Origin of the sequence: Hymenobacter polaris, from assembly GCF_012927305.1 — a bacterium.
Classification (GTDB): Bacteria; Bacteroidota; Bacteroidia; order Cytophagales; family Hymenobacteraceae; genus Hymenobacter; species Hymenobacter polaris.
The window spans coordinates 1370525-1483369 of record NZ_JABBGH010000001.1 but is presented as its reverse complement, the minus strand read 5'-3'; the positions used below and the strand labels follow the sequence as shown (position 1 = coordinate 1483369).

The window sequence follows — 112845 nt, the reverse complement described above, 5'->3', positions numbered from 1 at the left end:
CCATGCGGGCGCGGTGCTGCTGGGCGTAGGCTTTGCTAGCCTGGGTTTTGCGATTATAGCGCTCGGTGAGCTGACGCAGCAGCAGTTGCTGGCTGGCGCTCAGGCCGGTGGCCTGCCGCTCGATGCGGGCAGTAGCGCCAAAGGGCTTTTTCAACTCCGCTACTTCTTCGGGCGTGAGGCCGGCGCTGGCCGCGGGTGCCGCAGCCGCGGCTACGGGCGCTAGTGGCGCGGGCGCCGCCACCGGGGCGGGTAGCGCCGGGGCCGGTGCGGGTGCCCCTACTTGCAGCAGCGACACTTGCTGCGCCAGCAGCTGCAGTTGCTGCGCCACCAGCCCCAGCATAGCCCCTTGGCCGGCCGCCACCGGGCTAGGTGCGGCCATTGGCAACGGGGCGGGCGGGGCCAGGCTCGCGGCGGGGGCGGCCGGCGCAGCCACTAGTGGGCGGGGCGGTGGCGCAGCTACCACGTCGGCGGGCAGGTGCTGACCGAGGTAGCTGCCTAGGCTCGCCAGCGTGCCATACTCCTCGTTAAGCTGGCGGAAGGTGAGGGGCAGGCTAAATTCCTTTTTGAGCGTGGTGGCCACCTGGGTCAGGAGCAGCGAGTCGAGGCCGATTTCCAGAAAGCTCGCCTCCGGCGCCACGTTGTCCAGCTCAATGCCGGAAGCCTCTTCAATAATTTGCTTTAGTTTGGGAAGGATAGCGCTTGTTTGCATAGTAGGGGTAGCATAAGCAGTGGCGGAAGTAGTAGTAAGCTCGGCAGTATAGATAGGAGGACTAACTGGTAACTCCGGAATTAGTTTAGGCGGCGCTACCCAGCAGGGCACCGCATCGAAGGCGTAGGTGGGCAGCAGCACCCGGCGGCGCGCCTGCCCGGCGTAAAAGGCTTCCCAGTCGGGCGCCAGGCCGTGCAGCCACAGCTGGCCCAGGGCTTCGAGCAGGGCGCGCGGCTCGCCGCCCGCGGCGGTGGGCGCCGCCAGGCTGGCCACTACGGGCACCGGGCGCGGGCCCACCTGCTGCCGGGCCAGCGTGGCAGTGGCGGTGCCCGGCCCCACTTCCAGCAGCAGCGGCCGCTCGAAAGTCAGGAGCGTAGCCACGGCCTGGGCAAACAGCACGGGCTGGCGCAGGTGCCGGGCCCAGTAGTCGGGGTCGGTAGCCTGGGCGTCGGTCAGCAACTGGCCCGTCACGGTCGACACGATGGGCCGCTGCGGGGGGCCTAGGGGCAGCGCAGCCACCAGCTGGCGAAACGCATCCACCACGGGGTCCATCATGGGCGAGTGGAAGGCGTGGCTGGTAGCCAGCTGGCGGTGCGGCACCTGCCAGTCGCCGAGCGCCTGCGCGAAGGCGTCGATGGCGTCGGGCTCGCCGGCCACCACGCACACCTTGGGGCTGTTTACGGCCGCTATCGCCAGGGCCGCGGGCAGCAGGGGCAGCAGCTTTTCGCGCTCCAGGCGCACCGACAGCATGCGGCCGCCCGGCAGCGCGCTCACCAGCCGGCCGCGCGCCGCTACCAGCCCTAGGGCATCGGCCAGCGTGAAAACGCCCGCCAGGTGCGCCGCCACAAACTCGCCCACGCTGTGCCCGCACAGCACCGTGGGCACGATGCCCCAGCTCAGCCACAGCTGGGCTAGGGCGTACTCGGTCACGAACAGGGCCGGCTGCGTGTAGCGCGTGTCGTGCAGGTGCAGCGCGGCCGCCTCGTCGGCCACGGTGGGGTACAGCACCTCCCGAATGTCAAGCGCCAGCGCGGGCACTAGCAGCGCGGCACATTCATCCACGGCCCGCCGGTACACGGCCTCGCGCTGGTAGAGGGCGTGCCCCATGCCCAGGTACTGCGCCCCCTGGCCCGGAAACAGGAAAACTACCTCGCCGGGCGCCGGGCGCCGGCGGGCCGAGCGGCCAGCGTCGGGCGCCCGCAGGGCAGCGGCCAGCTCGGCGGCCGTGCCCGCCACCGCAAAGCGCTGCTCGGCAAAGGGCGGGCGGGTTTTTTGCAGCGTGTAGGCCACGTCGGCCAGGGCCGGCGCGGGGTGGTGCGCCAGGTGGTCGGCCAGGCGCGCGGCGTAGGCTTCGCGGCTAGTGGCCGACCGGGCCGACCACGTCACCAGCTGCCACTCGCGGCCGGGAGCCCCTAGGGCCACCGGCGCCGGCTCGCCCTCTTCCAGCACCACGTGCACGTTGGTGCCGCCCACCCCAAACGAGCTGACGCCCGCCCGGCGCACCGCCTCGCCGGCCGGCCAGGCCGCCAGCTGGTGGTTGATGCGGAAAGGGCTGGCGTCCAGGTCTAAGTGCGGGTTGGGCTGCGCAAAGCCCAGCGAAGCCGGCAGCTGCCCGTGGTGCAGGGCCAGGGTGGTTTTGATGAGGCCCGCCACGCCCGCCGCGTGCGTCAGATGGCCCAGGTTGCTCTTGATGGACCCTAGGGCAATGCTTTGCCGGGGTAGGTCGTCGCCATATGCCAGCCGCAAGCCCGCTACCTCAATGGGGTCGCCCAGGGGGGTGCCTGTGCCGTGCGCCTCCACGTAGCCGATGCTGGCCGGCGCCACGCGCGCGTCGCGCAGGGCCATGCCGATGGCGCCGGCCTGGCCCTCGGCGCTGGGGGCCGTGAAGCTGCCCTTGCCGCCGCCGTCATTGTTCACCCCCACGCCCTTGATAATGGCCAGCACCGGGTCGCCATCCTGCCGGGCGGCGGCCAGGCTCTTGAGCACCACCACGCCCGCGCCGTCGCTAAACACGGTGCCGCGGGCCTGCGCATCAAAGGGCCGGCAGTGGCCGTCGTGGCTCAGCATGGCCCCTTCCTGGTAGAGGTGGCCGCTGCGCACGGGCGAGGTGATGCTGGCCCCGCCCGCCAGCGCCACCGTGCACTGCCCCGCCCGAATGCTTTGCACGGCCTGCGCCACCGCCAGCAGCGAGGTCGAGCACGCCGAGTACACACTCACGGCCGGCCCGGTCAGGTTGAGCTGGTAGGCGGTGCGCGTGGCTACGTAGTCCTTCTCGTTGGCCGTATGCACCTGCAGCGCCCCTAGGTTGCTGATAAGCTGGGGGTTGGGCAGCACGTTGTGCTGGTAGTAGGTGTTGCTGCCCACGCCCGCAAACACGCCCACCGGCCCGGCGTAGCAGTGCGGCAGGTGGCCGGTTTGCTCCAGTGCCTCCCAGGCTATTTCCAGAAACACGCGCTGCTGCGGGTCCATCAGTTCGGCCAGGCGCGGGTTCAGCCCAAAAAAAGCGGCATCAAACCGGTCGGCGCCCGCCAGCACGCCCCGCGCCTTCACGTACAGCGGGTCGTGCCGCACCTCGGCCGCAATGGTAGCGTCCAGCTCGTCGTCGCTGAAAAAGTGGATGGTTTCGCGCCCCTCGCGCAGCACCTCCCACAGCTCGGCCACAGTGCCCGCCCCCGGAAAGCGCCCCGCCATGCCCACAATGGCGACATCGCCGCCATGGCCGGCCGCGGGCGGCGCCACTGCCGCCGGGGCCGGGGCCACGGCCGCCCCCCCTAGGAAGCGCGCCAGGCCGGCCGCCGTGGGGTACTGGTAGAGCTTGGTAATGGGCAGCGCGTGCCCGGCCTGCTTGAGGGCCGCCACCGTTTTCTGGGCCAGCAGCGAGTTGCCGCCCAACTCAAAAAAGTTATCGTCGGCCCCCACCTGCGTTAGCTGCAGCAGCGCCGCCCACTCGCTGGCCACCAGGCGCTCCAGGGCGGTGGCGGGCGGGCGGTAGGGAGCGGCCGTGGCGGGCCGCTGCCGGCCGGGGTCGGGCAGCAGCTTCTTGTCTACCTTGTCGCTGATGGTGCGGGGCAGCGCCGGCAGCCACACCAGCGCCGCGGGCATCATGTAGTCGGGCAGGGCCTGCGCAATGGCCTGGCGCACGGCCGCATCGTCGGGCTGGCCACTTTCGGCCACCAGGTAGGCCACCACCTGCTTCTGGCCGTCGAGGGGGCTAGGGCGGATAACCACCACCGACTCGCGCAGCAGCGCCAAGCGGTTGAGCACCACCTCAATCTCGCCCAGTTCCACGCGGTTGCCGCGAATTTTCACCTGGTCGTCGCGCCGGCCCGTAAACTCCAGGCTGCCGTCGGGGCGGTAGCGGGCCATGTCGCCGGTGCGGTAGATGCGGATGAGCCCCTTGCTGGGGTGCGGCCACTGCACAAAGCGGGCGGCCGTTTGGGCGGGGTCGTGCAGGTAGCCGGCGGCCAGCACGTCGCCCGTCAGGCAAATTTCGCCGCTCTCGCCCGCTGGTAGCTGCGCCAGGCTTTCATCCAGAATCAGTATCTCGGTAGCCAGAATGGGCCAGCCCATGTGCGGAATATCGGGCCAGGCGGCGGGCGGGCCGGCCAGCTTGTGCTCGGTTACCCAAATGCTGCCCTCGGCGGGGCCGTACACGTGCATGAGCGTGCAGCCCGGCATACCGGCAAACAGCCCCCGGATTTCGGCCGTGATTTTCAGTTGCTCGCCGCCGATGCTTATCTCGCGCAGCGATTCCGGAAAGCTGTTTTCGGTGGTGGCGGCCTCGGCCAGGTATTGCAGCGCCACGTAGGGCAGGTAGGCCCGGTGAATGGCGTGGCGCCGGATATAGGCCAGCAGCCGGCCCGCATCGAGCCGGTAAGTATTGCCGATGAGGTGCACCGTGCCGCCGCTCACCAGCGGCAGAAACACCTCCAAAAACGACACGTCGAAGGTGAGGTGGCAAAATTGCAGCGTGTTCAGTTCCGGCTGGGCGTGGTTGTGCACCATCTGCCAGCGCATGAGCTGGCGCAGGCCGGTTTGGGTCATGCGCACGCCCTTGGGCTGGCCCGTCGAGCCCGAGGTGTACAGCACGCACACCACCTCGCGGCCCGGCCCGGCCACCCGCGGGCTAGGGTAGTGGTAATCTGCTTCCGAGGCTAGTACGCTGAGCCCTAGGGCCTCAAAGCTGGCCTGGTTGGCCGAATGCGCCAGGCAGGTAGCTACGCCCGAGCTGGCTATCAGCTGCCGCAGGCGCTGCGCGGGATAGGTAGGGTCGAGCGGCAGGTAGGTTTTGCCGGCCTTCAGAATGGCCAGCAGCCCCACCACCATCTCGAGGCCCCGCACGGCGCTGATGCCGATTAGCTCGGCGGCCGGCGCCGCGTGCAAAATGGCCTGGCACAGCGCATCGGCCCGCTCGTTTAGCTGCTGGTAGCTCAGCTGCGCCTCCTCAAACACTACGGCCGGCCGGGGACCGTAAGTCGCGACTGCTCGCTCCACCAACTCGTGAACGAGCAAGTCAGGGAGCGGAGATTCCGGAGAACTCATAGAATAAGTAACTGCTAGCTACCGGATAAAATATACAAATAATATAATTATGCTAATGGCCTTTAGGAATACAATGACATATAAATACCTAATTGCACCATGATAACCTATATAACCTAGGCCATACGCGCTGGCAAAGTAAGTAGAAAAGGGCTAATTAATCCAAAATAAACCTGTTCTTTAGTGCATGACAAGTATTTACTATAAAGGAAATTAAGTATAAATATTCGATTCTATTTTGCCAGTGCTTAGCGTTGTGTAACAAACGGGTTTAAATCTAGCTATCAATTATTTAAGCGCCTTCTTATTGCTTGCAACTTGCAAAATATAAGTATTTATTAGCCCTATTAGGTAAGCACTTTAACCAGTTTTTGAAACTGGTTAAAGGCAGTCATTTAGAGTAAAAGTGCTATTTTATTACTTGCCGTTTCAACGCTTTTCTCGGCGCGTAAAAAAGCCCTAGGTCCTTTCTAAGCAGAAAGGGCCTAGGGCCTGGCTGGGCACCGGGGCTACTAGGTGGCGCGCTTAGCCGAAAATCTTTACCTGCTCGCCCTTGCGCTTGGTGCGCAGGTGCAGGCGGATAATCTGCTGCACGTCCTTGTTGTCGGCGTAGGGCTGCACGGCCTCCCGGAAGTCCTGCAGGCGCCGCGCCGTGAAGGTTTCATCCACGTAGCCGAAGCCCACGTAGCGTCCGTTCTCCACGACTACCAGCGACTTCTCGTCGGGCCGCCGCCCGGGCCCGATGACCACGAACGACTCGTGCTCGTAGCTGATGCTGTCAATGGCGGCGTCTACGCGCAGGTTGTAGCTCTCGGGGGCTTCTTCGCCCACGCAGGCCCCTAGGCAGCGGTGCACCTGGTAGTCGAAGCACGAGCCCTGGGTTTTGTAGAGGCCGCACAGCTTCTGGCACAGGTTGTACTTGGCCACTTTGTGGTACAGAAATCCCTGGGCCTTGTACTGGTTGCCGAGCGCGATAATCGGGATTTCGGAGTTGCGGGCGTCGGCGCGGCCGTAGTAGAGGCGCTTGTAGCCCAGCTCGTCGGTTTTGAGGTAGATGCCGGCCGGAAACACCGAGCGCCGCTGCGCCCGGTTGTAGGCCGGCTTCAGCTGCTTTATCAGGTGTGATTCGTAGAGCAGCGCCACCAGCTCCGAGCCAGTTAGCTCCCAGGTAATGTCGGCAATCGAATTCTTGAAATCCAGGCTCTTGCGCGATTTTACATCTACCGCGAAGTGCTGCTGAATGCGCTTGTAGATGTTGATGCTCTTGCCCACGTAGATAACCTCGCCGGCCTCGTTGTGGAAGTAATACACGCCCGTTTCCTGGGGCAGGGCCGCCACCTGCTCGGGGGTGATGAGCGGGGGTAGCAGCGCCGTTTTGATGGCCTGCGCCACGGCGGCCACGCGGCGGGCGCTCGGCTTTTTGTCGGCTTTGCCGTCGGGCCGGCGGCCGGCGGGGGCTAGGGCATCCACGCGGGCCAGCGTGTCGGCGGTCGTGGCCTCGGAGTGGCGGTGGGCGTCTTCCGGCGCTTCGGCGTCCTGGGTTATTTGCAGCAGGCGCCCAAACAGGATGGCCGTGGCCTCGGCGTCGCCAGCGGCGCGGTGGCGGCCGTTGAGCGGAATACCAATATTCTGGCACAGCTTGCCCAGGCTGTAGCTGGGCTGGCCCGGAATGAGCGAGCGCGAAAGGCGCACGGTGCACAGTGTTTTGCGCGAGTAGTTATACCCTAGGTCGGCAAACTCCTTTTTCAGAAACGAGTAGTCGAACCGCACGTTGTGGGCCACGAATACGCAGCCCTCGGTCATTTCCACCACCTTGCGGGCCACTTCGTGGAAGCGCGGCGCATCGGCCACCATGTCGTTGGTGATGCCCGTGAGCTGGGTGATGAAGGGCGGAATGCTGCGGCCAGGATTCAGCAGCGTGCTGTACGAGTCAACCACTTGCTGCCCGTCGTGCACAAAAATGGCCAGCTCGGTGATGCGGTCGTTGGCGGGCTGGCCCCCAGTGGTTTCAATATCAATTATCGCGTACAAGGCAACTAAATAGGCTGGCGTAGGGAAGGCTAACAAAGTTAGGGCTCCCGATGGTTGCCGGCTGGGCCCAAAAAAAGCCCGCCGGGTAGGGCGGGCTTTTTTAAAGGGACAAGCGGAGTAGCTTATTTGTGTGAACTAATCCAGCTCTTAGCGCTCTGAATCTCGCTACGCTGCTGCTCCAGCACCGACTTAAACGAGGGATTGATGTCGTTCGATTGCAAGGCCGTATCGTAAGCCTTAAGGGCGCTTTCTTCTCCAGTTTCGCAAGTGCCCAGGATAGATGAGTCGTCGTTGCCAGTGAAGGCCGCCTTCACGTTTATCCAGCCACGGTGCACGGCAGCGGCAGCCTCGTTGGCTACGCTCTCAACGGTGTTGGTATCCTCAGCCGAAATACCCAGCTGGCTGGCCTGCTGCTCGAGCTGCGACGCAAACTGCGAGCGCTGCTGGGCATACTGGGTGAGCTGTGATTTCAGCTCCGAGCTTTTTACTTCGTCGGCCGCTTCCTGGTAGCCCTTGGCCGAGGTGCGGTTGAGGTGGAGCAGGTCGGTGAAAGCGCGGGCAGTGGTTTCTGATGCGTTAGCCATGATAGGGGAGAGCTTAAACTCGTGGAAAAGGAACGTTCGGTTTGGATGCCGAGCATCCGGGACTTGTACGCCAAAAGAGCCCTGGGCGGTTGTATTTTGAACGTATAAAATTTAGCTTTTTACAGCTGCGTGCCGCGGATTGCGCATGGGCGGCAGCTTGGGCTCGGGGGCTAGTGGGGGGCGCTTGCCGCGCACCTGGTCCCAGAGCTTGGCTACGAAGCCGCGGTCGTCGCTGGGGTCCTTCTGGGTGGTTTCCCCATCGCCCACGTCGCCTAGCAGGAAGCCCCAGGGCTCGGTGACGCGGTTGGCATCGAGCACCACCTTGATAACGGCCGACAGCGGCACGCTCAGAATCATGCCCGGCGTGCCCCAGAGCTGCGCGCCCAAAATAAGGGCGATAATGGCCGTGAGCGGGTTCAGACTAACCTTAGAAGCCGTAATGAGTGGGGCCAGGATATTATCGGAAATAAACTGCACCACCATAAACACCCCGATTACCGCCAGCCCATGCGTGAGCGAGCCGGTTTCGACGTAGGTGATGAGCGCCGGGATGATGGAGCCCACAATGATGCCGATGTAAGGGATGACGGCCAGCACCGACGCGAAAACGGCGAAGAAAATAGCGTATTTCACCCCTAGGGCCAGTAGGCCAACGGCGTTCATAACGGATACTACCACGATAACCGTCAGCAGGCCAGTCATATAGCCCTGCACCACGTGCTGAATGTTATCTACCGTGTGCAGTACCGTGGTGCGTTTGTCAGCCTCCACGAAGCGGAACATAAACTGGCGCAGGTGGTCGCGGTAGTACAGAAAGCAAAAGATGTAGATGGGCACCAGCGTAACGGTGCTCAGTACCCCTAGGGTAGTATTGAGGGTGGAACCCAAGTATTTACTCGATTGCTTTTGCAGGGCCGCCAGCGACGAATCAATTACTTGCTCGTGGCTCATGGGCTGGAAGTGGAAGCGCTGCGCCAGCTGCTGCTGCGTTTGGTCGAAGAGCACTACTAGCTTGCTTTGGATGAGCGGCAGCTCGCTGCGCAGGCCAATTATTTGGGAGCCAAAGAAGCCGAAGAGTAGCGCAATGCCAATGACAACCAGCAGGATAGCCGTGGCAATGGATAGCATCCGGGGCCAGCGCCACTTTTCGAGCCGCGTGACGATGGGCATCAGCAGCAGCGACAGCAGAATGGCGTAGATGAGCGGTAAAAACAGGTCGTCGAGCTTGTGCAGCACGAACACCAGCAGCGACAAGCCCACTAGAAACAGAGTGAAGTACACCACCGGCGGCTGCTTGACCTGGGTGGGCGCGTGCATATTAGCCCCCGACGGCACGTTGCGCGGGGTATTGAACTGGTTGGCGGGGGGTAACATTAGAGAAGCTATAGTGAGGTAGTGAGTGAGAAGAAAGCAGCCTAGGGCCAGTTTGGTGAGGCAGCTGGCCGAAGCCGGCGCTAACCGAACTTTGCACCGTTGGCAAGGGTTGAAATACCAGCCTGGTTGGCAATTTTGGCTAACTAAACTGGCAGTAGGTGGTTGCAAAGCGCCGTCGGCGTCTTACATTTACCCTTCGCTGCCCCGCATACGGATTTTTTCTGATGAACGACGAACTACAGACCCTCGCTCCCCCCGCCCACGGCTACACCGAAGACAGCATCCGCTCGCTCGACTGGCGCGAGCACATTCGCCTACGCCCCGGCATGTACATCGGCAAGCTCGGCGACGGCTCGGCCTACGACGACGGCATCTACGTGCTGGTGAAGGAAGTAATCGACAACTGCATCGACGAGCACGTGATGGGCTACGGCCGCACCATCGAGGTGAAGGTGTCGGAAAGCAAGGTGCAGGTGCGCGACTACGGCCGCGGCATCCCCCTAGGGAAGGTGGTGGACGTGGTGAGCAAAATCAACACCGGCGGCAAGTACGACAGCAAGGTGTTTCAGAAGTCGGTGGGCCTCAATGGCGTGGGCACCAAGGCGGTGAACGCGCTCAGCAGCCACTTCCTGGTGCAAAGCGTGCGCGACGGGCAGCTGAAGGCGGCCGAGTTTTCGCAGGGCCAGCTGGCTGCCGACCCTAGGCCCCAGAAAACCAGCCAGCGCAACGGCACGCTCATCAGCTTCACGCCCGACGAGAGCATCTTCCGCAGTTACCGCTTCATCCCGGAGTTTCTGGAAAGCCAGATTCGAAACTACTGCTACCTGAACGCGGGCTTGGCCATCTACTTCAACGGCCAGAAGTACGTGTCGGAAAACGGCCTGCGCGACCTGCTAGAGCACAAAACCGACGCCGACGCCCTGCGCTACCCCATCATCCACCTGAAGGGGGAGGATATCGAGCTGGCCCTCACCCACGGCAACGACTACGGCGAAGAATATTACTCGTTTGTGAACGGGCAATACACCACCCAGGGCGGCACCCACCTGGCGGCCTTCCGCGAGGCAGTGGTGAAGGCGGTGCGCGAGTTTTTTCAGCGCCAGAACAAGAAGGAGTTTGACGCGGCCGACATCCGGGCCAGCATCATCGGCGCCATTTCGGTGCGGGTGCAGGAGCCGGTGTTCGAGAGCCAGACCAAAACCAAGCTGGGCTCCATCAACATGGGCCCCGACGGCCCTACGGTGCGCGGATTTATCATCGACTTCGTGAAAGAGAAGCTCGATAACTTCTTGTCGGTGAACGCCACGGTGGCGGAGGCGCTGCGCAAGCGCATCGAGCAGAGCGAGCGCGAGCGCAAGGACATGGCTGGCGTGAAGAAGCTGGCCAACCAGCGCGCTAAAAAGGCCAACCTGCACAACCGTAAGCTGCGCGACTGCCGCTTCCACCTAGGCGAGAATGTCAAGGACGGCGCCGAAAAAGAGGCGCTGACTACCCTCTTTATTACGGAAGGTGACTCGGCCAGCGGCAGCATCACCAAGAGCCGCAACGTGGAGCTGGAAGCCGTGTTCAGCTTGCGCGGTAAGCCGCTCAACTGCTTCGGGTTGAAGAAGAAAATCGTGTACGAAAATGAGGAGCTGAACCTGCTCCAGCACGCGCTCAACATAGAGGAAGGCATTGAGGGTCTGCGCTATAACCGCGTGGTTATTGCCACCGACGCCGACGTGGATGGCATGCACATCCGGTTGCTGCTGCTCACGTTTTTCCTGCAATTCTTCCCCGACTTGGTGCGCAACGGCCACGTTTACATCTTGGAAACGCCGCTCTTCCGGGTGCGCAACAAGAAGGAAACCATCTACTGCTACTCGGAGAGCGAGAAGCAGGCCGCCATGTTCAAGCTGGGCCGCAACCCCGAGGTGACGCGCTTCAAGGGCCTAGGGGAAATCTCGCCCGATGAGTTTGGCCGCTTCATCGGCGAAAACATTAAGCTAGAGCCCGTTATCCTGCAATCGGACCGCTCGATTCAGCAGGTGCTGGCTTACTATATGGGCAAGAATACGCCCGCCCGCCAGGAGTTCATCATCGACAACCTGCGCCTGGAAAAAGACCTGCTTATCAGCGATACGCTGCCCGAGCCAGAAATCGCGCTGGCGTAAAGCAATGAGGATAAAGCCCGTCATGCTGAGCCTGCCGAAGCATCTCTACCGCGCCGCCTAGGGTCGTTGCAACGATTTCCTAGCGGCGTGGTAGAGATGCTTCGGCAGGCTCAGCATGACGGGCTTTTTTAGTAAATTTATCCAGTGACATTAGCTTGTTTAGCTACTTGCTGGCTAATATTTTTGGGAACTTTCTGGCTGGGCCCGTTCTTGTAAAACAGCGGGCTTTGCCGCATTTTTACGGTACTTTTGCCGGCTGACTAACCGGCCTTATTTTTCTGCTTGTGGCTCTTTTTGACGCGCTTACTCCCGACCACGATTCCGCTTCCGACGACTACCTGCAGGCCGGCGACACCCTGAGCTTCGAGTTAGCCCCGGCCGACGCGGCCGAATTGGCGCCGCCGGCCGAAGCAGACGCGCCAGCCGCCGCTACGGTGGCCGCTGTGCTCTTTGGCGAGGCGGCCGACCTTAGGGCCCCCGACTTGGACGAAGGGCGGGAGGCCGAGGCTGATAGCCCCGCTGAACAGGTGGAGGAAACGGAGCCGGCCGAGCCCGAGGAAGACGCCAAATTTGCGCCCGGCGAGGTGATTCACGACGTGGCCACGGTGCGCGGCATGTACCAGAACTGGTTTCTGGACTACGCCAGCTACGTGATTTTGGAGCGGGCGGTGCCGGCCGTGGAAGACGGGTTTAAGCCCGTGCAGCGGCGCATCATGCACGCTATGAAGGAGATGGACGATGGCCGCTTCAACAAGGTGGCCAACGTGATTGGGCAAACCATGCAGTACCACCCCCACGGCGACGCCAGCATCGGCGACGCCATGGTGAACCTGGGCCAAAAGGACTTACTGATTGAAACCCAGGGCAACTGGGGCGACGTGCGCACCGGCGACTCGGCCGCCGCGCCGCGCTACATCGAGGCCCGCCTCAGCAAGTTTGCCCTGGAAGTGGTCTTCAACCCTGACATTACGGAGTGGCAGATGAGCTACGACGGCCGCAAGCGCGAGCCGATTACGCTGCCCGTCAAGTTTCCGCTGCTGCTGGCGCAGGGCGTGGAGGGCATCGCCGTGGGCCTGAGCACCAAGATTATGCCCCACAACTTTCGCGAGCTGTGCCAGGCGAGCGTGGCGGTGCTGCGGGGCCGCGAGTTTCAGCTGTACCCGGATTTTCCGACCGGGGGCCTGGCCGACGTCAGCAACTACCAGAGCGGGCTGCGGGGCGGCAAAATCCGGCTGCGCGCCACTATTGAGAAGGTGGACAAGACGCTGCTCGTCATCCGCGACATCCCGTACGGCACCACCACGACGGCGCTGATGGAGAGCATCGTGAAGGCGAGCGAGGCCAACAAAATCAAGATTAAGAAGGTGGTGGACAACACGGCGGCCGACGTGGAAATCCAGGTGCAGCTGCCGCCCGGCGTAAGCCCCGACCTCACCATCGACGCACTCTACGCCTTCACCGACTGCGAGATTTCGCTCTCGCCCAACACCTGCGTCATCATCGACGACAAGCCGCGCTTCGTGGGCGTGGACGATATGCTGCGCCTGAGCACCGGCAAAACGGTGCGCCTGCTGGAGCGCGAGCTGGAAATCAGGCAGCAGGAGCTGGAAGAGAAGTGGCACTCGGCGTCGCTGGAAAAGATTTTCATCGAGAACCGCATCTACCGCAAAATCGAGGAGTGCGAGACCTGGGAACAGATTCTCGAAACCATCGACCTAGGGCTTAAGAAGTTCGTGCGCATCGAGGGCGAGAAGCTGCGGGCCAACGACACGCGCCTGGTGCTGCGCCGCCCCATCAGCGAGGACGACTTGACGCGCCTCACCGAAATCCGCATCAAGCGCATCTCGAAATACGACGGCTTCAAGGCCGAGGAGTACATTCAGCGGCTCGACGCCGAGCTGGCCGAAGTGGCCGACCACCTGGCCCATATCACGCGCTACGCCATTGCCTACTTCGAGGGCCTGCTGAAGAAGTACGGCGCCAACCGCGAGCGCAAAACCCAGCTGCGCACCTTCGACGTGGTGACGGCCCAGAAAGTGGCCGTGGCCAACCAGAAGCTCTACGTCAACTACCAGGACGGCTTCGTGGGCTACGGCCTCAAGAAGGACGAGAAAGCGGTGGAAGTCACCAGCTGCTCGGACCTGGACGACATCATCGCCATTCGGCGCGACGGTACATTTATGGTGACGCGCATCGCCGAAAAGACCTTCGTGGGCAAGGACATTCTGCTGGCTGGCGTGTACAACAAGAACGACGACCGCCTGGTATACAACATGGTGTACGTGGACGGCGCCAGCGGCATCAGCTTTGCCAAACGCTTCCTGGTATCGGGCATCACGCGCGACAAAGGGTACGACCTGACCAAGGGCACCAAGGGTACGAAAGTGCTCTACCTCACGGCCAATCCCAACTCGGAGAGCGAGGTAGTAGCCGTGCAGCTCTCGGACAAGGCGCCGGCGCGGGTCAAGCAGTTCGACTTCGATTTTGCCGAGCTGGCCATCAAGGGCAAGGGCTCGATGGGCAACATCGTGACCAAGCAGCCGATTAAGAAGATTACCCAGAAGTCGGTGGGCGACAGTACCCTAGGGGGACGCGAGGTGTTTTTTGATAGCACCGTGGCCCGCCTCAACCACAACGGCCACGGCCGCTACCTGGGCGCCTTCGATACCGATGACACCATTCTGGTGGTGTATAGGGATGGCTCGTATGAGGTGCTGGCCCCCAACCTCAACACGCACTTCGACCTGCCTAACATCGTGCTACTGCGCAAGCTGGAGCCCGACACGGTACTCAGCGCCGTGTACGTAGACGGCGAAACCAAGACGCACTACGTCAAGCGGTTCCGCATCGAAACCAGCACGCTCGAAAAGCGCTTCCTGTTTATTTCGGAAAGCAAGGGCTCGAAGCTACTGGCCGCCACCGCCTTTGCCGAGCCCGAAGTGGAAGTGACGCTGCAGCGCGATAAGAAGGCGGACAAGGAGAAAGAAAAGCTGCGCCTCGACCAGTTCATCGACGTGAAAGGCTGGAAGGCGCTGGGCAACAAGCTCAACTACTTCAAGCTGCACGGCCTGACCTTGCTCACCGACGAAGGCCCCGAGCCTGTGCGCCGCGAAGCCAAGAAGCGCGGCGCCCCCAAAGCCGACGCGCCCGCCGACGCCGAGCCCACCGGCCCGGTAGATGTGACGGCCGAGGAAGTAGAGCGCTCGCGCGAGCTGCTGAAGCGGCCCAAGGCGCAGCTGGGCCTGTCATTCTAGGGGGCGTACTCGTCACTGCGCGGGGTAGTTTGACGTAAGCGCACTAGCTTGCTTGGACGCTTACTACTTCACACTTAGCCAATGCCCACTATTCCTTCCCAGATGGCCCTAGTGACGGGCGCTACCAGCGGTATTGGCTACGAGCTGGCCCGCCTTTTCGCCCAGGATGGCATCAACTTGGCGCTGGTGGCCCGGCGCCAGCCCGAGCTGGAGGCCGTCAAGGCCGACTTTGAGCGGCAATACGGCATTCGGGTAAGCTGCCTGGCTGCCGACCTAAGTGCGCCTGGTCAGGCGGCTGCCGTGTACCGGCAGTGCCAGGAGCAGGGCTGGCAGCTCGATTACCTGGTGAATAATGCCGGCTTCGGCTCGTATAAAGATGTGGTGCAGGAAGACGCCGCGCTTTACGAAGACATGCTGACGCTGAACGTACTAGCTGTGACGACGCTCACCACGCTGGTCGCCCGCGATATGGTGCGTCGTCGCACGGGTCGCATCCTGAATGTAGGCTCCACGTCGGCTTTCCAGCCGGTGCCCCACATGGCCGTGTACGGTGCTTCTAAGAGCTACATCATGAATTTTACGGAGGCGCTGCATGCCGAGCTGCGAGGCACCGGCGTTACGGCGACCGTACTAAGTCCAGGCGTGACGGCGACTAATTTCCTGGCCCGGGCCGACATGGGTGGCTGGTCGCAGGCGCAGGGCAAGCTGCCCACAGCCACCGCTGTGGCCAAAGCCGGCTACCGAGCCATGCAGCAAGGTGAACTAAACGTGGTGACGGGCCTCAAAAACAAACTCCTGGCTTTAGGCATCAGCCTAGTGCCTTTCCGCAAGCTAAAGCTGGCGATGGCAACGCGGTTCATGCGCGAAGGAACCTAGGGGGTTGCTGGTTGCTTTTCGAGTTATGCAGCACCTTTCTCCCGTAGGTTGTCGGCTTAGCTGTCGGGTTGCCAGCCACCGCATCGCGAGGCGCTGGCTGGGCCTTGTGCGCCACTTGGCCGCTTGCCTGCTACTGCTAGCGGCCCTAGGGCCAGCCCACGCCCAAACGACCACTTCGCAGCCCTCGCTGCCGGCTGTGCCCACGCCCACTGAGCTGGGCCCGCTGGCCCGCCCCGGCGGCAGCGCCAACCCCGACACGGCCGCCCTGCGCCGGCACCTGCGCCAGGCCGCCTCGCTGCAAACCGGCTACCACGACTCGGCGGCGCTGGCCGAGTACCAGGCGGCGCTCAAAATCAATCCGCAGGAGTACGAGAGCCTATGGCGCGCCGCCGTGCTGAGCGTGCGCATCGGCAACCGCTACACCGACGAAACGCGCAAGGCCGCCTACTTTGGCGAGGCCCGGCGCTACGCCGAGCAGGCCCTGGCCCTAGCCCCCACGGCCGGCGAAAGCAACTACGCGCTGGCCCTGGCCCTGTTTAGCCAGGCCGGGCTGCTGAACGCCCGCGACCGGCTGCGCCTGTTTAAGGAGCTGCAAAACCCGGTGATGCTGGCTGCTGCCCGCCGCCCTGACCTGCCCGAGGCCTGGCAGCTGCTGGGCCGCTGGCACTACCGCGTGGCCCACTACAATGCCCTAGAAAAGCTGTTTTCGCGGGTGTTTCTGGGGGGCGCGCCGCGCAGCGCCAGCACCGACCAGGCCATTGCGGCCCTCGAAAAAGCGCGCGCTCTCGCCCCCGAGCGCATCCAGTACACCTACGATTTGGCGCGCATCTACAAGTATCAGGGGCATCACCGCCGCTACGCCATTGCCCTACTGCAACGCGCCGTTCGCCAGCCTACCTATACCAGCGAAGACCTGATAATGAACCGCTTGTGCGAGCAGCTGCTGGCCCCCATGCAGCGCGCCGCCACCCGCCGCGACCGCCGCCACGCCCGCTGGTACCAGCACCTGCGGGCCCGGCCCCGGCTGGTGCCCTTGGCCGCCCCGGCAACCCTAGGCCCGCCCGCGCCGTGAAGCCCTGCGCTGACTGCTTACTTCGCTTTTTCGCCTGCATGAAACTTCCTTACTTTTTGCTGTTGGCACTAGCCGCCTCGGCCTGCTCGGGTCGGCCCGATGCGGAGGCCACCAAAACCGGTCACCTCACCGCCAGCTCGCCGGCCGATGCGCGCTTCGACCGCTATAAAAACCAGTTTATTCTGAGCTTTTGGCGGCTGAACCCCGACTACGCCTCCTCCCAGGGCTTCCACAAGTACGACTCGCTGCTCGTGATTCCCGACGGGGCGCAGCGGCAGCGCGAGGCGGCGTTCGTGGCCCAAAACCTGGGGACCCTAGGGGGCTTCGCGCTCGATAGCCTCTCGCCGGGCAACCAGATTGACTGGCGCATTTTGCGCAACGAGCTGGTGAGCGAGCGCTGGTACGCCGACACGCTGCAAAGCTGGCGCTGGAACCCGGCCAGCTACAACCTGGGCGCCAGCGTGGGCGACCTGCTCAACGGCCACCACTACCCGCTGGCCCGCCGCCTGCGCAACATCTCCGACAAAATTGCGGGCGCCGCCGCCTACTACGCTGCCGCCCGCGCCAACATCAGCCAGCCCACCCGCGAGCACACCGAGCTGGCGGTGCAGCAAAACGAGGGCGGCCTGGCCGTGTTCGGGCCCGCCCTGGCCGATTCCATCCGCCGGGCGGGCCTGCCCGCGGCCGAGGCGCAGTTGCTGACGCAGCGCGTGGCGGGGGCGCAGGCCGCCATTCGGGGCTACCTCGCTTTTTTACAGCAGGACGTGCTGGCGGGCCGTACTCAGTTCCGCTCCTTCCGCATTGGCAAGGCGCTGTTCGACCGCAAGTTTGCCCTCGATATTCAGTCGCGCTACTCGGCCGACCAGCTGTTTGCACTGGCCCAGCAGCACAAAACCGAGCTGCTGCATGACATGGGCCGCCGAGCGGCGCGCCTCTTCCCCAAATACTGCCCCGGCCAAAAAGCCCCGGCCGATACGCTGGCCCTCATTCGGCAGGTTATCGACCAGCTCACGCTCAAGCACGCCCCGCGCGATGGCTTCGTGGCGGCCGTGAAGCGCCAGATTCCGGTGCTCACTAAGTATGTGAACGACCATAAGCTGCTGACCCAGGACCCCACCAAGCCGCTGGTAGTGCGCGAAACCCCGCTCTACATGCGCGGCAGCGGCGCCGGGGCCAGCGTGAGCGCGCCCGGCCCCTACGACACCAAGGCTAACACCTACTACAACGTGGAGCCGCTGCCCGCCACCTGGAGCGCCGCCCGCGCCGAAAGCTACCTGCGCGAGTACAACGACTATACCCTGCAGATTCTCAACATCCACGAGGCTATTCCGGGCCACTACACTCAGCTGGTGTATGCCAACCGCTCGCCCTCGCTGGTAAAAAGCATTTTTGCCAACGGGGCTATGATTGAGGGCTGGGCCGTGTATTCGGAAAAGATGATGCTAGAAAGCGGCTACGGCGGCAACTCCGACGAGATATGGCTGCTCTGGGACAAGTGGAATATGCGCTCGACCCTGAACGCGGTGGTCGATAATCTCATCCAAACCCAGAACGCCAGCGAAACCCAAATCAAGCAGCTGCTCATGCGCGAGGGCTTTCAGGAAGAGGCCGAGGCCACCGGCAAGTGGCACCGCGCCACCCTCAGCCAGGTGCAGCTCAGCTCGTACTTCACGGGCTACGCGGCCATCGTGGCTTTGCGCGATGAGGTGCGCCGCCGTGAGGATGCCAAGTTCAGTGTCAAGAACTTCAACGAGCGGTTTCTCAGCTACGGCAACGCCCCGGTGAAGTACATCCGCGACCTGATGCTCGGGCGCTAGGCCGTACCTTTACGGGAAAGCAATTGCCGCCTGAAATATCCTAGGGCTTTGCGGCAGTCCTTATTCCCGCCCGCCATTAAGTTAGAAATTTATGACTGAAGCCGAACGCCAGCACGTGGTAGATGCCACCGACGATAGCCTGCGCCGCCTGATACACGAGAACCTAAAAGTATTTGCCAAATTCACGTCCGAGGACTGTAAGATTTGCGAGGTCCTGGCCCCACCCTTTGCCAAATTTGTGGATGCACCCGAAAACGTGGGCATCCTATTTGTGCGCCTCAACTCCGACCAGAACCCGGTGGCCAAGAAGCTGATGGATGAGAAAGTGGCGCCCTTCTTCGTGAGCTACTGCCAGGGCCGCCTGCTGGAGTGCGACGCCCTGACCGAGGAAAAACAGGTAACCGGTCAGCTCGACCGCCTGCGGGCGTTCGTGCCGGTGCGCAACTAGCCCCTAGGGCACCCGCCAGGGGCGATACTGAAAACGTCATGCTGAGTTAAGCCCAGCATCTTGCCCTCGCTACTGAGAGCTTAATAGCCTCAGCGAGTGAGCGGGATGCTGGGCTTAACGCAGCATGACGTTTTCAGTGAATTATTCTAACTACTTAAGCAATAAGAATTTCTTTGTTTTTCATTCTTTCTAAACTGCTGCTGCTTGCTTTTTCGCCAGGGCTGTGGCTGCTGGCTTTGCTGGTGGCCGCTATGGTGGCCCGGCCCGCCGGCCGCTGGCGCGGGCGCTGGCTGGGGGCGGCCCTGCTGCTGCTACTGCTGGGGGGCAACAATGCGCTCGTCAACTCGGCTACCCTGGTCTGGGAGCTGCCGCCAGTGCCGCTGGCCGCCGTAGCCCCGGCCGATGCGGCCGTGCTGCTCACCGGCATCACCGCTGAGGGCAAGTCGCCCCACGACCGGGTGTACCTCAACTCGGGGGCCGACCGCCTCACCAATGCCCTGTGGCTGTACCGGGCCGGGCGGGTGCGGCGCATTATTATTTCGGGCGGCTCGAACGCGCTGCACCCGGTGCCCGGCCGCACCTCGGAGGCCCGCCAGCTGAGCACGCTGCTACGCCTGGCCGGCGTGCCGCCCAGCGCCATTCTGCTGGAGGAGCGCAGCCGCAATACCCGCGAAAACGCCTTGTATACTAAGCAGCTGCTGGCCAGCCACCCGGCTATCAAGTCGCTGGTGCTCGTTACCTCGGCCTTTCACGAGCGGCGGGCCCTAGGGTGCTTTGCCAAGGTGGGGCTGCACCCGGTGCCCTTCCCGGCCGGCTACCGCAGCACCGACCCTAGCCAGGGCCTCAGCTACTGGCTGCTGCCCAGCCTCGACGCGCTGAGCCGCTGGGGCCGGCTGCTGCACGAGTTGGTGGGCTACGCCGCGTACAAAGTGCGAGGCTACTGCTAAGGGAATCGGCCGGGGGCCGCTGCTTGTTTGCGCGGCAGCCACTCGGCTAGCTGCTGCGATGGAAGCCCGCAAAATTATTCACCTCGATATGGATGCGTTTTACGCCTCCGTAGAGCAGCGCGACGACCCCGCCCTGCGCGGGCGGCCCGTGGCGGTGGGCGGTGCCCTGGGCCGGGGCGTGGTGGCGGCGGCCAGCTACGAGGCGCGCCAGTTCGGGGTGCGCTCGGCCATACCTTCGGTCACCGCCCGGCGCCGCTGTCCCGAGCTGGTATTTGTGAAGCCCCGCTTCGAGGTCTACAAGGCCGTGTCGGCGCAGGTGCGCGCCATTCTGGCCGAGTACACGCCGCTTATCGAGCCCCTGTCGCTGGATGAGGCCTACCTCGACGTGACGCAGCAGCTACCCCCAGGCACGACGGCTACCCAGTGGGCCCGCGAAATTCGGGCCCGCATTCGGGCGGCCACCGGGCTCACGGCCTCGGCGGGAATTTCCTACAATAAGTTTTTGGCCAAGCTAGCCTCCGACTACCGCAAGCCCGACGGGCAGTTCGTGATTCGGCCGCACGAGGGGCCCGCGTTTGTAGAGGCGCTGGCGGTGGGGCAGTTCCACGGCATTGGGCCGGCTACGGCGGCGCGGCTCAACGGCCTGGGCATCTTCACCGGCCTCGACTTGCGGCAGCAAACCGAAGCGTTTCTGCGCCAGCATTTTGGCAAGGCCGGCGGCTACTACTACGCCATTGCCCGCGCCCAGGACCACCGCCCCGTCGTGCCCGACCGGGTGCGCAAGTCCATCGGCTCCGAAACCACCTTTGCCCAAAGCCTGACCGCGGAGCCCGAGTTTTACGAGCGCCTGGCGCCGCTGCTGGCTAGCGTGTGGGCCAGCGCCGAGCGCTTAGGGGTGGCCGGGCGCTCGGTCACGCTCAAGCTCAAGTACGATAATTTTCAGCAGTTGACGCGCAGCCGCTCAGCCGCCGCGCCGGTGCGCTCGCTTGCCCACTTTACCCAAGCCGCCCACGAGCTACTGGCCCCGCTGCTGCCCCCCGCCCAAGGCGTGCGCCTGCTGGGCGTGGCGCTCTCGAGCCTCGAAGGTGAGGCAGTGCAAGCCGGCCAGCAGCTCGGGCTTTTCGAGTAGGGGAGGGGCCTAGGGGCAGTCGAGTTAAACCAGGCAGAAAGGCGGTCATGCTCATCTGGCGTCCGCTTGTCGAAGCATCTCTACCGCTGTCGTCCGCATGACGTTGTTCGGTAGATATGCTTCGACAAGCGGATGCCAGATGAGCATGACCGCCTTTCTGCCTGGTTTAACTCGACTGCCCCTAGGCCCCTACTTAATCCAGACCGCCTTGTGATTAGTAAACTCCCGGATGCCCTGGTAGGATAGCTCGCGGCCGTAGCCCGACTTTTTCACGCCCCCGAAGGGCAGCTCGTTCATCGACTTCACTAGGCCGTTGATGAACACGGCGCCGTTTTCGAGCTGCCGGGCTAGCCGCTCGGCCTGGGCCACATCTTGGGTCCAGATGGCGGCGCCCAGGCCAAAGCGCGAGTCGTTGGCCAGACGCACGGCGTCGGCGGCATCGCGGGCCGTCAGCACCAGGGCCACGGGGCCGAACAACTCCTCGGCGTAGGCGCGCTGGCCGGGCTTTACGTGGCTGAGCACCAGAGGGTCGAAGCGGGTGCTGCCGGGGTGGGGCTGGCCGCCGGCTAGCTCCACTTTAGCCCCTAGGGCCACGCTGTCGGCCACTTGGGTGGCTAGCTGGTTGGCCAGGTCGGGGCGGGCCAGGGGGCCGTAGTCGGTGGTGTCGGCCAGCGGGTCGCCGTAGCGCAGCTGGCGCAAGTGGCTTACCAGCAAGCGCGTGAACTCGCGCACTACCGGCTTTTCCACGATGAAGCGCTTGGCGGCGATGCAGCTTTGGCCGGCGTTAATAAGGCGGGCCTGGGCGGCGGTGCGGGCGGCCAGCGCTAGGTCGGCATCGGCCAGCACGATGAACGGGTCGGAGCCGCCCAGCTCCAGCACGGTTTTCTTGATGTGCTGGCCGGCCGCCGCCGCCACCGCCGCGCCCGCCCGCTCCGAGCCGGTGAGCGTGGCGGCGCGCACCCGGTCGTCGGCCAGCAGCCCGGCTACTTGCTCGTTCGTTATAAACAGGTTCTGGAAGGCGGTGGGCGGCACGCCGGCGTCGTGCAGCAGCTTTTCGAGGGCTAGGGCGCACTGCGGCACGTTGGGCGCGTGCTTGAGCAACCCCACGTTGCCCGCCATCAAGGCGGGGGCGGCGAAGCGCACCACCTGCCAGAGCGGGAAGTTCCAGGGCATAATGGCTAGCACCACCCCTAAGGGCGCGTAGCTAAGGTAGCTGCGGGTGCCGTCGGTTGTCACCTCCTCATCGGCCAGGAAGCCTTCGGCGTGCGCGGCGTAGTAGTCGCAGCAACTGGCGCACTTCTGGGCTTCGGCGCGGCCGTCGCGCAGGGGCTTGCCCATTTCCAGGGCCATGAGGCGGGCCAGTTCATCCTGGCGCGCGCGCAGCAGCTCGGCGGTGCGGTGCAGCACGGCGGCGCGCTCGGCAAAGGAAGTGGCGCGCCACTGCGCGGCGGCCCGGTGGGCCCGCGCCAGGCGGCGCTCAAGCTGAGCGGGCCCTAGGGTGGCAAAGCGCCGCAAGCGCCGGCCGGTGTAAGGGTTTATCGATTCGTAGACCATATAGCCCGTATAACGCGGCTAGCGGACCGCCGGGTTTTGGCAGGGCTGGCGTATGGCCCAGCTTAGCCGGCAGCCCGCGCCGGGCTGGCCGCGCTGGCAACGCAGCCGCTGTTACTTTAGCGCACCCGTACTTACCCCACCCCGTGGGCACCAACGCCCCCCCCATGACTGTTAGCTCATCACTCCCGTGTCTGAACAATCTTTAATATCCACGCCAACGGCCGCCGAAGCGGCCTTAGTGGGCCGATTGCGCGCGCACCAGCAGTCGGCCATGACCGAGTTTTACGACCGCTACTCGGCGGCGCTCTTCGGCGTCATTCAGCGCATCGTGAAGGACGATAGCGAGGCCGAGGACGTGCTGCAGGAAGCGCTGGTCAAAATCTGGAACTCGATAGAAAGCTACGATACCAGCAAAGGCCGCCTCTTTACCTGGGTCGTCAACATCAGTCGAAATTTAGCGATTGATAAAATCCGCTCGCGCCAGCACCGCGTAAGTGCCAGTGTTCAAAGCCTCGACGATAGCCTCACCGCCCAGCGGCAGGCTAGCCCCGACAGCTTCCGCCCCGAGCACATTGGCCTGCAAGAGATTACCAAGCAATTGGTGCCCGAGCAGCGCCAGGTTATCGACCTGCTCTACTTCGGCGGCTTCACCCAGAGTGAGGCGGCCGAGGAACTCAACCTGCCCCTGGGAACGGTAAAAACCCGCGCCCGCACCGCTCTGAAAATGCTTGCTAAACTGGTCCGCTAACTCTGTTTCCTTTCGAATCGTGGAAGATTACCAAGAATATATTGAATCTGGCCGCCTCGAGCAATACGTGCTCGGTGAGCTGTCGCCGGCCGCCCAGGCCGAGGTAGAAGACTGGGCCGCGCGCTTTCCGCAAGTGCGCGAGGAGCTGGAGGCGCTGGAAGCGGGCCTAGGGGTATACGCTGAGGCACACGCCCTAGCGCCGCCCCCCGCCATGCGCGAGCGGGTCCTGAGCGCGGTATTTGCCCAAATCGGCCCGCCCGCCGCCCCCGCGACTCCCGTTGCCGAGGCCCCAACCATGCGCGTGTCGGCCTCCAACCCGCATGTGGCCGCGGCCCCCGTGGCGGCCCCTGCCGCCGGTCGCAGCAGCGGCTGGGCCATCGCGGCCTCGGTGGCTTTGTTGCTGAGTTTGGTAGGTAACGCCTTGCTGTATAGCCGCTGGCAGCAAGCCAGCGAAAGCCTGGTAGCTCTCGAAAACGACCAGGCCCGCGTGGCCAGCACCACCCAGGTGCTCAACCGCGAGTTGACCGATACCCGCCAGCAGTTGCACGTGCTGCGCTCGCCCGACGAGTATAAGCTGGTGGCGCTGGCCGGCACGCCCACCCACCCGCAAGCCCACGCCCGGGTGCTCTACAGCAAAAGCGAGCACCGCGTGTACCTCGACGTGCAGCAGCTGCCGCCGCTGCCCGCCGGCAAGCAGTACCAGCTGTGGGCCCTTGACAAAGGCAAGCCCATCGACGCGGGCATGCTGACCGCCGCCACCGCCTCGGGTGATGGCTTGCAGCAAATGAAGGACATCGCCAGCGCCCAAACCTTCGCCATGACCATTGAACCTACCGGCGGCAGCGTAAATCCCACGCTGAACACCATGACCGTGGTAGGGAATATCTAAGAGAACTAAGCGCAGCTTCCAAGCTTTACTTTCAGTAGGCCCACCCCGCTGCCAGTAGCGGGGTGGGCTTTTGCTTTCAACATTTCGGGCGCTGCGGCGTTGAAGCGAGCCCTAGCCCTTTCTTTTTTCCTACCAACGCTATGCACGGTACTATCTTCTCGCTGCTGAAACGCTACGTCCAGACCCAGTATGACCACGCTGCCTGGGTGCGCCTGGTAGAGGCTGCCGGCCTCACTTCGGGCGATTTTAGCCATAAGGAAGTTTACCCCGACGAGCATCTGTACGCCTTAGTAGGCCAAGCGGCAGTAGCTGCTGGTATTCCGCCCGGCGAGCTGCACGAAAAATTTGGCGAGTACCTCGTGCCCGACCTGATGTACATGTACAAGCGGTTTGTGAAGCCCGAGTGGCGCACCCTAGACATGCTGGAGCACACCGAGCACTCAATGCACAATCAAGTGCGCCGCGAGCACCCCGAAAATTCGCCTCCCGTGCTTAACGTGCAGCGCCTGAATGAAAACGAGGTTCTGATTGACTACGTGTCGCCGCGCCGCATGGGCGGCCTGGCCGTGGGCATCGTGCGGGGCCTGGCTGCTTATTTCGACGAGGCCGACCGCATCGACGTGCAGCCCACCACCAGCGAGGAAGGCCAGCGGGTGCAGATTCACGTGCGGCGCACCCCCTAGGCCCGTGCGTCAGCTCAAAGCCCTCAAAAGAGCCTAGGGGCGCTGGGCCGGCCGGGGCCGCCGCGGCGGTAATCGTGCTCGTCGGCTTCGTCATCGGTGGGCTCGTCGCTGTCAAGGCCTTCCTCCTCGCCCTCGTCCTGCTCTTCGTCTTCCTCAGCTTCTTCCTCGTCCAGCGAGTCAAATACGCGGTCAAGCGAGGCTTCGGCGTGGCGCAGCTTGTGGCGGCAGAGGCGGATGAGTTCGGCCGAGCGCTCGGCGCGGGCCGTGAGGTCGTCCACATCTACCTGGTCGGTTTCGAGGCTGCGAAGAATTCCTTCCAGCTCCTGAATGGCTTCGTTGTAAGTCACTTCTTTGAGTTATGAGGTATGAGTTGGGGCTGGGCTAGGAGTGAGTTGTCGGCGCAGCAGCTGGTTTTCGCGCCGTAAGACGCCGCTTTCCAAGCTCATCACTTTTAACTCATAGCTCAGCGCGCGTTTCTCAAAAGCGCGCTGCACCTGATAGCGCTGGCGCAACAGGGCCTCGCGGCGGCGTTGGTGGTGGCGCCCAAAGCGGCGCAGCACCGTGCGCGAGCGCTGGCGCAGGCGGCCGGCCTCGGCCCCTAGGGCCCGGCGGGCGGCTTCGGGCAGGGTGTAGCGCAGGCCGGTGAGCTGGCGGCCCAGCTGGGCCAGGTGCAGGCGCGGCGCCTGGGTGGCCTGGCGGCTGCGCTGGATGAGGCTGGCCTGAGTACGACTAAGCTGCTGGTGGCCAGCGGCGCGGGTGGCGTCGGCCAGGTGCTGCACGCGCTGGTGGTGGCGGGCCAGGTGCTGACAGGCGCGGTCGGCCACGCGGTCGAAGAGGTCGAGCAGCAGCGCCTCCACGCGGGCCAGGCGCTCGACCAGGAAGGCGGCCACGGCGGTGGGCGTTTTGAGGGCGCGGTGGGCCACCACGTCCACCACTGCCTCGTCGCGCTCGTGGCCGATGCCGGTGAGCACAGGCAGCGGAAACGAGGCCACGGCCGCCGCCAGCCCGTACTCATCAAAGGCCAGCAAGTCGGTTTTCGAGCCCCCGCCCCGGATGAGGATGACCACCTCGAACTCGCGGCGGCGCGGCCGCAGCTGGTCGAGGGCCGCCCGGATGCTGGCCGGCGCCCCCTCGCCCTGCATCACGGCCGGAAACAGCGTCAGCATGAAGTCGTAGGGCGCTTCTTCGAGCTGGCGCACAAAATCCTGGAAGCCCGCGGCGGTGGGCGAGGAGATGACGGCCAGCCGCTGCGGGGCCAGCGGCAGGGCCAGGCCGCGCTGGCGCTCGAGCAGGTTTTTTTCTTGCAGCTGGCGCAGGGTGGCCAGGCGCTGGCGGGCCAGCTCGCCTACGGTGTAGCTGGGGTCCAGGGCCAGCACGTCCAGGCTAAAGCCGTACTGCTCGTGAAACGTGACCTTGACGCGCAGCAGCAGGCGCAGGCCGGGGCGCAGCTCCTGGCCGGTGGCCTCGGCAAAGGCGGGCGCCAGCTGCTGGTAGCGGCTGCCCCAGAGCGTGGCCCGCGCCTGCGCCGCCAGTCCGAGGCCCTCGGCCTCGCCCGCGGGCTCGGTGAGGGTGAGGTAGCAATGGCCACCGGCGTGGCGGGGGCGGCTCATTTCGGCCACCTCAGCCACCACCCAGTAGCTGTCGGGAAAGCGGTGGTGCAGCGCGGCGCGCACCTGGGCCAGCAGCGCCCCCAGGCTTAGGGGGGCATCGGCGGGCGGGGCGGGGGCGGCGCGGCGGGCGTAGAGCGGCATAGGGCGAAGGTAGAAACCAGGGGCCTTTTGGGGCGAGCGGGGGCCTAGGCAACCTTGCTAGCAACTTATAGTTCGGTATTCTGCGTTCAAAACTACCTTCGCCCTTTCTACTCCCTCCCAACCCTATCATTTTTCTCCACCCCACGCTTCTTATGACGATACGCTCTCGCGCCCGGCTAGCCGCGGCCCTGGCCCTGGCCGCCAGCGGGCTAGCCGCCACCCCGACCCTGGCCCAAACGGCCGCCCCCGCGGGCATCAACCCGGCCAACATCGACCGGGCGGTGCAGCCCTGCGACAACTTCTTCCAGTACGCCAACGGCGCCTGGCTGAAAAACAACCCCGTGCCGGCCGCCGAAAGCCGCTGGGGCAGCTTCAACGAGCTGGCCGACCGCAACTACGCCACCCAAAAGGCCATTTTGCTGGAGCTGGCCCGCAACGCCAGCACCGCCCCGGCCGGCTCGAACGCCCAGAAAGTGGGCTACTTCTACGCCTCGGCCATGGACACGATGGCCATTGAGGCGGCCGGCCTCAAGTACCTGCAGCCCTACCTGAGCCGCATCGCGGGCCTTAAAAACCTGGGCGAGGTGCAGCAGTACATTGCCGACCCCCGCAACACCAGCACCGGCTGGTACAGCTTTGGGGTGGGGCCCGACGAGAAAATCAGCACCCAATACGCCGTGCAGTTCGGCCAGGGGGGCCTAGGGCTGCCCGACCGCGACTACTACCTCAAGGACGACGGCCGCTCGAAGGCCATCCGGGCCGCGTATAAAACCTACATGAGCAGCATCTTCCAGCTGCTGGGCGACGCCCCGAGCCTGGCCGCCACCAACGCCGACGCCGTGCTGGCCCTGGAAACCAAGATGGCCCAGGCTAGCCGCAGCCGCGTAGATTTGCGCGACCCGCAGAAGAACTACAACAAGATGCCCGTGGCCCAGGCCACCCAGGACTACCCCAACCTGAACCTGCCGCTGGTGTTGAAGAATACCGGCCTAGGCAGCGCCAAGGAGGTGATTGTGGGCCAGCCCGAATACCTGGCGGCCGTGAACAACCTGCTGGCCAACACGCCCATTGCCGATGAGCGCCAGTACCTGCGCTGGCACCTGGTAAGCAGTCTCACCTCGGCCCTGCCCAAGGCCTACGGCGACGCCTCGTTCCGCTTTGCCCAGGCCCTGACCGGCGCCAAGCAGCAGCAGCCCCGCTGGAAGCGCAGCCTGCAAGCCACCGACCGCGCCCTGGGCGAGGCTTTCGGCCAGTTGTACGTGGACAAGGCGTTTTCGCCCGCCGCCAAGGCTAGGGCCAAACAAATGATTGAGAACCTGCGCGCTGCCTACGCCGAGCGCATCATGGCCACCGACTGGATGAGCCCGGCCACCAAGAAGGAGGCACTAACCAAGCTCAACGCTTTTGCGGTGAAAATTGGCTACCCCGATAAGTGGAAGGACTACTCCAAGCTCAAAATCACCCGCCAGAGCTACCTCGACAACCTGGTAGCCGCCCGCCAGTGGGCCAGCCAGGATAACCTAGGGCACTTCGGCAAGCCCATTGACCGGGGCGAGTGGGGCATGACCCCGCCCACGGTCAACGCCTACTACAACCCGCCGATGAACGAGATTGTGTTCCCGGCGGGCATTCTGCAGCCGCCCTTCTACGACCCCAAGGCGGACGACGCGGTCAACTACGGCGGCATCGGGGCCGTGATTGGCCACGAGATGACTCACGGCTTCGACGACCAGGGCCGGCAGTACGACGCCAAGGGCAACCTGCGCGACTGGTGGACGAAGGAAGACAACGACAAGTTCAACGCCAAGGCCGACATGGTGGGTAAGCAGTACGACGCCTTCTCGCCCCTGGACTCGGTGCACGTGAACGGCAAGCTGACGATGGGCGAAAACCTGGCCGACCTCGGTGGGCTGACCATCGCCTACCAGGCGTTCCAGAAAACGCCCGAGGCCAAGGCCAATAAGAGCATCGACGGCTTCACGCCCAACCAGCGCTTCTTCCTGGGCTGGGCCCAAATCTGGCGCACCAACATGCGCCCCGAGGCGGCCCGCCAGCAGGTGCTCACCGACCCGCACTCGCCGGCCCAGTTCCGCACCAACGGCCCGCTGATGAACATGCCCGAATTTTATCAGGCCTTCGGCTGCAAGCCCACTGATAAGATGGAGCGCCCCACTGCCGAGCAGGCGCGCATCTGGTAGCCAGCGTAGTAGCTGCCGAGTTTAATTACCAAACGCCCCCGTCGCCAGAGCTGGCGGCGGGGGCGTTTGGCTTATGCCTTGGGTAATAGTTGGGGCGAGGCCCGCCATCCAGGTGCCTAGGCCCTAGGCCGCCTGCAAGGGCCGCGGGGCCGGGCGGAAGCGGGCGCTCAGCCAAGCGCGCACGGGCTCGTCGTAGAAGCGCACGGCTACCCAGGCCAGCAGCAGGAAAAATGCCAGCAGCGCGCCCATCACCGGCAGGGCCTGGCGCAGGGTGGCGTGGCTAGCGTTCACCCAGTTAATGAAGATAGAAATGAACGGGTAGTGCAGCAGGTAAAGCGGGTACGACAGGCGCCCACCCCAGCGGCAAAACGCCAGCGCGGGGCCACCGCCCGCCAGCGAGCCCGCCCCGGCCGCCACCAGCACCGGAAAAACCAGGATGACGCAGCCGGCCTCATACCCCCAGGCGGGCAGAAAGGCGGGTGCCGCAAACAGCGCCAGCAAGGCCGCCGACAGCACCCACACCGCCGCCGGCACCCGAAAATGCAGGCGGAAGCGAAACAGCAGCAGCCCCATAAAAAACGGGTACGCCACCCGCACGGGCGCCATCCAGGCATTGTCCCAGCCCCAGCCGGCTTGCAGGTGGCCGTAGTGCCGGGCGGCAACTAGCAGCACCCCGGCCGCCACCACCACTACCGCCACCAGCGCCCGCCGGCCCAGGCGTGGGGCCACCAGCGCGTATGCGATATTGGCCAGGTACTCTTGCAGCAGCGACCAGCAGGGCCCGTTGAGCGGATGGGTTTGGCGGTAGCGATTGGGCAGCGACACGAATGGCAGCAGCAGCACGCCAAAGAACACGTTGGCCGCCAGGTGCACCAGGCGCACGTGCTGCAGGTTGCCCGCAAACGGGTCGAACCAGTAGCCCAGCGCCCCCAGGGCCACGCCCAGCAGCACCAGCGGGTGCAGCCGAATGAGGCGAATGCGCAGGAAATCGCCCACGCTCATCCTGGGCCAGCGGTCGTCGTAGGCGTAGCCCACCACAAAGCCCGAAAGCAAGAAAAAGAAATCGACCGCCAGGTAGGCGTGGCGCAAGGGGTTAAGGGCGTAGGTCTGGCTTTGGTAAAAGCCTTCGAAGAGGTGAAAAATGACAACGAGCAGCGCGGCCGTCCCGCGCAGCCCGTCCAGCACCTCAAAATGTCGCTTCATAATTTGTCAATAGTTTGCGAATAAACCAGTGGGGAAGGTACTACCTGAATTGGGTGCCGGCCGAAAAAAAGCCCGACCAGCCAGCGGTTTGGTGCAACTGCTGAATACATCCAGTATCTTTCGCTTAGCTTTTTTCCGTTAATTTTTTGCATTTATGGCAGCAGCTACTTTTTCGCGTTGGGCGCTGGCGGCGCTGGGCTTGGGCAGCCTGGCCGCATTCGGACCACCCACCAAGCCTAATCCCCCGCAGCAGGGCGTGGGCATCAACCTGGCCAACCTGGATAAATCGGTGTCGCCGTGCCAGGATTTCTACCACTATGCCAATGGCAACTGGCTGAAAAATAACCCAATACCAGCCGCCGAAACCCGGTGGGGCGCTTTCAACGAGCTGGGCGACCGCAACCAGGCCATTGAAAAGCGCATTCTGGAAAAGGCCGCCGCCGACGCGCGCACCGCCAAAGCCGGCACCAACGAGCAGAAGGTGGGCGACTTCTACGCCGCCGCCATGGACTCGATGGGCATTGAGCAAGCGGGCCTGAAGTACCTGCAGCCGCGCCTCGACCGCATCAAAAGCCTCCAGAACCTGGCCGACGTGCAGCAGTACATCGCCGACCCCAAGAGCTACGGCGCCGGCTGGTACGGCTTTGGCGTGGGCCAGGATAGCAAGAACAGCACCCAGTACGCGGTGCAGCTGCGGCAAGGGGGCCTAGGCCTCGGCGACCGCGACTACTACCTCAAGGACGACGCCCGCTCGCGCCAGGTGCGCATGGCCTACAAGGCCTACATGAGCAGCATCTTCCAGCTGCTGGGCGATGCCCCGAGCTTGGCCGCCACCAACGCCGACGCCGTGCTGGCCCTGGAAACCAAGATGGCCCAGGCTAGCCGCAGCCGCGTGGATTTGCGCGACCGCCTCAAGAACTACACCAAGGTGCCCGTGGCCCAGGCCGCCCAGGACTACCCCAACCTGAACTTGCCGCTGCGCTTAAAGGCCGATGGCCTGACCAGCGCCCAGGACGTCATCATCGGCCAGCCCGAGTACCTGGCTGCGGTGAACAACCTGCTGGCCAACACGCCCATTGCCGACGAGCAGCAGTACTTCCGCTGGCACTTGGTGGAAGGCGTGACTTCGGCCCTGCCCAAGGCTTATGGCGACGCCTCGTTCCGCTTCACGCAGGTGCTGACGGGCGCCAAGCAGCAGCAGCCCCGCTGGAAGCGCGCGCTGCGCGCCACCGATGGCGCGCTAGGCGAGGCCTTTGGCCAATTGTATGTGGACCAGGCTTTTACCCCCGCCGCCAAGGCTAGGGCCAAGGAAATGGTGGAAAACCTGCGCAAGGCCTACGCCGAGCGCATCATGGCCACCGACTGGATGAGCCCGGCCACTAAAAAGGAAGCGATTGAAAAGCTCAATGCCTTTGCGGTGAAAATCGGCTACCCCGACAAGTGGAAGGACTACTCCAAGCTCAAAATCACCCGCCAGAGCGCGCTGGAAAACCTGTTTGCCACCGCCGAGTGGCGCGAGCAGGACAACCTGAGCAAGTTTGGTAAGCCCATTGACCGGGGCGAGTGGGGCATGACCCCGCCCACGGTGAACGCCTACTACAATTCGAGCATGAATGAAATCGTGTTCCCGGCGGGCATTCTGCAGCCGCCCTTCTACGACCCCAAGGCCGATGACGCGGTCAACTACGGGGGCATCGGGGCCGTGATTGGCCACGAGATGACCCACGGCTTCGATGACCAGGGCCGCCGCTCGGATGCCAAGGGCAACCTGCGCGACTGGTGGACCAAGGAGGACAACGACAAGTTCAACGCCAAGGCCGATATGGTGGGCAAGCAGTACGACGCGTTTACCCCGCTCGACTCGGTGCACGTGAATGGCAAGCTGACGATGGGTGAGAACCTGGCCGACCTCGGCGGCATCACCATCGCCTACAACGCCTTCCAGAAAACCCAGCAAGCCAAAGCCAAAAAGTCGATTGACGGCTTCACGCCCAACCAGCGCTTCTTCCTGGCCTACGCTCAAATCTGGCGCGCCAATCAGCGCCCCGAGGCCGTGCGCCAGCAGGTGCAAACCGACCCGCACTCGCCCGGCCAGTTCCGCACCAACGGCCCGCTGATGAACATGCCTGAGTTTTACCAGGCCTTCGGCTGCAAGGAGGGCGACAAGATGACCCGCGCCACCGCCGACCGCTCGCGCATTTGGTAAGGTCTTTGCAACTACCTAAAACGACGAAAAGCCTGGCCGTACTGGTCAGGCTTTTTTTGTGCGCGGGGCCTAGCCGCCGCCCAGGTCCAGGTTATGCCAGTACTGCGAAAACTGGCCGGTAGCCAGGTTGTAGTAAATCGACCAGTGGTTGTCGCCGCCGTCGCCAATGAAGACGTACTGCCGCAGCCAGTACGGCACGTAGCCGGGTGGGCGGGGCCGCAGGCCAATTTCCTCGCCCGTGAAGGCTACGTCGCCCAGAAAATTGATGAACAGGCACGGCTGCCGGCGCTGGTTGTAAAAACCGTAGTATTGCCGGTAGTACTGGCCTAGCCGCTGGCTGATAGCGCAGGCGTAAGCGGAATCTTGACCGCTTTTGCGGCCGGAGTTGACGTTTAGCAGGTTTACCTGCCCTAGGGCTTGCTCGGCCACCAGGGCCTGGGCGGCGGTGGGGGTGAAGCGGGCAGCGCGCTGCTGAGCCTTGGGCAAGACGTTGGGCAGCCGCGCCGCCGCCGGAAAAAGCGCACAGGTGGTTTCCAGCACCTGCGCGCGGGTGGCCACGGTATCGGGCCGGGTGGCCTGGGCCTGCGCCCCTAGGCCTAGGCTGCCAAGAAGAGCTACTTGACTAAGGAGCAAGCGCATAGATTAAGAAAGAAAGGGACAGACACTCTAGGCCCTACCCGACGCGAAAAAGTAAAAAAAGCCCGGCCGTCTTGCGAGAGCCGGGCTTTTCACCGCTACAGCCAGGGGCTTTACGAAGTCCCAAAGCATAAACATACGCGCTGGGTAATGAATCGCCGCGGGCCGGTAGTTTTTTCTGCTCGTTTGGTGGCTTGACCGCGCCCGTGGGCCCAGGGCAACTAAGCCAGGCGGCGGGAAATATGCCCGCCCCGCCCGAACTTAGGGCCCTAGGGTAAGTCAACTCCCACCTAATTATCCTTTTTACTTATTCATTATGAAAAAATTATGGTTGTGCCTCGGGCTGGCGGCTTGCCTACTGGGGCCCGCCGCGCCGGCGGCCCGCGCCTGGGGCATTTTTGGGCACCGCGTTATCACGCAAGTAGCAGTGTACGAGTTGCCCGCGTCGCTGCAAAGCTTTTATTTTCGGCACTTGTCCGAGCTAGTGCGCCAAAGCAGCCTGCCGCCCGCCGACGACCAGGAAAACCGGCGCCACTTCATCAAGCTCGACCACTACAGCGAAACCAACCCCTTTGCCAAAGTGCCCCGCGACTACGACGAGGCGGTAACCAAGTTCTCGGCCGACACCCTGCGCAAATACGGCACGTTGCCCTGGGCCATTATGGAAGTGAAGGACCGCTTAGTAAAGGCCTGGCAGGAAGGGGATAGCACGACCATTGTGCGGGCTTCGGCCGAGCTGAGCAGCTACGCCGCCGACGCCTTCTCGCCCCTGCGCACCACCACCAACTACGACGGCCAGCTTACCAACCAGCCCGGCATGCTGGCCTTGTGGGAAAACCAATTGCCCGAGCGCTACCTGACCACCTACAAGCTCGATGGCGAAACGGCTAAGCCCCTGAAGGACCCACTGGCCGAAACCTGGGCGGCGCTGCAGTACAGCTACGGCTTCCTCACAGCCACCTTCGACTTGGAAACCAAGGTTAGCCACGGCTTCACGCCCCAAACCAAGTTTGCCTACGCCCACAAATTTGGCCGCACCCAGCGCCGCTACTCCGACGCCTTTGCCGACGCCTACAACAAGGAGGTAGGGGGCATGGTCGACTACCGCCTCAAAACGGCGGCGCCCTTCGTGGCGGCCCTTTGGCTGACGGCCTGGCAGGAGGCCGGCCGGCCCGACGTGAGCAAGCTTATGAGCCGGCCCACGGCCGAGGAGAAAGCCCGGCTGGCCATCGACCTTAAGGGCTTCCGGGCCAATACGCTGGCGCCCGAGCGCCTGCTACTAGCCCAGCAGCCCGAGCAAAAGGTGCGCGCCGCCGACGACATTCGCGCCGCCGACGGTGAGATGGTGGCCCCGCCGCCCCCTGAGCCCACCGCCCCCGCCGACGCCCCTAGCCCCGCGCCCATCGAAAAGGTGAAAGTGAAGGTGAAGCCCGCCGCCGCGCCCCCGGCCAAAACCAAGGCCAAGCCTGCCCCCACGGGGTGGGAGTAGGGCCCTAGGGGCACAGGAGCAGCAGCGGCGCGCTGCCCCCCAGAACGTCCTGCTGCGGCTAGCTCAGCAGGACGTTCTTTTTTAAGTGTGCATCAGAACCGACTTTTGCGTTTCTTCACCCAGGGGCTTTTGCTTCCCATTGCGCATGAAAAACCTGCTTTACTGCCTGCTGCTGGGCGCGGCGGCCTGCACCACGGCCCCCGAGCAGCCGGTGGCCGTAGCCCTGCCGCCCCCGCCGCCGGGCCCCGACATTGCGGCCCTCACCGACGAAACCGCGCCGGCCGCGCTGCTGGCCTACGGCCGCCAGTATCCCGGCTCGGAGGTGCTATTCCATACCCGGCTGGGTAATGTGCGCGTGAAGCTCTTCGACGATACGCCCATCCACAAAGCTAATTTTCTGCTGCTGACGCGGCGTGGGGTGTTCAGCGAAACCGTGTTCAACCGGGTGGTGAAGGGCTTTGCCGTGCAGGGCGGCCAAACCAGTGGCCCGCGCCTCATTCGGCTGCACAAGTACCACCTGCCGCCCGAAATTCGGCCCGCGCACTTCCACCAGAACGGTGCCCTCGGCATGGCCCGCTACGACGACGAGGAAAACCCTAAGCGCCTGTCGTCTAATACCGATTTCTATTTTGCCCTAGGCCCGCGCTACCCGCCCGCCCAGTCGCGGGCCCTGGCCGGCCGGCCCCTTACGCCCGCCCAGGTGCAGGTGTACGCCACGCAGGGCGGCGTGCCCGCCCTCGACGGTAAGTACACCGTTTTCGGCCAGGTAATCGAGGGCTTGGACGTAGTGAGGAAAATCTCCCAGGAACCCGTTGACCCCCAAGACAACTGGCCCATCAAAGAGGTGCCCATGAAGGTGGAAGTGGTGAAGTAAGGAGCAGTAAACTACGAGCAATAAAAGACCGTCATGCTGAGCTTGCCGAAGCATCTCTACCGCTCCGCTAGGGTTGTTCGGTAGAGATGCTTCGGCAAGCTCAGCATGACGGTCTTTTATTGCTCCCTATTCACTAATCACTAAACGTTAATCATTGCTTACCTACATACACCACGCCTTCCTTCATCACAAAGGTGGGCTTGGTGAGCAAGGATACGTCGCGCAGCGGGTCGCCGGCCACGGCTACCACGTCGGCGTAGTGGCCGGCTTCGAGGGTGCCCAGGCTCTGCGGGTCGCCCACTAGCTCGGCGGCGTTGAGTGTGGCAGCCCGGATGGCCTCTAGGGGCGCCATGCCGGCTTCAGTCATGTAGGTGAATTCCAATGCGTTCTGGCCGTGGCGGTACACGCCCGCGTCGGTGCCGAAGGCCACCCGCACGTTTTGCTTGATGGCCTTGCCGAAGGTGGCTTGCAGTTGCGAGCCGATGCTGAGTGCCTTGCCCGCCACCACGGGCGGAAAGTAGTCGGGGTGGCGCCGGGCGGTGTCGGCCACCGACTTGCCGGCGATGATAGTGGGCACGTACCAGGTGCGGCTTTTAGCCATCAGCTGCATGGCTTCGGCATCGAGCAGCGAGCCGTGCTCGATGCTGGTGACGCCGGCCCGCACCGCCCGCTTGATGCCTTCGGCGCCGTGGGCGTGGCAGGCCACGGGCAGGCCCAAATCGCGCGCGGTTTGCACCACGGCCCGAATTTCGGCCTCCGAATATTGGGCGCCGCTGCCGTCCTTGCTCAGGTCGAGCACGCCGCCGGTGCTGGCAATCTTGATGAGGTCGGCCCCGCGCCGAAACTGCTCGCGCACGGCCTGCTGGCACTGCTCGGGGCCGTTGGCCACCCCGTCGGCGGTGCCGGGGTGCAGGCGCTCAATCATAAAGTCGCTCAGGCCGTCGGTGTCGTCCATGTGCCCGCCGGTGCTCGAAATGGCCGTGCCCGCCGCGTAGATGCGCGGCCCCGGCACCAGCCCCTGCGCCACGGCCTTGCGCAAGGCAATGTTGATGCCCGAGCCGCCGCAGTCGCGCACCGTGGTGAAGCCCGCCCGCAGCGTCACCAGGGCGTTGGCCTCGGCGCGGTAGGCGACGTCGGCGGGGTTGAGGGTGAAGCGCTCGCGAAAGGAATTGCGGCTGGGCGTGCTCTCCAGGTGCACGTGGCAGTCGATGAGACCGGGCAGCACCGTCTGGTTTTCAAGGTTGATGACCTTATCGGTGGGGCCGGCCGGGGCGGTGTAGCCCGCCTGCACGGCCACGATGCGGCCGCGCTCTACCACCAGCGTTTGGGGGCCCAGCAGGCGGCCGGCGCGCACGTCGAGCAGGTGGCCGCAGTGCAGGTAGGTTTTTTGGGCCAGGGCCGGAGTAACAGCCAGGCCCAGCAGGGCCAGAGTAGAAAGCAGGTGGGTAGCTTTGCGCATCGGGATGGGGTGAAAAACGGGAGATGGAGGGCCTATGGCCCGCCGCAAGCTACGTGCCGCCTCCCCGTATTCTCTCTTTTTTTCGCAGTTTTTTACCATGACTTCCCAAGCCGATTTTGAGGCCGCCGCCCAGCGCGCCCAGCAGCTGCCCACCAAGCCCAGCAACACCGTGCTGCTGCAGCTCTACGCCCTCTACAAGCAAGCCACCGAGGGCGACGCCACCGGCCCCCGCCCCGGCGGCTTCGACTTCAAGGCCATTGCCAAGCACGACGCCTGGCACCAGCTGGCTGGCCTCAGCAAAGACGCCGCTCGCCAGCAGTACGTGGAGCTGATAAACGAGCTGGCGGGATGATAATTATTTAATGTGAAGATGTGAGAATGTGGAAGATGTGAAAATGAATAGCGTGGTTGGCTGCTCATAAGTAAACTGCCCTATTGGTTTATTTTCACGTCTTCCACATTCTCACATCTTCACATTAAAAAGCTATGAACATCTCCCGCAAGAAGCCGAGCTACCCGCTCACGCCGGCCCTGCGCCAATACCTGCGCGACTACGACCGCGAGGTGCCGCTGCCCGTGAGCTACGCCGACTTGCGGCGCTTCAGCAATTCGTTTCCGCTGCTCGACCGCACCGGCAAGGACACGCTGTGGCAAACGGTTTTTTACGAGCCCAGCGCCCTGCTGGAGCTAAGCCAGGGCCTGGTGCAGGTGTATGCGCTGCTGAAAACGGCCGGCGACCTCTCCTTTGCCGACGACCTGCTGGCCGACCGCATCGACTACTGCCGTTTCGGCAACTCCAACCCGTTTCGGGTGCGCATCCTCAACCAGCTCAACGATAACTTCGACTACTTCTACGTGAAGCAGGCCGACGCCTCGCGCCTCTACGGCCTGGAGCTGGAGCACCTGCTGTCGCCTAATTCCATTAACTTTCTGGTTGACAACACCAATACGCTGATTGAGGAGCACATTGCCGGCATTCCGGGCGATGACTTCATTCGGCAGCGGCTGCAGCAGCCCCACCTCAACCAAGTGCGCATCGCCAAGGAGTTTGTGAAATTCAATGAGCGCTGCTTTGCCCGGCTGCTGGGCGACATGCGCGCCTACAACTACGTGGTGGCCGTGACGCCCGACTTCGAGGACGAGCAGTACCGGGTGCGGGCCATCGACTTCGACCAGCAGAGCTACGAGGGCCGCCGCGCCATGTATTTGCCCCAGAGCTTCCCCGACAACCACGCCGTGGTGGAGCTGTGCGCCCGGCTGCTGCGCCCCAGCACCCTGCGCCAGTACCAGGCCGAGGAGCGCACCCTGATGGCCCGCCGCGCCCGCGCCGAGCGGCACCGGCTGAAAGCGCTGCTCGACGTGATGCGCGCCCACCACCTGTCGACGCCCGAAAAAATCGAGGAGCTAAAAACTGCCCTCAACCGCTACCACCGCACCCAGAAGTTCAACAAGTGCGACTCGATGGGCGACATCGTGCGCCAGAACCTGTGGCTGATGCTGGGGCCTAGGGGCTAACGGCCAAGGCAGTAGCCTCAGCCGGGCCGCCCCGCGCGCGTTGCGGCAACAGCGAGCTTCCGCGCGGCGTACTGGGCAGTATGTCGCCGTCTGCCCGCCCCTCGACTATTCAGCTGGTAGCCGCTACGCCCGAGCTGCTGCAGCAGGCCCTCGGGAGCAGCGCCGAGCTAGGGCGTGCCCTAGGGGTGCGCGTGCCCGACGACTGGGTAGAAAACCGAATTGATTCGCTGCGCTTTACGCTCAGCCAGCTGCAAGCCGACCCCGGCGCCGCCCACTGGTGGACGTACCTCTTGATACACCTGCCCGACAATACGCTGGTGGGCAGCGGCGGCTACCACGGCCCCCCCACGGCGGAGGGCGTCGTGGAGCTGGGCTACGAGGTGGCCGATGAGTACCGGAGCCGCGGCCTGGCCACCGCATTCGCAGGGGCCTTGGTAGAGCAGGCCTTTACGCACCCCTCGGTCACGGCCATTATGGCCCATACGCTCGCGGTGCTCAACGCGTCCACGCGCGTACTGCTTAACCACCGCTTCACCAAGGTAGCTGACCTCTACGACCAAACCGAAGGCCCCCTTTGGCGATGGGAGCTGAAGCGGGCTGGCAGCTGAGAAAAAGCGGGTTAGCTCACTTTCGGCGCGGGCAAGTCGAACGCCGTGGCGTCGTGCTCGAAGTGGCCCTTATGCGAGCCGTCGCAGAAAGGCTTCTGGGCGCTCAGACCGCAGCGGCAGATGCTGATGCGCTGGCGGCCCCCTAGGCCGTAGGGCTGGCCCTGGGCGTCAACCAGCTCAAAATCGTTGCCCTCTACGCGAAGCGAGCCATTGGAAAGTACTGTTAGTTTGGTAGCCATACTTTGTTAATGTGAAAAATGTAGGAAATGTGCCGGATGTGAAAATGAGTGTAGAGGCAACGGGATGACGGAAGAAAAAGCCTTGTAAAAGAAACGACTTTTCGTTTTTGCATCTGCCACCTTTGCCATCTTCCGCGCATCCGCTAAAGCTCTTTGCGCAGCACGTAGTCGTTCATCCAGTAGGGGCCAATGGGGATGTCTTCCTCGCGGTGCTGGGCAAAGCCCTGGCGCTCGTAGAAGGCCATAGCGGGGTTGTGGCGGTTCACGTTCAGCTCAAGGGTGCGGCCGCCGGCCTGGCGCACGGCCTGCTCCACGGCCGCAATGAGTTGCTGCCCTAGGCCTTGGCCCTGGTGCGAAGGCAGTACGTAGATTTTATTGAGGTGGTACACGCCCTCGGGCTTCTCCGAAAAGGAAGCGAAGCCCGTCGGCTCGCCCGCCACGTAGGCCAGCAGAAACTGATGGTGCTGCTCGCGCATTTGCTGGCGCAGCGATACCGGCGTGTAAATGACGCGGTACATGTACTCAATCTGCTCCTTGGAGATGATGAAGCGGTACGTGGGCTCCCAGGTAGCCTCAGCTAGCGCGATAATGGTGGGAATATCGCGCTCGGTGGCGGGCTGGATGGCAAAGGGGGCGGCCGGGGCGGGAACGGAGGGCATGGGCAAACGGATAAGCGGGCGAAGGTCGGCTAAAAAACCCACTTTCCCGGCCTTAGCATACGCTGGCGGGCCCTAGGGCGTTGAAACCGGCCCACTAGTAGCAAGCCGTGGGCAGTATTTTTCTTTTTTGCACCTTCATATGACACTCTCTCCTTTTGGCACCCGCCGCGCCGCTGCGGCCCTCCTGCTAGCCGCGTTGCCCCTGGCCGCCCAGGCCCAAAACTCCTTGCAAGACAGCCTGCTGCGTAGCGGCGACCTGGTAGGCGGCCGGCCCCGCGCCACCTCGCCCCGCGCTGCCGCCACCCGCCCCAGCGCGGTGGCCTCGGGCACGCTAGCCTCGGCTCGCCCGCGGGCGGCGGCCCGCGCCGCCAACGCCGACCCCACGCTAAGCCGGATGCTGCACGAAAGCATTGACGTGGGCCAAGTGCCCGCCTCGCAGCTGCCCGACCTCTACGCCCGCTTCGTGGAAGCCACCCACGACCAGCGCCGCCAGTGGAGTGCCCGCGACTGGGCCGAGGCCAGCGCCGCCCTAGGCCGCCTAAACGCCCGCTACGAGGCCGTGCGGCTAGAGCTGCCCCTGAACGAACGCCTGAATGTGCGCAGCTACCAGGGCGAGTTTCGCACCCTGGAGGCCGCCCGCGCCACCAAAGACCGCCTCAACTAGCGCTAAGCAGGCGGCGCGGCTACCGATGCGTAAGCCAGTACCAGGCCGCTGCCGCGTGGCGAAACGACTTGGCCTGAAAAGCCTGCCGCAGCGCCGCGGCCAGCTCCAGGTGGTCGGGCTGGGTGAGGAAGCTGGCGGGGTCGGGCGAGGCGACGTGCGCCAGCAAGGCCAGCCCTCGTTCCTGGGCGCGCGGCAGCCAGTCGTATTGCAGCCAGGGCAGCGCCTCCTCCCAACTGCCCGAGGCCTGCTCGTGGTTGGTAAGCAGGCGGCGCGGTAGCTTGGCGTCTTCAAAAGCGCCGAGGCTGAGGCCCATTTGCGCGCCATGCACTAGGCTGGCCGCCGTGAGGTGCCCGTGCCAGTGCACCTGGAGCAGGTCGAGGGAGGGATGCCAGTCAAAATCGGCCAGCGGAGCCCCGTGCGCGTCGCGTAAGCTCAGCAGCCGGTGGGGCAAAGGGAAACCAGAAAGCATAGCCGAAAAAAGCGGAAGAGTAAGAATATAGCAGGATAGGAAGCAGTTGATTTAAGGCAAAGAAAGTAGCCAATAGGTAGCCAACCTAACATCTAGGATAAAGAGGAGAAATTTTATAATAATAACAGGTAGCTGGTGCCTGTTTGCTTCTACGTAAACGCTGAGCTTTTGGCCGTAAAAACCCAAGTCAACTAACTAAAAATCAGCTTAAATTAGGCTGTTCGCGGCCTGCGTTGCGGCGGCCGCCTGGGGGCTGGCCCAAACGGCCGCGCTACCTTTGGCGCACGTGTAGCTGCTTCGTTCCGCACGTTTTCGATACCATGCACATCGCCATCGTTGGCAACATTGGGGCCGGCAAAACCACCCTGGCCCACAAGCTGGCCCAGCATTTTCGTTGGGAAGTATTTTTGGAAGAGGTAGACGACAATCCGTACCTCAAGGATTTCTACGCCGATATGCCGCGCTGGGCTTTCCACCTGCAGGTATATTTCCTCAACGGCCGCTTTCGCCAAACCCAGGCTATTCAGCAGCTAGTGAAGCAGGGCCGCAGCGTTATTCAGGACCGCACCATTTACGAGGACGCCCACATCTTCGCGGCCAACCTGCGCCAGTCGGGCCTGATGGCCGAGCGCGACTACCACAACTACTACGCCCTATTCGAGAGCCTGATAAACCTGGTGCAGCCGCCCGATTTGCTGCTTTATCTACGCGCTGACTTGCCCAAGCTTATCGGCCAGATTGAGAAGCGTGGCCGTGAGTATGAGAACACTATCAGCATTGAGTATCTAAAGCACCTCAACGAGCACTACGAGCAGTGGATTGCTAATTACCGCGCCGGCAAGCTGCTCATTATCGACGTGAATGAACTAGACTACGTGCGCCGCCCCGAGGACCTGGGCTCCATCATCGAGCGCATCAACGGCAAGCTCTTCGGCCTGTTTTAAATAATGAGCAGTGAGCCGAAAAAGGCCGTCATGCTGAGCTTGTCGAAGCATCTCTACCGCGTAACTAACTTTTGACGTTAGGATTACTTACCCAATAGAGATGCTTCGACAAGCTCAGCATGACGGCCTTTTTCGACTCGCTGCTCCCTACCCATTTCCCCCTAGGGCCTCGTTGAGGAAGGTGACCCACGGCCGGGCGGCAGCAATGCGGGCCAGTACTTCGTCGAGAAAGCCAGGCGCCAGCACTTCCGCATCGCTGAAGTAGCTGTTGAGGCCGAAGCTTTTAAGCTTAATAAAGGCGATGTCGGGGTCGGTGGCGGCGTAGCCCCTAGGCGGGCGCGTGAGCTGGGCCGCGTCCATATCCAGCCCCAACGGGAAGTAGCGCCGCAGCTCGGGGTCGGCCAGCCGCCGGTGAAACTCATCGGGGCTGTAGTGAATTTCCTGCCGGATGGCCACCAGCTCGGCCGGGGTGGGAGTGAAGCGCCCCGCCCGCAGCCACGAGCCGCCGCCCGGCATGAGGGCCAGGAAGTAGCCGGCCCGCTCGGCGTGGCGCCCGCCCGGCACCAGCCCAGCCCCCAGGCGGCGCTTGTAGGGCTCGGGCTCGGTTTGGCTGCGGTCGTTCTTGTGCAGCCGAAACATCGCCTGCGCCGGCGTGAGGCCGGCCAGCTCGGGCGCGACGGGCGCGGCCCGGCGTAGCACTTCCGTCACGAGGTCGGCAAAGGCATCGCGGGCGCGCAGGTAGTCGTCGCGGTGCGCCTGCATCCAAGCGGTAGTGTTGTTGGCTGCCAGGCGGCGCAAAAAATCCAGCACGAAGGCGTTGTCCATACACGGAGGGGCTAGGGGCAAAGGCCGCCCCTACCTGCCGCATACGCCAGCGGCTAGCCCACCGTTACCGCATCGCCCACGCGCAGGCGGCCGGCGGCCGGGCCCGTTACGTTTTGGCCAAACATGATTTTGCGGCCCTGCTGGCGGTAAGTGGCCAGGGTGCGCAGGGGCTCGCCGCCGGGGTTTTTCAGGCCCGTTTCTTGGTCGATGGTCGTCATCACGCAGCGCCCGCAGCCGCGCACCGCCCGAAAGGGCAAGCCGGCGATGCGGAAGTCATGCCAAGTGTCCTCGGCGTCGGCGGGCAGGCCGGCCACCACCAGGTTGGGCCGGAAGCGGTTCATGGGCACCGGCTCGGTTAGCTGGGCGTTGAGCTTGGCCAGGGATGCCTCGCTGGCCAGCAGGTAGGGGTAGCCGTCGGCGAAGCTCACGAGCGTACCGGCCGGGTTTAGCTCGGGCTTGTCGGGCTCTACCTCGCGGCGGGCCATATCGTCCATATAAACCAGGCGGCACGGGCGGCCTAGGGCCTCACTCAGCCACTGGTCGGCCGCGGCGGTGCCGCGCTGGGCAAAGACCATATCGTCCCAGATGGTAACAAAGGCCGTCTTGTCGGCCGCCGCCTCAAATGGAATGTAGAGCGGCCGCAACTCGGGCCGCTGGCGGTGGCGCAGCAAAAAGCCATTGTAGGCGGCTTCTACGGCCAGCAGCGCCAGCTCAGGATGCTCGCGCTGGGTCAGGAAGCGGTTATGGGCATCCACTAGCAGCCAGCGCCGGTCGTATTGCAGGCCCCGCGCCGTCACTTCCGCCTCGGGCAGGCTAATGCCCCCTAGGGACTTTACGGGGTAGATGAAAAGACCCGTGAGGGTAATAGGAGCAGCGTGGGCAGACATGCCGCAAAGGTAGTAGGTGAGAAATGTGAAAATGTGGGAAATGGAAGAATGTGAAAATTGACTCTATGGTCGCTGTTGGGCGCTCCAGTATTACTTTTCACATTCTTCTATTTCCCACATTTTCACATCAATATCAATGCAGCGCCCGGCGCTTCACCATGCCGCCCTTGGCATCGTTCACGCTGTGCATGATAATGAAGGCTTTCGCATCAATTTTGTTGACGGCTTCAGTCACTTGGCCTACTTCCAGGCGGGTAACCACCGTGAATACAATGTCGATGGGCTGGGGCTGCTCGCCGCGCGAGCCGTAGCCGCGGTGCCCGGCGTACACCGTCACGCCCCGCCCTAGGCGCTCGGTGAGGGCCCGCCGAATGGCGTCGCTGTGCTCGGAAATAATGGTGACGCCGGTGTATTCCTCAATGCCGTTGACCACGAACTCGATAGTTTTGGCGGCGGCTAGGTAGGTGAGGATGGAGTAGAGCGCTGTTTGAATATCGAGCGCCACGGCCACCACAATGAATATCAAGATATTGAGTACTAGCACAAAGTCGCCTACGCTCAGGTTGCCCTTCTTGCTCAGGTACACGGCTAAAATCTCGGTGCCGTCGAGCACGCCACCCCCGCGCATGGCCAAGCCGATGCCCGCGCCCAAGAAGAAGCCGCCGAATACGGCAATCAGCATTTTATCTTGGGTGATAACCGGGAAGTGCACGACCACCAGCACCACGGCCAGCGTCAGAATGGCCGCCAGCGCCCGAATGGCGAAGTCCTTGCCCATGGAGCGGTACCCAAGCCAGATAAACGGCAGGTTGAGCACCACCAGAAATACCGACAGCGGCAAGTGAATGAGCCGCGCCGCCAGCAGCGAAATACCCGTCACGCCGCCGTCAAACAAGCCATTGGGCAGCATGAACGACTCGAGGCCCAGGGCCGCCGAGAAGACGCCCGCCACTAGGTAAGCAATGCTGATGATAGTGCGCCGCAGCGGCGACTCGCCCTTTTGCGCGGTGGTGGCGGCCAGGTGGGCGTCGGCCAGGGCGGGGTGGTCGGCTACCAGCGTGTCAGCAGCCGGGGGGGCGTTATTTAGTGCTTGCATCCGTTTTAGCCGCTCTAAAATGAATAACTGAGAAAGCATACTCGGCCTTACGGAAAACAAAGGGCCTAGGGCGGAATTCTTAATCTCCTCTTCAGCAAAAAACGGCTACCCCTCCGGTCAGTTTGAGGGGTAGCCGTTTGGTTGCCAGGCAATAGACGCTAAGCTGGGCCTAGGGCTTCGGCGCGCCGGCCGTCTGCGAAGCCAGGCGCACGGCCTCGTACAAATCCACGACGCCGCCGGTGGCCGACAGGGTCGAGAAGTCGGCCTTCTTGCCGTCGCCGCCCGGCACCAGCACCTGCGTGTGGTGCACCTGGGCCGACTGCCGGATGATGCGCTTGAGGTCAGTGGCCGTGAGGCTGGGGAAATACGACTTGAGTACCGCCGCGATGCCCGCCGTCACGGGCGAGGCCATGCTGGTGCCGCTCTCGTTGCCGTACTTATTGCCCGGCAGCGTCGAGTAAATGCCTACGCCGGGCGCAAACACGTCCACCTGCTTCTTGCTGTAGTTGCTGAAGTTGGCGGGCAGGTTCTCGTCATCCTTCGGGCCCGAGGCGCCCACCGTAAGCAGGGTAGTGGGTACGCTGCCATTCATGTACAGCGAGGCTGGGAAGTTAGACACCAGGTCGAGGTTGTGGTTTTCGTTGCCGGCGGCGTGCACCAGCAGCACGCCCTTGCTCTCGGCGTACTTGTAGGCGGCTTCCACGGCCGGGCGCTGGGGCGAGAACTCCTTGCCGAAGCTCATGTTGATAATTTGCGCGCCGTTGTCCACAGCGTAGCGGATGGCGTTGGCCACGTCCTTGTCGCGCTCGTCGCCGTTGGGCACGGCCCGCACGCTCATCACCCGCACCGGCGAGGCGGCAATGCCTTGCACGCCCAGGTTGTTGTCGCGCACGGCCGCGATGATGCCCGCCACGTGGGTGCCGTGCAGGGCGTCGGGGCCGGTCACGTCGTTGTTGCCGTAGTTGCGCTGGTTAACGTCGTCGGGGTTGTCGCCCACGATGGTGGCCCTAGGGTTAAACTTGGTGTCGAGGCTATAGGTCAGCTGCTCGCGCTGGTCCTTCACCTCGTTGTCGAGCTCGGCCAGCAGCGCGTCGGTGTCGCCCACGCCCATCTGGCGCATGCCCTGGTAAAAGCTGGCCAGCGCGCCCTGCAAGTCGGGGTTGGGCAGGGTGGTGCTAAGCTTGCGTAGGGTGGCCGTATCCAGTTTCTCGATGCCGAGCTTCTCCTTCAGCGCCCCGGTCAGGCCGCTAATTTGGGTGCGGGCCTGGTCGGCCTGGGCCAGCTGCTCGGTCAGCTCCTTGCGCTTGGCATCATACGACTTCTTGGCCTTCAAGTACATGTCGTAGGTGGCGCGCTGGGCTACCGGCACCTGGGCGCGGGTTTTGCCCGCAAAGCGCGGCCCGTACTTGGCCACCACGCGGGTAATCTCCAGGGTTTCGACGCCCACGTTGCGCCCGTCCTTGCCGCCGATGAAGTTCCAGCCGTGCACGTCGTCCACGTAGCCGTTCTGGTCGTCGTCGATGCCGTTGCCGGGAATCTCGCGGGCGTTGCGCCACAAAATGGGCTTCAAATCGACGTGGGCCGTGTCGATGCCCGAGTCAATAACGGCCACCACCACGGGGCTAGGGGTGCGGCCTTTCAGCAGCTCGGCGTAGGTGCGGGTGGTGCCGGTGCCGGGCACGTTGTCCTGCTGCGGGTCGCGCAGGTACCACTGGGCTTCGGCGGCTTCGGCCACGGTGGGGCCGGCGGGCTTGGCGGCGGCCGCCGGCGCGGGCACATCGGTGGGGGCGGGGGTGGCGGCCGGGGCTACCGCGGCCGCGGCGGGGGCTACTGCGGCAGCCGCGGCGGTGGTGGCCTCAGTAGTGGCCGCGGAGGTAGTAGTGGGTTGGGCTACGCGGCAACCAGCCGCCGAAAGCAGGGCGGCGGCCAGCGTCAGGCGCGACCAGCCGGCAAGTGGGGGTGCAAGCATCAAGGGAAGTAAAAAAGCGCGGCCAGAAGCCAGCCGCAAGCACAAAGGTCGGAGAAAAACGCGCCGCCGCCCGGTAGGTTGCGCCTAGGGCCGGGGGCGTCTAAAACTTATAACCCGGAAAATCCTTGCTGAATTCAGTTGCCGGAATGGGTTGGTTGGCCACGACGTTCGAGAAGTCATACTTCTCGTACAGCCCGCGCTCGTCGTACACGGCCACGCCGGCTGGCAAAAACGTGCGCTCGTCTACCAGCACCACCGTGCGGCTGCCGTAGGCGTTGGGCACCTGAATAACCTGGCCAGCCGCCAGCTTGGTATTCACTGCCAGCTTGTTGCGCTCCAAAATGCGGTATTCGCCGCAGTTGAGCTTGGTCGCCACCGAGGCCGTGGTTTCGCCCGCGCCGGCCCGATAGGCGATGTAGCGAAAGGCTGGGTAGCTCGAGCGCAGCACGTGGCAGGGGCGCCCGCCCACCACCGTGTCGCCGGCCGCCCGAAACGAGCGCACAAAGGCTGGCTCGGAGGTGCGCAGTAGGCTGGCAATCAGCCCAAAGCCTATTTGCAGCAGCGAGTGGTGCTGGTTGCGCAGCATGAGGCTGCCGCGCGGGTCGAGGCTGAGCGTGAGGTAGGGGAAGGTGCCCGGATACACCCAGGCGTCGCCCCCGTTTTGCCCGGCCACGTACAGCGCCTCGGCCCCCTGCTGGTTTTTGAGATAGATGCGCAGCGGCGTCAGCGTGAGCTTGACGGTGGAGCGCATGGGTAAGTAGCGGCCCTCAACCCGTTCCTGGGCCGCCACCACGTAGCGCAGCGACTGGGTGCCGTCGATGGCGGCCAGCAGGCGGCTTTCCAGTTCGGGGGTGGTGATGGGGGCCCTGCTACTGGCGGCCGGCCGGGCAGCCGCCAGTAGCAGGGCCCCCGCCGCGGCCAGTACCCCGGCAACTATGTACTTCATACGGCAATTCTGAGCAAAAGTGCCCTAGGGCTAATTCAGGCTGATACTCGGGAACCGGTAAGCGGCACTGTCGTAGATAAATAGCTCATCTACATCTACTTCGCGCAGAAATCGGTACAGCGGAAATTGCGCCACCACGGCGCGCACGGCCGCTTCGTCGGTGCCGCTCATTGTCACCCAGCCCCGGCTGCGGTCGGCGCTAATGGCGTAGCTTTCAATCACGTGCTCGGCCAGCAGCTTGCTAATGAACGCGCGATGCCGGGGAATGACCGCCATCACGGCCGCATCGAACGACTCGGGCAAGGTAAGCGAAACGACAAAGAGAGGCATGGCAATTAATTGGCAATGAGCAATCAACAAGGAGCAACGGGTGTGAAATTGCTCTTTGCCCACTGCTTCTTCTTAATTGCTTAAGAATGGCCCAGCTCGGCCACCGCGGGCAGCGAGCGGTCGCCGCGGGCGGGCTCACTGGCGGCTGGCTGGGCTTGGCGGTCCTCCCAGGCGCGAAACTGGGCCAGCTCGGTGTGAAACTTGCCCGCAAACCAGCTAACCAGACTCAAATCGTCGAGCCAGCCCACTACCGGAATGAAATCGGGTATCAGGTCAACCGGCGCGAGCACGTAGAGCAACACTGCCAGCCCCGAGATGATGGTGGTCGTTTTAAGCTCGCGGTAGTCGCCGCTGGCGTAGCTGCGCACCAGGCGCACGATGGTCAGGGCCGAATTGAATAGCTGCTTGAATTTGTTGTCCTTGCTTTTGGCATCGGCCAGCTTATCCGCCACCTCGTTCACGATGGTGAGCACCTTAAAGGGCTTGCCCAGCAGCTTGGTGGCGCGGCCCATGAAGGTGCCAAACAGGGCGTTTTTGGAAAGGCGCAACCCTTGGGCGAATAGCGAAGGCATCAGCGAAGTGTTTAGGGCGGCTTACGCGGGCGTGCGCCGGTGGGTTATGGCCCGCCCAGGCCCCTAGGCGCAGTAGGCTAGGCCCTAGGGCGCTAGCCGCGCTCAAACAGCGGCGAGGTGCCGCCCACCCAATCCTTATCCTTATTAAAGGCCACGCCAATCATCTCGCCCCGGCTCATGCGCCCCAGGCCCGTGAGCAAGTGCGGGTTAGCATCCGTGGGGTGCCAGGCGTAAAGCAGGCGAATCTCGCACTTCACCAGCCCGTCGGGCGCCTCAATTACGGGCTCGTACTGCACGCGGCGTTGCAGCAGGTAGTTCTGCTTGTCGGGCAGCGCCGCCAGGTCGGCGGCCGTTACGTGCAGCCGCACGCCCACGCCCGCAAAGGAAAACAGTGGCTTGAGCACGTAGTTTTCTAGGTCGGCGGGGTACTCGGTCAGCTGGTCGAGGTAGTAGCTGGGAGGCGAAAACGCGCTGTGCACCAGCGGTAGCGTATACTTGCTGATGCGGAAAAACCAGTTGGGGTGGCCCACCCAGTGCACGTCTACGTCGTCGGTCAGCTGGTACTCGGTGTGCAGGTCGGGGTAGCGGTTCAACTCGTCGAAGATAATGCGGTTGTAGATGCGCTTAATCTTGATTTCGCAGCCGTCGCGCTCGTAAAACAGCTCGCGCCCGCGCTTGCGTATCGCCGTGAGGCACACTGCTTTCACGCCCCAAAACTGCTCGGTGAGGGCGAAGTCGATGCGCGTCTTTTGCTTCTCCGGAAATAGCTCCAGCAGGATAACTTCCTCGGGCTGCGCGTTGCCTAGCAGCAGGCGGCGCATCTCGGCCTTGTAGGCGGCATCGTCGGGCACCTCAAAGTAGGGCGTTACCGAGTCCGGAATCTCGAAATGCGCGCCGTAGGAGCCGGGCTGCCAGGTTTGGAAGGCGTAGAGCGAAGGAAACCCCTGCATCTCAATGAGCTGCGGCTCCAGCTCGCCGGTGTCGGCGTTGCGGCACACAGCAAAATCGAAAGTCAGAAACGTGGCGTGCGCGTCCTCGTTGGGCACAAAATGGCCGGGCGGAATGGCTGCGTCAGTTAATTCCTTAAAATCGGGCCGCTGAATGACGTCAATAATGGCCTGCCCGGCTTGCACCAGCTTGTCGCGCAGGGCCCGCGGCACGAAGATAGGCGTTTCGGCCAGTCGAAATTCCAGCTGATTAGGCAGTTGCTGCTCCACGTCGGCCAGCATCTGCTGATATTTCTCGGGCGTGAACTGGGCGTTGTAGGCGGCGCGCAAGGCAGGAATCATGAGCGGGAAAGATGAAGTAAAGACGACGCAAAAAGAACGTCATGCTGAGCGCAGTCTAAGCATCTCCACCGCGCCGCCTAGGGCTCTTGTTCGGTAGAGATGCTTCGGCAGGCTCAGCATGACGTGCTGCTACTAAAAGGCCCTAGGCCAGCGCCAGCTCTTGCAGGCCCGCCAGGGCGTTGCGCAAAAAGGTGGGCACGATAATCGACTCGGTGAGCCCAATGGTGCTGGGGTCGGCCAGTAGGCGCACCATCTCGTGGTACTTGTCCTCGCCGTAGGCCGTAATTACTTGCTGCTTACGCTCTTCGGTCAGCATGTAGCGGTGCATGCCCTCGCCGTCGGCTTCGGGGTGAAACTGGGTGGCCAGCACCTCGGGCGAGAAGCGAATGGCCATAATGGCGCGGGCCAGCGGCACGTGGGGCCGCTCCTTTTCCAGGCACAGAATTTCGGCGCCCAGCTCGGCCAGGCGTTTGGGGTGCACAGTCGCCAGCTGGTAATCGCGCGAATCGACGGCGAAAAACGGCTCGGGCAGGGCGCGCAGCACCGGGTCGGCGTGGCCGGCTGCGGTGAGGTGCATGGGCAGCACCCCAAACGAGGTGGACTTGCGCTTGCTGACTTCGCCCACCCCTAGGTGGCGGCTGATAAGCTGGAACGAGTGGCAGATGGCCAGCAGAAACTTCTTACGCTCGGCCGTTTGGTTGTGCGCGAACAGGGCATCTACGAAGTCGAAAAACAAGGGCTCCCAAGGCTCGCCCGAGGGCAGCGGGCTGCCGGGCCCCCCGCTCGCTACGTAGATGTCGTAGTTCAGGCCGGGTACCTCGTTGAGCGCCCGCACATTAAAGGTATCTACTTTGAAATCAACGTTATTGTCAGCCTGAGCGCGGTGCAGCAGCTGCCGGATGCAGCGCATGCCCTCGCCCGGGTGGTTGTTATACATATCCAGAATAGCAACGCGAAATGTAGCCATAGAATAAAGGTAAAAATGTGAATGCTAGCGTAAAGCCGAGTAGAAAATAAGCGATAAAACTACAAAATAGTTTAGGCATTGCCCGTAACGCCAAGCTCCCGCTTGGGCCCCGCTAGAACAAGTCGTTCAACGGGGCACTAAGCGGGAGCTTGGCGTTACAGTCCAATGGAAGTTTCCTCGATAATGAAATCGACTACTTTGGTGAGGTCGCCGGTTTGGTGGAAAACGGCGAGCTGACGGTCGGCGCCGGTGCCCATTTCCAACATTTTCAGCACGTACTCCACCTCGTGGCGGCTGCCTAGCTCGTCGAGCACATCGTCTACGAAGTCGAGCAGCTCGTGAATCAGGGCGCGGGCGGGCTTTTCCTCCTGCGAGCCGAAGTCGATGAGCGTGCCATCAATGCCGTAGCGCGCCGCGCGCCACTTATTTTCCTTAATCAGGGCCGAGCGGTAAAGGCGAAAGTTCAGGTTTTGGACCTTGAGCTTGTAGATTTTGGCTACCAGCGCCTGCATCACGGCCGCCACGGCAATGGTTTCGTCGGGCCGCATCATCATGTCGCAGATGCGGTACTCGATGGTGTCGAAAAACGGGTGCAGGCGCAGGTCCCACCAGATTTTCTTGCCGTTGTCGATGCAGCCGGTTTTTATCAGCAGCGCAATAAACTCGTCGTAGTCCGAGGCGCTAGTAAAATAGCCCGGAATACCCGTGCGCGGAAAGCGCTCGAATACCTTGGTCCTGAACGACTTGTAGCCCGTTTCGCGGCCTTCCCAAAACGGCGAGTTGGTGCTGAGCGCGAACAGGTGGGGCAAAAAGTAGCGCAGCGCGTTCATCATGTACACGCCCAAATCGCGGTTTTGAATGCCCACGTGCACGTGCATGCCAAACACGAGGTTCGAGCGGGCCGCCTCCTGCAGCTCCTCCACTATCTTGTCGTAGCGGGCATCGGGCGTGATGGGCTGGTCTTGCCAGCGCGAGAAGGGGTGGGTGCCGGCGGCGGCAATTTTCAGCCCCACGCGGTCGGCTAGCTCAATGACCTGGCGGCGCAGGTGCAGCACGTCGGCCCGCGCCTCCTGAATGTTGTTGCAGATGTGGGTGCCCACTTCTACCACAGCCTCGTGCATTTCGGCCTTCACCTGCTCGTGCAGCGTGACGCGGCCATCCTCCACAATCTTCGACATGTGCGAGCGTAGCTCGCGGGTAGTCGGGTCGATGGTTTGAAATTCCTCTTCGATTCCGAGCGTAAAAACGGGTTGTGGCATGGGGGAGGGGAGAAAGCGAAGGGAAGAGAGCGGGGGTGGGTGCCAGCGGGCCCAGGGGCAGCACCGGGTAGCGCCCCGCGTAGCCCCCAGGCACGGATGGGCCTAGGGGCTAGAGAATGCTAAAAGCTATTGTTTCGGCTTAGGCGCCGGCTTTTTAGGCTTGGCGGAAGCGGCCGCGTCGGCTGGCGCGGGCTTAGCCGCCTTGGGTGCGGGCTTAGGCTTGGGGGTGCCAGCGGGCACGGCGCCGGTGGGCGGCTCGGGCTTGGGGGCGCCGGCGGGCTTCTTGGGGGCGGCCGAGGCTTTCTTGGTAGGCTTGGGCGCGCCGGTGGCCCCTAGGTCGTTGCCTTCGGGCACGGCGTCGCCCATTGCTACGTTGCCGGCGCTGGTATCGGCCGGGGCCTGGGCCAGGGCGGTGCGTACCGACTCGCGCACGAAGGTGCCCCAGGTCAGGTTAGTGCCGCGGCCCTGGTGCTTCTGAGCGCGCTCGATGGCTAGGTTAGCGGCGTGCTCCACCACCCACTCGAAGTTCTCGGGACCCACCGAGTTGATGTCGGCGTCGGGGGCGGGGTTGCCGAAGTCAATGGCGATGGGCACGCCGCCGCGCACGGCAAACTCCACGGTGTTAAAGTCATACCCTAGGCCCTGGCACAGGCGCAGGGTGTAGTCGCGCACGGTGTCGAGCAGCTGCTGGCCGGCCTCACCCTGGGTCTTCATTTCCGTCTTGTAGCGCTCGTGGAAGGCGTTGCGCGGCTCGTAGGGCATAATGAGCACGTCGCGGCCGCCCAGGCAGTAGCAGCGGAAATAGTCGTCGAACTCAATGGCTTCCTGGTAGAGCATCACCAGCTGACCGGTTTCGTCGTAGGCGCGCCAGGCTTCGTCGGGGTTGTCTACCTTGTACACGCTCTTCCAGCCGCCGCCTGAGTGGGGCTTCATAAAGGCCGGGAAACCAATATGCTCGAAGGCCTTGTGCCAGTCGAACATGTTGAGGTTGCGGAATGAGTTCTCGTTGGTGTCGGTGGGGCGGTGCTTGCTGGGCAGCAGCAGCGTCTTGGGCACCGGCACGCCCAGCTGCACGGCCAGGGCGTTGTTGAAGAACTTCTCGTCGGCGCTCCACCAGAAGGAATTGTTAATCACATCGGTACCCGTGAGGGCCGCGTTCTTGAGGTAGGCGCGGTAGAAGGGCACGTCCTGCGAGATGCGGTCGATAATCACGTCGTAGCCGCAGGGCACGGCCTGCTCCACGGTATCAATCTGTACAAACTCGGCCGTGATGCCATCCACGGCTTTCTGGTTTACGCGGTCGACGAAGGCCTGCGGAAAAGTGTTTTCCTGGCCGAACAGGATGCCGATTTTTTTTGCCATAAGAAAGGGAGTTTAGCGCTGGCGCGGGGCCCTAGGGACGCGGCCGACAGCAGGAGGTGTTAGAAAAAAAGGAAGAAAAGGCTCGCCCCCGCTATTGCCGGGCGGCTGGGTATGAATTGTACGGAGCGAAGATGCTAAAAGATAGTGGATACGTACTCCGGGAACATATCGCGCCACACCGGCCAGTCGTGGGTGCCGGGGCGCACGTCGAGGCGGTGGGCGATACCCTTGCGCGAGAGGATGTCGGCTATCTGGTAGTTCGAATCCTTGCAGAAGTCGTCGTAGGCCGTGCCCAGGATGATGTTCATGCGCCACAGGTCCGGGTCCTGGTCGTTGGGCAGGTAGTCGGGCGGGTTGTTGTAGTACACCTGCTCGTCGTAGTAGCCGCCCATAAACATGCGGATGTCAAAGGAGGCCCCCATCGAGAACATGTGGGCCACCAAGCCTGGGTGGCGAAAGGCGAAGTTGAGCGCCTGGTAGCCCCCGAGCGAGCAGCCCGCCACGCCCACCTTATCCACCTGGCACTCGCGCTGAATGGCGGGCACCAGCTCGTCGGCCACGAAGCGGTCGTAGAGCGTGTGGTTCCACACGCGGGTGCCGGGGTGCAGGTGCTTGGCGTACCAGCTGTACTTGTCGCCGCTATCGATGCAATAGAGCTTAATCAGCTTATTATCAATAAACCAGCGCACCGAGTCCACCAGCTTAAAGTCCTTGGCCTCGTAGTAGCGGCCGTTGGAGGTGGGGAAGATGATAATAGGGTAGCCATAGTTGCCCAGTACCAGCATTTCCAGCTCCAGGCCCAGGTGGTGCGAGTAAAAGCGGCGGTAGTCTTCGTGCAAAAGGGGAGGGCCGCGGCGGGATGGTGAGCGCGCCGCAACCGCCCGCAAACTAAGCCGAAAAATTAATTTCCCGCCCCTGGGCGCGGGCCGGTGGGGCGCCGAGTGCGCGCCCCAGGCCCATATTTGCACTGCATGACCCAGGTTCGCTTTCAATCGCCGCCCAGCGTAGTGGCCGTGCGCCACGACGAGGCGCTGTTTTCGGTAGCCCTCGGGCGGGTGGTGCGCCTGGCGGTGGTGCTGCCCCCCGGCTACTCCGCCCAGGCCGCCGCGCCCTACCCGGTGCTCTACCTCAACGATGGCCAGGACCTGGCCCGCCTGCACCTGCCGGCGGTGCTCAACCGCCTGTATCGGCGCGGCGAAGTGCCGCCCTTCGTGCTGGTAGCCGTGCACGCCGCCGACCGCCTGCAGGAGTACGGCGTGGCCGCCCGCCCCGACTACCTGGGGCGCGGCAGCCGCGCCGGACGCTACGCCGACTTTATGCTCCGGGAGCTGCTGCCCTACGTGCAAGCCCACTACCACGCCAGCGCCGAGCCCGCCGAGGCCGTGGTGGCGGGCATGTCCCTAGGGGGGCTGTCGGCCTTCGACCTGGCCTGGCACCACCCCGAGGCGTTTGGGCGGGCGGGCGCGTTCAGCGGCTCGTTTTGGTGGCGCGGCCGGGCCCTGAGCGACGGCTACACCGACGCCGACCGCCTGATGCACCAGCTGGTGCGCGCCCGCCCGGCCCAGCCCGGCCAGCAGTTCTGGCTGCAAACCGGCACCCTCGACGAAACCAGCGACCGCAACCACAACGGCGTCATCGACGCCATCGACGACACCCTGGATTTGCTGGCCGAGCTGCGCGGCCAGGGCGTGCCCGCGGCGGCCCTGCGCTACGTGGAGGTGCCCGGCGGCCATCACCACCCCAGCACCTGGGGCGCCATTATGCCCGATTTTCTGCGCTGGGCCTTTGGCCAGCCAGCGGCCCTAGGGCCGGCCGAGGTAGCGGCTTGCGTGCGCCCGCCCTACCAGTGGCGGGCCCTGGGCCGGGCGCTGGTGCGCCGCCCCCAGGGCGCCGCGCGGCTCAAGTTTGCCTACCTGCGGCCGGCGGCTACCTTTGCGCCCGTGCCCCACCACCCGCTGGCCGCTACCCAGGTGCGCCCCACGCTCGACGGCTATTCGCCTAGGGTGCAGGCGTACATAAACCTGGTGCCCGCTGAGGCCGACCCGCTAAACCAGCTGCGCCAGCAGGCCGCCGCCCTGCAGCAGCAGCTAGCGAGCCTCAGCGAGGCGCAGGCGCTGCTGCGCTACGCCCCCGGCAAGTGGACGCCCAAGCAGGTGCTGCTGCATCTTGTTGATGCCGAGCGCATTTTCACGTACCGCGCTCTGCGCTTTGCCCGCGCCGACGCGCAGGAGCTGCCGGGCTTCGACGAAAACGACTACGCCGACAATTGCGAGGCCAACGACCGCCCACTTAGCGACTTGCTGGCCGAGTACCAGGCCGTGCGGGCCGCCACGCTGGCCTTTTTCGGTAGCCTCAACGGCGGGCAGCTCGACCGGGCGGGGCGCGCTAACGGCAGCCCCTACACGGTGCGGGGCCTGCTTTATATAACGGCCGGCCACGAGCACCACCACCTGCGCGTGCTAGCCGAGCGCTACTGGCCGCTGCTGCAAAGCCCCACTGCGCCCTAAAATCAGCCGTTTTTGGCCAGCGCAACAACCGCCTTCGCCCGTGCGTTAGGGCGTTATACGACCCTAGGGGCCGTTATTTCGCGCAAAACGCCTACTTTTAAGCATCCTTCCACCCCAACCCTTTCTGCATCATGGCCAAAGCCCAAGACGCCCGCAAAGAGAAGAAAAAAGAGCCGACCAAATCCATGAAGGAGAAAAAGGCCGAAAAAGAAGAAAAGAAAGTCGCCCGCGCCCGCAAGCAAGAATAGACCGCAGATTTAACGGATTTAACGGATTGCGCCGATACGCTTGCTGGCGCAAGCTGACTACGCGAACGGACTGGTTACTTCTGCTACAAAACCTGGAATAACTCCAGCGCTTTAAGTAGTTAGGTATCCGTTCGCGTAGTCAGCTTGCGCCAGCAAGCGTATCGGCGTAATCCGTTAAATCTGCGGTTCAGATGGTATAGTACGCCTCCTGCTGCTGCTTGTCGTGGTAGCGGGTGTGGCCGTGCAGGGTGAGCTTGATGAGGAGCCGGTAGGCGCGGCGGCGGCTGATATTGAGCAGCTTGGCACAGTCGGGCACCGTGAGGCGCGGGTGAGTGCGCAGGTAGTCGAGCACCCGCAGCTCGTCTTTGTTAAGCGGAATTTTTTCGAGGCGTGCCTCGGGTTGCTGGCGCTCTAGCACCCGCTCGGTGAGGGAGCTGGCTTGTACGCTTTCGTCGCGCACGCGCACGTAGCTGCGCCACTCGCCGGGCGCTACCTGGGCGCGGTGAGGCTTATGGCGGCTTTCGGGTACGCTCACCACCACTACCACCGCGCCCGCCTCGTCCTCCACTTCCTGCAACGCCAGCTCCAGGGGCGGCTCGATGTAGTGGGCGGCCGCCTCGCGCAGTTGGTACATTTCTTCCTCGGCATCGCGCACGCCCACTACGCGCCCGTCGTCGTCCACGCCCACCAGCACCTGCCCGCCGCGGGTGTTGGCCAGCGAGGCCAGTGTGCGGGCAATGCGGGTTGGGTGGGTGGTTTTCTTTTTAAATTCCAGCCGCTCGCCCTCGCCCTGCCGAATAAGTGCGCGTAAATTCATTTGGTAAGCTGTTGGCTACTAGCTGTTAGCCGGTAGCTTTTGTTGACTAAGCAAGTTCAGAACGTCAGCCCAAACGCAAATGTGCCGCCTTCCGGTTAGGAAAGCGGCACATTGAAGAAGCTAACAGCCAATGGCTAGCAGCTGAATTAGAAAGGCAGGTCGTTATCGTCGTCGCTGGCGATGGGGGCTGCGGGCTGAGCGCGCAGGTTAGGGTTCTGGTTTTGGGCGGGGCGGGCCGCCTGCTGCTGGGGCTGGCTGTAGGAGCTGCTGCCACCCGCGGCGGGAGCGCCGCCACCCGTAGCCGGCTCAATGCGCCAGGCTTCGAGGTTGGTGAAGTACAGCATCTGGCCATTCTTGTTGAAGCCGCGGCCGCGCAGGTTGAAGGTCACTTTCACCTCGTCGCCAATCTTGAAAGGGTCGATGAGGGCAGTCTTATCCTGCACCAACTGAAACTTAATTTGCTCAGGATATTGGCCTTCCTGCACCTCGAGGACGAACTCGCGCTTGCGGAATTTTTCGCTAACCTGCTGTTCATCAAAAATATCGTGCAGGCGGCCGGTTACGTCGTATGCCATCGGTAGAAAAGTTTTTTGGTTCTGAAATACGTGGGTTCAAACCTACGAAAAAAAACTGAGGGTGGCCGACTTTTTAGCCAGCTTTTGCCGCGCCTAGTGGCCCGGCCCGGCCCTAGGCCCCCGGCTGCGGGTTAAGTAACAACGCATTAACGAATGAAGTTTCCGGGCAAGAAATGCTGGCAAACCGGGCTAGCTGGCGGGGTGCCAGCCGCCGCCCGGCGCTAAAACTATTAGCGCGCCACCCTAGGCTCCGCGGGTAAGCCAGGGTGGTGCGAACTTGCGGGCCTAACCGCAGTTTGCCCATGTTTGCCCTTGCCTTGCACGGCGGCGCCGGCACCATCGCCCGCGCCTCGCTCACCCCCGCCCTCGAAGCCGCCTACCGCGCCGCCCTGCAAGCGGCGCTGGCCGCCGGCACCACCCTGCTAGCGCAGGGCGCCCCCGCCCTCGACGCCGTGGAGGCCACTGTGCGCAGCCTCGAAGACTGCCCGCTCTTTAATGCCGGCCGCGGGGCCGTGTTCACCCACGACGGCCACCACGAGATGGACGCCGCCCTCATGGATGGGGCCAGCGGCCGGGCCGGCGCCGTGGCTGGCGTGCGCCAGGTGCAGAATCCCATTCGGGCGGCCCGCCTGGTGATGGAGCAAACCGAGCACGTGCTGCTGGCCTACCCCGGCGCCGACGAGCTGGCCCACGCGCACGGCCTGCCGCTGCAGCCGCCCGCCTATTTTTTCACCCAGCAGCGCTTCGACCAGTTGCAGCAAGCCATTGCGGCGGGCCGCACCCAACTCGACCACGCCGCCAGCCCTGGCCCCGGCCCAGCCCCCCTAGGCCCCGACCCCAACTGGAAAAAAGGCACCGTGGGCGCCGTGGCCCGCGACCAGCGCGGCTACCTGGCCGCCGCCACCAGCACCGGCGGCATGACCAACAAGCGCTACTCGCGCATCGGCGACACGCCCATCATTGGGGCCGGCACCTGGGCCGATGCGCGCTGCGCCATCAGCTGCACCGGGCACGGCGAGTACTTTATGCGGGCCGTGGTGGGCTACGACGTGGCCTGCCTGATGGAGTACAAAGGGTTATCGCTGGCCGAGGCCTGCCGCGTGGTGGTGCACGACAAGCTGGCCCCGGTGGGCGGCGAGGGCGGCCTCATTGCCGCAGATGCCGCCGGCCACCTGGCCCTGCCCTTCAACTCGGAAGGCATGTACCGCGCCAGCCACAGTATGGCCGGCGAGGAGTTGGTGGCTATATACTAAGGAGTAGAGAACGGGTAAAAAAGGCGGTCATGCTGAGTTCCGCGAAGCATCTCTACCACGCCAGTCGTGTTCGGTAGAGATGCTTCGCGGAACTCAGCATGACCGCCTTTTTGCTCTGGCTACCCCCTAGGGCCTTATTGCGCGGCGGGCTGGGCGGCGGCGCGGCTCACGTAAAACTTGCGCTCCGTCATGCAGTACACGTTGCCCTTGGCCAGCACGTGCATCCGAATGTTCTCGATGGAGAGGGTAGTGCCTTTTTTGGCGGCGGCGGCATTATTGTGCATAATGTCGAAGCCGTCGAGAATAATGACCAGGTTCGAGCCGATGGTTTCGACCAGGTGTCCCTCGGTGATGAGCACGCCGGTATCCTCGCCCAGCCCGATACCAATGAGCCGGGGGTAGAGGGCCACCGCCTCGATGAGCCGGCCGAAGCGCCCGCGCTTCACAAAGTGCGAGTCGATGATGGCTGGCGGCAGTAGCCCCAGGCCGGCGCCCATCTTCACGGCGCCTTTGAGCAGGGCGTCGGGCACCGAGCCGCCGCGTATCATGTGCTGCGACATACCCATGGCCCCGGCGCTGGTGCCGGCCACCACGAAGTTGGGCTCGGCGTGGTAGCGGCGCAGCAGGGTGTCGAGAAAATCGGTTTCGGCAAACATCTCGCGCAGGCGCGACTGGTTGCCGCCCGACATCATCACTACGTCGGCGGCCAGCAGGCGCTCCAGATACTCGGGCTGGCGGGCGGCGGCGGGCGTGCCAATGTCCATGATGCCCACGTTGTCGCACCCCAGCATGGCGAACGAGCCCAGGTAAATCTGCCCCACTTCCTGCGGAATCATGGACGCCGTGGTGATGACCTCGATGCGCGGGTTTTCCTTGCCCGACTCGGCCACTACGCGCTTGAGAATACCCAGCTCGAAAAAATTGAGGTAGTACTGGCGCTTGCTGCGCACGGTGGGGTAGGTGCCCTTGTCTTCGTTGCCGCCAATGGCGATGAGCTTGCCGCGGGGAGGGAGGTGTTTCAACACAAATAGAATTATCAGCTGCCAGAAGTTGCAAAAATACGTGCGGCCCGTTGGGCTGGCCAGCCCTAGGCCCCCAGCCAACCAGGTAAGTGACGGGCCCCTAGGCCTAGTGTGGGAGTGGCGCCAGCCCTAGGGCTGGCAGCCAGGCGTGGCGCATTATGGCATATTATATAGTACGCGTTATACCGCCGGGGGGCTGGGCGGCCAGCCCAGCAGCTCATCAAGGGTGCCCGTGGTTACGGAGTGGTAATTGGGGCGGGCCAGCGCATAAATGGCCTGGGCCCGCGCCGGCCCGCCGGGTACCGCCAGCAGCGCCCGGTACAGGGGCACCACAAACTTGCGTCGGCCCACCCGGCGCAGGAACGCGGCCAGCGCGGCTTCGGCGGGGAAGTAGCTTGCCGCCGTGGCCCGCTCGAGCCAGGCCGCCAGCACCTCGGCATTGCCCGTGGCCGTGAAGTGGAAAGCCGCGTCGAGCTGCCCGAGGGCGGTAGCCGAAAGGGTAGGAGGCAGGTTGCGCACGAAGTACTCCCACTCCTGGCTGCTCCAGGCGGCAGTGGAGGGCAGCAGGGCGGCGGGCGGGGTGCCGGCGGCCAGCTGGCCTAGGGCCCCGGCCACCGCCTCGAAGCGGACTGCGCGGGCCGCGGGCGCCCCCGGCGGCAGGCCCGGCCCGTCGAGCCAAGCGGGCAGGTCGAGGCGGGCGGCTCCGGCCGGAGTAAGCAAAACCTGGCTTAGGTAGGCGGCGAAGCGGTCGGTGTCCATGCTTTGGAAAGCGAACTGGTTGAAGTAGCCCTTTATGAAAGCATCGAGGCGGGGCCGGCCTACCAGCTGCTCTAGGGCGAGCAGCAGCAGGCAGCCCTTCTCGTAGGCCACGTCGTTGAGGCCCTCGTCGGGGTCGCGACCGGCCAAGTGCAGGCGCAGGTGAGTAGCCGGGCTCGCGGGGCCTAGGGTCTGCAGGGTGTGCTGCAGGTCGGCTTCGCCCAGCACCTGCAGCATGTCGGCGTAGGGCCGGCCGTAGAGCTGCTCCATAATGCGCCGCTCGAAATACACCGTAAACCCTTCGTTAAGCCAGAAATCATTCCAGGTTCCATTTGTAACCAAGTTGCCGCTCCACGAATGCGCCAGCTCGTGCGCCACCAGGCTGGTCAGGCTGCGGTCGCCGGCAATAATAGTGGGTGTTACAAATGTTAAGCAAGGATTTTCCATGCCACCAAAGGGAAAGCTGGGTGGTAACACAAGTAAATCGTAGCGCCCCCAGCGGTAGGGCCCGTACAATTGTTCGGCAGCCAGCACCATGCGCTCCAGGTCGGCAAACTCGTGGTGGGCGGCCCCTAGGGTGACTGGCTCGGCATATACCCCGGCCCGGTTGCTGAGGGGCGCGAAGTCGAGGCGCCCCACGGCCAGCGCCAGCAGGTAGGCCGGCACCGGGTGCGGCTGGCGGAAGTAGTAGCGGCCGTCGGGCGCCGTGGCCTGCGGGTTGTTGGCGGCGCTCATCAGCGCCAGCAGCTGGCCCCGCGCCGCGCCCAGCAGCTCCACCGTCGCCTCGTAGCTGAAGCGGCAACCCGGCGAGTCGGGGCAAGGCAGCCAGGTACGCGCCAAAATGGCCTGCGACTGCGTGAACAAAAACGGGTGCTCGCCGGCCGTTTGGGCGGGTGCCAGCCACTGCAGCGCCGCCGCGCCGGGGCTGGTGCGGTAGGCTACCCGCACGGCCGCCGTGCCGGCCGGCACAGCTATGCGCAGCGCCCGGCCCAGCACGGGGTCGGCCGCTGCGGCCAGGGCATAGGTGGCCGCCGGGCCCGTCGGCGCTGGCCCTAGGCCCACCCCGTCAAGGAGCAGGTCGCGGGTGTCCAGCACCAGCTCGGTGGCGGCGAGCGGGGGCTCGGCCAGGTGCCAAGTGGCGGTGCCGGCTAGTGTGCAACTGGCAAAATCGACGGTGAGGGCTAGGTGCAGGTGGGTGGGGCGCAGCGGGCTGGCCGCGGCGTAGCTGTGCGGGTCGGGCGGCGGGCCGGGCAGGGCTGGTAGGGTAGTAGGCATGGGTAGAAACGGAGGAAAATAGCTGGCCCGGCCGGGCGGGCACGGGGAGCGAAGACGAGTAGTTTACTGACCGGCGCGGCGGCTGGTTGGGACCGGGCCGTGGGCCGCGGGCGGGTGGCTGCTAAAAAAAACTTGCGCTAATGCTATCCGGTAGATGCTGCCGGCCACTGGTAGGCCCGTAATTTGCAAGGTGCGTGGGGCGGCTAGCCCATAACCCCTAGCCCCCGGCCGCAGTACAATGGCCGAGCTTCCACCACTGCCCGGCCCGGCCGGCACTTACCCAGTCTACTTTTGAAACGGCTTTCGCTTCGCTTTTACTTTTTGTCGGCTGCCCTTTGGCTGGGGCTGCTCAGCCTGCCGCTGTGGCTGGCCTCGTGCGGCCAGCACGACCAAACCAGCGCCACCACCGACCACCCCGGCAGCCCCGCCGCCTCGGGCGCCACCAACACCAGCGGCCCCGAGCCGCGCCTCGACAGTGTTTACGTCATTCGGGCCATGGCCGCCGAGCCGCGCTTCAAGGCGCAGGAGCGCTGGGCGCGCAAGTTTTACCGCGAGCGGCAGGGCCGCCTAGGCTGGTTTAGGGGCCACGAGCTGGTGCCGCAAGCCGCTACGCTGCTCACCGTGATTGGTAAAGCAAAGGATGATGGCCTCGACCCTAAACGCTATGATACCAGCAAGGTAAGCAAGCTGCTAGCCGACCTGAATAAGGTGGGGCAGGACACTGCGCGCCGCAACCAGCTGGAGCGCCAGGCCGATGTGGCCCTCTCGGGCACCTACTTTGCCTGGGCTTCCGACTACTACCGCGGCGTGGCCAACCCCCGCGACCGCAAGGACGATTCGTGGAAGGTGAAGCGCAATAAAATCAAGCTTGACCGGGCACTGCTCACCATCCTCAAGGAGCGCGAGAGCACGTATCCGTACTACGATTTTGCCCCGCTGCACCCCGAATACGCCAACCTTAAGAAGGCCTTGACGCTGCTGCGGGCGCGCCAGGAAGCGGGGGGCTGGCCCACCCTGCCGGCCACTACTAAGCTGGCGCCGGGTGCCACTTCGCCCACGGTGGCGCTGCTGCGCCGCCGCCTGCTGGGTGGCGAAAACACCGGCCAGTCGCCCGCCGCCGTGGCCGCCGGCGCCACCCCCGTTACCAATATCGTAGCCCCGGCTGATGTGTACGACCCTAGGCTGGTGGCGGCCGTCAAGAGCTTCCAGAACGACCTGGGGTTGCGGCCCACCGGCATTGTGAGCGGCACTACGCTGGCCGAGCTGAACGTGCCCATTCAGGCCCGCATCAACCAGGTTATTTTGAACATGGAGCGCTGGCGTTGGCTGCCCAAAAAGTTCGAGCCCGACTACTTGCTGGTCAACATTCCGGAATATCGCCTGCGGGTATTTGAAGGTGGTAAACAGGCGCTGACCATGCGCGTCATCGTGGGCAAAACGCTTACCGCGACGCCCATTTTTTCCGATAAGATGGAGTACGTGGTGCTCTCGCCCTACTGGAACGTGCCGTTCAGCATCATCGACCACGAGCTGCGTCCCAAACTGGTGGCCGACCCCCAGGGCACCCTCGACCGCCTCGATATGGAGGTGGTAAAGGGCTACGGCCGCAAGGCCACCGTCATCGACCCTACTACTATTGACTGGGCCACCCTCACGCCCGAGACGTTTAAGTACACCCTACGCCGCCGCCCCGGCCCTAAAAACGACCTGGGCGAGGTGAAGTTTATCTTCCCCAACTCCAACGATATTTACCTGCACGACACGCCCCACAACGAGCTGTTTTCGGAAACCAAGCGCAACTTTAGCCACGGCTGCGTGCGCGTGGCGGAGCCCGTGCAGCTGGCGACTTATCTGCTGCGCAACAACCCCAATTGGGACCAAACTACCATTCAGGATACCATTGCCGAGCGCAAGGAAAAGTACGTGACCCTGAAAGAGAAGCTGCCGGTATACCTGGTGTACCTCACTGCCTGGGCTGATGCCGATGGCCACCCGCACTTTCGCGACGACATCTACGGCCACGACAAGGCTCTGGCCAAAGAGTACTTCGGAGAGTAAGTCCTAGGGTAATAAACCACCAAAAAGCCCCGGTTATCTAGTCGATAGCCGGGGCTTTTTGATGTGTTAACATTTGTATAGTTGGGCATATGGAAGAGTGCTAGAAGTCAATCTTAAACAAATGTTTATGAATTTACAAGTGTACTGAAAAGGTAAAAGTAACTTTATTTACTTTTGCATTGGGGATGGGAATTGCTCATCAGCGCTGCCGTTTACAATTTGTTTCGCACATTTGTGGGGTGTTTAGCTCGCTATTGTAGATGGTATCCCTCATTAAGGAGTTGCTCGACTGGCAGCAGCTTAGTCCTACCCAGTTTGCTGACCGCATTGGTATTGGCCGTCCCGTTATCAGCCATATCCTGAGTGAGCGCAACAAACCCAGTCTGGAGGTGATTAAGAGCATTAAAGTCGCTTTTCCGGAGGTGTCAACCGACTGGCTGCTTACCGGCAGCGGCCCGATGCTGGCCGCCGGGGCTACCGAAGCTACCGGCTCCCAGCCTATCATAGCCAACCCCCCGGCCCCTAGCCCCGCCCCGGCCGACCTAGCCCCCGTATCACCCAGCTCCGGCGCCCCGGTAGCAATTGAGGTGCCGGCGCCTGCCGCCACCGAAGCATCTTCGCCAGCTGCTCCTGCTGCGCCCCGCGAGGCAAGCGCCGCCCCACCACCCGAGCCCGAGGTAGCGCCGCCAACCGCTACCCAGGCTGCGCCACCGGCCCGGTTTCGGGCCAGTAAGTTCGCTGCGCCGGCTCCGGCTGCCGCTTCCGGGCCAGCTGCTGCCCAGCCAACAGGGGTACCCCTGCCAGGCCCGGCACAAGCTCTTGCCCCCAGTTCCCAGTCTCTGGCCAAAGCGGCCGCTGCGCCCACCAACCCAGAGCCGGCAGCGCCTCTAGCTTCCCTCCCGGCCGCTGTGCCCCCGGCCGCCCCGCTTGCCGGGCAGCTAGCCCAGCCTCTGACCGCTGAGACTGCCGCGCTGGCGACCAGCCTAGCCGAGCCCGGCAAGGCCATCCGCCGCATTGTCATCTTTTACCGCGACGGCTCTTTTGCCGATTACCAGCCCGAGTAAAAGACCGCCACTGAGTGCGAGGCGCTTCAACAAATTGCTTGGCTACAGTAGCTGCGCGTAGGCCAGCAAGGTGGCCAGGAACCAGCGGGAAACAAGGGAGGCGGCCCTAGTTCGCCAGGGCTACTGCGTGCTTGGCGCTTGCTAATATTTTGAGGGTACCAGTTGCGCACCAGTACCGCGCTGAACCTAAGCTGGTGTTGCTATGCACTCCCTGGCGACTTCAAAATTGGCTCTTCGCCCGCATCGCGCCAAGCTGTTTAACTAGGGATGACGGTGCTAGCGCCTCGATGCAGTAGGCTAACGTCATTATATAAAATGAGCTTAGAAAAATACTACTATAACTTTGCTTAACTACTAGCAAAAAGACGCAGCCTGCTTGCCGTGCCTTGCCAAAATATTGAAATATGCCGAGGCGTATACTGCTTGTTATTGTACAATGATTATTTCGGGTATAACAAGCAGTAGTTAGCAGTCAAAAAATATATTATAAATTGCTAAAAATCAGAAAGCAATGAAAGGTATAGCGAAGAAAGGATTCGGGTTAATAACGACTTTTTTAATTCTGGAGTTGTTATTTTTTTAATGCTATTTATTCAGCGCCTTTTTTCAGGCTTTAAATCAAGTATTCTAGCCTGCCGATGCTAATCTTTTTGCACAAGGCGTTTATAGCAATAAGTCTACTGCCAAGCAGCCAACTATTTTCGCAGCAGGCCAGTCTGCTACCAGTGCATCTTGGTGCTCGGCAGGTTTGGTGGCTGGTAGCCAGCAGGCCCTAGCCGGGCCAAGCAGTCCCGCGCTTGGCGAGGCCTTGGTGGCAGCCAGCACGCTTAGCAATGCTAACTTAATTTAAGGGCCCGCAGAATTGTAAATAGGTTGGGTTTTCGTTGGTAGCCGCTCAGCGCTTACCTCACTCACCCAGCCCAACTAGCTAACTTTTGCCGCTGGGCGGGGGCAGGGCTCCTGGCTGGGAGCGCAGTTTTTGGCGGGCCAGCTTTCGCCAATGGCCGGGCGGCCTTACCTTCGCGGCATGAAAAGCCTGCGCCCCTTCTCCCTGCTGCTGGCCGCCAGCGCGGCCCTGTTCCTGACTGCTTCCTGCGCCCAGGAGCCCGACGCTGAAAAAGACCCCAAAGCCAACGCCGAGTTCAAGCGGGCCCACCGCCCCCAGATGTATCGCGAGGCCCAGCGCAGCAACGTCAATTACTAAACTCCCCCAGGGCCTTTTAGCCGGTGCCAAGCGGCCCACCTAGCAGGTCTAGCTATTTAGCCAGCAAAAAGCCCCGGCTGCTATCACGGCAGCCGGGGCTTTCCTTTTTACTCGACCGGAGGGGCTAGGCCGGCACCAGCTCTTGCGCAGTGGCCAGGGGCACGGCCGCCAGTAGGCGCTGCTCCAGCAGGTCGGCCCAGGTGCGCAAATACAGCACCACGTCGTCGCGCTGGTTGTGGCGCAGGGCGTTGCGCCGCTCGAAGGGAATGGCTTGGCGCACGGCCGGGTCGCCCAGCTTTTCGAGGTTCGTCAGGTCCTGGCGCGAGAAGCCTAGGGCCAGCATCTCGTCGATGGTCTGGTCGAAGGGCAGGCCGCTGGTGGGGCAGTAGTCCACGAGCTGGCGCTCCCAGTCGCCGTAGCGCTGCAGGGCGCGGGCGTGAATTTCAGCCTTGGTGAGATGGGTGATGGTTTGGGCCAGGTGGCCGCAGTTGCAGCTACCCATGTGGCCCCATTGGTAGGGCGCTTCGGTAGCCAGGCGGCGGGCCGTGTTGCGCAGGGCCTGAATAAGCGGCAGGGAAATCCGGGAAGTCATGGCTACAAGAAAAAAGCTGACGAGGATAAGCGAACAAAGCGCGAAGCATCCAGATAAGCCCAGGGGCAGAAATTTTGTTTCCTCAGCGCACCGGAAATTACGGTTCCCTAGGGTATTCTCCAACAAAAAGTCCACTGCATTCCCGCAATGGACTTTTTGTTGACTACCAGTTGCCGCCGCTGGCAGCCCTAGGGCCGTGCGGCCGGCTAAAACCTACCGGCTGGTAAGCGGGCGGCTTAGTAGCTGCGGCCCTGGCCGCTGCCCGACTGCCCGCCGCGCCACGAGGAGCGTCCGCCCGAGCGGGCGCCGCCACCCGCCGAAGCTGGCCGGCCGCTACCCGAGCGCTCGCCCCCGCCCGAAGCCGGGCGGCTGGAACTCGCGCTGCCCTGGCGCGGGGCGCCGCCACTGCGGCCCCCGCCGCCGCCTGGTCCGCCGCGACCCTCGCGGGCCGGCCGGCCGGCCGGGCCCTTGGGCCGGACAATGCGCTCGTTGCCGTGCAGCGAAACCGGGGCCACGCTGGTGCTGGAGTAGGGGTGACCCTTGTCCACATCCAGCTGCTTGCGGATAAGCTTCTGAATATCTTGTAGGTAAGCCCGCTCCTCTTCCTCTACAAATGTAAACGCCGTGCCAAAAGCACCCGCCCGCCCGGTGCGGCCGATGCGGTGCACGTAGGTTTCGGGCTCGTTGGGCACTTCGTAGTTGATGACGTGGGTCAGCTCGTCCACGTCGATGCCGCGGGCGGCGATGTCAGTGGCTACCAGCACGCGGGTGGTGCCAGCCTTGAAGTTGCTGAGGGCGCGCTGGCGGTGGTTCTGGCTTTTATTGCCGTGGATGGCCTCGGCCGTAATCTGGGCCTTCTCCAGCGTCTCGGTCACCTTGTTGGCGCCGTGCTTGGTGCGGGTGAATACCAGCACGCGCTTGATGGCGGGGTCCTTGAGCACGTGGCGCAGCAAGGCGGGCTTGTCGGCCTTATCTACCAGAAACACCGACTGCGTGACCGTATCGGCGGTGCTCGACACGGGCGTGACGGCCACTTGCACCGGGTTGGGGCGCAGGATGGTGGCCGACAGCTCCTTGATGGCCTGCGGCATGGTGGCCGAGAAGAACAGGCTTTGGCGCCCGGCCGGCAGCTTGGGCAGAATGCGCTTGATGTCGTGGATGAAGCCCATGTCGAGCATGCGGTCGGCCTCATCGAGCACGAACACCTCGAGGTGCTGCAAGTGCACGTAGCCCTGGTTCATGAGGTCGAGCAGGCGGCCGGGCGTGGCTACCAGTATCTCCACGCCGCGCTGCAGGGCGGCCACCTGCGGGTTCTGGCCCACGCCGCCGAAAATAACCGTGGAGCGAAGCTGGGGCAGGTGGCGGCCGTAGGCCTTGAAGCTCTCGCCAATCTGGATGGCCAGCTCGCGGGTGGGCGTCAGCACCAGGCAGCGGATGCGGCCCCTAGGGCCCTGCCCGCCCTTCTGGGCCTGGGCGGTTTGGTGCAAAATCTGGAGGATGGGCACCGAGAAGGCGGCCGTTTTGCCGGTGCCGGTCTGGGCCACACCCAGCAGGTCGTGCCCCTCGAGCACCTGCGGAATGGCTTGCTGCTGGATGGGCGTGGGGGTGGTGTAGCCTTCCTCGCCAAGGGCGCGCAGGATGGGCTCAATCAGGTTGAGGTCGTTGAAGGTCATGGAGTGGGGGCCGACTCCCCGGCGGGGCGGCGGCCGGGCGGGGCTATCGGCAGCCCGCGCGAACGAAAAATTGAAAAGGGAAAAAAGCCGAACCTGGCGCGCACTGCCCGCCTTCTCCGGCCCGCGGCCGTATAGCGTATGCTACCGGCCCTAGGGGCTGCCGGACCGATTACCGGGCCGCCCGCTACAGCAAAAGTACCGCCTAAAAAGTCAAGCCATGCAGATAACTAAGCGCGAGCGCATTTTCGACGGCCATTTCAAGGTCAATCAACTCACGCTGCAAACCGCCGATGGCGAGCAGCTTCAGCGCGAGCAGTTCGCCCCCGGTCACGCCGTAGCGGCGCTCGTCTTCGACACAGCCAAGCAACACTACTTAGTAACCAAGCAGTTCCGCCCCGGCCCCGAGCGGGCGCTGCTGGAGCTGGCCGCCGGTATGATTGATGAGGGCGAGGACCCCGAAACGGCGCTGCGCCGCGAGCTGCACGAGGAGCTGGGCTACGAAACCGACCAGCTGACTCACATCGCCACCATCTGGCCCTCGCCCGGCACCAGCGCCGAAAGCATTGCCGTGTACTACGCCGAGGTGAGCCGCCAAACCGGCCCCGGCGGCGGCCTGGCCAGCGAGCACGAAAGCCTAGAAATCCTGCCCTACACTCGCGAGCAGCTAGCCCAGGAGGCTTTTGAGGACGCCAAAACTCTGGTGGCCGTGCAGTGGTGGAAGCTGAATAAATAATTGACTACTAAATAATAAGCCCGTCATGCTGAGCGCAGCCGAAGCATCTCTACCACGCCGTTAGGATGCCCCTAGGCGGCGTGGTAGAGATGCTTCGGCTGCGCTCAGCATGACGGTTTTTGTTAGGGGTGCCGCGCCACTCGGTATCGGTGCCGTGACCCCCGCCGCATAAAAAAAGCCCGCCGAAGCGGGCTTTTGGGCCTAGGGCCCCCCGACTTGCGCACCAGCGGGCGCGCAAGCGGGCGCTCGATAACGACTTAATTGGCGGGCGGCGCCAGCGTATATTCGAATAGCTGGCGCAGGCGCGAGTCGTTGATGGTGAAGGCGATGGGCCAGTTGGCCGGGTCTACCTTGGGGAAGGGCACCAGCTGCTGGGTCTGGTAGAGGTCGCGGCCGAAGAAGCGGCCGGTGCCGGGCTTGAGGTTGTAGTCTTTCAGAATTTCCTGGCCATCCTTGGTTTTGGCGGTGCAGAACAAATAAGCCGGGTCGGCCCCCTTCGGGCCCTGGCGGTGGATGGTAATGACCAGCGCCCCGCCGGGCGGCAGGGCCGCCAGTCGGCGCTCGTAGGTGGAGTCGGCCCAGGTATGAATCTTGCGCAGCTCGTTGATTTCGAGTAGCATCTCGGCCGGCGAGCGGTAGCACACCTTGGTGTAGGAGCCGCTCACGTCGGCGTCCTCGTCGGTATTCTTGGTCACGTTGGCTACCACCGGGCAGTCCACTTCTTTTTGGGCAAACATATAGTGCTTGCGCGGCGGGCCAAAAGGGGTTACCAGCTTGCTGGGCACGGCCTGAGCGCGGGCGGCGGGCGCCAGCGCCCCAGCGAGTAAGGTGACAACCAGTAGCTGGCGCGGAAAAGTATGAAATGGCATTATAACAAGAATAAAATAACCTAACTACTTCATAGTCCTTAGGTTCTGCAAAGGAAGGTAGAATTTGGCTATTTACCGCATCCGCTAGCTCAACAATATAAAGTAGCGGTTGAAAACCGGGCGTTACTAGCCGAAAGCAGCCGGTGCGGCTTGATAAAACCATAACACACCCGTAACGGTGAGTTGATAGGCCAGGCCGAGCTTTGGGATGTACAATTTTCCCTGCCTAAACTATGCTGCAAGCTGCCTCATTGCCGCCCGCCACGCCCCTAGGACTGCCCCGGCTGCGCTGGGTGCTGGCCCTGGGCTGGTGGCTGGCCCTAGGGTGGTGGCTGCGGCGCGGCTTACGCTCGGCGCTGGGCGGGAGCCTGGGCGCCGGCGCGGCGCCCGCCACCTGGGGGCCGCCCACGCGCCCGCGCCGCCCCAAGCAAGCCCGCCCGCCCCACCAGTATCCCCGCGCCGCCTGATGAGTGAACTGCTTGACAACCTGCTGGATGGGGCCGCCCGCCGCCCGCGCAAAAAGCGGCGCCTGGCCGTGGCCGTGGTGAGCGACGTGCACCTGGGCACCTACGGCTGCCACGCCCCCGAGCTGCTGCGCTACCTCAAGAGCATCCGGCCCAAGGTGCTGGTGCTCAACGGCGACATCGTGGATATTTGGCAGTTTTCGAAAAATTACTGGCCGGCCTCGCACATGCGAGTGGTGCGCTACCTGGCCGGCCTGGCCGCCAAGGGCACCCGCATCTACTACCTTACGGGCAACCACGACGAGCTGCTGCGCAAGTTTGCGGGTTTGCGCCTAGGGCAGTTTCAGCTCGATAACAAGCTGGTGCTCGACCTGCCCCACGGCCGTACTTGGCTGTTTCACGGCGACGTGTTCGACGTGACCATGCGGCACTCGCGCTGGCTGGCCAAGCTGGGCGGCCAGGGCTACGACCTGCTGATTCTGCTGAACCGGCTGGTCAACTTCCTGCTTGCCAAGGTGGGGCGGCCCAAGGTGGCGCTGTCGAAGGCGGTGAAAAACCGGGTAAAAAGCGCCGTGAGCCTGGTGAGCGACTTCGAGCAGACGGCCGCCACCATTGCCGCCGACCAGGGCTACCGCTACGTGGCGTGCGGCCATATTCACCAGCCCGAAATAAAGCCGCTGGCCACGCCCCAAGGTGAGGTAACGTACTTAAATTCGGGCGATTGGGTGGAAAACCTCACCGCCCTGGAGTACACGCCCACTGCCGGCTGGACGCTCTACCGCTACGCCGACGACCCTCGGATGCAGCCCCAGCCCGGCGAGGCCACCGAGACCATCGATGCCGAGGAGCGAGCCGCCGACGCCGCCCCGGCGACGCTGCTGGCCGAGCTGCTGGCTGAGTTTAAATTGAAGGTATGATTTGAATTAAAAACACAACAGCCCGTCATGCTCATCTGGCGTCCGCTTGCCGAAGCATCTCTACTGTGTGAGTAATCCTAACGTCAGGTTTAGTTACGCGGTAGAGATGCTTCGACAGGCTCAGCATGACGGGCGGTATAAAAGTTATTAAAAGGCAACTAATGAAGGTTTTATACGCTATTCAAGGCACCGGCAACGGGCACCTAATGCGGGCGCTCGACGTGGTGCCGCTGCTGCACGCGCGGGTGGCGGCCCTCGGGGGGCAGCTGGAGGTGCTGGTGAGCGGGCCGCCCGCCGACTTGCCGCTGCCGTTTGAGGTGCGCTACCGGGTGGCGGGCATGGGCTTTTTATTTGGCAAGAAGGGCGGCATCAACTTCGTCAAGACCTTCCAGCAGTTCGACTCCACCGAGTTTGTGCACGACGTGCGCCACCTGCCGGTGGCTGACTACGACTTGGTAATCAACGATTTTGAGCCGGTGTCGGCCTGGGCCTGCCGGTTGCGCCACCGGCCCTGCGTGGCCCTGAGCCACCAGAGCGCGGTGCTGCACCCGGCCGCCCCCCGGCCCCGGCGCGAGGACCCGGCCGGCCGGGCCGTGCTGCGCCACTACGCGCCCAGCACGGCGCAGTACGGCTTTCATTTTCAAGAATATGCGCCCGGCATTAGCACGCCCGTTATCCGGCGGCAGGTGCGCGCGCTGACGCCCACCGACGAGGGCCACTACACGGTGTACCTGCCGGCCTTCGACGAGGCCACGCTGGTGGAGAGCCTGCGCCGGGTGAGCGGCCGGGTGCGGTGGGAAGTATTCTCGAAGCACAGCCCTAGGCCCGCCCAGCACGGCAACGTGCGGGTGTGGCCGGTGAGCGGCGCGGCGTTTCTGGATAGCCTGGCTTGCGCCCACGGCGTGCTGTGCGGCGCCGGCTTCGAAACGCCCGCCGAGGCGCTGTACCTGGGTAAGAAGCTGCTGGTCATCCCCATGAAGCAGCAGTACGAGCAGCAGTGCAACGCCGCCGCCCTGGCCGCCATGGGCGTGCCAGTGGTGCGCGGCCTTAAGCGCAAGCACCTCGACCGCATAGCCGACTGGCTGCGCCGTGGTCCGGTGGTGCCCGTGCACTACCCCGACCGCACCGGGGCGGTGCTCGACCAACTGCTGGCCGAGCAGCTGGGAACTCGCCCGGTGGCCGCCGCGGCCCGCGGCCAGTTCTAGGCCCTGGGCAGTTAATTTTACGTGATTTAGCTTGATTCCGTGGGCGTTTGGCCCGCTGCGGCCTGTGCGCCGCGCCCTTGTGAATGCCCGATAACCTCTTGCTTTCGTCGCCGCCGCTGCCCGAGCTACCGGCGGCCTACTTCCCGGCCACCACGCCCCCGGCGTATTCGCGGGCCGATTTTGGGCCCGATTTCCACTGGGGCGCGGCCTGTGCGGCCTACCAGGTGGAGGGCGCCTGGCAGCAGCAGGGCAAGGGCCCAAGCATCTGGGATGAGTTTACGCGCCGGCCCAAGGCCATTGCGCGGGGCGAGCACGCGCGGGTGAGCACCGATTTTTACCACCGCTACGAGCAGGACCTGGATTTGGCCCAGGGCCTGGGGCTGACCGACTTCCGCTTTTCGGTGAGCTGGCCCAGGGTGCTGCCCGAGGGCCTGGGCGCTCCCAACCGGCGCGGCCTCGACTTCTACGACCGCCTGGTGGATGCCTGCCTGGAGCGCGAGCTGCGCCCCTGGCTGACGGTGTACCACTGGGATTTGCCGGCCGCCCTGCAGCAGCGCGGCGGCTGGACCAACCGCGCCGTAGTGGGCTGGCTGGCCGACTACGCCCAGCTGCTGGCCCGCCACCTCGGCGACCGCGTGCAGCACTGGATGGTGCTGAATGAGCCCATGGTGTTTGTGGGGGCCGGGCACGCCCTAGGGGTACACGCGCCGGGCAAGCGCAGCCTGCCGGCTTTTTTGGCCGCCGCTCACCACGCCACCCTGGCCCAGGCCGAGGGCGGGCGAGCGCTGCGGGCCGCCTTGCCGGCGTCGGCGCGCATTGGCACCACGTTTTCGTGCTCGTACTGCACGCCCGCCCGGCCCGGCCAGGCGGGCAGCGAGGCCGCCACGCGCCGCGTCGATGCGCTGCTCAACCGCTTGTTTGTGGAGCCTGCCCTCGGGCTGGGCTACCCCACCCAGGAGCTGCCGGCGCTGGGCTGGCTGCTGCGCCGCTACCAGCAGCCCGGCGACGTGGAGCGGATGCGCTTCGACTTCGACTTCTGGGGCATCCAGAACTACACCCGCGAGGTGGTGCGCCGCGCGCCGTGGCTGCCGCTGGTGGGCGCGGCCCTGGTGCCGCCCGCCCAGCGCGGCGTGCCCGTATCGGCCATGAATTGGGAAGTGTTTCCCGAGTCGATTTACGAAATGCTGAAGCAGTACGCCGCCTACCCCGGCGCGCCCGAGCTGGTTGTTACCGAGTCGGGCCTGGCCCTGCCCGACGAGGCTGCGCACGGCCGCGTGCCCGACGCCGCCCGCACGGCCTACTACCAGGCGGCCATCGGCCAGGTGCTGCGCGCCCGCCGCGAGGGCGTCAACGTGCAGGGCTACTTCCCCTGGAGCTTCACCGATAACTTCGAGTGGGCCGAGGGCTACCGCCCGCGCTTCGGCCTGGTGCACGTGGACTACGAAACCCAGGTGCGCACCGTCAAGGATTCGGCCCGCTGGTACCAGCAGTTTCTGGCCGGCGCCGAGGTGCGGGTGCCTAGGCCCGCCTAGCGGGGCAAAGGGCCGCGGGTGGGCTAGCCGCGCCGGGCCGCCGAGCGCAAAAGCGCCGGGCCCCCGGCCGCCGGGCTTGCCAGCGGGCGCGGCCACTGCGCCTTTGCCAGGCTATCTTGCCGCATGCAGCCCCAGGAATTTGCGCCGCCCGCCGAGCTTCGGGCTACCATCAAGTGCTTCTGGCACACCAGCCTGACGTTGGGCGAGCAAACGGCGGGCTGGGAAGTGATGCCGGACGGCTACGCGGAAATTATCTTTTGTTTTGGTGGCGTTTGCAGCGTGGCTACGCCGGGCGGCTGGCAGCCCTTGTCCTCCCCGTTTCTGGTGGGGCTGCTCGGTCAACCAGCGCTTTTTCGGGCGCCCCACCAGCTGGAAATACTAGGTATCCGGTGCTTTCCCTGGATGGTATTTGAGCTGCTGGGGCTGCCGGCCGGCCAAGACGGCGTGCGCAGCCTGGCGCACCCCCTCGCCCAGCTGCAAGCCCCGCTAACCCAGTGGCTGCAAGCGGGTAATCTGCCGGAAGCAGTGGCGATGCTGGCGCAGTACCTCGGGCAGGCCCGCCCGCGCGGAGCCAGCGGCAGCCTACTAGACAAAGCGGGGGAGGCCATGCGGGCCGCCCAGGGTACGCTGCCGGTGAGCCAGGTGGCCGCCGCCGCCCACGCCACCGTGCGCACCTTGGAGCGCCGGTTCAAGCAGTCGGCGGGCTACACGGTGAAGGATGTGTCGGGCCTGATGCGCTTTGAGCAGGCGCGCAACCACTTGTGGCAGCACCCGGCGGCCAGCCTGGCGGCCCTGGCGCACGAGCTAGGCTACGCCGACCAGGCCCACCTGAGCCGGGAGTTCAAGCGCTACAGCGGCCTGACGCCAGCCGCCTTCGCCCGCAAAGCCAGGCGCGGGTAGCGAGGCAGCCGCCCCCGATTTTGTCGCGTTTGTACAAGCCTGGCGCGGCCGGCCGCCGGAATTTTGCGGGACAGTTATCCTTCGGCTAAGCCGCCCCGCCCCTATGGAACCCCCTAGCCCGCAAGTAGAAAACCAAGTAGCCTACGATGTTATCATTGCCGGGGCCGGGCCGGTTGGCTTGTTCCTGGCCTGCGAGCTGGCGCTGGCCCGCTGCGCGGTCCTGCTCCTGGAAAAGGCAGCGCATCCGCACTCGCCCCTCAAGCAATTGCCATTCGGAATGCGGGGGCTCAACGCGCCGTCGGTGGAAGCGCTGTATCGCCGGGGCTTGCTAACCGAGCTGGGAGTGCCCAAGCATCTGCCAGCGCCCCCTGCGCCGGCCGCGGCCGGGCCGGGCCCGAAGCCCCAGGCGGGCGGCCACTTCGCCGGCATCACGTTCAGCAGCGCGGCCATCGACTTCGCCCAGTGGCCGTATCGCCTGCCCAGCTCGACCGAGCCCCAACTGCTGACGGAGCTACAAGAGCTGGAAACGGTGCTCACCCGCCGCGCCGAAGCCCTAGGGGTCCTCATCGAGCGGGGACAGGCGCTGGCGTCGGTGCAGCAAACCGCCGACCAGGTAACGGTGCAGACGGCTAGCGGCCGAGAGTTTAGGGGGAAGTGGCTGGTGGGCTGCGACGGCAGCCGCAGCGCCGTGCGCAAGGCCGGCGGGTTCGACTTTGCGGGCACGGAGCCCGAGTTTACCGGCTACTCAGCGCTGGTGGACCTGGCCGACCCAACGCCGCTGCGCCTCGGCCGCCACGTGACGCCCACCGGCATGTACATGCAGCTGCAGCCCGGCTACCTGATAGTGCAGGATTTTGACGGTGGGGCCGCGCACCAGGCCGGCCAGCCCGTCACGCGCGAGCAGCTGCAGGCGGTGCTCCGGCGCGTCTTAACCACCGACGTGACCATCCTGGCCCTGCACCGCGCCACCACCTGGACCGACCGGGCCCGGCAGGCGACCACCTACCGCCAGGGCCGGCTGCTGCTGGCCGGCGATGCCGCCCACATCCACGCGCCCCTGGGCGGCCAGGGGCTGAACCTGGGGCTGGGCGACGCCCTGAACCTGGGCTGGAAGCTGGCCGCCACCCTCCACGGGCACGCGCCGGCCGGCTTGCTCGACAGCTACTATACCGAGCGCTACCCCCTAGGGGCCCAGGTGCTGGACTGGGCCCGCGCCCAGGTGGCCCTTATGAGGCCAACGCCCGCCGCCCGCGCGCTCCACGCCATCGTGCGCGACCTGCTGGCTACGCGCGACGGCGCCACGTACGTTGCCGGCCGCGTGTGGGGCATTACCACGCACTACGACCTAGGGGGTGCCCACCCCCTGGTAGGCTACAGCGCGCCCAACTTCGAGCTGGCGGACGGCCCAACGCTTGGCGAGCTACTGCGCGCTGGCCGTGGTATACTGCTCGATTTTGAGGGCACTGCCGCACGTGAAACGTGGGCGAGTGCCTACGGCGACCAGCTGCAGTACGTGGCGGGCCGGGCGAAAGACCAGCTGGGCCTGGGCGCGGTGCTGCTGCGCCCCGATGGCATAGTGGCCTGGGCAACTGACCACGGCGCCGATAACCACCAGCTTTCGGCGGCGGCCGCCCGCTGGTTTGGTGGCCGGGAGCAGGGCTAGGAAGCAGCGCAAGGGCACCGGAGCGCTTTACGGCAAAACGGTAGGGGCGGGGCTCGCCCCCGCCCCTACCTATAAACCGCTCTGGTAGGCCATTGCGGGCGCCAGCAGATGGGTATTCAGTGCACCAGCAGCGAGTCGCGCACGCTCATAAAGCGGTCAATCAGGCGCTCGGGGTGCGCTTCGTTGAACTCGTCGAAGCCCAGGATGAAGGCCGGGGCGGGCTGCACGAAGCGGACGGCCGCGTTCACTTGGTCGAGGTGGCGGCCGAAGATTTCCTTGCTGCCCTCGGCGGCGGCCAGCTCGGCATCCCAGCGCAGGGCGGCCGGGTTCTTGCGCACCAGAAAGGGCAGCACGAAGGGGATGTAGTGGCTGAAAACCGGGTTTTCAGGGCTGGTCAGGCGCGTGTCGGGCCACACGTGAAACTCGCTGAACGAGGCGGGCGGGGCCACCACGTAGCGGGCCTGCTCGCCGGCCATGCTGGCAAACAGCGCCGCGCGGTCGGGCTGGGCGTAGAGCTGCGCAAAGGCCGCGTACCAGACCGTGACGCCCGCCGGGCTCACGAGCTGGTAGGGGTGGAAGGAGCTGCTGAGCGCCACCCCGCCGTGGCCGCCAATCACCAGGTCGTAGAGCTGGCCGAACTGCGCTACGTCGGTAGACTGGCGGTAGGGCTGGCTGGTGAGGCCGTAGAGGTAGAAGCTGGCAAAATCGGTGAGCGAGGGCGGGGCCGGAGCGGCCGCGGGCGAAAAGTCAGACACGGGAAAAGCGGGCTAGGGCAGGGGCTACCCGGCACGGGGCAGCCTAGGGGCAAAGTTCGGAAGCGGCGCGCTTACCGGGGCGGGTGTTATTTTCGGCCGGCCACCGGGCGCGGCGCGTAGCTTCCCGCTTCCTGCTCCTCACCTTTCCCACCCAATTACCCCCGTTATGCTTACTTCCCGTCGGCAGTTTTTGAAGCAGGCGGCCACCGTGGCCGCTACGGCCGCCGTGGCCCCGCCCGTAGTGGCCGCGGCGCTGACCCGCGCGCCGTTTTTCGAGATTTCACTGGCTGAGTGGTCGCTGCACAAAGCGCTGTTTGCCAAGAAAATCACCAACCTCGACTTTCCCGGCATTGCTAAGAAGGATTACGGCATTAGCGCGGTGGAGTACGTCAACCAGTTTTTCAAAGACAAAGCTCAGGACAAGGCTTACCTCAACGAGCTGCTGCAGCGCTGCCGCGACCACGGCGTGCGCAACCACCTCATTATGGTAGATGGCGAGGGTGACCTAGGGGCCCCCAGCGAGGCCGAGCGCCGCCAGGCCGTCGAAAACCACTACAAATGGGTGGATGCCGCCCACCACCTGGGCTGCCTCAGCATTCGGGTGAATGCCTTTGGCAAGGGCACGGCCGCCGAGGTGCAGCAGGCCGCCGTGGAAAGCCTGGGCCGCCTGAGCGACTACGCCCAGCAAGCCAAGCTCAACGTCATCGTGGAAAACCACGGCAGCTACACCTCCGACGGCAAGTGGCTGCTGAGCACCATCCGGCAGGTGGGCAAGCGCAGCGTGGGCATTCTGCCCGACTTCGGCAACTTCTGCATCCGGCGCGATACGGGTGAGCTCTACCAGGGCAAGTGCCTGGACTCGTACGACAAGTACCAGGCCGTGCGCGAGTGGATGCCGCTGGCCAAGGGCGTGAGCGCCAAAACGTATGAGTTTGACGCCGCCGGCAACTGCGTCGAAACCGATTATCCCCAGATGTTCCGCATTATTAAGGATTCGGGCTTCACGGGCTACGTGGGCATCGAGTACGAGGGCGAGCGACTGAGCGAAGACGAGGGCATCCGCAAAACCAAGGCCCTACTAGAGAAGGTGGGTCGCGCTTAGGCCCGCCCGCGCCCCTAGGGCAGCTCGGCGGTGTTGCTGATGAAGGCCACGCGCTTGCTATCGGGCGACCACGAGGGCGTGTTGATGGTGCCCTGGCCGCCGTAAACGTAGGCGATGACCCTGGGGGGCTGGCTGCCGTCAACGGGCATCAGGCGCAGGTACACGTGCTTGTAGAAAGGGTGGTCGCTGGCGGCAACCTCGTCTTTGAGGAACGATACGAATACTAGGTACTTGCCGTCGGGCGAGACGTGCGGAAACCAGTCGTTGAACTCGCCGGTGGTCACGGCCTGCTGCTCGGTGCCGTCGGCCCGCATGCGCCAGATTTGCATGGTGCCGGTGCGGGCCGAGTTGAAGTAGATGTAGCGGCCGTCGGGTGTGTACTCGGGGCCGTCGTCGAGGCCGGCCGCGCTAGTGAGGCGTATTTCTTTGCCGCCGCGGGCCGGCACGCGGTAGATGTCGAAGTCGTGGTTGCGCTCGCCGGTGAAAACCAGGTACTTGGCATCGGGCGACCAGCCGTGCAGATACGAAGGGCCCCTAGGGGTAATTTGGCGGGGCCCGCCGCCCGTGGCCGGCAGCGTATACGCGATGGAGCCGCCCAGCTTATCCACCCCGCTGCTGATGCCCAATTGCTTGCCATCAAAGGAGAGCACGTGGTCGTTGTTATTGTTTTTCACCTCGCCAGTGGGTAGCACCTTGGGCTGGCGCGTGGCCAGGTCGAAGTTGTACATCAGCCCGTCGCTGTTGTAGAGCAGCGCCGAGTTGTCGGGCCGCCAGTTGGGGGCCTGCAGGGAATTGGGGGCGGTGAAGATGACTTCGCGGTTGCCGGTGGCTACTTCCAGCAGCTCCAGGCGGCTGCCCAAATACTGCTTGTAGGGCACCAGGCTGGCGGGGGCGGGCACGCTCAGGCGCACGTCGCGGAAGACGGCGGTTTCCGCCACATCGGCGTTGTGCGAGGTCACGAACAACCCCACGTACACGTCGTTGCCCAGGTCCACGCTGGCGACCTGCACCACCTCGAAGGGCTGGCCGAACTGCGCCACCCGCATGGTGTAGGTGCTGCCCTGGCGCTCGAGCTGCACAATGTTGGCGTGGGTGAGCCGGGCCCGGGTTTCCTCGGTGGTGCCGCCGGCGGCCTTGCGGTACTGCAAAGAGGTGAGGCCGTCGCCGTGCACGGCCGCGCTCACGTGGGGGGCGTTGCCGGCCAGGCTCTGGCGCACCATCCAGCCGATTTTGCGGTGCTCCTCCACGCCCGCGCGGCCTACAAACTCGGCGCGGGCGTAGAGGATGAAGTCGCCCGTCATTTTCTTATAGGTGTAGTGAAACTCGTCGTGGTCGGCCCAGATGTTGGCGCCCGCTCCCGTCACCACGTACTGCCCGGTGGCGGGCAAGTAGGTCGTCTGGCCGGGCTTCACGCTGGTGCCCACGTCCTGCTGGCCGGTGAACGCGCCTAGGGGCTGCTGGGCAAAGGCAGCAAAGCTGCCGAGGCAAAAAACGAGCGCGTAAAGCAAGCGAAGCATAGGGCGGGGCGGGAAAAGGCGTTGCGACGACCATAAAGACGCAGCCGGGCGCAGCCGCGTTGTCCGGAGTCGCTGTGTCAGCTACCCTTTTGAGTGGTGCCGCACCGAATTTGCCGCCTGGGCCACTGCCGTAGCCGGGCGCCACGGCTACCAGGTACGCCTGCGCGGGCTAGGGGAGGAGGTAGCGGGCCTAGGGGCACCCTCGCAGCTAGTGGTGTTTGCGCTACGGTAGCTGGCTGGTATCTGCGGGGAGCTAATTTCTAAATCCCGTTCAATAACCTGCTTTTGTTGCTTACGATTTTGCTTGCGTATTCTTGCTTTATCCCATGCGGCATAGGAGCCTCCTTTATCCGACTGAAAATGCATATTGTGTTCGGCTAACCACGAACCCTGCCGAATCATAAGATTTCTTAAATGACAAGTTTCGTAGCCGCATTCATGCTTCGAATATGTGCCGAAATTTCGGTGCTTTATTCTCTTACTCGCTAGAATGCGCTGCTGATTGTGTTTTATATTCTCCCAAGTTTGGTGGCTATCGGCAGAGGTAAGCGATTGGCCAAGAGTAACTAACGAGAAATAAGTAAACGGGTCTTTAAGCTGTAAGAACTCGAAGAACTTAGGAAAGGCTAGTACCGTTTCATCACGGACTTTAATCTTTTGTTCGGGCGTAAGCTTTTCGTTTTCAGTAATGGAGCGAAATAAGCCAAGCGAATTAAAATCCGTAAAACGTTGATAATGCTCAAGTAAATGTGAGTACTCCCCGTAGGTGAACGTATTGAGTTGCCTGTTGATTTTCATAAGCTTTAACAGTATCGTTGTTTCTGCTCTAAGATACTCTGAAACTCCTCTCTCTGTTGCCGAGCACCACGGCTACCAGGTGCATCTTCGGAGGCTAGGGGAGAGGTAGCGGGCCTAGGGGCATCCTCGCAGCTGACGGTATTTGTGCGGGGGAGTAACCGTTATTCCCCTTTCCTACTATGCTTAGCTAAATAATCATTGAAATCAGTGTATAAAGGTCTGTTCGTTAGGTAATACTTGTAAGATGAATAGTAAAACTTGCACTTATTAATTAAGTCTGAATTATCTAATTGTAATTTATTGCAAAGCTGTCTATATTCGACAAGATACTCTAGCAATTCACTGCATTCTTGAATGCTAGCTCCATTTTGCCCATAAAGAACTCCTATGGGTAGCTCATGTAGTGTATACAGTAAGTAACTTCTGATGTTGCTTTCTTGCAATGTAAGTAATTCTTTATCACTAGGGTCAATTTGCAATCCCTGCTGTATCAATGAATTACTGTCGTAAATATGTTCCTTTGTAAAGTTTTGGTACTGATATACTTGTTGAATTAAGCTTAAAAATAGCTTAATCGCTTTCACCTCCTTATTTTTGATGCCTTGGCTGATTACTGGATATAATATCTGAGCAAATAGCGGCATTCTTATTGTTAATTTCTTAGATAGAAGCTTAGTAATAACTTCTTCTATCTCTTGTAAGGTGAAATTTGATTTGCCTATATGCAAATCACGTAATAACTCATCAAGTTTTTTATTCCTTTCCGCTTTGAGTGGATACTTTGTTTCACTGTCGCTATATCTTGTTATCAATTCTTTGTAATTCATGCGTTGAGAAGAGAATTTATATAAATAATTATCCCGCAATAAGTTCTTTCGTGATTCTTTCAAGTTCTCCATTGCGAAAAATATTTACTCTGACTAACCTATCCGCTACGCCCCGCACCTCCAAATAAGCTATTTCTGCTTGGAACGGCTGGTCATCCAGCCAGTAGAAGTCTGCGGTTACATCAATAGCCTCGGTTTTTAGCGTGTCCCAAGTGGTGGGCTGCACGGCTTGGCGCAGCTTTTCGAGCGTGGCAGGCTTGAGAAACCTGGCCAGGTAGCGGAGGGCGGGGGCGCTGTCGCCTTTGCAGTGAGTGGTAAGCCAGTAGCACGTGAAGTGCTGGGTGATGAAGTCGACGAACGCATCTACGCCGGAAGCAGCCTGGGTGTGCCTTGCGGTTAGTAATACCCCATCGATATCCAGGTAAAGAATTGGCATAAAGCAAGCTGTTGGGTCCGAAGGTACCCTAGGTCCCCGCTACTGCCCGCCGCCCGGCCGGCGCGGCGGTACCTTTAGCTTTCCTTATTCCGCCCATTGCGGGGCATTGCCTATTTAATGCACAAACACGTACTTCTTACCGGCCTGTGGCTGCTGCTTTGGCTGGCCCTAGGGCCGGCGGCGGCCCAAACCCGCGCCACCCTCAGCGGCACCGTGCAGGATGCTACCTCGGGCGAAACCCTGACCGGCGCCACCGTGCGGGTGCGCGAGCTGCGCGGCGTGGGCACCGGGGCCAATGCCTACGGTTTTTACTCGCTCACAGTGCCGGTGGGCACCTACACGCTGGAAGCCAGCTTCGTGGGCTACGCCGCCCAAACCCGCACGCTGACGCTGACGGGCAGCCAGCGGGTCGATTTTAAGTTGCAGCCGGGTGGCAGCCAGCTCAACGAGGTAGTGGTGACGGGCCGCAGCGCCGACGCCAACATCAGCAAGGCGCAAATGGGCGTGGAGCAGCTGGATATGAAGCAGGTGGCTAAGGTGCCGGTGCTGTTTGGCGAGCGCGACATCATCAAAACCCTGACCTTGCTGCCGGGCATCAAAACGGCGGGCGAAGGGAGCAGCGGCTTCTCGGTGCGCGGCGGGGCCGTGGACCAGAACCTGATTTTGCTGGATGAGGCGCCCGTATACAACGCCTCGCACCTGCTGGGTTTTTTCTCGACATTCAACGCCGACGCCATCAAGGATGTGACGGTGTACAAGGGCGGCATGCCGGCGCAGTACGGCGGGCGCCTGTCGTCGGTGGTGGACATCCGGATGCGCGACGGCAACAACCAGGCCCTGCACGGCAGCGGCGGCATCGGGCTCATTGCCTCGCGCCTGGCCCTGGAAGGACCAATTGTGAAGGGCAAGGGCTCGTTTCTGGTGACGGGGCGCCGCACCTACGCCGACGTGTTTCTGAAGCTCTCGCGCAACGAGACGACCCGCAATTCCAGCCTCTACTTCTACGACCTGAACGCTAAGGCCAACTACGCCTTTGATGCGCGCAACCGTCTGTACTTCAGCGGCTACCTGGGGCGCGATGCCCTCGGGCTGAACAACACCTTCGGGCAGTACTACGGCAACAAGACGGCCACCCTGCGCTACAACCACCTGTTCTCGGACCGGCTGTTTTCGAATACCTCGCTCATTTTCAGCAAGTACGACTACGAGATTGACATCGCTTCCAACGACCAGAACTTCAGCATCATCTCGAAAATTCAGGACCTGAACCTGAAGCAGGACTTTGAGTACACGGCTAGCGCTACGCAAACGCTGCGCTTCGGGGCCCAGGCCATCTACCACACCATCACGCCGGGGCACGTGGTGGCCGACGCCAGCTCGTCGGTCAACGCCACGGCCGACCGCACCAACTACTCGCTCGAAACGGCGGCCTACCTCTCGCACGAGTGGCAGGCGGCGCCGCGCCTCAACTTCACCAGCGGGCTGCGGCTCTCGGGCTTTAGCTTGCTGGGGCCGGGCACCTACTCGACCTACGACGCGGCCGGCACCGTGCTCAGCAGCACCACCTACCCGAGCGGGCAGTTTCTGAAAACCTACCTGCGCCTCGAGCCGCGCCTGGCGGCCAGCTATCAGCTCAGCGAGGCCGCCACCGTGAAGGCCAGCTACGCCCGCAACGCCCAAAACCTGCACTTGCTGAGCAACTCCAGCACCTCGCTACCCACCGACATGTACGTGCCCACCACCTTCAACGTGCAGCCCGAGGCGGCCGACCAGGTGAGCCTAGGCTACTACCGCACCCTAGGCCCCGACAAGACCTATACCCTGACCGTAGAAACCTACTATAAGGCGCTGCGCAACCAGATTGACTACCGCGACGGCACCAGCCTGCGCGGCAACTTCGACGTGGAGGGCAGCCTGCTCTACGGCCGCGGCCGGGCCTACGGCATCGAGTTTTTGCTGCGCAAGGACCTAGGGCGCCTCACCGGCTGGCTGGGCTACACCCTGAGTAAGTCGCAGCGGCAGTTCGCGGAAATCAACGGGGGGGCGTGGTTCAATGCCCGGCAGGACCGGCCCCACGACGTATCGGTAGTGGCTATTTACCAGGCTACGCCGAAGTGGAGTTTCTCGGGCACCTTCCTGGCCAGCACCGGCAACGCCGTCACCTACCCGGTGGGCAAGTACCAGGTGGCGGGCCAGGTGGTGAGCTACTACGGCGCCCGCAACGCCGACCGCCTGCCCGCCTACGTGCGCCTCGACGTGGGCGCCACCTACGAAAAGCCCCACCAGGAGGGCCACCGCTGGCGCAGCAGCTGGACGTTCTCGGTTTATAACCTGCTGGGCCGCGAAAACCCCTACAGCATCACCTTCGAAACCAACCCCAACGACGCCAGCAAGACCCAGGCCCTGCAAACGGCGCTGTTCCGGCAGGTGCCGTCGGCCACGTACAATTTTAGCTTTTAAGGTATGCGCCAGTTTATTAAAAGCCTGTTTGTTAGTCGTTTGTCATTGCGAGCCTCGCGAAGCAATCGCACCAGCACAACTACGTCGGCGAACATTCGTGCTCATTTCGTTCTGTGGTGGTCGTGCTGGTGCGATTGCTTCGCGAGGCTCGCAATGACAAACAAGGCCCGTAGGCGCTCGGTCTCATCCTTGTTCGCCGCCCTAGGGCTGCTGCTGGCCGGCACCGGCTGTCAGAAAGTAGTCACCCTCACGTTACAAACCTCGGCCAGCCAGCTGGTTATCGAGGGCAACCTGGCCGATGACGGGCAGCCTGCCCAGGTCAGCCTGAGCACCTCGGCCGACTACACTACCACCAACAGCTTCGCGCCGGTGAGCGGAGCCACCGTCACGCTGACCGACAATGCGGGCGGCCGCGAAACGCTGCGCGAGGCTACCCCCGGCCAGTACGTGGGCAGCACCCTGCGGGGCGTGGCGGGCCGCGCCTACACGCTGCGCGTCGAAACCGGCGGCGCGGTTTACGTGGCGCTTTCCACGCTGCCGGCCCCGGTGGTGCCCTTCGACAAGCTCAGCACCCAACTCAGTGCCGTGGGCAGCAACATCCAGGCGGTGGTGGACTACACCGACCCCGCGGGCACGGGCAACAGCTACCTGTTTCGGCAGTACCGCAACGGGCGCCTCAACCCCACCATCTTTCTGCAAAACGACCAGTTTACCGACGGCAAGCACGTGAGCCAGGTGCTACGCACGATGGGCGGCGGCACCACTGACCCCAACAACCTCAACAAGCTGGTGGCCGGTGACAGCCTGCAGGTAGAGATGCAAAACGTGGATTCCGGCGTGTACGAGTATTTCCGCACCCTGAACCAGATTCTGACCACCAACCCCATCATCACCACCACGCCCGCCAATCCGAAGACCAACTTCTCGGGCGGGGCCCTAGGGTACTTCAGCGCCCACTCCAAGCGCATAAAGCGGATTAAGGTGATGTAGGGAAGTAACAGGGGCTTGATTATAAAGGAAACAAGAACGTCCTGCTGAGCTTGCCGAAGCATCTCTACCGCGCCCCTAGGGTAACGTTCGGTAGAGATGCTTCGACTGCGCTCAGCATGACCGCTTTTTTTCTTGAGCGCCTTCGCCAGCCGGCAGCCTACCCAGCCCGCCGCCGACCTTTGCGGGCATGTCCGATTTTCGATTGCGCGTATTCGCGGCCGTGGCGCGGCACCTGAGCTTCACCAAGGCCGGGCAGGAGCTTTTCGTGAGCCAGCCGGCCGTAACTAAGCACATCCGCGAGCTGGAGGCGCACTACGGCCAGCGCCTGCTGGAGCGGCGCGGCAACCGCGTGAGCCTCACCGAGGCCGGCCGCCTGCTGCTAACCCACGCCGAGGCCGTAGCCACCTCGGCCCAGCAGCTCGACGAGCAGCTGGCCGGCCTGCGCGACCCCGAAGAAGCCGCCGGCCGCCTGCGCCTAGGGGCCAGCACCACCCTCAGCCAGTACGTGCTGCCGGGGTGGCTGCCCGCCTTCCAGGCCCGCTACCCGCAGGTGCAGCTCACCCTGCTCAGCGCCAACTCCGAGCGCGTGGCCGACGCCCTGCTGCGCGGCGAGCTGGATTTGGGCTTTGTGGAAGGCCGCACCAAGAACCGCGACCTGCACTACGAGCTGCTGCTGCCCGACGAGCTGGTGGCCGTGCGCCGGGCCACGCCCGCCGGGCCGCCGCCCCGGCCCCTGCCGCTAGCCGAGGCCCTGGCGGCCCCGCTGGTGCTGCGCGAGCGCGGCTCGGGCACGCTCGAAGTGCTGGAAATGGCCCTGCGCGAGCGCAAAATCAAGCTCTCCGACCTGACGGTAGCCATTTACCTAGATAGCACGGAGGCCATCAAAAGCTACCTCGAAGCGGCCCCCGAGGCCCTAGGGTTTGTGTCGCGGCAGGCACTGGCGCGCGAGCTGGCGGCGGGCCTGCTCGAAACGGTGCCCGTGCAGGGCCTGGCGCTGCCCCGGCAGTTTGAGGCCGTGTGGGTGCAGGGCCAGCCGCTGCCCCGCCCGGCCCAGCGGTTTTGGAGTTTTGCCCAGGCCCAAGGCAATACTTATGCACCAAAGAGTAAAAAGCGTGACTAATTGACTGATGTTACGCAGGGCTTATCGCCCTCCGCGTCGGCCCCACCCCCTAGCCCCCTCCCCTGTGGGGGAGGGGGAACTAGTTTCTGGCTCTAAAAAGCTAGTAGCTAGTAGATTAGAATCTAAGGCTAGTTCCCCCTCCCCCGCAGGGGAGGGGGCTAGGGGGTGGGGCCAACGCAGAGGGCGATAAGCCCTGCGTAACATCAGTAATTGACTGAGCGCAAAGCGGCATAACCTGCGGAAGGGGCGGAGCGCAGTGGTGGCTAGTTAGGGAAGCGCCTATTTCGGGCTGGCGCCCGGCCCGGTAGCTTATGGCCGGGGAGCGCGCCGACGAGGTACTGCCCGCTGCAGCGCAGCAGGTTAGGCGCAGATGCAGCGGGGTGGGATAAGTTCAGTATAGCTTATGGTTATAGCGCATAACATGTTTAGATAAACAAGAGGGTAGGGAATGGCGTAAATTTGTTGTAGTTAACAACGTCTTCCCATGAGCCACCTTACCACTCCCGCGCCCCCCGCCCTGCAGCCCGAGCACAGTGCCGAGCCGATGCTTTTCGCCACGCTAGCCGAGCAAAGCCACGCTGCCGCCGCTCTTGAGGAGGGAGTAAATACTACCGGCATTTTCCGCCACTTGCACACGCCGCGCGTGCTGTTTGGGCAAGCTTTTACGCTGCGGCAGGTGGTGTTCGGGCTGTTTCTGGTGTTTTGCCTCACGCCCTGGGCCTCGCCGCCCATCGCGCTGGCCCTAGGCCTGCTGCTAGCCCAAACGGTGGGCAACCCCTTCACCAGCCACACCAAGGCCTTCACTCACAAGCTGCTGCAATTTTCGGTTATCGGCCTGGGCTTCGGCATGAACGCGCACGCGGCGGTGCAGGCCGGCAAAGAAGGCATTCTGTTCACGGTCGTGTCCATCTTCGGCACGCTTCTCCTGGGCTACTTCGTGGGCAAGTGGCTGGGCCTGGGCCGGCACGTGGTGCACCTGATTTCGTGCGGCACCGCCATCTGCGGCGGCTCGGCCATCGCGGCCATCGGGCCGGTGCTGGGGGCCAAAGACGAGGAGATGTCGGTGGGCCTGGGCACGGTGTTCGTGCTCAATGCCCTGGCCCTGTTCGCCTTTCCGCCCATCGGCCACGCCCTGCACATGAGCCAGAACCAGTTCGGCCTGTGGTGCGCCATCGCCATCCACGATACTAGCTCGGTAGTGGGGGCGGCGGCGGCCTACGGCAACCAGGCCCTCGAAGTGGCTACCACCGTGAAGCTGGCCCGCGCTCTCTGGATTATCCCCGTGGCCATTGGTACAGCCTTGGTTTTCAAGCAAAAAGGCGTGAAAATCAAGATTCCCTATTTCATCTTCGGCTTCATTCTGGCCATGCTGGTCAATACGTTCGTGCCCGCCGCCAAGCCCGTGGGGCCGGTGATGGTGAGCCTGGCCAAAATCGGCCTCACCGTGACGCTGTTCTTCATCGGCGCGGGGCTCTCGGCCAAGGTCGTGAAGTCGGTGGGCATCAAGCCCTACGTGCTGGGCGTGGTGCTGTGGGTGGTGATTTCGACCGCCTCGCTCTACGTCATTCTGCACGCGGTGTAGCGCCGCCCGGCGCCCCTAGGGCCCCAGCCGCGCCGAAAAGGTAGCGCCAGGGCCCTAGGGGCCCCGGCTGCTAAAACTTGTCGTCGTTCACTTCCAGCCAGAAATTATCGGGGTCTTGCAGGTAAATCTGCTTGATGCCGTCGGGCCGGGGGGTAAACTTTCCCGCCTCGCCCTTCCAACTGCCGTAGCGCACGTGCAGCTTGTCGAGGTGAGCCATGAACTTGGCCAGGTCGGGCACGGTGAAGGCCAAGTGGGTATTGATGTCGTGGTCCTGCGCTTTATTGCCCTGAATAACGTGCAGCTGGGCGTGCGGCCCAATGCGAAACCAGGTGTGCTTGCCATCCTTAAACGGCTCAGGTATCTCGCTCAGCAGCAGTATATTCTTGTAGAAATCGGTGCTTTTTTGCAAGTCTACCACGTAGAGCGCAATGTGGCCGAGGGCGGTGGGGCCTTGGGCGGCCGCGGGCCGCGGGGCGCCGAGCACGAACAAAAGTAGCAAGAGCCCGCCAAGAAATAAGTTTTTCATAAGCAACCGCCCGCGTTCAGCAGGCTTCCACGTAAGTAGTAAAATGGTTGAGAATGGCGGCCTGCGCCTCGGGCCGCCACTGCAGGCGGAACACGGCCGGTAAGTTAGGCAGCAGCACGTGCAGCGTCAGGCCGTCCTCGTAGGGCAGGAAGTGCGTTTCTATAAACTCCCAGGTTTCGCCCACCGGGTGTAGGCGCTGGTCGTAGTCGGTGAACGCCCGCACCACGCGGTAGCGGCAGCCGGCCCGAAGGGCGCGAATATCGGCCATGAGGAGGGGGGCGAAGGGTGGGGCTAGGGAAAGGGCCAGCGCGCCGGGCCACCAAACAAAAGGCGGGGGCAGCGCTTTGCTAACAGACACCCCAGCTGCGCAAAGGCTGCCTGGCCGGCAACTACCAGGCCCGGCACCAGCGCGCAGCAGTGGGGCCAAGTAGCAGCTAACACGCTTTTCTATGCAGTACCGTACCCTGGGTAAAACCGGTTTTTCCGTTTCCGAAATCAGCCTCGGCACCTGGCAGGTGGGGGGTAAGTGGGGCGAGCCCTTCAACCCCGCCACGGCCAACCACATCCTAAACGCCGCCGTAGACGCGGGCATCAATTTCATTGACACGGCCGACGTGTACGGCGACGGCGAGAGCGAGAAGGCGGTGGGCCAGCTGGTGCGCCAGCACCCCGGCCAGCGCATCTACGTGGCCACCAAGTGCGGCCGCCGCTTGCAGCCCCACACCGCCGAGGCCTACCAGCCGGCCGCCCTGCGCGGCTTCGTGGAAGACAGCCTGCGCAATATGGGCCTGGAAACCATTGACTTAATTCAGCTGCACTGCCCGCCCACCGAGGTCTACTACCGCCCCGAGATTTTTGAGCTGTTCGACCAGCTCAAGCAGGAGGGCAAAATTCAGCACCTGGGCGTGAGCGTGGAAAAGGTAGAGGAAGGCCTCAAGGCGCTGGAGTATCCCAACGTGACCACCATCCAGGTCATTTTCAACATGTTTCGGCAGCGGCCGGCCGAGCTGCTGTTCCAGGAAGCGCAGCGGCGCGACGTGGGCCTGATTGTGCGGGTGCCGCTGGCCAGCGGGCTGCTCACGGGCAAGTTCACGCCCCAAACCCAGTTCGCGCCCGACGACCACCGCAACTTCAACCGCGCGGGCGCGGCCTTTGACAAGGGCGAAACCTTCGCGGGCGTAGACTACGAAACCGGCCTGGCCGCCGTAGAGGAGCTAAAGCAGCTTTTCCCCGGCCAGCCCAACCTGGCGCCTCTGGCCCTGCGCTGGGTGCTGGCGTTTCCGGAAGTAAGCTGCGTAATTCCGGGCGCCTCGCGGCCCGAGCAGCTCACGTCTAACCTGGCGGCCGAGGCGCTGCCGCCCTTCACGCCCGCGCAGCTGGCCGCCGTGCGCGCCGTGTACGACCAGCGCATCCGGCCGCTGGTGCACCAGCTCTGGTAGGCCCTAGGGGGAGGAGGGCAATAGATAAGAAGTACAGGCCGTCATGCTGAGCCCCGCGAAGCATCTCTACCGCGCAAGTAACCCCAACGTTTGAAGTTAGTTACGCGGTAGAGATGCTTCGCGGGGCTCAGCATGACGGCCTTTTTTGCGCAGCGGGACCGCCATTTTCTTCTTTCCTCCCCCTAGGGCCTACTGCACTACCGCAGCCGTAGCGGCTTCCAGTTCGGCCAGGTGGCGCAGGCGGTAGCAGTTCATGGCGGTGCGGCCCAGCTGGCGCAGCAAGCGGTAGTTGGCAATGGCCCCGACGGGCGCGCCAATGACGGGCAGCAGCTGCGCCAGCTTGGCCAGGTCGAGGTAGTCGCGGTACTCCTGCTGGAAGGTGCGCCAGTCGAAGGCCGTACCATCGGCGGGCAGCGTGGCGCGGTAGGCGGGCCAGTGCGCCAGGCGCTGGTAAGTGAGGTTGCGCGTATGCTGGCTGCTGAAGGCCAGCTGCAGCACGTGCAGCACGTAGAGGCGCTCGGTGTAGTCGCGGGCGTCGTAGCCGTAGAGGGCGGCCAGCTCAAATAGCAGCTTTAGCTTGAGGCCGAGCAGCAGCGGAAAATCGGCTAGGCCCACCAGGAAGCCGCCCGCCCCGGTGGCCGCCCCCTCGGCCGTGGCCGCCAGCCGCCAGCCTTTAATGCGGGCCCAGGCCGCTGCCTCGCGCTCGGCAAAGGGCACGCCCACCAGCGGCCGGCGCGTCACCAGCCCCGAGCCGGCCAGCACGCCCTGCACCATGTGCTGAATAGCGCCCGTAATAATACGGTGCACCCGCTCGGGCAGCAGCCCGTTCAGGCGGGCTTGCACGTGGTGCGTGAGGCGGTCGAACAGCGAAGGTGCCCGCTGCATTTGCTGCTGCCAGGGGCGCAGCTCTTCGCGCAGGTAGCGTTTGTCGGGGGCGGTGGGCATGGGCTGGCGGTTTAGCAGCTAAGCGCTGGCATAGGCATTTACTCGCCACCAGGCGCTAGCCATTACGGCCCCTACTGTTTTGCCGGCGCCGGGGCCCTAGGGGCTGCCGAGGCTACTGGCCGGCGGCGGGCAGCTTGAGGCGATACAGGCGGAAGGGGTAATCGACCTTGCTTTCGCCGCGGTGATACTTGGGGGCGCGGTTGATTTGGGTGGCCGTGAGGTAGAGGTAGCCATCGTAGCCGAGGGCGAAGGTATCGGGCCAGCTCAGGCGCGGGTCGTGCACCAGGGTTTCGAGGCGGCCCTGGGGCGTCACGCGGCGCACGGCGTAATTGGGCGAGTCGGAGAGGTAGATGTTGCCGGCCTGGTCGGCCAGCATGCCGTGGCTGACGCCGGTTTCGCCCACTTCCTCCACCTTGGCGGCCAGGGCGGCCGGGCTCAAGCTGGCGTCGGCCAGGTACTCGGCCCGGATGCGCCAGAGCTTGGTTTGGTTGATGGCGCGGTAGTAGAAGTACTGGTAGTCGTGAGTAAGCGCGATGCCGTTGACATTGCTGCTGAAGGGCTTATCGGTTTTGTCTTTCACTTCCTGGCCATCGAGCCGCAGCACGAAGCCCGGCTCGGCGGCGGTGCTACGGTGGCCCTGCAGCACAATGCGGCTCTTGCCGGTGCGCAAGTCGAGCACCACCAGCGCCGCCAGCATGGGGTCGGAGAGGTAGGCCAGCTGCCGGCTCAGGTCGATGCGCACGTCGTTGAGGGCGGTGCGCTCGCGGGGCAGGTCCTCGAAGCGGTACACGCGCTCCACCTTATTGGTAGTTAGGTTGATTTTCAAGAGCTTAATGCCGCTGATGACGGGCGCCTGGTCGTCGGGATTGCTAGGGTCGAGCACCCAGAGATTGTCGTCGGCATCAACCACGGCGGCCTGCACGTTCACGAAGCGCGTGGGGGCCTGCGTCGAGTCCCACTGGTTCCAGAGGGCATTGGGGTAGGGCACGCGCTTGCCGTTCACCAGCTCGGCCAGGCCGTAGTCATACGAGTAATTCTTATCATTTTCCTTTTTCGGAAACGTCATAAAAATGCGGCCCTTGTGCGAAATACCCACCCCAATGGGCTGGTAATGGCCGGTCTGCGCCACTTCTTCGAGCGGAATTTTGAGGTCTTGCGCGGGGGTAAGCAAGGGTAACATTAGGCAGAGCGGGGCGAGTAGGAAGCGAAAAAGCATGGCGGCGGGCGGCGGGAAAAAGCCACTGGCTTCTAGCCTACGGGCAGCTTCCGGGCAGGGTTGAGCTGGAACCCAGTGGCGAGCGAGTGGCCCGGCCGGGCCAAGCCGGGCGGCGCAACCTTCTGCCCGCGTGCCGGGTAGGAGAGGGAGTTTCACTTGCTGCTGCCCGCTGCCTTTTCCTCGCTATGCGCCCTTTCCTGCTTCCGCTGGCTTTGCTAACCTTGGCCGCCGGCCCGGCCCTAGGCCAAGCGCCTCAGCGCTTTACCACCATCGGCCAGGTGCTGCGCAAGCAGCCGGCCCTCGACCAAGTGCTGGCGCCCGGCGCCAAGCTCGAAATCGTGTCCTCGGGCCACGCCCACGTGGAAGGCCCGCTCTGGGTGCCCGATAGCAGCATGCTGCTGTTTTCGGACACCAAGAGCCGCACCATCTACCGCTGGCGGCCCGATAGCGGGCGCACCAAGTTTCTGCAGTACAGCGGCTACACCGGCCGCTTGCCCTATAGCATGGAGCCCGGCAGCAACGGCCTGGCCCTGGACGGGCGCGGCAACCTGCTGCTGGCCGAGCACGGCGACCGCCGCATCGCCAGCCTGCCCCTAAGCCAGAAAAGCGGCAAGCGCACCGTAGTAGACAACTACGAAGGCCACCGCCTCAACAGCCCCAACGACGTGGTAGCGGCCCCCAACGGCACGCTCTACCTCACCGACCCCGCCTTCGGCCTGCCCGAAAAAGAGAAAGCCAGCCTGCGCGAGCTGCCCTTTGCCGGGGTGTTCCGGCGCACGCCCGACGGTAAGCTGTCTGCCGACGTGCAGGATATTCCCTATCCCAACGGCCTGACATTTAGCCCCGATGGCAAGACGCTCTACGTGTCCAACGCCGACTCGCTGCGGCCGGTTATCCTAGCCTACCAGGTGGGTAAAAACGGCAAGCTGGAGAAACCCAGACCCTTTTTTGACATGAGTAGCCTGCCGCGCACCCACCACAAGGAAGTGCCCGACGGCCTGAAAGTAGACCAGGCCGGCAACGTGTACGCGGCCGGCTACGGCGGCTTGCTCATCATTTCGCCCCTAGGGCAGCTGCTGGGCATCATCGACCCCGGCGAAACCGTGGCCAACTGCGCCTGGGGCGACGACGGCCACTCGCTCTACCTCATGGCCACTACCTACGTGTGCCGCATTCGCACGCTGGCGCAGGGCACACCTGGACGATAAATGGGTAGCTGTGGAGAATGTAGAGATGTGAAGATGCGGAAGATGTAGCGATGTGGAAATGAGCAAAAACAGGCGGTCATGCTGAGCCTGCCGAAGCATCTCTACCGCGCCGCAAGAATACCCCTGGGGCCTCGTTCGGTAGAGATGCTTCGACATGCTCAGCATGACCGCCTATTTTTGCTCATTTCCACATCGCTACATCTTCACATTCTTTATATCCCCTACAGCGTGGCTACCTGCGCCTCGCGGGCTTCGCGGGGCTTGGTAACGAGGTAGTACCAGGCCAGAATGCCCAAGCCGATGCCGAAGGGAATGACGGCCAGGTGCTTGCCGTCGGTGAGGTGGCCGATGGGCGCGTTTTCGAAGCCGAAGAACTCGCTCAGCATCCAGTACGAGTTGGCCGTAATCCAGAACACGATGGCCAGGTTGTGAGCCAGCTCCGACTTGAGGTGGCGCGTGCGCCAGGCGATGACGAGCGCGATGCCTAGGGTGGGCGCAATCATAAGAATGCCCAGCAGCTTCCACACCAGGCACCAGCTGATATCCTTTACTAGCCAAAATAGGATGTGGGTGTTCTCCATCTTGCGGTACTCGGCCGGGATGGCGTAAATCTCTTCGATAGGCTCGGCCATATAGCGGGCAAAGAAAGCGGGAAAGGAAACGGGTTACTTTTAAGCTAACCGCGTATGAGAAGCAAAAATAATCCGCTTTATGCTGGTCGCGCTCCGCTTGGTTCTACAAGTTATCTTCTACGGCTTCTTCGTTTTTGTGGGCCTGGCCCTGCTTTACATCGGGGCGGCCAAGCTCATTGAGCGCGTGTCGGTGCCGGCCCAGCCCACCACCGAGGCAGCCACCATCCCGTTCTACATCCACTCCAACGGCGTGCACACCGACCTTGTAATGCCCGTGCGCAGTGCCGTGCTGGACTGGAGCCAGGAGTTGCCTTATGCGCACACCACTTCGGGCGACACCACCTACCGCTTCGTGGGCATCGGCTGGGGCGACAAGGGCTTCTACCTCGACACGCCCGAGTGGAAAGACCTGAAGCTGAGCACGGCCGTGCAGGCCGGCTTCTGGCTGAACACCACGGCTATGCACGTCACCTACTTCCACCAAGCCGAGCTGACGCCGGGGCCCAACTGCGCCTACCTGCCGCTCACGCCCACGCAGTACCGTCGCCTCATCGCCTACATCCAGGCCACGTTTCAGCGCGATGCGCAGGGCCGCGTAGAGTGGCTGCCGGGCCACAGCTACGCCGACCATGACGCCTTCTACAACGCCAAGCACCACTACAGCTTCCTCAACACCTGCAATACCTGGTCGAACAACGGCCTGAAGGTAGCCGGCCAGCGCGCCGCCCTCTGGACGCCCTTTGACACCGGCATGCTGCGCCAATACCCCGCGCAAACCGGGCGGTAAATGGGTAGATGAGTAAATGAGTAAAACAGGCGGTCATGCTGAGCTGGCCGAAGCATCTCTACCGCGTAACTAATTCCAAACGTTGGGATTAGTTACGCGGTAGAGATGCTTCGGCCAGCTCAGCATGACCGCCTGTTTTACTCATTTATTCACTTACCCTTTTACCGACTTACTCCTTTGCCAATGCCACCAGCACCTTAGGCACGCCGGTGCTGGCGGGCTCCACCACGTAGCGCACGCCGCGGCGGCCGCTCACCTCGGGCTGGTGCGGGTCGATAACGTAGACCGGGCAGCCGGCGGGGGCGTAGTGCAGCAGGCCCGCCGCCGGATACACCTGCAGTGAGGTGCCCACCACCAGCAGCGCGTCGGCGGTGCTCACGATTTCGGCGGCTTCCTCGATGGCAGGCACCATTTCGCCAAACCACACGATGTGGGGCCGCAGCTGGCCGCCGTCGGGCGCCAAGTCGCCTAGGGCAATGTCGCCTTCAATGTCAAATACCTGGTTTTCGTTGCGCACCGAGCGCATTTGGTTGAGGCGGCCGTGCAAGTGCAGCACCTGGCGCGAGCCGGCCCGCTCGTGCAGGTCGTCCACGTTTTGGGTGATGATGCTCACCGTCCAGCCCGGCGCTTCCTCGAAGCCGGCCAGGGCCAGGTGGGCGGCATTGGGGGCCACGGTGCGGGCCTGGGCGCGGCGCTTATTATAGAAATCGAGCACCAGGGCCGGGTTGCGGGCAAAGGCCTCGGGCGTGGCCACGTCCTCGATGCGGTGCTCCTCCCACAGTCCATTCGTATCGCGGAAGGTGCGAATGCCGCTCTCGGCCGATACGCCGGCCCCGGTGAGTACTACTAAGTGAGGCATAGGAAGTAATTGATAATGAGCAATTAGCAATGAGCAATGAGCAATGAAGAATTAGCAATGTCATGCAGTCGGTGCGGGGCTAGCCCTAGGGCTTGGCGATGCTCCAAAGCCGGCGGCCAGGGTAAGCTTGGGTAGCCATACTACACGCTAAACGAGCGAGGCCAACTTAACAAGCGCTAGCCCACGCTCGTTTGTTCAAACTGGCGCTCGGCAAAGGCGCGCAGGCGCTGAAAGGCGGCGTCTACCTCGCGGGCGTCTTCGCTCAGCAGGTTGCCGTACACCACGCGGTCGGTGGCGCGCAGCGCCCGGCGCACGTCCTCGTCGTTGTCGAAGTGCGCCACCAGCTCGCTGGTAGTAAGCGAGGCCAAGTTGGTGCTTTCGAGGCTGGAGAGGTAGTTTTTCCAGAGCACCACCGCCCGCTCTACCTGCGTTGCCGAGCGCGAAAGCGTGAAGCGCTCGGCGTAGCGCGCCAGCTGGGCCAGGAAGTACACGTGGTTTTTGCGGCGCTTGTAGCGGGCGTAGCGCTGCAGCCCGCGCCGCCCGGCCACCGCCCAGGCGCCGCCCGCCAGCAGCAGCAGGCCCCCGAGGCCCGCCAGCCAAAACGGGTAGTTGAAGGCCGGGGCCAGCGGCAGCTGCTGGTAGCCCTCGCGCAGCATGGGCAGGCCCCGGCGGCCGGGCGGCAACTCGGGCGCGGTGCGGTGCAGGCGCACGGCCACCGGCGGGGGCAGCAGGCGCAGCGTATCGCGGGGGCCGCGCAGCACCAGCACCGGCAGCTGCAGGCGCTGCACCGAGTCGAGGGCGAAGGTGCGCAGGTGGTACACCACCACGTCCAGGCTGCGGCCGCCCTGGGTGCGCGTGGGCTGCCAAGTGCGCCCGTTGTATTCCAGGGTGCCGAAGTCGGCCAGCGAATCGGGAAAAACCACCTCCGCGCCGGGCGCGTGGCGGTAGCGCAGCTCGTAGTCGAAGGGCTGGCCCACCTCCACCACCGCGCGCGAGAAGCGCCCCACCGGCCCCTGGGTGGCCCAGGCGGGCGCCCCTAGGGCCAGCAAAGCGCACAAAAGCCAGCAACCAGTAAGTCTCATGCCAAACGTAACAGCACCCTAGGGGGCGCCCGGCGGCAAAGGTCGGGCGCGCGCCGCACTGGCGCCCGGCGCTAGCGGCGCTGCCGAAACAGCCCCACCAGCTGGGGCACAAAGTCTTCGTCGGTGGGCACGGCCAGCAGCGCCACGCGCAGGCGGCGGCACAGCGTGCGCAGGGCCAGCTGCCGCGCCTCGGCCTGGGCCGCCAGGCTGGCCTGAAAGCTGGGCGCCGAGGTATCGACCCAGCGCTGCAGGCCGGTTTCGGCGTCGCGCAGCGGCACGATGCCCAGGGCCGGAAACGCGGTTTCCTGGGCCGCCACCAGCTGCACCACCACCAGGTCGTGCCGCCGGGCCAGCATGGCCAGCTCGCGCTCGTAGTTCTGGTCGATGAAATCGGAAATCAGCACTACCAGCGTGCGGTGGCGCAGCAGCCCCAGCACCTGCCGAATGCCCGCGCCCACGCTGGTGTAGGTGGAGTTCGGCACCAGCCCGTAGAGCCGCTGCAGCAGCGTGTAGGCGGCGCGCAAGCCCTTGGCGGGCGGCAAAAACAGCTCTTTTTGGTCGGAGAAGGCCAGCAGGCCCAGCGCCGACTCCTGGCGGGCGGCCGACAGGGCGAGCACCCCGGCCAGGTCGCGGCCCACGTCGAGCTTGCGCGGGCTGCCGGCCCGCCCACCCACCCGCTGCGAGGCGCTCACGTCGAGGGCCACCAGCACCTGCTGCTCGCGCTCTTCCCGGTAGGTTTTTACGAACGTGCCGTGGCCCTTGCTGCTCACGGCCCAGTCGATGGAGCGCACCTCGTCGCCGTACTGGTAGAGGCGCACGTCGTCAAACTCCAGCCCGTTGCCCCGAAACACCGACCCGAAGTTGCCTTGCAGCTGGGCCTCCACGGCCTGGCGCATCCGAATTTCGAGGTGGCGCAGGCGCCGCACCAGCGCTGTGAGGCTGGCCGGCAGCGCCGCGGGGGGCGGGGTGGGCGTCATGGCAAAAGCGGTTGGCCAGCGAAGCTACGCCGAGGCGAACGTATTTTTGGGCAGTGAAATTGCTGCCCCCCTCGCACCTGCCGCGCGCCCTGGCCACCAGCCTGCTGCTGCTGGCCGGCTGCGCCCGCCCCGAAGAAGCCCCCAAGCCCGCCAACCTGGTGCCCAAAGACCAGATGGTGAGCCTGCTGGTGCGCCTGCACCTGCTCGAAGCCCGCATCGAGGCGAGCCGCCTGGCGCCCGATTCGGCCCGCGCGCTCTTTTTGGCCCAGCAGCGCGACTTGCTCTGGCAGCGCCACATCAGCGAGCAGGACTCCAGCTTTGAGCGCAGCTACCGCTACTACGCCGTGCACAACAAGGACCTGGACGAAATCTACGCCGGCGTCATCGACTCGCTGGAAAAGGTGGAGAAGCGCTTCGGGGCGCCGCAAAACTCGTTTCACCACTAGGTAACGAGCCCCTAGGCCTCGGGCTCGGCAAAAGCGGCCAGCTCAGTTAGCTGCTGCTGCACCTGGGCATCCCAGGCGGCTTGGCGCGGCTTGTTGAGGCCGTGGCTGGTGTCGCGGTCGTAGTCGTCCTCGGCTTTTTGCCAGGCCGCGTAGCCCGCCTGGCTGAGGCGGTTGAACTCGGGCCCCATCTGGTCGCAGGCTACGTGCAGGGCCAGCAGCTGCTGGCGCAGGCGGCGGGCATACACCTCGGCCAGGTCGAAGTGCAGCTGCTCGTGGTGCAGCAGGGCGGGCGTCATGGCGGCCGGCTCGCGCACCCACGACGAGCCGGGGTCGAAGCTGGCGCGGGCCGTACCCATAAAGATGCCGTTGCGGCAGCTGGCGCCCGAGTTGATGTTGGCCGAGGTAAGGGCCGCGTGGCCTTCGTTCGGGCGGGGCCGACCTTTAAAATCAGCCACCACCAGGGGCCGGTCGGCCGACCAGCGGATAGAGCCCGGCGGCAGCTTCAAAGTCGTTTGGGCCGCTGCGGGCAGGGTTAGGAGCAGGCTCAGAGCCAGCAGGTAGGAGCGCATAGTAGGAAGAAATGGGCGCCGCCACCAGCCGGCCGCGCCAGCCTCCCCAACGAAAAAATCCTGCCAAATATTCCCGGCCGTGAGGTTTTCAGCGGCGCCCCACCCCGGCTGCGCGCAACGTTAGGTGCCAGCTTGGCGAAGCTGCGGGAACGAGTCGGGCGGCAAATCACCAAGCTGGAGCTTGGTGTTACATTATCCCTAGGCCACCTGCTGGCGCGGCATTGTCACTGCCTCGGCGCCTTGCAGCAGCTCGCCCGGCGCGGGCGGGGCGGCTGGTTGCTGGCGGCTGAGGCGCAAGAAGCGCAGCAGCAGCACCCCGGCCACCACCGTGAGGCCCGTGAGCAAGCCCAGCCAGATGCCCGCCGCCCCCAGGTGCAGCCCAAAGCCCAGGGCGTAGCCCAGCGGCAGGGCCAGCGCCCAGTAGGCCAGCAGCGCCACCACCGAGGGCACCTTCACGTCCTCCAGCCCCCGCAGCGCCCCTAGGCCCACCACCTGCAAGCCATCCGACACCTGGAAGCCGGCCGCGATGGCCAGCAGCGTGGCGGCCTGGGCGGCCACGGTAGCATCGGCCCCGTAGAGCGGCGGAATGACGTGGCGCAGCAGTAGCAGCAGCACGCCCATGGTGCCCATAAAGCCGAACGCCAGCCAGTAGGCCGCCAGCCCGGCCTGCCGCGCCCCGGCCGCGTCGCCCACCCCGCGCAGGTTGCCCACCCGAATGGTGGCCGCCGCCGAAATGCCGCTGGCTGCCATGTAGGTGGCACCGGCCACGTTGATGGCCACCTGGTGCGCGGCCTGCGTAGCTACCCCAATCCAGCCCATCAGCAGCGCCGCGGCGCTAAAAGCGCCTACTTCGCACATCATCTGCCCGCCGATGGGCAGGCCGAGGGCCAGCTGCCCGCGCAGCTCGGCGCCGCCGGGGCGTAGCCACTGGCCGGCGGTGGTGGGCCGGTAGGGGCGCAGGGCCGGGGCCCGCAGCACAAACAGCACCATGCCCCCTGCCATCAGCACCCGCGCCGCCAGCGAGGCCCAGGCCGCGCCCATCAGCCCGAAGGCCGGCGACCCGAAGTGTCCGAATATTAAGGCGTAGCATAGCAGAGCGTTGAGCAGGTTGCCGGCCACGGAGAGGTACATCGCCTGGCGCGTCAGGCCTAGGCCCTCGGCCCATTCGCGGAAGCCCTGAAACACCATCAGCGGCAGCAGCGACACGCCAATGACCCGCACCCAGGGCGCAGCCAGCGCTACCACCTCGGCCGGCTGGCGCAGCCAGCCCAGCACCGGCGGCAGCAGCAGGCTCACGCCCACCAGCGCCACGCCCACCAGCGAGTTCGTCCACACGGCCCCCACCAGCAGGCGGCCTAGCGCGGCGTGGTCCTGGCGGCCGTGGGCGGCGGCCACGCGCGGCAAGTTGCCCATACTAATGCCCAGCCCCAGCACCAGCAGCCACATCGTGACGCTGATGCCCAAACTCACGGCGGCCAGTGGCAGCTCGCCCAGGTGGCCCACCATCACCGTATCGCACACGCCCACAAACACGTGGCCCAACTGACTCAGTACCACCGGGTAGGCCAGCAGTAGGGTGGGGCGGAAGTGGGCTTTCAACATGGCAGCAGCTCGGTAACCTAAGCACGCGCCTAGGCCCGCAAAGTTACCCTACGGCCAGCACCACGTCGGCAAAGTCGTGGTTTCCGTCCTCAAACACTTCTACTACCCGCAGGCCGGCGCCGGCCGCCAGCGCCTCAATCTGGGGCAGGCTAAACTTGTAGGAGTTCTCGGTGTGGATGGCCTCCCAGGCCGCAAATTCGAAGGCCTGCCCCCCCAGGGCCCCCACCCGCACGGTTTGGGCACGCCGGCTCACCAGCCACGAGCGCATGGCCCCGGTACTGGGGTCGTAGTCGGGGAAGTGCTGCCAGTCAGCAAGCTGAAAGTCAGCGCCCAGCTCGGTATTCAGGCGGCGCAGCAGGTTGAGGTTGAACGCGGCCGTGACGCCGGCCGCATCGTCGTAGGCCGCCCGGATGCGCCTAGGGTCCTTGCGCAGGTCGAAGCCCACCAGCAGGCGGTCGGCCGGCGTGAGCGGCTCGGCCAGCGCCGCCAGAAACTGCTGCTGCTCGGCGGGTGCGAAGTTGCCGATGTTGGAGCCCAGAAACAGCACCGCTTTGGCGCCGGGCCGGGTGGCCAGCTCGCGCAGGGCCGCGCCGTACTCGGCGGCCAGCGGCTCGGTGGGCAGCGCGGGCAGCTCCTGGCGCAGGGTGGCCACCAGCCCCTCCAGGGCCGAGGGCGAAATATCAACCGGCACGTAGGTGGGTGCCGCGCCCGGCCGCGCCGCCAGTAGCTCGCGCAGCAAAAGCTTGGTTTTCAGGCCATCGCCCGCGCCCAGCTCCACTACTGCCAGCGGCTCGCCGGGGCCCGTGCCGGCCCCTAGGGCCTGCCCAATGGCCGCGCCCTGCGCCCGAAAGATGGCCAACTCGGTGCGCGTGGGGTAGTACTCGGGCAGGGCCATTATCTGCTGAAAGAGCTGGCTGCCCGTTTCGTCATAGAAGTACTTGGACGATAGCGTTTTGGGTGTCTGGCTGAGGCCTTGCTGCACGTGCTCGGCCAGGGACGAAAGGGCAATGGCAGGGGGGGAATTAGGTTCGTTGATAACCACGTAGACTGGCGAAAATAAAAGGATAGAAGGCGGCTAGTTACTCCTGGTCGGGCTTGGGCCAGAGCAGCGACGCTGCCACCGAGCCCAGCAGCAGCGCCCCCACAATCCCGAGCGAAACCGGCACCGGGAGCGCAAGGTTAAAGTGCTCACGCAAAAAATCTTCGCCCAGCAGCTTCAGCCCAATGAAGATGAGAATGAGCGCCAGCCCGTAGCTGAGGTAGTGGAAGGCGTGCATGAGCCGGGCCAGCGCGAAATACAAGGAGCGCAGCCCCAGCACCGCAAACACGTTGGAAGTGAACACGATAAAGGTATCGCGCGAGATGGCCAGCACCGCCGGAATGGAGTCGGCGGCGAAGACCACGTCGGTGGTTTCAATCATGGCCAGCACTACCAGCAGGGGCGTGGCGAAGCGTACCCCGTCGCGGGTGGTGAAAAACTTGCCCCCGTCGAACTGCCGCGCAATGGGCAGGTGTCGGCTCAAAAAGCGCACCACCGGGTTGGTTTGCGGGTCGATGTCGGGGTCGCCGCCGCCGCTCAGCGCCATGCGCACCCCCGTGTACACGAGGAAGGCGCCGAGCACGTAAAACAGAAAGTGGAATTTGGCCAGCAGCGCCGAGCCCACCACAATGAACAGCGCCCGCAGCACCAGCGCCCCCAGAATGCCCCAGAACAGCACGCGGTGCTGGTGCTCGTCGGGAACCTTGAAGTAACTAAAAATCAATAGGAATACGAAGAGGTTGTCTACGCTCAGCGCCTCTTCTACCAGGTAGCCCGTCAGCCACTGCAGGCCCGCCTCGTGGCCCATGTGCTGGTACACGTAGAGGTTGAAGCACAGCGCCAGCGCCACCCAGCCGGCCGTTTGCAGCAGGGCCTCGCGCAGCGTCACGGCGTGCGCACGCCGGTTGAGCACCAGCAAGTCGAGCAGCAGCAGCCCGATAATGCCCAGGTTAAACAGAATCCAAAAAAGCGGTGAATTTTCCATCCGGCAGCGTCGTGCCGCTTCATACGCAAAACCGGGCCCCTAGGCGGTAGTCGGGGCCGCTACAGGCCTGGCTACCGGCTATTGCGCTGCTGCCACGCGCGGGGTGCCCTGGGGCGCGTCGGCGCGGCGCGGCGGGTGCAGCCAGCTACTCACCTTCATTTGCACCACCCCCAAGAGCGCTTCCTTGAAAATGCCCGACGACATCTTGGACTGCCCCCGCGTGCGGTCGGTGAAGATGATGGGTACTTCCTGCAGCCGAAAGCCCAGGGTGTAGGCCAGCCATTTCATCTCAATCTGAAACGCATAGCCCACGAAGTGAATGCGTTGCAGGTTGATGGCCCGCAGCACCTTGGCCGAGTAGCACTTAAAACCCGCCGTGGCGTCGTGGATGGGCATGCCGGTGATGAAGCGCACGTACTTGGAGGCGAAGTACGACATGAGCACCCGGCTCATAGGCCAGTTCACCACGTTCACGCCCTGCACGTAGCGCGAGCCGATGGCCAGGTCGTAGCCCAGCACGGCGCAGGTTTCGTGCAGGCGCAGCAGGTCGAGGGGGTTATGCGAGAAATCGGCATCCATCTCGTACACAAACTCATAGCCCCGCGCCAGCGCCCACTTAAAGCCAAACAGGTAGGCCGTGCCCAGGCCCAGCTTGCCGGTGCGCTCCTCCAGGTGCAGGCGGCCCGCAAACTCGGGCAGCAGCCCGCGCACAATGGTACCCGTGCCGTCGGGCGAGCCGTCGTCGATTATCAGGACGTGGAAATTCTTGGGCAGCCCGAGCACCGCCCGAATGATAAGCTCCACATTTTCCCGCTCATTGTACGTCGGAATTAAAACCAGGCCGGCGGTCAAGTCGCTCATTGCCCACAAAGATAACAGGCCCCGTAGCAGGGTTGCGCGCCGCCGGGGGCCTAGGGCTGGCTTTTTGGGTGGGCGCGGAACCCGCTACCCACCTGCCGGCCCGGCCTGCGCCCACTGCTCAGCTATTTTTCGGGCGTATTGCACGCAGTCGGGCACGCTCACGCCGGCCATCCAGTTGGCCACCGGCACGATGCCCAGGGCCGCCAGCGGGGCCACCGCCGCCCGCGCCGCCGCCAGGTGCGCATCAAACTGCGGAATGCTGGCCGGCCAGTAGTAGCGCCCCTGCCAGCGCGGCCCCGCGCTGATGCCGTAGAGCTGGCGCAGCTCGGCATCGACGGCGGCCAACTGTTCGGCTTTGGGCGCCTGGGCCTGCCGGGCAAACGGCGCGCCGCCCACGAAGCTCGTAAACAGTACCTGTCCGGCCGGCGCCCGGTCAGGGAAAAGGGTGCTGGTCCAGATGGCGCCGGCCGCGTAGGTGCCCTCCCTAGGGGGGTGCAGCGCCCCAAAGCCGGCCAGCGGGTGCGCCACCGCCGCCCGGTCGTAGGCCGAGTACACCAGCGTCATGGGCGGGTAGCGCACGGCGGCCAGCGCCTTGGCCGCCGCGGGGTGCAGCGCCTGCAGCAGGCCGGCGGCCGCGTAGGCCGGCAGCGCCAGCGCCAGGTGCGAGTAGCTGGCCGGCCCGCCAGGGGCTACGCTGGTGCCACCGGGCCCCAGCAGCTGGTACTGCCCTAGGGCATCGCGCTGGATTTCGGTAACCGGCGAGTAGGCGTGGAAGTGCGTGAGACGGCTGCGCAGCGCGTCGGTGAGGCGCTGGTTGCCGCCGCGTAGCACCACCGTGCGGCGCCGGCCGCCGCCGCCGCCGGCGCGCTGGCCGGCCGCCAGCCCGCGCAGCACCGAGCCGTGCTGCTGCTCGAGGGCCGCCAGCTGCGGAAAGGTGAGGGCCAGCTGCAACTCGTAGGGGTCGCCGGCGTAGATGCCGCCCACAAAGGGCGCCACCGCGTAGTCCACCACCTCGCGCCCGAAGTGCCGCTCGAAAAACGCGCCCACTGTTTCGCCCGGCACCGGGGGAGCGGGGCGGCGCAGCAGCTCGGCCAGCAGGCGCAGCTTGGTTTTCAAGCTGAAGAAGGTGCTGGTCAGCAGCTTGGGCGGGGAGGCGGGCAGCGCCTGGTACTGCCCGCCGCGCAGCACGTAGCGGTGCGCGCTCACGGGCGCGGCTTCCTGCAGGTCGGCTTCCAGGCCCAGCTCGTGCAGCAGCTCGCTTAGCTCGGGGCGCAGCAGCAGCGAGTTGGGGCCGGCTTCGAGCTGGTAGCCAGCAGCCTCGGCCACCGAGCGCAGGTTGCCGCCGGGCCGGGCGTCGGCCTCCAGCAGGTCGTAGGCCACCCCGGCTTTTTGCAGGTAGTAGGCCAGCGTGAGGCCCGTGAGGCCGCCGCCGATAATGGCAATGCGCATAGTTTAGCTTTTAGTCAGCCGCCAGTAGCTGCTAGCTTTGTGGGGGTACAGGTATAACTACTAAATGTCGATTTCCGCTCCTGCCGAACAGCTACCAGCCAACGGCCAACGGCCAACGGCTAAAAATAAAGCTATCTTTCTGGACCGTGATGGGGTGCTGAACGAGGAAATGGGCGACTACGTGTGGACGCCCGACCGCTTCCGGGTGCTGCCCGACGTGCCCGCCAGCCTGGCCCGGCTGAAGGCGGCCGGCTATTACCTCCTCGTCGTCACCAACCAGGCCGGCATTGCCAAGGGCCTTTACACCCGCGCCCACGTGCTGGCGCTGCACGAGCTGCTGCAGCAAAGCGTTGGCTATAAGCTCGATGCCTTGTATATGAGCGAAAGCCACCCCTCGGTCAGCGAGTCCATCCTGCGCAAGCCCGAAGCCGGGATGCTGGAAAAAGCCATCGCCCGCTTCCGCCTCGACCCCGCCCAGTGCTGGCTGGTAGGCGACCGCGCCCGCGACCTCGAAGCCGCGGCCCGCGTGGGCGTGCGCGGCATTTTGGTGGGCCACGCCGAGCCGGTAGGAGGGGAGGTGCCGCGGGCCGCCAACCTGGCCGATGCTACCGACTTGATTTTGAAGGCTTAGGACCCTAGGGGCGCCCGGCCGCTACCAACCCGTTGCTAAGCTAGCCGGGCTCGTAGAACGACTCCAGCGCCGCCCGCAGCTGCGGGTACTCGTAGCGGAAGCCCTGGCTCTCGACCTTGCGTGAGCTGACGCGCTGCGAGCCCAGTACAATCTCGCTCATCTCGCCCATGGCCAGCTTCAGGCCGAAGGCGGGCACCTTGGGCAGTATCAGCGGGCGGTGCATCACTTGGGCTAGGGTTTCGGTCAGCTCCTTATTGGTAGCCGGCTGCGGCGACACGGCATTGTACACCCCGTGCCAGGTTTCGGCTTCCAGCATCTGCACCAGCAGGCGGCACAGGTCCTCGATGTGAATCCAGCTCATGTACTGCCGGCCCGACCCTAGGGGGGCGCCGGCGCCGTAGCGCACGGTTTTGGCGATGGGTACCAGGGCCCCGCCCTCGGGGCTGAGCACGATGCCGATGCGCGGCAGCACCACCCGCAGCCCCAGCTCGCCGATGCGGCGGGCGGCGGCTTCCCACTGCAGCACCACGTCGGCCAGAAAGTCGTCGGCCGGTGCGGCCGTGGGCGAATCCTCGAACAGCAGCTCGTCGCCCCGGTCGCCGTAAATGCCAATGGCCGAGGCCGATAGCAGCGCCCGCACGTGGTGCCCCGGCTTTTGCAGCTCGCGGTACAGCAAATCCAGCCCGTCGAGGCGGCTGTGCAGAATCTCCTGCTTGCGCTCGGCTGTCCACTTACCGTCGGCCACGCTGCTGCCCGCCAGGTTCACCACGCAATCGGCGTAGGGCACGGCGGCCTCGTCGATGGTGCCCGCCTGCGGGTCCCAGCCAAAGAGCTTGTAGTGCGAGCTTTTGCCGGGCTCGCGGGTCAGCAGCGCCACCTCGTGGCCATTATCAATCAGCAGCTCGGCCAGCCGCTGCCCAATCATGCCCGTGCCGCCCGTAATGAGAACCTTCATTTTATAGTGACTAATGACTAGTGATTAGTGACTAATAGCCAGCAACATGGTGTTAATCCGCGCACGAATTAGTCACTAGTCACTAGTAGTTAGTCACTATTTTCCTATTTGCCGCAAAAACTCGTTGCGCAATTGGTTGTCTTCTAAAAACTTACCGCTATAGTCGCTGGTAATAGTCGAGCTACTGGTGTCGTTCACGCCGCGGCTCATAACGCACAGGTGGTCGGCCTCGATGTACACGGCCACGTCGGGCGTGCCCAGGCTCAAGCGTAGGTGCTCGGCTATCTGGCGCGTCAGGCGCTCCTGCACCTGGGGGCGGCGGGCGTAGTACTGCACCACGCGGTTGAGCTTGCTGAGGCCAACTACGTGCTGGCCCGGTAGATACGCCACGTGCGCCTTGCCTACGATGGGCACAAAGTGGTGCTCGCAAGCCGAAAAAACCGTGATGTCGCGCTCCACCAGCAGCTGCTGGTACTGGTAGCGATTCTCAAACAGCCGCACTTCGGGCCGATGCGCCGGGTTGAGGCCCTTAAACCACTCTTGCACAAACATTTTAGCTACCCGGTGCGGGGTGCCGGCCAGGCTGTCGTCGTCTAGGTCGAGGCCCAGCTCCAGCATAATGGCCCGGAAATGTTTGCTGATGGCGGCAATTTTCTCCTCGTCGGGGCGGTCCACTACCTCGGGGTGCAGGGGCGTGCGCAGGCCGGCCGGCAAGTGGGCGTCGGGGTGGTCGTTGGCCGTCGCGTGCAGCAGGTGCGCCGCCAAGTCGTCAGGATTCTTCTCCATAATAGTCGGCAAAATTACGGCCCGTTTCGCGGAGCACCCCCTAGGGCCTACATACGAGATTACCGCGCCAGCCAGCGCAGTCAAGTTAGCGAAATAAGGAAGGGAGCTGATTGGGGGCCACCTGGGCTCAGCTAGCGGGGTATAAACTACTTAAATAGGTGCCACCCAGGCGGAGCGGCCAGCAGCTGCAAGGCGGGTGCGCAACCTGGGCGGGCCAGCAGCCCACGGCGGCAGCATCCGGTTGGGTAGCGGCGCAGGATGCGGGGGCGCGGGATATTGCATTTGCCAAATACTGGCTGGCCCCGGGCGGCCTTAGGGGTTAGGCAGGGCCGGCAGGGCGCCGCCCCGAGGAGGCTAGGATGGCAGCCAGGGCGAAGGGATAGTGCTAGCAACAGGGTGGCAACAGCTTAAGTTAAACTAGGGCCTAATTAATAGTTTGTATAAACTTTTGTAGAAAGTGGGCAAAAAGGTAAAAATTATACTTTGGCGGGGTGAGGCGGTTTCAATAAATGTCTTAAATTTGACCGTTCACTACGCTCAAGCTACGGCATTTTTTACCCGTACCCGACTTCGCTACATTCCCTTACCCTATTTATTGCTACCCTTCTATGAACCGAAAGTTATTGTTGCTACTAGCACTCTTGCTCGGCGGCAGTTTGCGCATGATGGCCCAGCGCTCGCCCGTGGATGAGGCCGACCAGAATATCAACGGCATTCCGCGCAAAGGCCAGCGCGTTAGCTTACAGCTCGACAATAAGCGCGTAGAAAATGCTTGGATGAAACAGCTTAATGAGCAGTTTCCGGGCAAAGCCAAAAACAACAAGGGCATCATCACTCTGGATGGGGTCACTATTCCTGATATTGCGCCCAATCCCATTCGGGTTATCAGCCGCGTTGATGCCATGCCGACGGGCACCGGCGTGTGGTGGAGCATCGACTTAGGCAATGCTTACTTAGGCCAGGCCAGCACGCCCACGCAGTGGAAGGCAGGCGAGAAATACCTCAAAGAATTCGCCCGCTCGATGTATCGCGAAGACATAGTGGCCCAGATTACCGACGCGGAGAAGGCCCTGGTAAATTCGCAGAATAGCCATATGGCCGTTATCGCAAAACAGGACGCAATCAAGAAAGATATCGAAAAAAATAAGGCTAAAAAACTGGAGATTCAGCAGATGCTGGCTGCCAATGCGGCCGAGCTGCAGCAGCTCAACAACCAGATTGATACCAACCTGAAAGAGCAGGAAGCCGCCCGCACCGACATTGTGAACATGCGCCTGGCGCTGGAAGCTGTGAAAGACCGCATGAATAAGATTGAGTAAGCCTGCTGTAGCCGCCAACCACCTTGAAAAACGAAGCCTCGCCCCACCCGGCGGGGCTTTTTTGGCGCCCGGCTACCAACCCCATGGCCCCGCTTTACGTTGGGGAAAGCCGGCCGCCCCTCATTGGGCGGCTGGCTGTTTTGAAAAATAAATTTCCCCACCCATGGAAAAGAAAGAAGTGCAACACCAGGTTCACCTGGAAAGCGCCATTAAGCTGCTCGGCGGCAATCTGGTAGAAGAAGCCTCCAGAGCGGGCATTGACAACAACCTGCAACGCTGGATTGAAGACCTAAAGGCCACCCACAACGCCGAGCTGCACCAGCTGGTAACCGACTTGCAGGCGCTAAAGGCCCTGCTGCACGGCGGCACCTACGATGCCGCCCAGGTAGGCCACCTGCTGCACCGCCTGGGTGCCGAAACGGCCCGCGTGGCTAGCTCCGCCGAGGGCAACACCCGCCCGCACGTAGAAAAGCTGAGCGCCGCGCTGATGGCCGCTGCCGGCCAGGTGATGGGCTCGGATACCACGCCCGAGCAAGATTTGAAGAACGATAGCCACGGCATCGACCGCCAGGACTAAACCCGGCAAGCTGGCCCTAGGGTACTTACGGTAGCCCAAGGCTCGGGCTTGGCGGCCAGCCCCAGTTGCCAACCAGCCTGCAAAAAGGGCGGTGCTACGCAAGCGCCGCCCTTTTTACGTAAGTGCGGCCTAGGGTTTTTTGCCAGTTGCTTTACGTAGCCATGCGTTTATTTATTTATTCCGATTTACCCCCGGCGGCCCGCGCCCTGCTCGTGCAGGCGCTGCCGCCGGGCGTGCAGCCCACCTTTCGCCTCGACCTGCCCGCCGACCAGCAGGCCAGCGCCCTGCGCCAAGCCGAGGTGCTGCTGGGCAACCCGCCCCCCGCCTGGCTGGCCGGGGGCGGTCCCCCGGCCCTGCGCCTGTGGCAGCTCGACTCGGCCGGCTTCGACCGCTATCAAGGAGTGCAGGTGGTTGGCCAAGTGGCGAATATGGGTGACTTTTTTGCCTGGCCCTGCGCCGAAACGATGGTAGCCGGCCTGCTGGCTCACTACCGGGCCCTGCCCGAGCTGCTGCGCCTGCAAGCCCAGCAGCGCTGGGACAGCCTGGGCGTGCGGGCCCGCACTGGCCTGCTGCGCGGCCAGCGGGTGCTGCTGCTGGGGGCTGGCGCCATTGCCCAGGCCGTGCGGCAGCAGCTCGGTGGCTTTGGCTGCCCGGTGCAGCTGCTGGCCCGCACCGACCCGGCCGCCACGCTGCACTCGCGCGCCGAGCTGCTGCAAGCCCTGCCAGCTACCGACGTGGTGGTGAACTGCCTACCGGGCAGCGCCGCTGGCTTCGTCGATGCCGAGCTGCTGGCCGCGCTGCCGCCCGGCAGCCTCTACGCCACCGTAGGGCGCGGCAACACCACCGACGAGCCGGCCCTACTGGCGGCTCTACGCACCGGCCAGCTGGCTGGGGCCGTGCTCGACGTGACGGCCCGCGAGCCGCTGCCCCCCGACCACCCCTTCTGGACGATGCCCCAGGTGCTGCTAACCCAGCACACCGGCGGCGGTCAGCTCCAGGAAGCCGAGGGCAAAGTGCGACAGCTACTACGCAACCTAGCGCACCTACAAGCCGGCGAGAAGTTGGAAAACGAGGTGCAACTCAGCCAGGGCTATTAACGCGTGTGCGTAGGCAAGCGTCTCGGCAGGCGCGCCCATATACACTTGCTATACAGTTAATTACTCTGGATTTCGCCCGGCAGGGCCAGGGGTGTGTTGGCTTCTTCGTCGGCCAGTACTTCGGCACCACTGGCCCCGTCGGGGAAGATGAGGCGGGCGGCGCGCTGGCGCAGCTCCTCAAGGCGCAGCAGGCCCTCGGCTACGGTGGGGTTGGCTTCGAGGCGCGCCAGCAGGCCGCTAGCGCGGGCCGCCTGAAAGAGCTTTTCGAGTACGAAAGGTAGAACCCAGCCGGCCACGTTGGTGAGCAGCGTGCCGCGCAGCCCTAGGCGCAGCAGCAGGCGGGCCGTCATGCGCTCGAGTAGCAAAGCCTTGGCGGCGGGCAGGGCCTTGTCGGCCAAAAAATCGGCCACCAGGCGCACGTGGCCGCTCTCTACTTCGGCCCGCAGCACTTCCTGCACCGCGTCGAGGGCGCGCAGGGCCAGGTGGCTTACCCAGCGGCCAGTTTGGCTGGCCCGGTGCCCAGTGTGGCGCACGGCCCCCAGCACTTGAGGAGGAAGCTGAAATTTTTTCATGAAAAAAGAATAGGCCAGCGCTGGGCCGACCCCGGCTGCCTTTTACGGAAGGACCGCCGCCGGGGCCGGGGCTGCCGAGGGGGCAAAACTATTTAAGTAACTAGCGGCTGTTAATCAATATATTGCGTAGTGGAGTAGGTCCTGGGTAAGCCCCGCTGGGTGCCCGCGTGCAACCTCCTCTCACCTTTAGAGGTTTAGGAAAACAATGACAGAAGCAGCGGCCGCCCGCAAACCTTGCGCGCAGCTAGGCGACTGGCCGTATTTTTGTTAGCCCACCGCCGCGCTGGCGATTCAGCCGGCTCCCGCTTTCTTTTTATGTCCGACCTGCTGTTCGACGTTAATTTGCAACAAGTGCCCGACGACTACCTGGCCGGCGCTTGGCGAATAGCCCACCGGGTACTCAACCGGGCCGACCCCGCCAGCCCGCTGGCGCAGGCCACTAACCTTGACTTGGGCAGTGGGCAACTGGTGTTGGAGGCTCCCAGCCTAACCGAAACCGGCAGCTGGGACGTGCAGCGCGATGAGCTGCTGAACCGGCCCTACCTACGCCTTAATTTCCCGAGCGAGGAGCTGCGGGCGTTGGTAACGCGCCTGCGCCGCACCGCCGATGGGGCGCGCAGCCAGCTCAACCTTTATTTCAGCTCGGGGCTGGAAATGCAGCTCGACCGACCCTAGGGGTACCGTGCTGCACCTTTTGCTATCTCTGAAAAACGTTTTTGCCGTGTCTGCCGCTTCCCCTACCTCCGCTGCGTCTGCTCAAGAAGACGAATTTAAGTTTTTAGCTGACTTTATTCCGCAGCTGGTATGGATAACCGACCCCACGGGCTTTCATACCTACTTCAACCAGCGCTGGGTGGACTACACGGGCTACACGCTGGCCGACAGCGTAGGGCCCGATATGTGGAACAACCTGCTGCACCCCGACGACCGCGCCCGCGCCCGCCAGGTGTGGGGCCATTCGCTGGCGACGGGCGAAGACTACGAGATTGAGTACCGTTTTAAATCGAAGGAGGGAGGCTACCGTTGGTTTTTGGGGCAGGCCTGCCCTAGGCGCAACGAAGCCGGCCAAATTACTACCTGGTTTGGCACCTGCACCGACATTGATGAGCAGAAGCAGGCGGCTGACAAGTTGGCCGAGCGCGAATCGGAGTTTTTGACCCTGGCCGATAACGTAGCCCAACTGTCGTGGATGGCCCGCCCCGATGGCCACATCTACTGGTACAACAAGCGGTGGTACGACTACACCGGCTCTAACCTGGAAGAGATGGAGGGCTGGGGCTGGGAGAAGGTGCACCACCCCGATTACATTAAGCCGGTGGTGGAATTTGTGACGCAGGCCTGGCCCAAGGGGCAGCCCTGGGAGCTGACTTTCCCGCTGCGCGGCACGGACGGCCAGTACCGCTGGTTTCTGACGCGGGCCGTGCCCGTGCGCGACGAGCAGGGCCAGGTAGTGCGCTGGCTGGGCACCAACACCGACGTAACGGAGATGCGCCAGCTGCAAGAGCAGCTGCAAAACTCCTACAACGACCTCGAAGCCAAGGTGACTTTCCGCAACCTGGAGCTGGAACACGAGGTGCAGAATCTGCGCAAGCAACTGGGTAAGTAGGCCCTAGCGATATAACGCAACCAAAGGCCGGCTACGCGCTGGCCTTTTTTGTGGTAGCTAGGTCCTAGGCCGATGCATAGTGGATAACGATACTGCTGCCAGCACTGCGCGGGTCGTAGCCGGCCCAGGCGCTGCCCCAAGCAAAGGTGCGCGCCCGGCCCACCTGCTGCGTGAGCCACTCGTCAAACTCCTGTGCCCACCGCCGCTCCGCCGCCTCGCTCCAATCGTCCCAGCTTTTAGGTTGCAACCCAGTGGACCAGCCAAAATGGTAGGTGCGCAGTTGCTCCTGAAAGAAGCCTAGGTTAAGGCCTGTGGAATAAGGAGTATCGCTGAACTGCAAGTGGTACCAGTGCCAGCCAGTGCTTATATCGCGGTGGGTGGGCGGCTGGCTGGCCCCTAGGGCGGCTACCTCGGCGGGGCGCAGCGCGGGGTGAATGAGGCTGCCGTTGGGCAGGCGCAGCTGGCCGCTGCGCGGGTTTAGCTGGAGATTCATGCAGGCGGCAGCCTGAGGGACGGAGTTGGTTAGCCCGCGTTGAGCTG

Annotated in this window: 102 protein-coding genes (1 of these 102 running past the window's edge); 47 read left to right on the top strand and 55 right to left on the bottom strand. The window is 63.9% G+C overall.

All coding sequences use genetic code 11. The annotated features are described in order from the left end of the window. The 4 genes from HHL22_RS06320 to HHL22_RS06305 form a co-directional block, all read right to left on the bottom strand. A protein-coding gene (locus tag HHL22_RS06320) for a polyketide synthase (RefSeq protein WP_169530091.1) crosses the window boundary here: on the bottom strand, window positions 1-5251 show its 5' portion. 1406 nt of this gene lie to the left of the window's left edge; 5251 of the gene's 6657 nt are visible here — the first part of the coding sequence; the start codon lies at window positions 5249-5251; its stop codon lies beyond the left edge, outside the window. 525 nt (window positions 5252-5776) lie between these two features. Next, the gene (locus HHL22_RS06315; protein ID WP_169530090.1) at window positions 5777-7282 is read right to left on the bottom strand and encodes an exonuclease domain-containing protein; all 1506 of its coding nucleotides are present in this window, start codon (window positions 7280-7282) and stop codon (window positions 5777-5779) included. A gap of 122 nt (window positions 7283-7404) precedes the next feature. Next, window positions 7405-7866 (bottom strand): ferritin-like domain-containing protein, encoded by a 462-nt coding sequence (locus HHL22_RS06310; protein ID WP_169530089.1) that lies wholly within the window; start codon window positions 7864-7866, stop codon window positions 7405-7407. Window positions 7867-7977: 111 nt separating this feature from the next. Continuing rightward, the gene (locus HHL22_RS06305; protein WP_241737979.1) at window positions 7978-9240 is read right to left on the bottom strand and encodes an AI-2E family transporter; all 1263 of its coding nucleotides are present in this window, start codon (window positions 9238-9240) and stop codon (window positions 7978-7980) included. 224 nt (window positions 9241-9464) lie between these two features. Here HHL22_RS06305 and HHL22_RS06300 point away from each other — a divergent pair, with 224 nt between their 5' ends. From HHL22_RS06300 to dinB, 8 genes are all read left to right on the top strand, one after another. After that, a complete protein-coding gene (locus tag HHL22_RS06300; RefSeq protein WP_169530088.1) occupies window positions 9465-11393 on the top strand; it encodes a DNA topoisomerase IV subunit B in 1929 nt (642 codons plus the stop codon). A 527-nt stretch (window positions 11394-11920) separates the two neighbouring features. Further along, window positions 11921-14647, top strand: a complete 2727-nt coding sequence (locus tag HHL22_RS06295; protein ID WP_169530987.1) for a DNA gyrase/topoisomerase IV subunit A — start codon at window positions 11921-11923, stop codon at window positions 14645-14647. Between the two features lie 81 nt (window positions 14648-14728). Beyond that, window positions 14729-15523 (top strand): SDR family NAD(P)-dependent oxidoreductase, encoded by a 795-nt coding sequence (locus tag HHL22_RS06290; protein WP_169530087.1) that lies wholly within the window; start codon window positions 14729-14731, stop codon window positions 15521-15523. A gap of 25 nt (window positions 15524-15548) precedes the next feature. Continuing rightward, a complete protein-coding gene (locus HHL22_RS06285) occupies window positions 15549-16595 on the top strand; it encodes a tetratricopeptide repeat protein (protein WP_169530086.1) in 1047 nt (348 codons plus the stop codon). Window positions 16596-16633: 38 nt separating this feature from the next. Further along, a complete protein-coding gene (locus HHL22_RS06280; RefSeq protein ID WP_169530085.1) occupies window positions 16634-18412 on the top strand; it encodes a DUF885 domain-containing protein in 1779 nt (592 codons plus the stop codon). Window positions 18413-18503: 91 nt separating this feature from the next. After that, window positions 18504-18860, top strand: a complete 357-nt coding sequence (locus tag HHL22_RS06275) for a thioredoxin domain-containing protein (RefSeq protein ID WP_169530084.1) — start codon at window positions 18504-18506, stop codon at window positions 18858-18860. Between the two features lie 173 nt (window positions 18861-19033). Further along, window positions 19034-19807 carry a YdcF family protein gene (locus HHL22_RS06270; protein WP_169530083.1) on the top strand — a complete coding sequence of 258 codons (774 nt, stop codon included), beginning with the start codon at window positions 19034-19036 and terminating at the stop codon, window positions 19805-19807. A 58-nt stretch (window positions 19808-19865) separates the two neighbouring features. Beyond that, window positions 19866-20936, top strand: coding sequence for a DNA polymerase IV (gene dinB, locus HHL22_RS06265; RefSeq protein WP_169530082.1), 1071 nt, complete (start codon window positions 19866-19868; stop codon window positions 20934-20936). Between the two features lie 189 nt (window positions 20937-21125). On the opposite strand, the gene HHL22_RS06260 is transcribed toward dinB, so the two are convergent. Beyond that, entirely contained in the window at window positions 21126-22490 is a 1365-nt protein-coding gene (locus HHL22_RS06260; RefSeq protein WP_169530081.1) for an NAD-dependent succinate-semialdehyde dehydrogenase, read from the bottom strand. A gap of 187 nt (window positions 22491-22677) precedes the next feature. Here HHL22_RS06260 and HHL22_RS06255 point away from each other — a divergent pair, with 187 nt between their 5' ends. The 3 genes from HHL22_RS06255 to HHL22_RS06245 all read left to right on the top strand — a co-directional run bounded on the left by HHL22_RS06255 (window position 22678) and on the right by HHL22_RS06245 (window position 24810). Beyond that, window positions 22678-23238 carry an RNA polymerase sigma factor gene (locus HHL22_RS06255; protein WP_317172630.1) on the top strand — a complete coding sequence of 187 codons (561 nt, stop codon included), beginning with the start codon at window positions 22678-22680 and terminating at the stop codon, window positions 23236-23238. A gap of 19 nt (window positions 23239-23257) precedes the next feature. Continuing rightward, on the top strand, window positions 23258-24127 hold the full coding sequence (locus HHL22_RS06250; protein ID WP_169530080.1) for an anti-sigma factor: 870 nt from the start codon (window positions 23258-23260) through the stop codon (window positions 24125-24127). 140 nt (window positions 24128-24267) lie between these two features. Then, the gene (locus HHL22_RS06245) at window positions 24268-24810 is read left to right on the top strand and encodes a heme NO-binding domain-containing protein (protein WP_169530079.1); all 543 of its coding nucleotides are present in this window, start codon (window positions 24268-24270) and stop codon (window positions 24808-24810) included. A gap of 23 nt (window positions 24811-24833) precedes the next feature. On the opposite strand, the gene xseB is transcribed toward HHL22_RS06245, so the two are convergent. Together xseB and xseA are read right to left on the bottom strand one after the other, a co-directional pair. Beyond that, complete coding sequence (gene xseB, locus HHL22_RS06240; protein ID WP_169530078.1) at window positions 24834-25157, bottom strand: exodeoxyribonuclease VII small subunit; 324 nt, start codon at window positions 25155-25157, stop codon at window positions 24834-24836. 9 nt (window positions 25158-25166) lie between these two features. Continuing rightward, window positions 25167-26561: an exodeoxyribonuclease VII large subunit gene (gene xseA, locus HHL22_RS06235; protein ID WP_169530077.1), complete on the bottom strand. Its 1395-nt coding sequence runs from the start codon at window positions 26559-26561 to the stop codon at window positions 25167-25169. Between the two features lie 152 nt (window positions 26562-26713). Here xseA and HHL22_RS06230 point away from each other — a divergent pair, with 152 nt between their 5' ends. Further along, the gene (locus HHL22_RS06230; RefSeq protein WP_169530076.1) at window positions 26714-28759 is read left to right on the top strand and encodes a M13 family metallopeptidase; all 2046 of its coding nucleotides are present in this window, start codon (window positions 26714-26716) and stop codon (window positions 28757-28759) included. Window positions 28760-28882: 123 nt separating this feature from the next. On the opposite strand, the gene HHL22_RS06225 is transcribed toward HHL22_RS06230, so the two are convergent. After that, complete coding sequence (locus HHL22_RS06225) at window positions 28883-29962, bottom strand: acyltransferase family protein (RefSeq protein WP_169530075.1); 1080 nt, start codon at window positions 29960-29962, stop codon at window positions 28883-28885. A gap of 154 nt (window positions 29963-30116) precedes the next feature. Here HHL22_RS06225 and HHL22_RS06220 point away from each other — a divergent pair, with 154 nt between their 5' ends. Next, window positions 30117-32168, top strand: coding sequence for a M13 family metallopeptidase (locus HHL22_RS06220; protein WP_169530074.1), 2052 nt, complete (start codon window positions 30117-30119; stop codon window positions 32166-32168). A gap of 69 nt (window positions 32169-32237) precedes the next feature. On the opposite strand, the gene HHL22_RS06215 is transcribed toward HHL22_RS06220, so the two are convergent. Next, window positions 32238-32807, bottom strand: a complete 570-nt coding sequence (locus HHL22_RS06215) for a hypothetical protein (RefSeq protein ID WP_169530073.1) — start codon at window positions 32805-32807, stop codon at window positions 32238-32240. 313 nt (window positions 32808-33120) lie between these two features. On the opposite strand from HHL22_RS06215, the gene HHL22_RS06210 reads away from it, so the two are divergent. Then, entirely contained in the window at window positions 33121-34293 is a 1173-nt protein-coding gene (locus HHL22_RS06210; RefSeq protein WP_169530072.1) for a phospholipase C/P1 nuclease family protein, read from the top strand. A 145-nt stretch (window positions 34294-34438) separates the two neighbouring features. Further along, complete coding sequence (locus HHL22_RS06205) at window positions 34439-35167, top strand: peptidylprolyl isomerase (RefSeq protein WP_169530071.1); 729 nt, start codon at window positions 34439-34441, stop codon at window positions 35165-35167. Between the two features lie 151 nt (window positions 35168-35318). On the opposite strand, the gene HHL22_RS06200 is transcribed toward HHL22_RS06205, so the two are convergent. Further along, window positions 35319-36626, bottom strand: a complete 1308-nt coding sequence (locus tag HHL22_RS06200; RefSeq protein WP_169530070.1) for a metal-dependent hydrolase family protein — start codon at window positions 36624-36626, stop codon at window positions 35319-35321. Window positions 36627-36723: 97 nt separating this feature from the next. On the opposite strand from HHL22_RS06200, the gene HHL22_RS06195 reads away from it, so the two are divergent. The 3 genes from HHL22_RS06195 to HHL22_RS06185 all read left to right on the top strand — a co-directional run bounded on the left by HHL22_RS06195 (window position 36724) and on the right by HHL22_RS06185 (window position 38749). Further along, complete coding sequence (locus HHL22_RS06195; protein WP_169530069.1) at window positions 36724-36978, top strand: acyl-CoA-binding protein; 255 nt, start codon at window positions 36724-36726, stop codon at window positions 36976-36978. Window positions 36979-37112: 134 nt separating this feature from the next. Continuing rightward, entirely contained in the window at window positions 37113-38141 is a 1029-nt protein-coding gene (locus tag HHL22_RS06190; protein ID WP_169530068.1) for a hypothetical protein, read from the top strand. An 80-nt stretch (window positions 38142-38221) separates the two neighbouring features. Beyond that, entirely contained in the window at window positions 38222-38749 is a 528-nt protein-coding gene (locus tag HHL22_RS06185) for a GNAT family N-acetyltransferase (RefSeq protein WP_169530067.1), read from the top strand. An 11-nt stretch (window positions 38750-38760) separates the two neighbouring features. Here the strand turns inward: HHL22_RS06185 and HHL22_RS06180 are convergent, their stop codons facing one another. Beyond that, window positions 38761-38988: a CDGSH iron-sulfur domain-containing protein gene (locus HHL22_RS06180; protein WP_169530066.1), complete on the bottom strand. Its 228-nt coding sequence runs from the start codon at window positions 38986-38988 to the stop codon at window positions 38761-38763. Between the two features lie 143 nt (window positions 38989-39131). Beyond that, complete coding sequence (locus HHL22_RS06175; protein ID WP_169530065.1) at window positions 39132-39647, bottom strand: GNAT family N-acetyltransferase; 516 nt, start codon at window positions 39645-39647, stop codon at window positions 39132-39134. A gap of 139 nt (window positions 39648-39786) precedes the next feature. Between HHL22_RS06175 and HHL22_RS06170 the strand changes: the two genes are divergently transcribed. Continuing rightward, a complete protein-coding gene (locus HHL22_RS06170; RefSeq protein ID WP_169530064.1) occupies window positions 39787-40311 on the top strand; it encodes a hypothetical protein in 525 nt (174 codons plus the stop codon). Between the two features lie 19 nt (window positions 40312-40330). On the opposite strand, the gene HHL22_RS06165 is transcribed toward HHL22_RS06170, so the two are convergent. Next, window positions 40331-40780, bottom strand: a complete 450-nt coding sequence (locus tag HHL22_RS06165) for a hypothetical protein (protein ID WP_169530063.1) — start codon at window positions 40778-40780, stop codon at window positions 40331-40333. 320 nt (window positions 40781-41100) lie between these two features. Between HHL22_RS06165 and HHL22_RS06160 the strand changes: the two genes are divergently transcribed. Next, complete coding sequence (locus HHL22_RS06160) at window positions 41101-41724, top strand: deoxynucleoside kinase (protein WP_169530062.1); 624 nt, start codon at window positions 41101-41103, stop codon at window positions 41722-41724. Window positions 41725-41871: 147 nt separating this feature from the next. Here the strand turns inward: HHL22_RS06160 and HHL22_RS06155 are convergent, their stop codons facing one another. From HHL22_RS06155 to HHL22_RS06100, 12 genes are all read right to left on the bottom strand, one after another. After that, entirely contained in the window at window positions 41872-42549 is a 678-nt protein-coding gene (locus HHL22_RS06155) for a DUF2461 domain-containing protein (protein WP_169530061.1), read from the bottom strand. Between the two features lie 53 nt (window positions 42550-42602). Then, on the bottom strand, window positions 42603-43436 hold the full coding sequence (locus tag HHL22_RS06150) for an MOSC domain-containing protein (protein ID WP_169530060.1): 834 nt from the start codon (window positions 43434-43436) through the stop codon (window positions 42603-42605). A gap of 133 nt (window positions 43437-43569) precedes the next feature. Beyond that, window positions 43570-44532 carry a YitT family protein gene (locus HHL22_RS06145; RefSeq protein WP_241737978.1) on the bottom strand — a complete coding sequence of 321 codons (963 nt, stop codon included), beginning with the start codon at window positions 44530-44532 and terminating at the stop codon, window positions 43570-43572. A gap of 169 nt (window positions 44533-44701) precedes the next feature. Next, window positions 44702-46501, bottom strand: coding sequence for a S8 family peptidase (locus HHL22_RS06140; protein ID WP_169530058.1), 1800 nt, complete (start codon window positions 46499-46501; stop codon window positions 44702-44704). 100 nt (window positions 46502-46601) lie between these two features. Continuing rightward, a complete protein-coding gene (locus HHL22_RS06135) occupies window positions 46602-47447 on the bottom strand; it encodes a LysM peptidoglycan-binding domain-containing protein (RefSeq protein WP_169530057.1) in 846 nt (281 codons plus the stop codon). Between the two features lie 30 nt (window positions 47448-47477). Beyond that, the gene (locus HHL22_RS06130; protein WP_169530056.1) at window positions 47478-47777 is read right to left on the bottom strand and encodes a YciI family protein; all 300 of its coding nucleotides are present in this window, start codon (window positions 47775-47777) and stop codon (window positions 47478-47480) included. An 80-nt stretch (window positions 47778-47857) separates the two neighbouring features. Further along, entirely contained in the window at window positions 47858-48349 is a 492-nt protein-coding gene (locus HHL22_RS24455) for a YkvA family protein (RefSeq protein ID WP_169530055.1), read from the bottom strand. A 92-nt stretch (window positions 48350-48441) separates the two neighbouring features. Continuing rightward, window positions 48442-49638 (bottom strand): hypothetical protein, encoded by a 1197-nt coding sequence (locus HHL22_RS06120; protein ID WP_169530054.1) that lies wholly within the window; start codon window positions 49636-49638, stop codon window positions 48442-48444. A 142-nt stretch (window positions 49639-49780) separates the two neighbouring features. Further along, entirely contained in the window at window positions 49781-50605 is an 825-nt protein-coding gene (locus tag HHL22_RS06115; protein WP_169530053.1) for a type 1 glutamine amidotransferase, read from the bottom strand. A gap of 155 nt (window positions 50606-50760) precedes the next feature. Continuing rightward, window positions 50761-51864: a carboxylate-amine ligase gene (locus HHL22_RS06110; RefSeq protein ID WP_169530052.1), complete on the bottom strand. Its 1104-nt coding sequence runs from the start codon at window positions 51862-51864 to the stop codon at window positions 50761-50763. Between the two features lie 126 nt (window positions 51865-51990). Then, window positions 51991-53226, bottom strand: coding sequence for an ATP-grasp domain-containing protein (locus HHL22_RS06105; protein WP_241737977.1), 1236 nt, complete (start codon window positions 53224-53226; stop codon window positions 51991-51993). 134 nt (window positions 53227-53360) lie between these two features. Continuing rightward, complete coding sequence (locus tag HHL22_RS06100) at window positions 53361-54065, bottom strand: esterase family protein (RefSeq protein WP_169530051.1); 705 nt, start codon at window positions 54063-54065, stop codon at window positions 53361-53363. Between the two features lie 132 nt (window positions 54066-54197). On the opposite strand from HHL22_RS06100, the gene HHL22_RS23945 reads away from it, so the two are divergent. After that, a complete protein-coding gene (locus HHL22_RS23945) occupies window positions 54198-55733 on the top strand; it encodes an alpha/beta hydrolase-fold protein (protein ID WP_241737976.1) in 1536 nt (511 codons plus the stop codon). A 435-nt stretch (window positions 55734-56168) separates the two neighbouring features. Here HHL22_RS23945 and HHL22_RS06090 read toward each other — a convergent pair whose 3' ends face one another. Both HHL22_RS06090 and HHL22_RS06085 read right to left on the bottom strand, forming a co-directional pair. Then, window positions 56169-56798: an AlbA family DNA-binding domain-containing protein gene (locus HHL22_RS06090; protein ID WP_169530050.1), complete on the bottom strand. Its 630-nt coding sequence runs from the start codon at window positions 56796-56798 to the stop codon at window positions 56169-56171. A 146-nt stretch (window positions 56799-56944) separates the two neighbouring features. Next, on the bottom strand, window positions 56945-57373 hold the full coding sequence (locus HHL22_RS06085) for a DUF3127 domain-containing protein (RefSeq protein WP_169530049.1): 429 nt from the start codon (window positions 57371-57373) through the stop codon (window positions 56945-56947). Window positions 57374-57675: 302 nt separating this feature from the next. Here HHL22_RS06085 and HHL22_RS06080 point away from each other — a divergent pair, with 302 nt between their 5' ends. Continuing rightward, window positions 57676-58626 (top strand): isoaspartyl peptidase/L-asparaginase family protein, encoded by a 951-nt coding sequence (locus HHL22_RS06080; protein WP_169530048.1) that lies wholly within the window; start codon window positions 57676-57678, stop codon window positions 58624-58626. Between the two features lie 134 nt (window positions 58627-58760). On the opposite strand, the gene HHL22_RS06075 is transcribed toward HHL22_RS06080, so the two are convergent. Both HHL22_RS06075 and HHL22_RS06070 read right to left on the bottom strand, forming a co-directional pair. Next, complete coding sequence (locus HHL22_RS06075; protein WP_169530047.1) at window positions 58761-59648, bottom strand: cyanophycinase; 888 nt, start codon at window positions 59646-59648, stop codon at window positions 58761-58763. Window positions 59649-59828: 180 nt separating this feature from the next. Continuing rightward, a complete protein-coding gene (locus HHL22_RS06070; RefSeq protein ID WP_169530046.1) occupies window positions 59829-61679 on the bottom strand; it encodes a M1 family metallopeptidase in 1851 nt (616 codons plus the stop codon). A 321-nt stretch (window positions 61680-62000) separates the two neighbouring features. On the opposite strand from HHL22_RS06070, the gene HHL22_RS06065 reads away from it, so the two are divergent. The 3 genes from HHL22_RS06065 (at window position 62001) to HHL22_RS06055 (ending at window position 66005) form a co-directional block, all read left to right on the top strand. Beyond that, window positions 62001-63737 carry a L,D-transpeptidase family protein gene (locus HHL22_RS06065; RefSeq protein WP_241737975.1) on the top strand — a complete coding sequence of 579 codons (1737 nt, stop codon included), beginning with the start codon at window positions 62001-62003 and terminating at the stop codon, window positions 63735-63737. A 260-nt stretch (window positions 63738-63997) separates the two neighbouring features. Then, complete coding sequence (locus HHL22_RS06060) at window positions 63998-64801, top strand: helix-turn-helix domain-containing protein (RefSeq protein WP_169530045.1); 804 nt, start codon at window positions 63998-64000, stop codon at window positions 64799-64801. A 1027-nt stretch (window positions 64802-65828) separates the two neighbouring features. After that, window positions 65829-66005: a hypothetical protein gene (locus HHL22_RS06055; protein ID WP_169530044.1), complete on the top strand. Its 177-nt coding sequence runs from the start codon at window positions 65829-65831 to the stop codon at window positions 66003-66005. 124 nt (window positions 66006-66129) lie between these two features. Here HHL22_RS06055 and HHL22_RS06050 read toward each other — a convergent pair whose 3' ends face one another. Both HHL22_RS06050 and HHL22_RS06045 read right to left on the bottom strand, forming a co-directional pair. After that, entirely contained in the window at window positions 66130-66597 is a 468-nt protein-coding gene (locus HHL22_RS06050) for a hypothetical protein (RefSeq protein ID WP_169530043.1), read from the bottom strand. Window positions 66598-66833: 236 nt separating this feature from the next. Next, a complete protein-coding gene (locus HHL22_RS06045) occupies window positions 66834-68270 on the bottom strand; it encodes a DEAD/DEAH box helicase (RefSeq protein WP_169530042.1) in 1437 nt (478 codons plus the stop codon). Window positions 68271-68487: 217 nt separating this feature from the next. On the opposite strand from HHL22_RS06045, the gene HHL22_RS06040 reads away from it, so the two are divergent. Continuing rightward, complete coding sequence (locus HHL22_RS06040; RefSeq protein ID WP_169530041.1) at window positions 68488-69003, top strand: NUDIX domain-containing protein; 516 nt, start codon at window positions 68488-68490, stop codon at window positions 69001-69003. 257 nt (window positions 69004-69260) lie between these two features. Here the strand turns inward: HHL22_RS06040 and HHL22_RS06035 are convergent, their stop codons facing one another. Then, window positions 69261-69872, bottom strand: a complete 612-nt coding sequence (locus HHL22_RS06035; protein WP_169530040.1) for a hypothetical protein — start codon at window positions 69870-69872, stop codon at window positions 69261-69263. Window positions 69873-70105: 233 nt separating this feature from the next. Here HHL22_RS06035 and HHL22_RS06030 point away from each other — a divergent pair, with 233 nt between their 5' ends. The 6 genes from HHL22_RS06030 to HHL22_RS06005 all read left to right on the top strand — a co-directional run bounded on the left by HHL22_RS06030 (window position 70106) and on the right by HHL22_RS06005 (window position 76553). Then, entirely contained in the window at window positions 70106-70339 is a 234-nt protein-coding gene (locus HHL22_RS06030; protein WP_169530039.1) for a hypothetical protein, read from the top strand. Further along, window positions 70339-71253 carry a UDP-2,3-diacylglucosamine diphosphatase gene (locus tag HHL22_RS06025; RefSeq protein WP_169530038.1) on the top strand — a complete coding sequence of 305 codons (915 nt, stop codon included), beginning with the start codon at window positions 70339-70341 and terminating at the stop codon, window positions 71251-71253. The genes HHL22_RS06030 and HHL22_RS06025 overlap by 1 nt, the downstream gene beginning before the upstream one ends. A gap of 161 nt (window positions 71254-71414) precedes the next feature. After that, complete coding sequence (locus HHL22_RS06020) at window positions 71415-72458, top strand: glycosyltransferase family protein (protein WP_169530037.1); 1044 nt, start codon at window positions 71415-71417, stop codon at window positions 72456-72458. 83 nt (window positions 72459-72541) lie between these two features. Continuing rightward, on the top strand, window positions 72542-73990 hold the full coding sequence (locus tag HHL22_RS06015) for a GH1 family beta-glucosidase (protein WP_169530036.1): 1449 nt from the start codon (window positions 72542-72544) through the stop codon (window positions 73988-73990). A 123-nt stretch (window positions 73991-74113) separates the two neighbouring features. Continuing rightward, window positions 74114-74890 carry a helix-turn-helix domain-containing protein gene (locus HHL22_RS06010; RefSeq protein ID WP_169530035.1) on the top strand — a complete coding sequence of 259 codons (777 nt, stop codon included), beginning with the start codon at window positions 74114-74116 and terminating at the stop codon, window positions 74888-74890. A 103-nt stretch (window positions 74891-74993) separates the two neighbouring features. Continuing rightward, window positions 74994-76553, top strand: a complete 1560-nt coding sequence (locus HHL22_RS06005; RefSeq protein WP_169530034.1) for an FAD-dependent monooxygenase — start codon at window positions 74994-74996, stop codon at window positions 76551-76553. A gap of 116 nt (window positions 76554-76669) precedes the next feature. Here HHL22_RS06005 and HHL22_RS06000 read toward each other — a convergent pair whose 3' ends face one another. Further along, window positions 76670-77308, bottom strand: a complete 639-nt coding sequence (locus HHL22_RS06000) for a hypothetical protein (protein WP_169530033.1) — start codon at window positions 77306-77308, stop codon at window positions 76670-76672. Window positions 77309-77474: 166 nt separating this feature from the next. Here HHL22_RS06000 and HHL22_RS05995 point away from each other — a divergent pair, with 166 nt between their 5' ends. Then, complete coding sequence (locus tag HHL22_RS05995) at window positions 77475-78410, top strand: sugar phosphate isomerase/epimerase family protein (RefSeq protein ID WP_169530032.1); 936 nt, start codon at window positions 77475-77477, stop codon at window positions 78408-78410. Between the two features lie 14 nt (window positions 78411-78424). On the opposite strand, the gene HHL22_RS05990 is transcribed toward HHL22_RS05995, so the two are convergent. From HHL22_RS05990 to HHL22_RS05975, 4 genes are all read right to left on the bottom strand, one after another. Beyond that, window positions 78425-79927 carry a TolB family protein gene (locus HHL22_RS05990; RefSeq protein WP_169530031.1) on the bottom strand — a complete coding sequence of 501 codons (1503 nt, stop codon included), beginning with the start codon at window positions 79925-79927 and terminating at the stop codon, window positions 78425-78427. Window positions 79928-80074: 147 nt separating this feature from the next. Beyond that, window positions 80075-80725: a hypothetical protein gene (locus HHL22_RS05985; RefSeq protein WP_195809229.1), complete on the bottom strand. Its 651-nt coding sequence runs from the start codon at window positions 80723-80725 to the stop codon at window positions 80075-80077. Between the two features lie 161 nt (window positions 80726-80886). Next, window positions 80887-81552 carry a hypothetical protein gene (locus tag HHL22_RS05980; RefSeq protein ID WP_169530030.1) on the bottom strand — a complete coding sequence of 222 codons (666 nt, stop codon included), beginning with the start codon at window positions 81550-81552 and terminating at the stop codon, window positions 80887-80889. 28 nt (window positions 81553-81580) lie between these two features. Further along, window positions 81581-81988 (bottom strand): hypothetical protein, encoded by a 408-nt coding sequence (locus tag HHL22_RS05975; RefSeq protein ID WP_169530029.1) that lies wholly within the window; start codon window positions 81986-81988, stop codon window positions 81581-81583. A 117-nt stretch (window positions 81989-82105) separates the two neighbouring features. Between HHL22_RS05975 and HHL22_RS05970 the strand changes: the two genes are divergently transcribed. The 4 genes from HHL22_RS05970 to HHL22_RS05955 all read left to right on the top strand — a co-directional run bounded on the left by HHL22_RS05970 (window position 82106) and on the right by HHL22_RS05955 (window position 88140). Next, window positions 82106-84448, top strand: coding sequence for a TonB-dependent receptor (locus tag HHL22_RS05970; RefSeq protein ID WP_169530028.1), 2343 nt, complete (start codon window positions 82106-82108; stop codon window positions 84446-84448). Window positions 84449-84637: 189 nt separating this feature from the next. Continuing rightward, window positions 84638-85438 (top strand): DUF4249 domain-containing protein, encoded by an 801-nt coding sequence (locus HHL22_RS05965; RefSeq protein ID WP_169530027.1) that lies wholly within the window; start codon window positions 84638-84640, stop codon window positions 85436-85438. Between the two features lie 187 nt (window positions 85439-85625). Continuing rightward, the gene (locus HHL22_RS05960; RefSeq protein ID WP_169530026.1) at window positions 85626-86558 is read left to right on the top strand and encodes a LysR substrate-binding domain-containing protein; all 933 of its coding nucleotides are present in this window, start codon (window positions 85626-85628) and stop codon (window positions 86556-86558) included. Between the two features lie 484 nt (window positions 86559-87042). After that, window positions 87043-88140 carry a YeiH family protein gene (locus HHL22_RS05955; protein WP_241737974.1) on the top strand — a complete coding sequence of 366 codons (1098 nt, stop codon included), beginning with the start codon at window positions 87043-87045 and terminating at the stop codon, window positions 88138-88140. A 70-nt stretch (window positions 88141-88210) separates the two neighbouring features. Here HHL22_RS05955 and HHL22_RS05950 read toward each other — a convergent pair whose 3' ends face one another. Both HHL22_RS05950 and HHL22_RS05945 read right to left on the bottom strand, forming a co-directional pair. Next, window positions 88211-88666 (bottom strand): VOC family protein, encoded by a 456-nt coding sequence (locus tag HHL22_RS05950; protein ID WP_169530025.1) that lies wholly within the window; start codon window positions 88664-88666, stop codon window positions 88211-88213. 16 nt (window positions 88667-88682) lie between these two features. Beyond that, the gene (locus HHL22_RS05945; RefSeq protein ID WP_169530024.1) at window positions 88683-88934 is read right to left on the bottom strand and encodes a DUF3601 domain-containing protein; all 252 of its coding nucleotides are present in this window, start codon (window positions 88932-88934) and stop codon (window positions 88683-88685) included. A gap of 181 nt (window positions 88935-89115) precedes the next feature. Here HHL22_RS05945 and HHL22_RS05940 point away from each other — a divergent pair, with 181 nt between their 5' ends. After that, window positions 89116-90105: an aldo/keto reductase gene (locus tag HHL22_RS05940; RefSeq protein WP_169530023.1), complete on the top strand. Its 990-nt coding sequence runs from the start codon at window positions 89116-89118 to the stop codon at window positions 90103-90105. 189 nt (window positions 90106-90294) lie between these two features. On the opposite strand, the gene HHL22_RS05935 is transcribed toward HHL22_RS05940, so the two are convergent. After that, window positions 90295-91050, bottom strand: a complete 756-nt coding sequence (locus HHL22_RS05935) for an EcsC family protein (protein WP_169530022.1) — start codon at window positions 91048-91050, stop codon at window positions 90295-90297. A gap of 112 nt (window positions 91051-91162) precedes the next feature. Then, window positions 91163-92230 carry an SMP-30/gluconolactonase/LRE family protein gene (locus HHL22_RS05930; RefSeq protein WP_241737973.1) on the bottom strand — a complete coding sequence of 356 codons (1068 nt, stop codon included), beginning with the start codon at window positions 92228-92230 and terminating at the stop codon, window positions 91163-91165. 221 nt (window positions 92231-92451) lie between these two features. Between HHL22_RS05930 and HHL22_RS05925 the strand changes: the two genes are divergently transcribed. Next, complete coding sequence (locus tag HHL22_RS05925; protein ID WP_169530020.1) at window positions 92452-93474, top strand: SMP-30/gluconolactonase/LRE family protein; 1023 nt, start codon at window positions 92452-92454, stop codon at window positions 93472-93474. A gap of 221 nt (window positions 93475-93695) precedes the next feature. On the opposite strand, the gene HHL22_RS05920 is transcribed toward HHL22_RS05925, so the two are convergent. Continuing rightward, window positions 93696-94106 carry a hypothetical protein gene (locus HHL22_RS05920; RefSeq protein WP_206680688.1) on the bottom strand — a complete coding sequence of 137 codons (411 nt, stop codon included), beginning with the start codon at window positions 94104-94106 and terminating at the stop codon, window positions 93696-93698. Between the two features lie 97 nt (window positions 94107-94203). On the opposite strand from HHL22_RS05920, the gene HHL22_RS05915 reads away from it, so the two are divergent. After that, window positions 94204-94893, top strand: coding sequence for a TIGR02117 family protein (locus tag HHL22_RS05915; RefSeq protein WP_169530019.1), 690 nt, complete (start codon window positions 94204-94206; stop codon window positions 94891-94893). A gap of 169 nt (window positions 94894-95062) precedes the next feature. On the opposite strand, the gene HHL22_RS05910 is transcribed toward HHL22_RS05915, so the two are convergent. The 3 genes from HHL22_RS05910 to HHL22_RS05900 form a co-directional block, all read right to left on the bottom strand. Beyond that, window positions 95063-95752, bottom strand: coding sequence for an SIR2 family NAD-dependent protein deacylase (locus HHL22_RS05910; protein WP_169530018.1), 690 nt, complete (start codon window positions 95750-95752; stop codon window positions 95063-95065). Between the two features lie 176 nt (window positions 95753-95928). Then, window positions 95929-96834: a hypothetical protein gene (locus HHL22_RS05905; RefSeq protein ID WP_169530017.1), complete on the bottom strand. Its 906-nt coding sequence runs from the start codon at window positions 96832-96834 to the stop codon at window positions 95929-95931. A gap of 71 nt (window positions 96835-96905) precedes the next feature. After that, the gene (locus tag HHL22_RS05900; RefSeq protein WP_169530016.1) at window positions 96906-97811 is read right to left on the bottom strand and encodes a DUF58 domain-containing protein; all 906 of its coding nucleotides are present in this window, start codon (window positions 97809-97811) and stop codon (window positions 96906-96908) included. Between the two features lie 53 nt (window positions 97812-97864). On the opposite strand from HHL22_RS05900, the gene HHL22_RS05895 reads away from it, so the two are divergent. After that, window positions 97865-98257: a DUF4296 domain-containing protein gene (locus tag HHL22_RS05895; RefSeq protein WP_169530015.1), complete on the top strand. Its 393-nt coding sequence runs from the start codon at window positions 97865-97867 to the stop codon at window positions 98255-98257. 11 nt (window positions 98258-98268) lie between these two features. On the opposite strand, the gene HHL22_RS05890 is transcribed toward HHL22_RS05895, so the two are convergent. From HHL22_RS05890 to hemG, 6 genes are all read right to left on the bottom strand, one after another. Continuing rightward, window positions 98269-98826 (bottom strand): DUF922 domain-containing protein, encoded by a 558-nt coding sequence (locus tag HHL22_RS05890; RefSeq protein ID WP_169530014.1) that lies wholly within the window; start codon window positions 98824-98826, stop codon window positions 98269-98271. A 198-nt stretch (window positions 98827-99024) separates the two neighbouring features. After that, window positions 99025-100428, bottom strand: a complete 1404-nt coding sequence (locus HHL22_RS05885) for an MATE family efflux transporter (protein ID WP_169530013.1) — start codon at window positions 100426-100428, stop codon at window positions 99025-99027. A 43-nt stretch (window positions 100429-100471) separates the two neighbouring features. After that, the gene (egtD, locus tag HHL22_RS05880) at window positions 100472-101470 is read right to left on the bottom strand and encodes an L-histidine N(alpha)-methyltransferase (protein ID WP_169530012.1); all 999 of its coding nucleotides are present in this window, start codon (window positions 101468-101470) and stop codon (window positions 100472-100474) included. Window positions 101471-101507: 37 nt separating this feature from the next. Then, complete coding sequence (locus tag HHL22_RS05875; protein ID WP_169530011.1) at window positions 101508-102452, bottom strand: TerC family protein; 945 nt, start codon at window positions 102450-102452, stop codon at window positions 101508-101510. A gap of 78 nt (window positions 102453-102530) precedes the next feature. After that, window positions 102531-103313, bottom strand: a complete 783-nt coding sequence (locus tag HHL22_RS05870) for a polyprenol monophosphomannose synthase (protein ID WP_195809228.1) — start codon at window positions 103311-103313, stop codon at window positions 102531-102533. 84 nt (window positions 103314-103397) lie between these two features. After that, the gene (gene hemG, locus HHL22_RS05865; protein ID WP_169530010.1) at window positions 103398-104762 is read right to left on the bottom strand and encodes a protoporphyrinogen oxidase; all 1365 of its coding nucleotides are present in this window, start codon (window positions 104760-104762) and stop codon (window positions 103398-103400) included. A 64-nt stretch (window positions 104763-104826) separates the two neighbouring features. On the opposite strand from hemG, the gene HHL22_RS05860 reads away from it, so the two are divergent. Then, window positions 104827-105393, top strand: coding sequence for a D-glycero-alpha-D-manno-heptose-1,7-bisphosphate 7-phosphatase (locus tag HHL22_RS05860; protein WP_169530009.1), 567 nt, complete (start codon window positions 104827-104829; stop codon window positions 105391-105393). Window positions 105394-105433: 40 nt separating this feature from the next. Here the strand turns inward: HHL22_RS05860 and HHL22_RS05855 are convergent, their stop codons facing one another. Further along, window positions 105434-106348 carry a TIGR01777 family oxidoreductase gene (locus HHL22_RS05855; RefSeq protein WP_169530008.1) on the bottom strand — a complete coding sequence of 305 codons (915 nt, stop codon included), beginning with the start codon at window positions 106346-106348 and terminating at the stop codon, window positions 105434-105436. Between the two features lie 96 nt (window positions 106349-106444). Beyond that, the gene (folE, locus tag HHL22_RS05850) at window positions 106445-107134 is read right to left on the bottom strand and encodes a GTP cyclohydrolase I FolE (RefSeq protein WP_169530007.1); all 690 of its coding nucleotides are present in this window, start codon (window positions 107132-107134) and stop codon (window positions 106445-106447) included. A gap of 608 nt (window positions 107135-107742) precedes the next feature. Here folE and HHL22_RS05845 point away from each other — a divergent pair. From HHL22_RS05845 to HHL22_RS05835, 3 genes are all read left to right on the top strand, one after another. Next, the gene (locus HHL22_RS05845) at window positions 107743-108453 is read left to right on the top strand and encodes a hypothetical protein (RefSeq protein ID WP_169530006.1); all 711 of its coding nucleotides are present in this window, start codon (window positions 107743-107745) and stop codon (window positions 108451-108453) included. Between the two features lie 163 nt (window positions 108454-108616). After that, window positions 108617-109030 (top strand): hypothetical protein, encoded by a 414-nt coding sequence (locus tag HHL22_RS05840; RefSeq protein ID WP_169530005.1) that lies wholly within the window; start codon window positions 108617-108619, stop codon window positions 109028-109030. A 161-nt stretch (window positions 109031-109191) separates the two neighbouring features. Then, a complete protein-coding gene (locus HHL22_RS05835) occupies window positions 109192-110127 on the top strand; it encodes a D-2-hydroxyacid dehydrogenase (RefSeq protein WP_169530004.1) in 936 nt (311 codons plus the stop codon). Window positions 110128-110183: 56 nt separating this feature from the next. Here HHL22_RS05835 and HHL22_RS05830 read toward each other — a convergent pair whose 3' ends face one another. Beyond that, window positions 110184-110699 (bottom strand): hypothetical protein, encoded by a 516-nt coding sequence (locus tag HHL22_RS05830; protein ID WP_169530003.1) that lies wholly within the window; start codon window positions 110697-110699, stop codon window positions 110184-110186. A 315-nt stretch (window positions 110700-111014) separates the two neighbouring features. On the opposite strand from HHL22_RS05830, the gene HHL22_RS05825 reads away from it, so the two are divergent. Both HHL22_RS05825 and HHL22_RS05820 read left to right on the top strand, forming a co-directional pair. Next, window positions 111015-111374, top strand: a complete 360-nt coding sequence (locus tag HHL22_RS05825; protein ID WP_169530002.1) for a hypothetical protein — start codon at window positions 111015-111017, stop codon at window positions 111372-111374. 46 nt (window positions 111375-111420) lie between these two features. Next, window positions 111421-112305, top strand: coding sequence for a PAS domain-containing protein (locus HHL22_RS05820; RefSeq protein ID WP_169530001.1), 885 nt, complete (start codon window positions 111421-111423; stop codon window positions 112303-112305). Between the two features lie 64 nt (window positions 112306-112369). Here the strand turns inward: HHL22_RS05820 and HHL22_RS05815 are convergent, their stop codons facing one another. After that, window positions 112370-112798, bottom strand: coding sequence for a hypothetical protein (locus tag HHL22_RS05815; protein WP_169530000.1), 429 nt, complete (start codon window positions 112796-112798; stop codon window positions 112370-112372). Window positions 112799-112845: the final 47 nt, after the last annotated feature.

What these genes read in the sequence shown, in the direction of transcription:
- HHL22_RS06030 (WP_169530039.1), top strand. Translation starts at nt 70,106, where the DNA reads ATGCTGCAAGCTGCCTCATTGCCGCCCGCCACGCCCCTAGGACTGCCC.
- HHL22_RS06225 (WP_169530075.1), bottom strand. Translation starts at nt 29,962, where the DNA reads ATGAAGCGACATTTTGAGGTGCTGGACGGGCTGCGCGGGACGGCCGCG.
- HHL22_RS06275 (WP_169530084.1), top strand. Translation starts at nt 18,504, where the DNA reads ATGACTGAAGCCGAACGCCAGCACGTGGTAGATGCCACCGACGATAGC.
- HHL22_RS06215 (WP_169530073.1), bottom strand. Translation starts at nt 32,807, where the DNA reads ATGCGCTTGCTCCTTAGTCAAGTAGCTCTTCTTGGCAGCCTAGGCCTA.
- HHL22_RS06290 (WP_169530087.1), top strand. Translation starts at nt 14,729, where the DNA reads ATGCCCACTATTCCTTCCCAGATGGCCCTAGTGACGGGCGCTACCAGC.
- folE (WP_169530007.1), bottom strand. Translation starts at nt 107,134, where the DNA reads ATGGAGAAGAATCCTGACGACTTGGCGGCGCACCTGCTGCACGCGACG.
- HHL22_RS06130 (WP_169530056.1), bottom strand. Translation starts at nt 47,777, where the DNA reads ATGCCTCTCTTTGTCGTTTCGCTTACCTTGCCCGAGTCGTTCGATGCG.
- HHL22_RS06120 (WP_169530054.1), bottom strand. Translation starts at nt 49,638, where the DNA reads ATGATTCCTGCCTTGCGCGCCGCCTACAACGCCCAGTTCACGCCCGAG.
- HHL22_RS06245 (WP_169530079.1), top strand. Translation starts at nt 24,268, where the DNA reads ATGCACGGTACTATCTTCTCGCTGCTGAAACGCTACGTCCAGACCCAG.
- HHL22_RS06230 (WP_169530076.1), top strand. Translation starts at nt 26,714, where the DNA reads ATGACGATACGCTCTCGCGCCCGGCTAGCCGCGGCCCTGGCCCTGGCC.
- HHL22_RS06195 (WP_169530069.1), top strand. Translation starts at nt 36,724, where the DNA reads ATGACTTCCCAAGCCGATTTTGAGGCCGCCGCCCAGCGCGCCCAGCAG.
- HHL22_RS06280 (WP_169530085.1), top strand. Translation starts at nt 16,634, where the DNA reads ATGAAACTTCCTTACTTTTTGCTGTTGGCACTAGCCGCCTCGGCCTGC.
- HHL22_RS05925 (WP_169530020.1), top strand. Translation starts at nt 92,452, where the DNA reads ATGCGCCCTTTCCTGCTTCCGCTGGCTTTGCTAACCTTGGCCGCCGGC.
- HHL22_RS05845 (WP_169530006.1), top strand. Translation starts at nt 107,743, where the DNA reads ATGAACCGAAAGTTATTGTTGCTACTAGCACTCTTGCTCGGCGGCAGT.
- HHL22_RS06175 (WP_169530065.1), bottom strand. Translation starts at nt 39,647, where the DNA reads ATGCCCTCCGTTCCCGCCCCGGCCGCCCCCTTTGCCATCCAGCCCGCC.
- HHL22_RS05990 (WP_169530031.1), bottom strand. Translation starts at nt 79,927, where the DNA reads ATGCTTCGCTTGCTTTACGCGCTCGTTTTTTGCCTCGGCAGCTTTGCT.
- HHL22_RS05950 (WP_169530025.1), bottom strand. Translation starts at nt 88,666, where the DNA reads ATGAAAAACTTATTTCTTGGCGGGCTCTTGCTACTTTTGTTCGTGCTC.
- HHL22_RS05905 (WP_169530017.1), bottom strand. Translation starts at nt 96,834, where the DNA reads ATGAGACTTACTGGTTGCTGGCTTTTGTGCGCTTTGCTGGCCCTAGGG.
- HHL22_RS06115 (WP_169530053.1), bottom strand. Translation starts at nt 50,605, where the DNA reads ATGGCTACATTTCGCGTTGCTATTCTGGATATGTATAACAACCACCCG.
- HHL22_RS06160 (WP_169530062.1), top strand. Translation starts at nt 41,101, where the DNA reads ATGCACATCGCCATCGTTGGCAACATTGGGGCCGGCAAAACCACCCTG.
- HHL22_RS05860 (WP_169530009.1), top strand. Translation starts at nt 104,827, where the DNA reads ATGTCGATTTCCGCTCCTGCCGAACAGCTACCAGCCAACGGCCAACGG.
- HHL22_RS06010 (WP_169530035.1), top strand. Translation starts at nt 74,114, where the DNA reads ATGCAGCCCCAGGAATTTGCGCCGCCCGCCGAGCTTCGGGCTACCATC.
- HHL22_RS05900 (WP_169530016.1), bottom strand. Translation starts at nt 97,811, where the DNA reads ATGACGCCCACCCCGCCCCCCGCGGCGCTGCCGGCCAGCCTCACAGCG.
- HHL22_RS05815 (WP_169530000.1), bottom strand. Translation starts at nt 112,798, where the DNA reads ATGAATCTCCAGCTAAACCCGCGCAGCGGCCAGCTGCGCCTGCCCAAC.
- HHL22_RS05980 (WP_169530030.1), bottom strand. Translation starts at nt 81,552, where the DNA reads ATGAATTACAAAGAATTGATAACAAGATATAGCGACAGTGAAACAAAG.
- HHL22_RS06285 (WP_169530086.1), top strand. Translation starts at nt 15,549, where the DNA reads ATGCAGCACCTTTCTCCCGTAGGTTGTCGGCTTAGCTGTCGGGTTGCC.
- HHL22_RS05910 (WP_169530018.1), bottom strand. Translation starts at nt 95,752, where the DNA reads ATGCCTCACTTAGTAGTACTCACCGGGGCCGGCGTATCGGCCGAGAGC.
- HHL22_RS05985 (WP_195809229.1), bottom strand. Translation starts at nt 80,725, where the DNA reads ATGAAAATCAACAGGCAACTCAATACGTTCACCTACGGGGAGTACTCA.
- HHL22_RS05930 (WP_241737973.1), bottom strand. Translation starts at nt 92,230, where the DNA reads ATGTTACCCTTGCTTACCCCCGCGCAAGACCTCAAAATTCCGCTCGAA.
- dinB (WP_169530082.1), top strand. Translation starts at nt 19,866, where the DNA reads ATGGAAGCCCGCAAAATTATTCACCTCGATATGGATGCGTTTTACGCC.
- HHL22_RS05940 (WP_169530023.1), top strand. Translation starts at nt 89,116, where the DNA reads ATGCAGTACCGTACCCTGGGTAAAACCGGTTTTTCCGTTTCCGAAATC.
- HHL22_RS06180 (WP_169530066.1), bottom strand. Translation starts at nt 38,988, where the DNA reads ATGGCTACCAAACTAACAGTACTTTCCAATGGCTCGCTTCGCGTAGAG.
- HHL22_RS05890 (WP_169530014.1), bottom strand. Translation starts at nt 98,826, where the DNA reads ATGCGCTCCTACCTGCTGGCTCTGAGCCTGCTCCTAACCCTGCCCGCA.
- HHL22_RS06150 (WP_169530060.1), bottom strand. Translation starts at nt 43,436, where the DNA reads ATGTCTGCCCACGCTGCTCCTATTACCCTCACGGGTCTTTTCATCTAC.
- HHL22_RS06185 (WP_169530067.1), top strand. Translation starts at nt 38,222, where the DNA reads ATGTCGCCGTCTGCCCGCCCCTCGACTATTCAGCTGGTAGCCGCTACG.
- HHL22_RS06080 (WP_169530048.1), top strand. Translation starts at nt 57,676, where the DNA reads ATGTTTGCCCTTGCCTTGCACGGCGGCGCCGGCACCATCGCCCGCGCC.
- HHL22_RS06090 (WP_169530050.1), bottom strand. Translation starts at nt 56,798, where the DNA reads ATGAATTTACGCGCACTTATTCGGCAGGGCGAGGGCGAGCGGCTGGAA.
- HHL22_RS23945 (WP_241737976.1), top strand. Translation starts at nt 54,198, where the DNA reads ATGACCCAGGTTCGCTTTCAATCGCCGCCCAGCGTAGTGGCCGTGCGC.
- HHL22_RS06105 (WP_241737977.1), bottom strand. Translation starts at nt 53,226, where the DNA reads ATGGCAAAAAAAATCGGCATCCTGTTCGGCCAGGAAAACACTTTTCCG.
- HHL22_RS06310 (WP_169530089.1), bottom strand. Translation starts at nt 7,866, where the DNA reads ATGGCTAACGCATCAGAAACCACTGCCCGCGCTTTCACCGACCTGCTC.
- HHL22_RS06110 (WP_169530052.1), bottom strand. Translation starts at nt 51,864, where the DNA reads ATGCCACAACCCGTTTTTACGCTCGGAATCGAAGAGGAATTTCAAACC.
- HHL22_RS06055 (WP_169530044.1), top strand. Translation starts at nt 65,829, where the DNA reads ATGAAAAGCCTGCGCCCCTTCTCCCTGCTGCTGGCCGCCAGCGCGGCC.
- HHL22_RS06060 (WP_169530045.1), top strand. Translation starts at nt 63,998, where the DNA reads ATGGTATCCCTCATTAAGGAGTTGCTCGACTGGCAGCAGCTTAGTCCT.
- HHL22_RS05920 (WP_206680688.1), bottom strand. Translation starts at nt 94,106, where the DNA reads ATGGCCGAGCCTATCGAAGAGATTTACGCCATCCCGGCCGAGTACCGC.
- HHL22_RS05875 (WP_169530011.1), bottom strand. Translation starts at nt 102,452, where the DNA reads ATGGAAAATTCACCGCTTTTTTGGATTCTGTTTAACCTGGGCATTATC.
- HHL22_RS05935 (WP_169530022.1), bottom strand. Translation starts at nt 91,050, where the DNA reads ATGCCCACCGCCCCCGACAAACGCTACCTGCGCGAAGAGCTGCGCCCC.
- HHL22_RS06155 (WP_169530061.1), bottom strand. Translation starts at nt 42,549, where the DNA reads ATGGACAACGCCTTCGTGCTGGATTTTTTGCGCCGCCTGGCAGCCAAC.
- hemG (WP_169530010.1), bottom strand. Translation starts at nt 104,762, where the DNA reads ATGCGCATTGCCATTATCGGCGGCGGCCTCACGGGCCTCACGCTGGCC.
- HHL22_RS06305 (WP_241737979.1), bottom strand. Translation starts at nt 9,240, where the DNA reads ATGTTACCCCCCGCCAACCAGTTCAATACCCCGCGCAACGTGCCGTCG.
- HHL22_RS06220 (WP_169530074.1), top strand. Translation starts at nt 30,117, where the DNA reads ATGGCAGCAGCTACTTTTTCGCGTTGGGCGCTGGCGGCGCTGGGCTTG.
- HHL22_RS06140 (WP_169530058.1), bottom strand. Translation starts at nt 46,501, where the DNA reads ATGCTTGCACCCCCACTTGCCGGCTGGTCGCGCCTGACGCTGGCCGCC.
- HHL22_RS05870 (WP_195809228.1), bottom strand. Translation starts at nt 103,313, where the DNA reads ATGAGCGACTTGACCGCCGGCCTGGTTTTAATTCCGACGTACAATGAG.
- HHL22_RS06015 (WP_169530036.1), top strand. Translation starts at nt 72,542, where the DNA reads ATGCCCGATAACCTCTTGCTTTCGTCGCCGCCGCTGCCCGAGCTACCG.
- HHL22_RS05835 (WP_169530004.1), top strand. Translation starts at nt 109,192, where the DNA reads ATGCGTTTATTTATTTATTCCGATTTACCCCCGGCGGCCCGCGCCCTG.
- HHL22_RS06190 (WP_169530068.1), top strand. Translation starts at nt 37,113, where the DNA reads ATGAACATCTCCCGCAAGAAGCCGAGCTACCCGCTCACGCCGGCCCTG.
- HHL22_RS05960 (WP_169530026.1), top strand. Translation starts at nt 85,626, where the DNA reads ATGTCCGATTTTCGATTGCGCGTATTCGCGGCCGTGGCGCGGCACCTG.
- HHL22_RS05855 (WP_169530008.1), bottom strand. Translation starts at nt 106,348, where the DNA reads ATGAAGGTTCTCATTACGGGCGGCACGGGCATGATTGGGCAGCGGCTG.
- HHL22_RS06165 (WP_169530063.1), bottom strand. Translation starts at nt 40,780, where the DNA reads ATGCTTTCTGGTTTCCCTTTGCCCCACCGGCTGCTGAGCTTACGCGAC.
- HHL22_RS06145 (WP_241737978.1), bottom strand. Translation starts at nt 44,532, where the DNA reads ATGCAAGCACTAAATAACGCCCCCCCGGCTGCTGACACGCTGGTAGCC.
- HHL22_RS06070 (WP_169530046.1), bottom strand. Translation starts at nt 61,679, where the DNA reads ATGCCTACTACCCTACCAGCCCTGCCCGGCCCGCCGCCCGACCCGCAC.
- HHL22_RS06205 (WP_169530071.1), top strand. Translation starts at nt 34,439, where the DNA reads ATGAAAAACCTGCTTTACTGCCTGCTGCTGGGCGCGGCGGCCTGCACC.
- HHL22_RS06035 (WP_169530040.1), bottom strand. Translation starts at nt 69,872, where the DNA reads ATGCCATTTCATACTTTTCCGCGCCAGCTACTGGTTGTCACCTTACTC.
- HHL22_RS06135 (WP_169530057.1), bottom strand. Translation starts at nt 47,447, where the DNA reads ATGAAGTACATAGTTGCCGGGGTACTGGCCGCGGCGGGGGCCCTGCTA.
- HHL22_RS05975 (WP_169530029.1), bottom strand. Translation starts at nt 81,988, where the DNA reads ATGCCAATTCTTTACCTGGATATCGATGGGGTATTACTAACCGCAAGG.
- HHL22_RS05970 (WP_169530028.1), top strand. Translation starts at nt 82,106, where the DNA reads ATGCACAAACACGTACTTCTTACCGGCCTGTGGCTGCTGCTTTGGCTG.
- HHL22_RS06020 (WP_169530037.1), top strand. Translation starts at nt 71,415, where the DNA reads ATGAAGGTTTTATACGCTATTCAAGGCACCGGCAACGGGCACCTAATG.
- HHL22_RS06200 (WP_169530070.1), bottom strand. Translation starts at nt 36,626, where the DNA reads ATGCGCAAAGCTACCCACCTGCTTTCTACTCTGGCCCTGCTGGGCCTG.
- HHL22_RS05825 (WP_169530002.1), top strand. Translation starts at nt 111,015, where the DNA reads ATGTCCGACCTGCTGTTCGACGTTAATTTGCAACAAGTGCCCGACGAC.
- HHL22_RS06300 (WP_169530088.1), top strand. Translation starts at nt 9,465, where the DNA reads ATGAACGACGAACTACAGACCCTCGCTCCCCCCGCCCACGGCTACACC.
- HHL22_RS06210 (WP_169530072.1), top strand. Translation starts at nt 33,121, where the DNA reads ATGAAAAAATTATGGTTGTGCCTCGGGCTGGCGGCTTGCCTACTGGGG.
- HHL22_RS06005 (WP_169530034.1), top strand. Translation starts at nt 74,994, where the DNA reads ATGGAACCCCCTAGCCCGCAAGTAGAAAACCAAGTAGCCTACGATGTT.
- xseA (WP_169530077.1), bottom strand. Translation starts at nt 26,561, where the DNA reads ATGCCGCTCTACGCCCGCCGCGCCGCCCCCGCCCCGCCCGCCGATGCC.
- HHL22_RS05955 (WP_241737974.1), top strand. Translation starts at nt 87,043, where the DNA reads ATGAGCCACCTTACCACTCCCGCGCCCCCCGCCCTGCAGCCCGAGCAC.
- HHL22_RS05995 (WP_169530032.1), top strand. Translation starts at nt 77,475, where the DNA reads ATGCTTACTTCCCGTCGGCAGTTTTTGAAGCAGGCGGCCACCGTGGCC.
- HHL22_RS06040 (WP_169530041.1), top strand. Translation starts at nt 68,488, where the DNA reads ATGCAGATAACTAAGCGCGAGCGCATTTTCGACGGCCATTTCAAGGTC.
- HHL22_RS05840 (WP_169530005.1), top strand. Translation starts at nt 108,617, where the DNA reads ATGGAAAAGAAAGAAGTGCAACACCAGGTTCACCTGGAAAGCGCCATT.
- HHL22_RS05830 (WP_169530003.1), bottom strand. Translation starts at nt 110,699, where the DNA reads ATGAAAAAATTTCAGCTTCCTCCTCAAGTGCTGGGGGCCGTGCGCCAC.
- HHL22_RS06170 (WP_169530064.1), top strand. Translation starts at nt 39,787, where the DNA reads ATGACACTCTCTCCTTTTGGCACCCGCCGCGCCGCTGCGGCCCTCCTG.
- HHL22_RS05945 (WP_169530024.1), bottom strand. Translation starts at nt 88,934, where the DNA reads ATGGCCGATATTCGCGCCCTTCGGGCCGGCTGCCGCTACCGCGTGGTG.
- HHL22_RS06085 (WP_169530049.1), bottom strand. Translation starts at nt 57,373, where the DNA reads ATGGCATACGACGTAACCGGCCGCCTGCACGATATTTTTGATGAACAG.
- HHL22_RS06045 (WP_169530042.1), bottom strand. Translation starts at nt 68,270, where the DNA reads ATGACCTTCAACGACCTCAACCTGATTGAGCCCATCCTGCGCGCCCTT.
- HHL22_RS06260 (WP_169530081.1), bottom strand. Translation starts at nt 22,490, where the DNA reads ATGGTCTACGAATCGATAAACCCTTACACCGGCCGGCGCTTGCGGCGC.
- HHL22_RS24455 (WP_169530055.1), bottom strand. Translation starts at nt 48,349, where the DNA reads ATGCCTTCGCTATTCGCCCAAGGGTTGCGCCTTTCCAAAAACGCCCTG.
- HHL22_RS06025 (WP_169530038.1), top strand. Translation starts at nt 70,339, where the DNA reads ATGAGTGAACTGCTTGACAACCTGCTGGATGGGGCCGCCCGCCGCCCG.
- HHL22_RS05885 (WP_169530013.1), bottom strand. Translation starts at nt 100,428, where the DNA reads ATGTTGAAAGCCCACTTCCGCCCCACCCTACTGCTGGCCTACCCGGTG.
- HHL22_RS06050 (WP_169530043.1), bottom strand. Translation starts at nt 66,597, where the DNA reads ATGACTTCCCGGATTTCCCTGCCGCTTATTCAGGCCCTGCGCAACACG.